This is a genomic window from Xenorhabdus ehlersii (genome assembly GCF_003610465.1).
Classification (GTDB): Bacteria; Pseudomonadota; Gammaproteobacteria; order Enterobacterales; family Enterobacteriaceae; genus Xenorhabdus; species Xenorhabdus ehlersii.
The window spans coordinates 1-115,343 of the sequence record NZ_RAQI01000004.1 but is presented as its reverse complement, the minus strand read 5'-3'; the positions used below and the strand labels follow the sequence as shown (position 1 = coordinate 115,343).

General features: G+C 44.5%; 91 protein-coding genes, 9 tRNA genes, 2 rRNA genes and 4 pseudogenes (1 of these 106 running past the window's edge). 28 read left to right on the top strand and 78 right to left on the bottom strand.

What is annotated here, in order from left to right; genetic code table 11:
- On the bottom strand, positions 1-870 hold the 5' portion of the coding sequence (gene mpl, locus BDE27_RS13430; protein ID WP_099132643.1) for a UDP-N-acetylmuramate:L-alanyl-gamma-D-glutamyl-meso-diaminopimelate ligase. The gene continues 501 nt to the left of window position 1, outside the view; only the first 870 of its 1,371 coding nucleotides appear in the window; it begins with the start codon at positions 868-870; the stop codon falls past the left edge of the window.
- A 183-nt stretch (positions 871-1,053) separates the two neighbouring features.
- On the opposite strand from mpl, the gene fbp reads away from it, so the two are divergent.
- From fbp to ppa, 3 genes are all read left to right on the top strand, one after another.
- Positions 1,054-2,058 (top strand): class 1 fructose-bisphosphatase, encoded by a 1,005-nt coding sequence (gene fbp, locus BDE27_RS13425; RefSeq protein ID WP_099132644.1) that lies wholly within the window; start codon positions 1,054-1,056, stop codon positions 2,056-2,058.
- A 514-nt stretch (positions 2,059-2,572) separates the two neighbouring features.
- Positions 2,573-5,635: an inverse autotransporter beta domain-containing protein gene (locus BDE27_RS13420; RefSeq protein WP_167450607.1), complete on the top strand. Its 3,063-nt coding sequence runs from the start codon at positions 2,573-2,575 to the stop codon at positions 5,633-5,635.
- A 166-nt stretch (positions 5,636-5,801) separates the two neighbouring features.
- Positions 5,802-6,332 carry an inorganic diphosphatase gene (gene ppa / locus BDE27_RS13415; RefSeq protein ID WP_099132646.1) on the top strand — a complete coding sequence of 177 codons (531 nt, stop codon included), beginning with the start codon at positions 5,802-5,804 and terminating at the stop codon, positions 6,330-6,332.
- Positions 6,333-6,422: 90 nt separating this feature from the next.
- Here the strand turns inward: ppa and BDE27_RS13410 are convergent, their stop codons facing one another.
- Genes BDE27_RS13410 through tamA form a run of 3 tightly spaced genes read right to left on the bottom strand, consistent with a single transcriptional unit; the run spans position 6,423 to position 12,297 of the window.
- A complete protein-coding gene (locus tag BDE27_RS13410) occupies positions 6,423-6,770 on the bottom strand; it encodes a gamma-glutamylcyclotransferase family protein (protein ID WP_099132647.1) in 348 nt (115 codons plus the stop codon).
- A 2-nt stretch (positions 6,771-6,772) separates the two neighbouring features.
- A complete protein-coding gene (gene tamB / locus BDE27_RS13405) occupies positions 6,773-10,558 on the bottom strand; it encodes an autotransporter assembly complex protein TamB (RefSeq protein WP_099132648.1) in 3,786 nt (1,261 codons plus the stop codon).
- Positions 10,555-12,297, bottom strand: coding sequence for an autotransporter assembly complex protein TamA (tamA, locus tag BDE27_RS13400; RefSeq protein ID WP_099132649.1), 1,743 nt, complete (start codon positions 12,295-12,297; stop codon positions 10,555-10,557). The genes tamB and tamA overlap by 4 nt, the downstream gene beginning before the upstream one ends.
- A gap of 137 nt (positions 12,298-12,434) precedes the next feature.
- On the opposite strand from tamA, the gene msrA reads away from it, so the two are divergent.
- From msrA to BDE27_RS13385, 3 genes and pseudogenes are all read left to right on the top strand, one after another.
- Entirely contained in the window at positions 12,435-13,082 is a 648-nt protein-coding gene (gene msrA, locus BDE27_RS13395; RefSeq protein WP_099132650.1) for a peptide-methionine (S)-S-oxide reductase MsrA, read from the top strand.
- A 174-nt stretch (positions 13,083-13,256) separates the two neighbouring features.
- Positions 13,257-13,352, top strand: a pseudogene (locus BDE27_RS13390) (type II toxin-antitoxin system RelE/ParE family toxin); the annotation flags it as partial.
- Positions 13,353-13,461: 109 nt separating this feature from the next.
- Complete coding sequence (locus BDE27_RS13385) at positions 13,462-13,647, top strand: helix-turn-helix domain-containing protein (protein ID WP_244208791.1); 186 nt, start codon at positions 13,462-13,464, stop codon at positions 13,645-13,647.
- Between the two features lie 77 nt (positions 13,648-13,724).
- Here BDE27_RS13385 and BDE27_RS13380 read toward each other — a convergent pair whose 3' ends face one another.
- The gene (locus BDE27_RS13380) at positions 13,725-13,931 is read right to left on the bottom strand and encodes a DUF1107 domain-containing protein (protein ID WP_099132651.1); all 207 of its coding nucleotides are present in this window, start codon (positions 13,929-13,931) and stop codon (positions 13,725-13,727) included.
- A 334-nt stretch (positions 13,932-14,265) separates the two neighbouring features.
- On the opposite strand from BDE27_RS13380, the gene BDE27_RS13375 reads away from it, so the two are divergent.
- Positions 14,266-14,838: a YtfJ family protein gene (locus BDE27_RS13375; RefSeq protein ID WP_099132652.1), complete on the top strand. Its 573-nt coding sequence runs from the start codon at positions 14,266-14,268 to the stop codon at positions 14,836-14,838.
- Positions 14,839-14,911: 73 nt separating this feature from the next.
- Here the strand turns inward: BDE27_RS13375 and cysQ are convergent, their stop codons facing one another.
- The 18 genes from cysQ to tsaE form a co-directional block, all read right to left on the bottom strand.
- Positions 14,912-15,655, bottom strand: a complete 744-nt coding sequence (gene cysQ, locus BDE27_RS13370) for a 3'(2'),5'-bisphosphate nucleotidase CysQ (protein ID WP_167450613.1) — start codon at positions 15,653-15,655, stop codon at positions 14,912-14,914.
- A 120-nt stretch (positions 15,656-15,775) separates the two neighbouring features.
- On the bottom strand, positions 15,776-16,396 hold the full coding sequence (gene bamJ, locus BDE27_RS13365) for a BamJ family beta-barrel-assembly machinery protein (protein ID WP_099132654.1): 621 nt from the start codon (positions 16,394-16,396) through the stop codon (positions 15,776-15,778).
- A gap of 214 nt (positions 16,397-16,610) precedes the next feature.
- Positions 16,611-17,063: a 50S ribosomal protein L9 gene (gene rplI / locus BDE27_RS13360; RefSeq protein WP_099132655.1), complete on the bottom strand. Its 453-nt coding sequence runs from the start codon at positions 17,061-17,063 to the stop codon at positions 16,611-16,613.
- A 38-nt stretch (positions 17,064-17,101) separates the two neighbouring features.
- On the bottom strand, positions 17,102-17,329 hold the full coding sequence (gene rpsR / locus BDE27_RS13355) for a 30S ribosomal protein S18 (RefSeq protein WP_000135199.1): 228 nt from the start codon (positions 17,327-17,329) through the stop codon (positions 17,102-17,104).
- 4 nt (positions 17,330-17,333) lie between these two features.
- Positions 17,334-17,651 carry a primosomal replication protein N gene (priB, locus tag BDE27_RS13350; protein ID WP_074021066.1) on the bottom strand — a complete coding sequence of 106 codons (318 nt, stop codon included), beginning with the start codon at positions 17,649-17,651 and terminating at the stop codon, positions 17,334-17,336.
- A 5-nt stretch (positions 17,652-17,656) separates the two neighbouring features.
- Positions 17,657-18,055: a 30S ribosomal protein S6 gene (rpsF, locus tag BDE27_RS13345; RefSeq protein WP_099132656.1), complete on the bottom strand. Its 399-nt coding sequence runs from the start codon at positions 18,053-18,055 to the stop codon at positions 17,657-17,659.
- Between the two features lie 134 nt (positions 18,056-18,189).
- Positions 18,190-18,927 (bottom strand): 23S rRNA (guanosine(2251)-2'-O)-methyltransferase RlmB, encoded by a 738-nt coding sequence (rlmB, locus tag BDE27_RS13340; protein ID WP_099132657.1) that lies wholly within the window; start codon positions 18,925-18,927, stop codon positions 18,190-18,192.
- Between the two features lie 117 nt (positions 18,928-19,044).
- Positions 19,045-21,480: a ribonuclease R gene (gene rnr, locus BDE27_RS13335; protein ID WP_099132658.1), complete on the bottom strand. Its 2,436-nt coding sequence runs from the start codon at positions 21,478-21,480 to the stop codon at positions 19,045-19,047.
- A gap of 44 nt (positions 21,481-21,524) precedes the next feature.
- Positions 21,525-21,944, bottom strand: a complete 420-nt coding sequence (gene nsrR / locus BDE27_RS13330) for a nitric oxide-sensing transcriptional repressor NsrR (protein WP_099132659.1) — start codon at positions 21,942-21,944, stop codon at positions 21,525-21,527.
- A gap of 177 nt (positions 21,945-22,121) precedes the next feature.
- Positions 22,122-23,420: an adenylosuccinate synthase gene (locus BDE27_RS13325; RefSeq protein WP_099132660.1), complete on the bottom strand. Its 1,299-nt coding sequence runs from the start codon at positions 23,418-23,420 to the stop codon at positions 22,122-22,124.
- A gap of 192 nt (positions 23,421-23,612) precedes the next feature.
- Entirely contained in the window at positions 23,613-24,602 is a 990-nt protein-coding gene (gene hflC, locus BDE27_RS13320; RefSeq protein ID WP_099132661.1) for a protease modulator HflC, read from the bottom strand.
- 2 nt (positions 24,603-24,604) lie between these two features.
- Positions 24,605-25,816, bottom strand: coding sequence for an FtsH protease activity modulator HflK (gene hflK, locus BDE27_RS13315; RefSeq protein ID WP_099132662.1), 1,212 nt, complete (start codon positions 25,814-25,816; stop codon positions 24,605-24,607).
- Positions 25,817-26,136: 320 nt separating this feature from the next.
- Positions 26,137-27,417, bottom strand: a complete 1,281-nt coding sequence (gene hflX / locus BDE27_RS13310; RefSeq protein WP_099132663.1) for a ribosome rescue GTPase HflX — start codon at positions 27,415-27,417, stop codon at positions 26,137-26,139.
- Between the two features lie 95 nt (positions 27,418-27,512).
- Entirely contained in the window at positions 27,513-27,815 is a 303-nt protein-coding gene (gene hfq / locus BDE27_RS13305; protein WP_099132664.1) for an RNA chaperone Hfq, read from the bottom strand.
- Positions 27,816-27,922: 107 nt separating this feature from the next.
- Complete coding sequence (gene miaA, locus BDE27_RS13300; protein ID WP_099132665.1) at positions 27,923-28,864, bottom strand: tRNA (adenosine(37)-N6)-dimethylallyltransferase MiaA; 942 nt, start codon at positions 28,862-28,864, stop codon at positions 27,923-27,925.
- Positions 28,857-30,722, bottom strand: coding sequence for a DNA mismatch repair endonuclease MutL (gene mutL, locus BDE27_RS13295; protein ID WP_099132666.1), 1,866 nt, complete (start codon positions 30,720-30,722; stop codon positions 28,857-28,859). Before mutL ends, miaA begins: the two co-directional genes overlap by 8 nt.
- Positions 30,723-30,782: 60 nt before the next feature.
- On the bottom strand, positions 30,783-32,114 hold the full coding sequence (amiB, locus tag BDE27_RS13290) for an N-acetylmuramoyl-L-alanine amidase AmiB (protein ID WP_244208790.1): 1,332 nt from the start codon (positions 32,112-32,114) through the stop codon (positions 30,783-30,785).
- Positions 32,115-32,128: 14 nt separating this feature from the next.
- On the bottom strand, positions 32,129-32,593 hold the full coding sequence (gene tsaE, locus BDE27_RS13285; RefSeq protein ID WP_099132668.1) for a tRNA (adenosine(37)-N6)-threonylcarbamoyltransferase complex ATPase subunit type 1 TsaE: 465 nt from the start codon (positions 32,591-32,593) through the stop codon (positions 32,129-32,131).
- 206 nt (positions 32,594-32,799) lie between these two features.
- On the opposite strand from tsaE, the gene queG reads away from it, so the two are divergent.
- Positions 32,800-33,957 (top strand): tRNA epoxyqueuosine(34) reductase QueG, encoded by a 1,158-nt coding sequence (queG, locus tag BDE27_RS13280; RefSeq protein ID WP_099132669.1) that lies wholly within the window; start codon positions 32,800-32,802, stop codon positions 33,955-33,957.
- Between the two features lie 543 nt (positions 33,958-34,500).
- On the opposite strand, the gene BDE27_RS13275 is transcribed toward queG, so the two are convergent.
- Both BDE27_RS13275 and BDE27_RS13270 read right to left on the bottom strand, forming a co-directional pair.
- Positions 34,501-35,934, bottom strand: a complete 1,434-nt coding sequence (locus BDE27_RS13275) for a 4-hydroxyphenylacetate 3-hydroxylase family protein (RefSeq protein ID WP_099132670.1) — start codon at positions 35,932-35,934, stop codon at positions 34,501-34,503.
- A 428-nt stretch (positions 35,935-36,362) separates the two neighbouring features.
- Positions 36,363-36,438: transfer RNA gene (locus BDE27_RS13270), tRNA-Gly, on the bottom strand.
- A 383-nt stretch (positions 36,439-36,821) separates the two neighbouring features.
- Between BDE27_RS13270 and BDE27_RS13265 the strand changes: the two genes are divergently transcribed.
- Entirely contained in the window at positions 36,822-40,184 is a 3,363-nt protein-coding gene (locus tag BDE27_RS13265) for an indolepyruvate ferredoxin oxidoreductase family protein (RefSeq protein ID WP_099132671.1), read from the top strand.
- A 99-nt stretch (positions 40,185-40,283) separates the two neighbouring features.
- Here BDE27_RS13265 and BDE27_RS13260 read toward each other — a convergent pair.
- The 3 genes from BDE27_RS13260 to orn all read right to left on the bottom strand — a co-directional run bounded on the left by BDE27_RS13260 (position 40,284) and on the right by orn (position 41,251).
- Positions 40,284-40,359, bottom strand: a tRNA-Gly gene (locus tag BDE27_RS13260).
- 53 nt (positions 40,360-40,412) lie between these two features.
- Positions 40,413-40,488 (bottom strand) — tRNA-Gly (locus tag BDE27_RS13255).
- Between the two features lie 217 nt (positions 40,489-40,705).
- Positions 40,706-41,251: an oligoribonuclease gene (gene orn / locus BDE27_RS13245; RefSeq protein WP_099132672.1), complete on the bottom strand. Its 546-nt coding sequence runs from the start codon at positions 41,249-41,251 to the stop codon at positions 40,706-40,708.
- A gap of 124 nt (positions 41,252-41,375) precedes the next feature.
- Between orn and rsgA the strand changes: the two genes are divergently transcribed.
- The 5 genes and pseudogenes from rsgA to BDE27_RS13220 all read left to right on the top strand — a co-directional run bounded on the left by rsgA (position 41,376) and on the right by BDE27_RS13220 (position 48,496).
- Entirely contained in the window at positions 41,376-42,434 is a 1,059-nt protein-coding gene (gene rsgA, locus BDE27_RS13240) for a small ribosomal subunit biogenesis GTPase RsgA (RefSeq protein ID WP_099132673.1), read from the top strand.
- A gap of 94 nt (positions 42,435-42,528) precedes the next feature.
- Positions 42,529-43,434 (top strand): archaetidylserine decarboxylase, encoded by a 906-nt coding sequence (gene asd, locus BDE27_RS13235; protein ID WP_120211374.1) that lies wholly within the window; start codon positions 42,529-42,531, stop codon positions 43,432-43,434.
- A gap of 40 nt (positions 43,435-43,474) precedes the next feature.
- Entirely contained in the window at positions 43,475-46,819 is a 3,345-nt protein-coding gene (mscM, locus tag BDE27_RS13230; protein ID WP_099132675.1) for a miniconductance mechanosensitive channel MscM, read from the top strand.
- Positions 46,820-47,196: 377 nt separating this feature from the next.
- A pseudogene (locus BDE27_RS13225) lies at positions 47,197-47,742 on the top strand (transposase); the annotation flags it as partial.
- 56 nt (positions 47,743-47,798) lie between these two features.
- A protein-coding gene (locus BDE27_RS13220) for an IS1 family transposase (RefSeq protein ID WP_244208789.1) occupies positions 47,799-48,496 on the top strand; the annotation gives its coding sequence in 2 pieces (ribosomal slippage) (positions 47,799-48,048 and positions 48,048-48,496; 699 coding nt in all).
- Positions 48,497-48,608: 112 nt separating this feature from the next.
- Here the strand turns inward: BDE27_RS13220 and BDE27_RS13215 are convergent.
- From BDE27_RS13215 to recQ, 6 genes and pseudogenes are all read right to left on the bottom strand, one after another.
- Positions 48,609-49,040, bottom strand: coding sequence for a carboxymuconolactone decarboxylase family protein (locus tag BDE27_RS13215; RefSeq protein ID WP_099133133.1), 432 nt, complete (start codon positions 49,038-49,040; stop codon positions 48,609-48,611).
- Between the two features lie 309 nt (positions 49,041-49,349).
- On the bottom strand, positions 49,350-49,703 hold the full coding sequence (locus BDE27_RS13210) for a DUF805 domain-containing protein (RefSeq protein WP_099133132.1): 354 nt from the start codon (positions 49,701-49,703) through the stop codon (positions 49,350-49,352).
- A gap of 258 nt (positions 49,704-49,961) precedes the next feature.
- Positions 49,962-50,227 (bottom strand): annotated as a pseudogene (locus BDE27_RS13205) (substrate-binding domain-containing protein); the annotation flags it as partial.
- Positions 50,228-50,474: 247 nt separating this feature from the next.
- Positions 50,475-51,275, bottom strand: a complete 801-nt coding sequence (yigL, locus tag BDE27_RS13195) for a sugar/pyridoxal phosphate phosphatase YigL (RefSeq protein WP_099133130.1) — start codon at positions 51,273-51,275, stop codon at positions 50,475-50,477.
- Between the two features lie 21 nt (positions 51,276-51,296).
- Complete coding sequence (pldB, locus tag BDE27_RS13190; RefSeq protein ID WP_099133129.1) at positions 51,297-52,268, bottom strand: lysophospholipase L2; 972 nt, start codon at positions 52,266-52,268, stop codon at positions 51,297-51,299.
- A 45-nt stretch (positions 52,269-52,313) separates the two neighbouring features.
- The gene (gene recQ / locus BDE27_RS13185; RefSeq protein ID WP_099133128.1) at positions 52,314-54,140 is read right to left on the bottom strand and encodes an ATP-dependent DNA helicase RecQ; all 1,827 of its coding nucleotides are present in this window, start codon (positions 54,138-54,140) and stop codon (positions 52,314-52,316) included.
- 285 nt (positions 54,141-54,425) lie between these two features.
- Here recQ and BDE27_RS13180 point away from each other — a divergent pair, with 285 nt between their 5' ends.
- Positions 54,426-54,911: a thioesterase family protein gene (locus BDE27_RS13180; RefSeq protein WP_099133127.1), complete on the top strand. Its 486-nt coding sequence runs from the start codon at positions 54,426-54,428 to the stop codon at positions 54,909-54,911.
- A 624-nt stretch (positions 54,912-55,535) separates the two neighbouring features.
- Here BDE27_RS13180 and BDE27_RS20005 read toward each other — a convergent pair.
- Both BDE27_RS20005 and BDE27_RS13165 read right to left on the bottom strand, forming a co-directional pair.
- A pseudogene (locus BDE27_RS20005) lies at positions 55,536-56,065 on the bottom strand (IS1 family transposase); the annotation flags it as partial.
- A 152-nt stretch (positions 56,066-56,217) separates the two neighbouring features.
- Positions 56,218-56,457 (bottom strand): SymE family type I addiction module toxin, encoded by a 240-nt coding sequence (locus BDE27_RS13165; protein WP_099133124.1) that lies wholly within the window; start codon positions 56,455-56,457, stop codon positions 56,218-56,220.
- Between the two features lie 77 nt (positions 56,458-56,534).
- Between BDE27_RS13165 and BDE27_RS13160 the strand changes: the two genes are divergently transcribed.
- Together BDE27_RS13160 and rarD are read left to right on the top strand one after the other, a co-directional pair.
- On the top strand, positions 56,535-57,482 hold the full coding sequence (locus BDE27_RS13160) for a hypothetical protein (protein WP_143707530.1): 948 nt from the start codon (positions 56,535-56,537) through the stop codon (positions 57,480-57,482).
- A 301-nt stretch (positions 57,483-57,783) separates the two neighbouring features.
- Positions 57,784-58,674, top strand: a complete 891-nt coding sequence (gene rarD / locus BDE27_RS13155; RefSeq protein WP_099133122.1) for an EamA family transporter RarD — start codon at positions 57,784-57,786, stop codon at positions 58,672-58,674.
- A gap of 94 nt (positions 58,675-58,768) precedes the next feature.
- Here the strand turns inward: rarD and BDE27_RS13150 are convergent, their stop codons facing one another.
- The 9 genes from BDE27_RS13150 to lptM form a co-directional block, all read right to left on the bottom strand.
- Positions 58,769-59,191 (bottom strand): type II toxin-antitoxin system VapC family toxin, encoded by a 423-nt coding sequence (locus tag BDE27_RS13150; RefSeq protein ID WP_099133121.1) that lies wholly within the window; start codon positions 59,189-59,191, stop codon positions 58,769-58,771.
- Entirely contained in the window at positions 59,188-59,415 is a 228-nt protein-coding gene (gene vapB / locus BDE27_RS13145; RefSeq protein ID WP_099133120.1) for a type II toxin-antitoxin system VapB family antitoxin, read from the bottom strand. Before vapB ends, BDE27_RS13150 begins: the two co-directional genes overlap by 4 nt.
- Positions 59,416-59,681: 266 nt before the next feature.
- Entirely contained in the window at positions 59,682-60,632 is a 951-nt protein-coding gene (corA, locus tag BDE27_RS13140) for a magnesium/cobalt transporter CorA (protein ID WP_099133119.1), read from the bottom strand.
- Positions 60,633-60,720: 88 nt separating this feature from the next.
- Positions 60,721-62,886 carry a DNA helicase II gene (uvrD, locus tag BDE27_RS13135; RefSeq protein WP_099133118.1) on the bottom strand — a complete coding sequence of 722 codons (2,166 nt, stop codon included), beginning with the start codon at positions 62,884-62,886 and terminating at the stop codon, positions 60,721-60,723.
- 46 nt (positions 62,887-62,932) lie between these two features.
- Positions 62,933-63,649, bottom strand: a complete 717-nt coding sequence (gene yigB, locus BDE27_RS13130) for a 5-amino-6-(5-phospho-D-ribitylamino)uracil phosphatase YigB (protein WP_099133117.1) — start codon at positions 63,647-63,649, stop codon at positions 62,933-62,935.
- Positions 63,649-64,563 (bottom strand): tyrosine recombinase XerC, encoded by a 915-nt coding sequence (xerC, locus tag BDE27_RS13125; protein ID WP_099133116.1) that lies wholly within the window; start codon positions 64,561-64,563, stop codon positions 63,649-63,651. Before xerC ends, yigB begins: the two co-directional genes overlap by 1 nt.
- Complete coding sequence (locus BDE27_RS13120) at positions 64,560-65,264, bottom strand: DUF484 domain-containing protein (RefSeq protein ID WP_167450606.1); 705 nt, start codon at positions 65,262-65,264, stop codon at positions 64,560-64,562. The genes xerC and BDE27_RS13120 overlap by 4 nt, the downstream gene beginning before the upstream one ends.
- A 48-nt stretch (positions 65,265-65,312) precedes the next feature.
- A complete protein-coding gene (dapF, locus tag BDE27_RS13115; RefSeq protein WP_099133114.1) occupies positions 65,313-66,137 on the bottom strand; it encodes a diaminopimelate epimerase in 825 nt (274 codons plus the stop codon).
- A 44-nt stretch (positions 66,138-66,181) separates the two neighbouring features.
- Positions 66,182-66,379, bottom strand: a complete 198-nt coding sequence (gene lptM / locus BDE27_RS13110) for an LPS translocon maturation chaperone LptM (RefSeq protein ID WP_099133113.1) — start codon at positions 66,377-66,379, stop codon at positions 66,182-66,184.
- Positions 66,380-66,457: 78 nt separating this feature from the next.
- Here lptM and cyaY point away from each other — a divergent pair, with 78 nt between their 5' ends.
- On the top strand, positions 66,458-66,778 hold the full coding sequence (gene cyaY / locus BDE27_RS13105) for an iron donor protein CyaY (protein ID WP_099133112.1): 321 nt from the start codon (positions 66,458-66,460) through the stop codon (positions 66,776-66,778).
- 111 nt (positions 66,779-66,889) lie between these two features.
- Here the strand turns inward: cyaY and BDE27_RS13100 are convergent, their stop codons facing one another.
- The gene (locus BDE27_RS13100) at positions 66,890-69,508 is read right to left on the bottom strand and encodes a class I adenylate cyclase (protein ID WP_099133111.1); all 2,619 of its coding nucleotides are present in this window, start codon (positions 69,506-69,508) and stop codon (positions 66,890-66,892) included.
- A 741-nt stretch (positions 69,509-70,249) separates the two neighbouring features.
- Between BDE27_RS13100 and hemC the strand changes: the two genes are divergently transcribed.
- Genes hemC through hemY form a run of 4 tightly spaced genes read left to right on the top strand, consistent with a single transcriptional unit; the run spans position 70,250 to position 74,353 of the window.
- Positions 70,250-71,191 (top strand): hydroxymethylbilane synthase, encoded by a 942-nt coding sequence (gene hemC, locus BDE27_RS13095; protein WP_099133110.1) that lies wholly within the window; start codon positions 70,250-70,252, stop codon positions 71,189-71,191.
- Positions 71,188-71,928 (top strand): uroporphyrinogen-III synthase, encoded by a 741-nt coding sequence (gene hemD / locus BDE27_RS13090; protein WP_099133109.1) that lies wholly within the window; start codon positions 71,188-71,190, stop codon positions 71,926-71,928. The genes hemC and hemD overlap by 4 nt, the downstream gene beginning before the upstream one ends.
- 20 nt (positions 71,929-71,948) lie before the next feature.
- On the top strand, positions 71,949-73,145 hold the full coding sequence (gene hemX, locus BDE27_RS13085) for a uroporphyrinogen-III C-methyltransferase (protein WP_099133108.1): 1,197 nt from the start codon (positions 71,949-71,951) through the stop codon (positions 73,143-73,145).
- Positions 73,146-73,147: 2 nt separating this feature from the next.
- Positions 73,148-74,353 carry a protoheme IX biogenesis protein HemY gene (gene hemY, locus BDE27_RS13080; protein ID WP_099133107.1) on the top strand — a complete coding sequence of 402 codons (1,206 nt, stop codon included), beginning with the start codon at positions 73,148-73,150 and terminating at the stop codon, positions 74,351-74,353.
- 782 nt (positions 74,354-75,135) lie between these two features.
- On the opposite strand, the gene BDE27_RS13075 is transcribed toward hemY, so the two are convergent.
- The 19 genes from BDE27_RS13075 to trxA form a co-directional block, all read right to left on the bottom strand.
- A tRNA-Pro gene (locus BDE27_RS13075) sits at positions 75,136-75,212 on the bottom strand.
- A gap of 23 nt (positions 75,213-75,235) precedes the next feature.
- Positions 75,236-75,322: transfer RNA gene (locus BDE27_RS13070), tRNA-Leu, on the bottom strand.
- Positions 75,323-75,337: 15 nt separating this feature from the next.
- Positions 75,338-75,413 (bottom strand) — tRNA-His (locus BDE27_RS13065).
- Positions 75,414-75,488: 75 nt separating this feature from the next.
- A tRNA-Arg gene (locus BDE27_RS13060) sits at positions 75,489-75,565 on the bottom strand.
- A gap of 172 nt (positions 75,566-75,737) precedes the next feature.
- Positions 75,738-77,111, bottom strand: coding sequence for a bifunctional threonine/serine APC transporter ThrP (gene thrP / locus BDE27_RS13055; protein ID WP_099133106.1), 1,374 nt, complete (start codon positions 77,109-77,111; stop codon positions 75,738-75,740).
- A 269-nt stretch (positions 77,112-77,380) separates the two neighbouring features.
- Positions 77,381-78,118, bottom strand: a complete 738-nt coding sequence (gene wecG, locus BDE27_RS13050; RefSeq protein ID WP_099133105.1) for a lipopolysaccharide N-acetylmannosaminouronosyltransferase — start codon at positions 78,116-78,118, stop codon at positions 77,381-77,383.
- Positions 78,105-79,532, bottom strand: coding sequence for an ECA oligosaccharide polymerase (wzyE, locus tag BDE27_RS13045; RefSeq protein ID WP_099133104.1), 1,428 nt, complete (start codon positions 79,530-79,532; stop codon positions 78,105-78,107). The genes wecG and wzyE overlap by 14 nt, the downstream gene beginning before the upstream one ends.
- Before the next feature lie 2 nt (positions 79,533-79,534).
- The gene (locus BDE27_RS13040; protein WP_099133103.1) at positions 79,535-80,632 is read right to left on the bottom strand and encodes a TDP-N-acetylfucosamine:lipid II N-acetylfucosaminyltransferase; all 1,098 of its coding nucleotides are present in this window, start codon (positions 80,630-80,632) and stop codon (positions 79,535-79,537) included.
- Positions 80,629-81,879, bottom strand: coding sequence for a lipid III flippase WzxE (gene wzxE, locus BDE27_RS13035; RefSeq protein WP_099133102.1), 1,251 nt, complete (start codon positions 81,877-81,879; stop codon positions 80,629-80,631). The genes BDE27_RS13040 and wzxE overlap by 4 nt, the downstream gene beginning before the upstream one ends.
- Before the next feature lies 1 nt (position 81,880).
- Positions 81,881-83,011, bottom strand: a complete 1,131-nt coding sequence (rffA, locus tag BDE27_RS13030) for a dTDP-4-amino-4,6-dideoxygalactose transaminase (RefSeq protein ID WP_099133101.1) — start codon at positions 83,009-83,011, stop codon at positions 81,881-81,883.
- A complete protein-coding gene (gene rffC, locus BDE27_RS13025; protein WP_099133100.1) occupies positions 82,998-83,726 on the bottom strand; it encodes a dTDP-4-amino-4,6-dideoxy-D-galactose acyltransferase in 729 nt (242 codons plus the stop codon). Before rffC ends, rffA begins: the two co-directional genes overlap by 14 nt.
- On the bottom strand, positions 83,704-84,585 hold the full coding sequence (gene rfbA / locus BDE27_RS13020) for a glucose-1-phosphate thymidylyltransferase RfbA (protein ID WP_099133099.1): 882 nt from the start codon (positions 84,583-84,585) through the stop codon (positions 83,704-83,706). The genes rffC and rfbA overlap by 23 nt, the downstream gene beginning before the upstream one ends.
- 18 nt (positions 84,586-84,603) lie before the next feature.
- Positions 84,604-85,674, bottom strand: a complete 1,071-nt coding sequence (gene rffG / locus BDE27_RS13015) for a dTDP-glucose 4,6-dehydratase (protein ID WP_099133098.1) — start codon at positions 85,672-85,674, stop codon at positions 84,604-84,606.
- Complete coding sequence (gene wecC / locus BDE27_RS13010; protein WP_099133097.1) at positions 85,671-86,933, bottom strand: UDP-N-acetyl-D-mannosamine dehydrogenase; 1,263 nt, start codon at positions 86,931-86,933, stop codon at positions 85,671-85,673. The genes rffG and wecC overlap by 4 nt, the downstream gene beginning before the upstream one ends.
- Complete coding sequence (wecB, locus tag BDE27_RS13005; RefSeq protein WP_099133096.1) at positions 86,930-88,060, bottom strand: non-hydrolyzing UDP-N-acetylglucosamine 2-epimerase; 1,131 nt, start codon at positions 88,058-88,060, stop codon at positions 86,930-86,932. The genes wecC and wecB overlap by 4 nt, the downstream gene beginning before the upstream one ends.
- An 81-nt stretch (positions 88,061-88,141) precedes the next feature.
- Positions 88,142-89,212, bottom strand: a complete 1,071-nt coding sequence (wzzE, locus tag BDE27_RS13000) for an ECA polysaccharide chain length modulation protein (protein WP_099133095.1) — start codon at positions 89,210-89,212, stop codon at positions 88,142-88,144.
- 29 nt (positions 89,213-89,241) lie between these two features.
- A complete protein-coding gene (wecA, locus tag BDE27_RS12995) occupies positions 89,242-90,330 on the bottom strand; it encodes a UDP-N-acetylglucosamine--undecaprenyl-phosphate N-acetylglucosaminephosphotransferase (RefSeq protein ID WP_099133094.1) in 1,089 nt (362 codons plus the stop codon).
- Between the two features lie 337 nt (positions 90,331-90,667).
- Complete coding sequence (rho, locus tag BDE27_RS12990; protein WP_074020680.1) at positions 90,668-91,927, bottom strand: transcription termination factor Rho; 1,260 nt, start codon at positions 91,925-91,927, stop codon at positions 90,668-90,670.
- A gap of 738 nt (positions 91,928-92,665) precedes the next feature.
- The gene (gene trxA, locus BDE27_RS12980) at positions 92,666-92,992 is read right to left on the bottom strand and encodes a thioredoxin TrxA (RefSeq protein ID WP_099133093.1); all 327 of its coding nucleotides are present in this window, start codon (positions 92,990-92,992) and stop codon (positions 92,666-92,668) included.
- Between the two features lie 119 nt (positions 92,993-93,111).
- Between trxA and rhlB the strand changes: the two genes are divergently transcribed.
- On the top strand, positions 93,112-94,395 hold the full coding sequence (rhlB, locus tag BDE27_RS12975) for an ATP-dependent RNA helicase RhlB (protein WP_099133092.1): 1,284 nt from the start codon (positions 93,112-93,114) through the stop codon (positions 94,393-94,395).
- A 103-nt stretch (positions 94,396-94,498) separates the two neighbouring features.
- Positions 94,499-96,007 (top strand): guanosine-5'-triphosphate,3'-diphosphate diphosphatase, encoded by a 1,509-nt coding sequence (gene gppA / locus BDE27_RS12970; protein ID WP_099133091.1) that lies wholly within the window; start codon positions 94,499-94,501, stop codon positions 96,005-96,007.
- Between the two features lie 55 nt (positions 96,008-96,062).
- On the opposite strand, the gene rep is transcribed toward gppA, so the two are convergent.
- Complete coding sequence (rep, locus tag BDE27_RS12965) at positions 96,063-98,096, bottom strand: DNA helicase Rep (RefSeq protein WP_099133090.1); 2,034 nt, start codon at positions 98,094-98,096, stop codon at positions 96,063-96,065.
- Positions 98,097-98,356: 260 nt separating this feature from the next.
- Here rep and BDE27_RS12960 point away from each other — a divergent pair, with 260 nt between their 5' ends.
- On the top strand, positions 98,357-99,478 hold the full coding sequence (locus BDE27_RS12960; RefSeq protein ID WP_099133089.1) for a class II histone deacetylase: 1,122 nt from the start codon (positions 98,357-98,359) through the stop codon (positions 99,476-99,478).
- A 48-nt stretch (positions 99,479-99,526) separates the two neighbouring features.
- On the opposite strand, the gene ilvC is transcribed toward BDE27_RS12960, so the two are convergent.
- The gene (gene ilvC / locus BDE27_RS12955) at positions 99,527-101,005 is read right to left on the bottom strand and encodes a ketol-acid reductoisomerase (protein WP_099133088.1); all 1,479 of its coding nucleotides are present in this window, start codon (positions 101,003-101,005) and stop codon (positions 99,527-99,529) included.
- Between the two features lie 160 nt (positions 101,006-101,165).
- Here ilvC and ilvY point away from each other — a divergent pair, with 160 nt between their 5' ends.
- Entirely contained in the window at positions 101,166-102,047 is an 882-nt protein-coding gene (ilvY, locus tag BDE27_RS12950; protein WP_099133087.1) for an HTH-type transcriptional activator IlvY, read from the top strand.
- Positions 102,048-102,136: 89 nt separating this feature from the next.
- Here the strand turns inward: ilvY and ilvA are convergent, their stop codons facing one another.
- The 6 genes from ilvA to BDE27_RS12920 all read right to left on the bottom strand — a co-directional run bounded on the left by ilvA (position 102,137) and on the right by BDE27_RS12920 (position 108,720).
- Positions 102,137-103,684: a threonine ammonia-lyase, biosynthetic gene (ilvA, locus tag BDE27_RS12945; protein WP_099133086.1), complete on the bottom strand. Its 1,548-nt coding sequence runs from the start codon at positions 103,682-103,684 to the stop codon at positions 102,137-102,139.
- A 2-nt stretch (positions 103,685-103,686) separates the two neighbouring features.
- On the bottom strand, positions 103,687-105,537 hold the full coding sequence (gene ilvD, locus BDE27_RS12940) for a dihydroxy-acid dehydratase (protein WP_099133085.1): 1,851 nt from the start codon (positions 105,535-105,537) through the stop codon (positions 103,687-103,689).
- Positions 105,538-105,625: 88 nt separating this feature from the next.
- Complete coding sequence (locus BDE27_RS12935) at positions 105,626-106,552, bottom strand: branched-chain amino acid transaminase (RefSeq protein WP_099133084.1); 927 nt, start codon at positions 106,550-106,552, stop codon at positions 105,626-105,628.
- Positions 106,553-106,576: 24 nt separating this feature from the next.
- On the bottom strand, positions 106,577-106,834 hold the full coding sequence (ilvM, locus tag BDE27_RS12930; protein WP_099133083.1) for an acetolactate synthase 2 small subunit: 258 nt from the start codon (positions 106,832-106,834) through the stop codon (positions 106,577-106,579).
- A complete protein-coding gene (gene ilvG, locus BDE27_RS12925; protein WP_099133082.1) occupies positions 106,831-108,477 on the bottom strand; it encodes an acetolactate synthase 2 catalytic subunit in 1,647 nt (548 codons plus the stop codon). Before ilvG ends, ilvM begins: the two co-directional genes overlap by 4 nt.
- A 144-nt stretch (positions 108,478-108,621) precedes the next feature.
- Positions 108,622-108,720 (bottom strand): IlvGEDA operon leader peptide, encoded by a 99-nt coding sequence (locus BDE27_RS12920; RefSeq protein WP_099133081.1) that lies wholly within the window; start codon positions 108,718-108,720, stop codon positions 108,622-108,624.
- A gap of 601 nt (positions 108,721-109,321) precedes the next feature.
- Here BDE27_RS12920 and BDE27_RS12915 point away from each other — a divergent pair.
- Positions 109,322-110,848, top strand: coding sequence for a YifB family Mg chelatase-like AAA ATPase (locus BDE27_RS12915; protein WP_099133080.1), 1,527 nt, complete (start codon positions 109,322-109,324; stop codon positions 110,846-110,848).
- 62 nt (positions 110,849-110,910) lie between these two features.
- On the opposite strand, the gene BDE27_RS12910 is transcribed toward BDE27_RS12915, so the two are convergent.
- Entirely contained in the window at positions 110,911-111,249 is a 339-nt protein-coding gene (locus BDE27_RS12910) for a MaoP family protein (protein ID WP_099133079.1), read from the bottom strand.
- A 115-nt stretch (positions 111,250-111,364) separates the two neighbouring features.
- Between BDE27_RS12910 and hdfR the strand changes: the two genes are divergently transcribed.
- Positions 111,365-112,216 (top strand): HTH-type transcriptional regulator HdfR, encoded by an 852-nt coding sequence (gene hdfR, locus BDE27_RS12905; RefSeq protein ID WP_208638596.1) that lies wholly within the window; start codon positions 111,365-111,367, stop codon positions 112,214-112,216.
- Positions 112,217-112,468: 252 nt separating this feature from the next.
- Here hdfR and BDE27_RS12900 read toward each other — a convergent pair.
- The 4 genes from BDE27_RS12900 to BDE27_RS12885 form a co-directional block, all read right to left on the bottom strand.
- Positions 112,469-112,544: transfer RNA gene (locus BDE27_RS12900), tRNA-Trp, on the bottom strand.
- A gap of 8 nt (positions 112,545-112,552) precedes the next feature.
- A tRNA-Asp gene (locus BDE27_RS12895) sits at positions 112,553-112,629 on the bottom strand.
- A gap of 54 nt (positions 112,630-112,683) precedes the next feature.
- Positions 112,684-112,799, bottom strand: a 5S ribosomal RNA gene (gene rrf, locus BDE27_RS12890).
- A gap of 81 nt (positions 112,800-112,880) precedes the next feature.
- A 23S ribosomal RNA gene (locus tag BDE27_RS12885) occupies positions 112,881-115,343 on the bottom strand; the annotation flags it as partial.

The window sequence follows — 115,343 nt, the reverse complement described above, 5'->3', positions numbered from 1 at the left end:
TGCCGCAATTGCGATCAAACCATTATGCATATTGTGCTCACCAACCAATGACCACTTCACTTCCCCAACCTGCTCACCCCGATGGAATACCTGGTAGTGGCTGCTATCCTGGCTAGCTTTCTTCGCCTGCCAATGACCGCTTTCTCCGATCTGTTCCAATTCACTCCAACATCCCATTGAAAGCACCTGCTTCAAATTAATATCATTATCAGGAACAATGATCTTGCCGGTACTCGGCACAACCCTGACGAGATGGTGGAACTGTTTTTGAATAGCGCCCAAATTTTCGAAAATGTCGGCATGATCAAACTCAAGATTGTTCATGACCAGTGTGCGGGGACTGTAGTGGACAAATTTCGAACGCTTGTCAAAGAAGGCACAGTCATATTCATCAGCTTCAATCACAAAAAATGGGCTTTCACCGATGTGTGCTGAAACTTCAAAATTCCCTGGCACACCACCAATCAGGAATCCTGGTTTATAGCCACACTCTTCCAAGATCCAGGCCACCATACCCGCTGTCGTTGTTTTGCCGTGAGTTCCAGCGACAGCCAATACCCAACGCTCCGGCAATATATGATCATGCAACCATTGCGGGCCAGAAGTATAAGGAATGCCTCGATCCAGCACGGCTTCTACGCAGGGATTACCACGTGTCATGGCATTACCAATGATCACCATATCTGGAGCAGGATCGAGCTGTGCCGGATCGTACCCTTGGGTCAGCTCAATGCCCTGTTTTTCCAGCAAAGTGCTCATTGGGGGATATACATTGGCATCAGAGCCAGTCACTTCATGCCCCTGTGCGCGAGCGAGGATCGCCAGCCCACCCATGAAAGTACCGCAAATGCCAAGAATATGAATACGCATTTATTTCTACCTGATTCATGAACTGTATCACTATTTTAACCCTCAAATCAGAGATTAAAAATGCAATAACCTATGAATCATTGGATTCTTTAGCTAAACTGCCCGCGCCTAAGTGCGGCACATAAGTGCAACACATAAGTGAAGCACGCTTCCTAAAACCACAACCAATTCAAGGCCTTTGTCATGAAAACATTGGGCGAATTCATCGTCGAAAAGCAGCAAGATTTTCCGCATGCTACAGGTGAACTGACTGCACTACTGTCTGCCATAAAGTTAGGTGCCAAAATCATCCATAGAGATATCAATAAAGCCGGTCTGGTGGATATTTTAGGCACAAGTGGTGTATCTAATGTTCAGGGTGAAGTCCAGATGAAACTGGATTTGTATGCCAATGAAAAACTCAAGGCAGCACTGAAAGCACGCGGCGAAGTTGCAGGCATTGCTTCCGAAGAGGAAGACGACATCGTTATTTTTGATGGCGACCGAGCAGAAAATGCGAAGTATGTTGTTTTGATGGATCCACTGGATGGTTCTTCGAATATTGATGTAAACGTTTCCGTCGGGACTATTTTCTCAATTTACCATCGAGTCACCCCGATCGGGCAACCTGTAACCGAAGAAGATTTCCTGCAACCGGGCAATCGTCAGGTTGCAGCGGGTTATGTGGTTTATGGTTCATCTACAATGTTGGTTTATACAACAGGCTGTGGTGTCCATACTTTTACTTATGATCCTTCCCTCGGTGTATTCTGTCTGACCCATGAGAAAGTCCAATTCCCAGCAAAGGGCAATATGTACTCTATCAATGAAGGGAACTACATCAAGTTTCCAATGGGCGTGAAAAAATACATCAAATATTGTCAGGAACAAGACGAAGCAACCCAGCGCCCTTACACAACCCGTTATATCGGTTCTCTGGTTGCGGATTTCCACCGCAATTTATTAAAAGGTGGGATCTATATCTACCCAAGTACGGCAAGCCATCCAACGGGCAAACTCCGCTTACTTTATGAGTGCAACCCAATCGCACTCCTGGCTGAGCAAGCCGGTGGTAAAGCCAGCGATGGAGCAAACCGTATTCTAGATATCGTGCCAAATAAACTGCACCAACGAGTACCTTTTTTTGTCGGCACCAAATCTATGGTAGAAAAAGCCGAAAGTTTTATGGCCGAGTTTCCTGATCAATAAGCAGTATTATTAAGCCATAATTTAAAGAGGTGGGTTTCCACCTCTTATTCCATTTATTTTCCAAACCACAGGCTTATTAAGCTTGCAACCATTTAATTATATATTCTCACTGATACGCCATAGTCATTCCTGAAAAAAACACCGCTCTTACATGAAAAACTTTTTAAAAAATGAAACCCAATTTCAGTGGCAATAAACTGATAACTTTTTTCTATCAATCGATAATTATTTTTCATTACGCATAACAATAAAAGTTTTCCTAATGTATGTAGGTATGGGAAATATTATCTTTTTTATATTAATGAGATAGCTATACCCAATAAAACTGAAATTTGGAACATCAAAGGTGTAACGCTAAAGCGCTGGCGACAGCCCATATTTTATGAGGAATTCATATATGGACTCGTATATAAATCATAAAGTTTTTCGGCTTTCTATACTCGTGTATTCGCTTTTTTTACCCTTTACTCCTACGAGTGCGCTTGCAGCGGGTGAAAAAATTCAAGAGAATAGAATGTCCTTACCAGGATCAGAAAATGAAAAGAACGCCAATCAGGCGCAAGATAAGCAAACTGCTCTCGATAAAGAAGCAGGAGTCATCGCACAAAATATCCATAGGGTGAGTAATATTTTATCCTCTTCCCCATCTCAATTAACCGAACAGGCAAAATCCTACGCTTTGGGGAAAATCAATGGTGCGATATCCACGGAAACGCAAAAATGGTTATCCAGATTTGGTACAGCCAATATTAATCTTTCCGTCGATAAAAAAGGAAAACTGGATAGCAGCTCCTTGGATCTACTGTTACCTCTCTATGACAATAAAGCGGATTGGCTATTTTTCTCTCAGTTAGGTTATCGCCGACACGATAGCCGCAATACCCTAAACCTCGGCCTTGGTGGACGTTATTTCACACCCAATTGGATGTATGGTTTAAATACCTTCCTTGACAATGATTTCACGGGACAACATCAACGGTTGGGGGTTGGTGGGGAAATTTGGACCGATTATATTAAATTGTCTGCCAACACTTACTGGCGCTTGAGCAAATGGCGCCAATCCCCCAAAGAGCTGGAATATGAAGAACGGCCAGCCAACGGCTACGATATCAATGGTGAATTTTTCTTACCAGCTTATCCAAACCTTGGGGGTAAGTTGAGTTATGAGCAGTACTTTGGCGATAACGTTGCCCTGTTCAATCGGAAAACCAAGCAAAAAAACCCTAACCTTGCCCGACTTGGCCTAAATTACACCCCGATTCCACTGATGACAATGGGTGTGGATTATAAGCTCGGAAGCAGTGGACACAGTGAGGCTCTCTTCCAGGCCAATCTGAATTATCGTTTTGGTATGCCTTTTGCGGATCAAATTTCACCGAATAGTGTTGCTGCTATGCGCACACTAACGGGAAGCCGTTATGATATCGTGCAAAGAAACAACCACATCGTGCTGGACTACAAGAAAAAACCCGTGTTCAACCTTGCTTTGCCAAATACATTAAGCGGATATAGTGCCCAACATGTTCAAATCACCCCTAATATTACCGCTGAGCACAAACTGAAGAAACTATCATGGCAGGCTAATGAAGAGTTCCGTAAAAACGGGGGAGCTATCACACCTCATGGCAGATCTGTTGAACTGGACCTGCCGAAATATTCTGCCAAGGGGATAAACAGCTATACCCTGTCTGCTGTTTCTGAAGTCACGGGTAACAATAAGCCCATGACATCTTACATGAACGTGGTTGTTGAGCCTTTTGCCATTAAAGACCAAAGCATCAAGCCAAGTGGCACAGGCCCTATAATTTCCAATGGCAAACCGGCTTATGAGCTGGCAGCTACAATCACCTATGGCAATAAAAACAACCCGCCAATTAAAAACAAGGCGATATCGAACGTAAAATGGAGCCTCGATCCACCAGATAAACATGCAACATTAACCTGGGACTCAGCAGGCATGACTAATGATGCAGGCCAGCTAACTGCCATGTTGAGCAGTACTCAACCGATTAATCCGAAAACAAAGATTTATCTGTCAATGGATGAGCAACCTAAATTGGAGATAAAAGGCGATAAGCCATTTTATTTCACTAATCTTAGTGATGCTATTCAGGCCAAAGATTTTGTGTTCGACCAAAAAGGGCCTTATGAGGCAACGGAACGCAAACCAATCATTGTGACTGCGACTGTGTTCGATCTCAATGGCAATCCCATCAATAAAAAAATGGATATGAACTTACAATGGAGTACCGAGCCTGCTGATCTACCGGGATTATCGGTTAAGCCCGCACCTGGCTATGAGAATTCCTCTGATCAGGAGGGTAAAATCAAAGCGATTGTGACCAGTACCCAGGTAGTGAAAGGTGCTAAAGTTGAGGTGTTGATTAATGACAAACATCAAAGCTTCTCTAAGCCACTCGATTTTGTTACACCAAAAAGCTTGAAGTTTGCATTCGGTGCAATATCGCAATCACCTGTAGGGCCATTAACCGCTGGCGGAAAAGAGCGCTATACCTATAAGGTGCCAGTCATTGACGCAGAAAGCAAACTCCCTCTTAAAAATCAGTCTCTTGTTAAACTTAAAGCGGAAATAATGAATGCTGCTTCTAATATCATTCCGCCTGTAGAAGAAATTAAACTTGAGATTCCTACAAATCCAACCACCGATAACGAGGGTTATGTGACTCTCTCTATGTCAAGTCTTGTCGGTATAGATGGACTTTATTTCAAACTAATGCCAGATGCAGCCAGTGAAAATGATACAAATAGCATACAATCCGTACCGGTAAGCTTCGATCCTATCCCAATACCAGTGGGAATTCTGATGGGTGCGAAAGGTTCAAATGTTACGAAATATATTGCTGAGCAGGGAAGACCTTATAACGTACATGGAGATCTGGTTATTCAACTGGCGCAGGATGGAACACAGTTGTATGATTACACGGCAATTAACCGCTCAGGTGGTACACAGACTTCGAACAGTCCATCAAGTATCAAATCTTCCAATCCTAACTTGGTGAAAGTAGATCTATACTCAGGAGAGATAACATTCCCCCGAGATAGTTTCTCCATTGAGCAATGGCCGGTAACAGTGACACTCACCAAAACAGTTATGGACACGGGAGTAAAATCTAGTTATTACTATACCTTCAACCCACGGAGATACCTACTTATTCCTGAACATCCTGATCCCAATAATCCGAGTTCGAAGACTGTTCTCTTGAATGGCTCTCCAGACTGTCAGGATGTGGATTGGACTGGCAAGGATAATATCAATGGTCAGAACGCTGTCACACCGAACCTGACTGATATAGGAGCAACTCCGCAAACGACGACTCTGACGTCAATTAGTTATGAATATGACAAAACGCATTTCCCTGACTTTGGATTGCAATATCTGCGGAATCACACGGCCGGGACTAATATAATGAAAATATATACTCCATCAGAGGGAGGACTTTATTATGGATATGACTACGATACAAGGGAAGCTAAAAAGGCAAGTCTATCTGCCCCTTCGTCAATGCTCCTTTGTATAATACGCGTTGATGGTTATGGACAAGTTTCGCCATATTAAACTACGCTTAATATAAATCAGCACAGACTCAATTAAACTTGAGTCTGTGCTTTTTTATTATGCTTTTAAGCCACCGCCAACCACCGAAAAATCCGAGGAATTTTGGCCTGTTTTGGCTATAATACCCCGCACTCCATTTTGGTTTAACATTGAAGGAAACCGTTTTATGAGCCTGAATAATGTACCGGCTGGCAAAGAGCTGCCTGAAGATATTTATGTCATCATTGAGATCCCAGCAAATGCCGATCCCATCAAATATGAAGTAGACAAAGAGTCTGGTGCCCTGTTTGTAGACCGTTTCATGTCAACCGCGATGTTCTACCCATGTAACTACGGCTACATCAACCATACCCTGTCTCTCGATGGTGACCCAGTTGACGTATTGGTGCCAACACCCTACCCATTGCAGCCAGGTTCTGTGATCCGCTGCCGTCCAGTGGGTGTCCTGAAAATGACTGACGAATCCGGTGAAGATGCAAAACTGGTCGCTGTTCCTCATACCAAACTGAGCAAAGAATACGATCACATCAAAGATGTGAACGATCTGCCAGAACTGCTGCGTGCCCAAATCACTCACTTCTTCGAGCACTACAAAGATCTGGAAAAAGGCAAGTGGGTTAAAGTTGAAGGCTGGGATAATGCTGAAGCCGCTAAAGCTGAGATCCTGTCTTCTTTTGAACGCGCTGCTAAAAAATAATCCTGACAGGTAATTGCGGGTTTTAATCCCAAAAAACCTCTGCCCCGACCAGGGACAGAGGTTTTTGTTTATCTTCCGATTGTCTAATTTTTACTCTTTCTCATGGCGTTTCAGCCAGTCACCACAGGTTATCCGGTGCAATCCCTCAACAGGTAATTTGTAGAGGTAGATCCAGGCCTTGCCATACGGTGTTTCAATCAGTTCCCTTTCGTACTCCTGAGCGTTTTTTTTCAACTCATCCAATTCTGTCAGGATGGATGGCGTAATACGATAAACTTCACATTCAATGGTTCCTTCGCCACGGACAACCGCCGGATAGTGCCCCAGATCATAAATTTCATAACCTTCTAATCTGTGCTCTCCCAACAATTGGGCATCCGTCATCCAGTGATGATTGCCTTGTTTTCGCCTCAGGCTGCCATAAACAATAACTCGCATCTTTAAAACTCAAACTCATAGAGCAGATCTAAAGCCTGATCAATACCAGATACCGCTTCCAGATACAATCTTGGCATCACACGATAACGTAACGTCAACGTCGCCAAAGAATCAAAAATACCCACACCATACTTCACTTGTAAGTTGTTGGTAATTCTGCCACTGACAACTACCTGAGATTTATCACCTACCCCTTGAGTATCTAAAGCCAAATCAGAAACGCCAAAAGTTTCCCCAATCTTACCGACTAATTGGCCACTCTGGGCAATCCCCAATCCAATCAGCATAGCCGCCATTTGCGAGTTGTCAGAATCCCCTTTTTCCAATCCTTCACCACGTAACAAGTAAGACAAGGCTTCCTGTTGTGATTTTACCGGATCAGAAAAAACTTCTACTTTCGGTTTATCTGCCAATCCGGTAACACGCACACCCGCGATGACTTTGTTCGCTGTCGATTCTGGATTACGGATAGCTTCAATGTTCAACAATGGCTGATCTGGCGGGCCAGAGAACATAATTGTTCCCTTACGCACTTGCAAATCTTGCCCATAAGCATGGAAATTCCCTTCCGGGATATCAATCTGGCCATTCAAGCCCAATCCCTGCTTATCCTGAAGGACTTTCAAGTTTCCTTTAAGCTGCGCCTTCAAACCAAATGCACTCAGATGCACATCATTGCCAATATGAACATTTAAGTTGCTTTGAATCAAAGTAGGTGATTTTTTCTTCTCGATGGGCTGGAGATTGTTATTTAGCATCACTTCATCAGCAGAAACACCTACCGCTGATTCTGGTAACTCCTGAACCGTAATACGTGCCCACGGAATATCCACATTACCGTCGAGTTTCAACAGGTTTGGTTTTGCTTCCAGCACCAAATTTGGGCTGACATTCACCTTTACCATCGGCGGAACAGTGACACGTAACTTATCACCATCGGCTGTCACTCTGGCGTACCATGCATCTAAGTTGCGCCAATCAGCATAACCATTCAGGTTGAGTTGCCCCTCAGGGGTTCTAACCATGCCATGCAAATCAGAACTAGTACCGGCAAAATGCACGGCTAACTGACCTTGGGTAATATCGAACGGAAGCCAATGGCTACTCATTTGCAGGGCATCAGCGTTAAGTTGACCAAATAGCAGTGGATCTTTGGCTTTGCCACCAATACGTAAATTCGCATTTAATCCTCCCTCTACTTTTTCGCCTTTACCCAAAATGGGTTTAACCAACCCTAAGGAAAGTGCTTGAATATCGACATTACCCGCTAATTTTCGGCTACCTTCTAAATCAGCGACCTGCACATCGCCTTTTAACTGCCCATTGCCAGCCAATTTAAATAGCCATGCCAAATTAGCCTTGCCATCTGCCAGCCCTGCATGCAAGGTCAGCGTTTCAAAATTAATCGGTAATGTATTACCTTCCACAACCTGACGAACTTGTACCCCATTCCCTTGAAGGGTCACTTTTGCCTGAGGCAACCCCTGCCCTGCTGTCCATCTGATCTCCGCATTACCGTTAAATAGCCCCTTAAGTTGGGTGCTTTTATCAAGGAATGGCTGGATCATAGCCAGATCAAAGCGTTCAAGTGCCACTTGTGCATGACCGCTAGTTCCTGCCTCAATAGGTTTTGAGATACAAAGATGAGCATTGGGATTAAGCCAGCAATGGGTTCCCACTATGGCCTTTTGCTGCAAGTTGAAATAATCAATGGCTATCGCCTTACTTAAACGCCACTCACCGACAGGCGTATTAAAGTCAGTATTGTTGATACTGCCTTGCCAGTGCTCCTTTTGACGATCAAAGCTGCCCTTAAGTGCCAAGTGGCCTGATACCGGTGTTCCTTCTATTTTCAGTTGTAAATCATGCTTCCTTTCTGTGCCTTTCGCGTTGAGCGTCAAGCTCTTGATCGTTAAATCCGCTTGCTGCAATTGCCGCACAACAACCGATAACTGACCCTGGATCTGTTCAGCCGAACGTACATCACCTTTGATCGCGGCGCTATCCACTCTTAGCACATCCTGCCAACGTAACCCACGTGCATTCAAATCTGCCACGATTTGCGGGGCTTGCATATTACCTCGCAATTTGACTTCACCCGTAATAAAGCCAGCCAGCCCCGGCAATAAGCCAGTTAATTGCGGTGCATTAATTTCACCATCGAGTTTCCACGCCTTATCCGTAAGCCGCCCTTGTACATTCAACGTATTACGCCCAACGGTAAGATCGAATTGAGGAATATCCCACTGTCCCGCGGCGTTACCCGATGCCTTACCACGCGCTTTGATAGCATTCTGCTTCACATGACCATCAAGGGTAATTTCAGGGATCTGAAGCTGCCAGCTTCCTCCATACAAGCTGCCACGTACGGCTATTTGACCATCTACTCTGGCAGGCCATTCCGGCCACTGTTTGGCCGTATTGATGCCATCCAAAATGAGCCTGGTATTCCAACTGATGGCTTTACTCCAATCAACCACGCCGGCAATATCGGCTTTCCCCTGCAAGGTGGCCAAACGTAAGCGCGTTAACCTCAGCAATTCTTCATTGCCTTTTGCGTCCAGCATCAACGATGCCGGTGGAAGATCGTTTCCCTTAATATCCGAGCGAAGGGAAAGAGCGTAGTGACTGGCTTGACCATTTAAGCGCAACTTGATGCCATCAAGCTGATATTCTGGTTTGCCTTTAAGTGGCCATTGCAGTTGCTGGCTTTTCAATGTCAGGCGAACAGGCAAGCCTGCTGTTGCCAATTCAGTCTGAGCATCCAAATTGGCAGCGACAGGGCCGGAAAGATCCAATGCGAGATTAAGCTGCTGTAACAACGCACCTTTTAACGTTAAATCAATCTGTTGCCCTTTTAAGTCATCCAGATTGATATGATTTAAGTCATTGACCTTACTCTTAACCACCAGGTTAACTGGCCATTTTTCGGCTAGCTTTGCCGTCCCCCGTATCGCCAGTGAGCCTTCCTGTGCCTGTACGCTTAACGTTTTTATCTCGACTGCCTGCCCATGATTGCTGGCCTGTAGCCGCAAATCGTTAATCTTGATATCGGTATCCCCTGTCAAATGAAGCTGGCTGCCGTGGATACCCTCCAGCGTGATATCAAGAGGAATGGGAACAGTAGGTAACTCCGCTAACAGAGGTTGGGCAAACAACGCCTTCAACGTTTCACCCAGAGGTTTTTCCGCTCCAGCCTGCTGCTCAATTTTTTGCGCTGTACCGATTTTTTCAGATGTGCTTTTTGGCAATGCCACCAGCAATCTATTAATTTCCGTAGGTTTTAATATCAGTCGTTTTTCCTGCCACTGGGCAGCCGTTTTAAACTCATCCAATGCAATAGCGATACCATCTACCTGCACATGAATATTTTTCAAAGAAAGCAAATCCAGTGAGATAGGGTACGGTGTTTGCAATTCAGTCAATGGTTCTGATTCAGTAACAGGAGCCGATGGCGGAAGTTCAGCGGTATTCACCGCAACAGTGACCCCTTCAGTTGTCAATGCATTGACGCACACCTGGCTGTGTTTCAGGCAGGAGAGCCGGATAGAGAGATGTAAATTATCTGCATTAACGTTAACGCCTGGCATCTGATATTTGACGCCTTTTAACGTTAAATCACGCCAACCTCCGCTGACACTCGCAATATCCAATCCAGGAACCCAACGTGCCGCACTGTTGATCACCAAATGCAAACCAGTTTCAGTGCCAACCAGTCCGACAACTGCCACTAATAACAGGCCAATAATCAGCAGGAAAGCAATACTAACCCTTTTTGCCCACTTCATAGTTCGGCCCCTAAACCAATATAAAATTCAACATTATGACTATCTGGATCTCCAATTGGCGTTGCCAAATCAAATTTTATCGGCCCTACCGGTGACGCCCAGCGCACGCCAATTCCCGCGCCAGTTTTAAAATTACTCTTTCTAATGTCATCCACCGCTTCACCGGAATCGACAAACAACGCACTCCACCAATTGCCATAAATATTGTATTGATATTCTAACGAACCAACCGCCAGCTTTGATGCCCCGACTAATTTTCCCGCACTATCTTTCGGTGAGATTTTCTGGTACTTATAGCCACGAATACTGCGATCCCCCCCAGCAAAGAAACGGAGATCCGGTGGCACCTTGTCGAATTCACTAGTCTCTATCCAGCCCAAATCTGCCCGTACCACAAAACGGTGATTCTCCCGATACGTTCTTATCCAGACATGATGAGCCTGTAATACGAGAAAATCGACATTCGACTGCCAGGTTGTATCAGAAATATCAATCGAGTAACGCTGGCTATCTCCCCAATAAGGCATTGTGCCGCCACGCTGGCGAATACGGCTGAGACTAAATCCCGGATAAAGCAGCATAGTGGTATTGGTTACGTTAGCCTGAGTAAAGTGGCTAAGGCTCCAGCGCAGATTCACGCTGTACTGCCACCCCGTAAAACGATCCCAATTACGGGAAAGGTTTAAGGTTGCCGTATCCGAAATGGTATCGTTAATATCTTTACGTCTATAACCCGTTTGTAGCTGATAATATTCTTCCAGTGGGTTAACTTTAAGCGGCATTTTGTAGGATGCGTCAATGATTTGATCGCGTCTAGAAAGGTTAAGGCTGGTACTCAAACTGTGTCCACGGGAATTAAGCCACGGTTTTTTCCATTTTGTCTGAACACGAGGCCCGACATCCGTTCCATAACCTCCCCCCAATTCAACATAGTTGGCAGACCGAGGCACTAAGGACGCATTTAATGGTAATAACTTATCCTTACTCTCACGCCCTATTTTAAAATCGGGTACAACAACCGCAGAGTTGAACCATCCGGTATCCACTAAACGGCGGTTAAATTCGGCTAATTGTTCAGAGGTATAGTATTCACCTGGTTTAAAAGGAATAAGGTTATTCAGGTAGGTTTCACGAATTTGCGATCCGTAGAATGTCACAGGACCAAAACGATAGCGTTGCCCGCTATCGAAATCAAAATCCCAAATAGATTCGTGCAGATCTTTTGCTACCCCCAACTCACTTTTTTTCATGACGGCATCAAAATAGCCTTTCTTAACCGCCAGATTCGTCAATGAATTTTTAAAATCTTCATATTCACCGTGGTTAAGTATGGTCCCGTCTTTGGGCATATTTTTTTTAATCAGGATGGCATAGTCTTTATCTGTTTTAGCACCGCCTTCCAAATCAACATTCACTTTAGCCACTCGCACAGGTTCACCAAGCGTTACCTTTGCAGTTAAAACAGGACGGGCAGGCGGCGTGTTCTCCTGATAGGTAAATTCAACGGTGGATTCATAATATCCTAATGGACGAAGCCCTTGTCGTATCGCTTTCTCCACACGTGCACGAAAACGGCCATCAGGAGAAACTTCATCAGTACTGATATTGGAAAGTTGCACTCTGGCATTTTTTTCTAATTCTCCAGAAAGACCTTCTAGTTTCAATCGTAAATTTGCACTATAAGCCGATGGAGTGACGATAAAGACACAAAGCGCACCTATGAGGGGATATCGTGACACTCGAACTCCTAATATTTATCTCTCTGTTGAATAAAATTCAACAATATAAAAATGCCGCAATGAATTAATTCTGGTAAAGTTTTAACAATATACAAGCAACATATAATCATAAGACTTTGAATATACAGGAGGGAATCTTGCCAAATTCAACCAATGAAAGACAACCTGTTTCTGCGCCAGAGGCCATACCGGGTAGAACCACTCCATTAACCGTATCACCCTACCATGCCATCACGCAGCATGCGATAGAGAACATTCCTGAAAATATGGAAATTGCCTATGTAGGAATGGGATGTTTCTGGGGTGTGGAACGCCTTTTCTGGCAACAGGAAGGAATTTACACCACTTCCGTGGGTTACAGCGGCGGCACTACGCCAAACCCAACTTATGAAGAAGTGTGTACTGGATTAACAGGCCATGCAGAAGTGGTCAGGATCGTATTTGATCCAACCCAAATTACCTATTCGCAACTAATTACCCTGTTCTGGGAAAATCACGATCCTACCCAAGGTATGCGTCAACATGGTGATATTGGTACTCAATATCGTTCCGCTCTGTACACGGTTTCATCACAACAATATGAACAGGCCATTGCCAGCCGAGACCAATATCAGCAAGCGCTGGTGCAAAATAACGACCAACGCACTATCACGACGGAAATTCGCGAAGCGGGGCCATTCTACTTTGCCGAGGATTATCACCAGCAATATCTCCACAAAAACCCTGAAGGGTATTGTGGCTTAGGTGGTACTGGGATCTGCTTCCCACCGACACTTAGAAACTAGCTGATTGAGTTAGCCCAATGGTATGACCGTTGGGCTAGCTACCTGAAATACGATCAATCAGCATCTGCCCCCAACCAGTAGCAAACCCTGCATTGTGTTATATTTATACAAATTTTCTCCAAAAAGTGAAATTTTTCTATTGAGTTAACGCCTCCTCCTGTGTATAGCCAGAGAATTTATCTACTCCATGCATTTGTGAAGAAAACACAAAAAACACCGACTGGTGCGATAGAAATAGCCAGAAAACGGCTGAAGGAGATGAACAAATAAACGGTATTGATTTTGAACAACTGAAATCAGAAATGTTAAACACCCCAGAAGCTATCCAGACATATAACGATCCAGACGAAAGCCAGGTATTATAGAGTTGCTATACCAAATGCGTGCAAACGCGGGTTTGTCTAAATCAGAATTGGTCAAGAAATTGGGCGTTTCACCCTCTGCCATTACTCGGCTGGAAGGAAATCCGATGGAGACTAGCATAAGAACCCTGTCCCGATATGCTAATACCTGCGGTGCCAATATCAATATTAAATTGAGTTTATTGATAACACACAATCAATAAACGGCCACAAGGCCGTTTATTATACTAATGTTATGTATTGATTTTATTACCATTAGTCGATGAGCAGTTACAAACAATCACCCTATTTCGGTCTGTAAGCGCAATACTTGCTGATTGACTTCACTCATTACATGGAAATGGCGTTTATCTCTGATTTTCGGGGGTAAGATCTTTCCATAATTGAATTCAAAAGCACCCATGTCCTTAATATATAACCGCCCACGAAATAGGGTTTTTACGTAGAGAGCAATTTTCACAGGGTTATAATGGCGAAAGATTTTCATCTCTGTTTTTTCCTCCCATGCTTCTTACGGTACTATTCTATCTATTGCTGCTGCATAACTCGCCAATGAATCAGAAGATGCATCGTGGTTATGCCAACTGTATAGACTACGTATATAGAAATTTGTTCCCCTCAATATTAAGATTCAATCTCTGCCTTAATGTAACATTATGATATTAATAAGTATTATATTACGCTTCCCTTTTGTTTACTTATATCTCACCTCAAATGTTATTAAATTGTTTATTTTATTGAGGACAGACCAGTTAACAAGCGCTATGCTGAATATGTCATTCCCTGATAACATGCCACATCATGATAAATAAGGAATAAATATGTTAAAAAACAATATATTAACAAGAATCGTGTTATCTGCAATATTGAGTATAACGCCAATATTTGCGTTCGCTCATAACATCACCTTAGAACAACCTGTTCCCGCTATCAGTGTGACAGATAAAGGTGAGCTGTTGCTAAACGATGGTAAGTTCAGCTACCAAAATTGGAGCAGTACTGAACTGTCAGGAAAAGTAAGAACAATCCAGCATATTGCCGGTCGTAGTTCCGCAAAAGAGATGAATGATCCCCTGATTCAAGCATTGAAGGATGCTGATTTACCTAAGGATAAATATCAAACCACCAGCATCATGAATACTGATGATGCTATTTTTGGCACTGGTGTTTTTGTTCGCAATAGTATCGAAGACAGCAAAAAACAGTTCCCGTGGTCACAATTCATTGTCGATAGTAACGGCCTGGTTAAAAAGGCTTGGGGACTGGAACCCAAAAGTTCGGCAATCATTGTGCTGGATAAAAATGGTAAGGTGAAATTCGTCAAAGATGGCAAGTTAAGTAACGAAGACATTACACATGTGATCAGCCTAATTAAAGAAGAATTGGAAAAATAGCCTATTCAACGCTGAACAGTGATAATGGTTCTCCCATTGTGAGCCATTATCACCTTAATGTATCGCTTCAGAATCAAAAAACACTAACTCTAAATCCTGGATTCAGAAAGGATTCACGCGGCGTGTAATTGAGTGTTTTCCCTTCCCAATCCGTCACATGCGCCCCCGCAGCAATAGCAATGGCATGACCGGCCCCCGTATCCCAGATGTTGGTCGGCCCAAAGCGTGGGTAAAGTTGGGCTTTCCCCTCTGCAACCATACAAAATTTGAGTGAAGACCCTACCGAAAGTGTATCGTGTACCCCTAGCTGGGAAAGATAGTCTTGCAACTCCTCATCGTCCTTGTGAGAGCGACTGACTACCACAACTGGCGGTTTCGCTGGCATAACTTTAATGGGAAGCATCTGACCATTGGCTTCTTTCCACGCCTGACGCCCTTGCCCTGAATATAAGACATTATGTACCGGAACATAGATAACTCCCATCACAGGTATACCTTGTTCTATCAATGCGATATTAACAGTAAACTCGCCATTGCGGCGAATAAACTCTTTCGTACCATCCAATGGATCAACCAGCCAATAACGCTGCCAATTTTTCCGCTCTTCCCATGACGGTGGTTCTTCTTCTGATAACAGCGGGATATCAGGTGCAATGCGCAACAATCCTGCTTTAATGATCTTATGGGCGGCAATATCCGCGGCAGTAACAGGTGAATCATCCATTTTATGCTCTACTTGCAACGGTTGCTCATCCTGATAGACCTCCATGATCGCCACGCCTGCTTCCCGTGCCAATTGGCAGATCTGTTGTAGCATCATACACCTCTGCATTCATTGTTCAGCTATCCCCTTAATGCTTTCAAATTGCAACTTTTGGCTGTGCTGCAAATCGAAACCGATTTTGGGTAATAGCCGGCTAACCGGCTATTCAATAAGTTACAGAATTTCCAATAATTCCACTTCGAAGATCAGCGTGCTATAGGGAGGAATGGATGCACCTGCCCCACGCTCACCATAAGCCAGATTGTGCGGAATATAAAGTTCCCATTTGGCACCGACTGGCATTAAGGTCAACGCTTCAATCCACCCTGGGATCACGCCGCTAACAGGGAATTCTGCTGGTGTACCACGCTGTACTGAACTATCAAATACGGTGCCATCGATCAGGCGGCCCGTGTAGTGAACACGAACACGGTCAGTACGGGCAGGGATAGCACCATCACCTTGTGTCAGGACAGAAAATTGCAGACCAGACTCCGTGCTGCTTACACCTTCACGATGAATATTTTCTGCCAGGAATTTTTTGCCTTCTTCTGCCATCTCCTGCTGACGTTCACGACGAACGCTATCAGCACGTTCATGTATCTCACGTAGCGCACGATGCAGTTCTTCTACCGGAATAGCAGGAGAACGGCTTTCCAACGCATCACACAGTCCTGCCAACAGAGCTTCTGGTTCTAACCCTTGTAAACCAGATTCCTGTAATTGTTGCCCAACCTGCAAACCAATACCGTAACTTGCCCGCGCTTCAATAGACTCAAAAGAAGGTTTTGTCATGAAAGTACCTGTTATTAAATGAGTGAAAGCTCAAGCATAACAGCACTGTCTGGATGGGTAAACGCGTTAAAGTGGGTAATAATAATGTAAGGCACCAATTCTTGCAGTATAACTGCTACCAGGCCTTATGTTTGGGGCATATTTTTGCGACACAAAACAAAAAACGCCGGCAATGCCAGCGTTTTTCGTCACATGTTCTTCAGCTAATCAGCGATTAAGCTTCTGGAACGATGTTAACGTTCAACTGTGCGAATACATCGCTGTGTACCTGGAAGTGAACTTCATGTTCACCAACAGTACGCAGAACGCCGTTAGACAGGCGAACTTCGCTCTTAGATACTTCAACGCCAGCCGCAGTCACTGCATCAGCGATATCACGAGTACCGATAGAACCGAACAGTTTACCTTCGTCACCCGCTTTAGAAGCGATAGTGACAGAACCCAGTGCGTTGATTTTCTCTGCACGAGCTTGTGCTGCTGCCAGAACGTCAGCCAGTTTAGCTTCCAGTTCAGCACGACGAGCTTCGAAGAATTCGATGTTTTTCTTAGTTGCAGGAACAGCTTTGCCCTGTGGTACTAAGAAGTTACGGGCATAACCCGCTTTAACGTTAACTTGGTCACCCAGGCTACCCAGGTTCGCTACTTTATCAAGCAGAATAATTTGCATTACCTTATCCTCTCAAAGTCGTTAATGGACTGAGCCTATTACTGATGGCGATCAGTGTAAGGCAACAGAGACAGGTAGCGCGCACGCTTGATAGCACGAGCGAGCTGACGCTGGTATTTTGCACGAGTGCCAGTAATACGGCTTGGTACAATTTTACCGCTTTCGGTAATGTAGTTTTTCAGCGTAGCAATATCTTTATAATCGATCTCTTGTACGCCTTCCGCGGTGAAGCGGCAGAACTTGCGACGACGGAAATAACGTGCCATTTGGCTAGTCTCCAGAATCTATCAATTCAATCTGCTCGGCATGTAGAACCAGTTTGCTAAGACCATTACGCCCATAATGGGAATTAATGAATCCTGAAACCGTTATTCGACTGCCGACCGTTATACTGTGAGTATATTCCTGTAACAACTGTCCGCTGGCAATAACGGGCATTCTGCACCATGATTGCCTGCTGAACCCGGCTTCCTGCTGCTGTGAACGATGTTCAAGCACAAACTGACAATGTGGAATACCAGATGGACTGACTCTTCGTATCGGTGCCTTGCACACTGTGCCAGAAAGCACCAAACGATTGGTTGTCACGGTAATTACTCTTCAGAATCCCCAGCTTCATCAGCATCATCAGCCAGGTCTTCTTCCAAGACCAGATCACGGCTGCGACGTTCGTCTTTAGCCTTAACCATTGGTGATGCTTCAGTTACTGCGTGCTTAACGCGCATAACCATGCTGCGGATAACGGCGTCGTTGAAGCGGAAGTTAGTTTCCAGCTCATCAATCGCTTCTTGTGGCGCTTCAACGTTCATCAGAACGTAGTGAGCCTTGTGCAGTTTGTTGATTGGGTAAGCCAGTTGACGACGACCCCAGTCTTCCAGACGGTGAATCTGACCTTGCGCGTTAGCGATAGTCGCACTGTAACGCTCGATCATGCCCGGAACCTGTTCGCTTTGGTCAGGATGGACCATAAAAACGATTTCGTAATGACGCATTAGATTGCTCCTTACGGATTATTCAGCCTCCTGTCAGGGTCAGCCGTGGCCCATGGAGGCAAGGAACGTGTTTAGTACGGCTGAAAAATCGAAGCGTCACTATACCCGTACAATACAAAAAACTCAATAAAGAATTACCGGACGCTTCTCTGGCGTACGATTTCAAACAAGCATACCCCTGTTGCAACCGATACGTTCAAAGAAGAGACTGAACCCGCCATGGGAATACTGATCAATTCATCACAATGTTCGCGAGTCAATCGACGCATACCTTCTCCTTCCGCTCCCATCACCAGAGCCATCGGACCAATCAACTTGCTTTCGTATACAGAATGTGTGGCTTCACCTGCGGTTCCGACAATCCAGATATTGTGTTCTTGCAATAAACGCAGTGTCCGGGCAAGGTTAGTAACACGGATCAGCGGTACACTTTCTGCCGCCCCACAAGCCACTTTTTTGGCGGTAGCGTTCAATTGTGCTGAGCGATCACGAGGAACAATAATTGCGTCAACTCCCGCCGCATCCGCTGTACGCAAACAAGCCCCCAGGTTATGTGGATCGGTGACGCCATCCAATACCAGCAGGAATGGACGCTCCAGCCGAGATAACAAATCCGGCAGATCATTTTCCTGATATTGGCGTCCTGGCTTGACGCGGGCAATGATCCCTTGATGGACGGCACCTTCTGTTTGGGCATCCAACCATTGGCGGTTGGCAATTTGTACCGCAATACCGATACCTTCCAACTCCTGCAATAATGGGGTTAAACGGCGATCTTCACGCCCTTTCAGCACATAAACTTCCATGAAACGTTGTGGATCGCGCTCCAGCAAAGCTTTAACGGCATGGATACCGTAGATAATTTCACTCATGACTGACTGATACCTGACTCACTGATATCTTTAAGATATCAAAAATAGTGGGCGGCAAAATCCGCCCTGTTTGATGATTGTATAGATTAATCTTTGCTGGCTAGTTTTTACTAGCGATTAGCTGGCGCTTTTTTTCGCGCGCTTCGCTTTCAGTTTTGCCGCAATTTTTTTAGTCTTGCTTGACGGTTTTTTCTTATTGCTTGACTTAGGCTTTTCCGTACTTTTCTTTTTACGAAAGGCGCTATCTGGCTCAAAATTGGCCGATTTTTTATGATCACGGCCTTTTTTACCATTTTTACGCTCTGGCGTACCTTTTTTCGCCTTATCTCGTTCCGTCTTCCCCTGATTACGCGCTTTGCGAGTTGTGGAAAGTAAGGTGAAATCAATATTGCGTTCATCCATATGAACCGCTTCCACGCGGATCTCTACTTCATCACCGAGGCGATAAGTTGTTCCAGAAGACTCACCAATCAAACGCTGGCCGACGTTATCATATTGATAATAATCGTTATCCAACGTCGAAACATGTACCAAGCCGTCAATAAACAGATCATTCAAACGGACAAAGAAACCGAAGCCTGTCACGCTGGTAATCAGTCCAGTGAAAACATTTCCCACCTGATCTTGCATGAAATCACATTTCAGCCAGTCTGCCACATCCCTTGTCGCTTCGTCAGCACGGCGTTCGCTCATGGAACAGTGATCACCCAGTTGCAGCATCTGCTCCATATCGTTGTGCCAACCCCCTGTTGGCGTCCCACGATGTTCAACAGCACCCTTTTCTTGTTCTTGTGCCAATAAGTACTTAATCGCACGATGCAGAGCCAGATCAGGGTAGCGACGGATTGGCGAAGTAAAATGAGAATAAGAGCGCAATGCCAGACCAAAGTGCCCCCGATTCTCCGGCTCATAGATCGCCTGCTTCATAGAGCGCAACAGCATCGTTTGCAGTAACTCGCGATCTGGTCGATCAGCGACTTGTTTCATCAATTGCGCATAATCTTTCGGTTCAGGCGTCAAGCCACCCAACAAGCTCAATCCCAATTCATTGAAGACTGAACGTAGATTCAGGATACTCTCTTCTTTTGGTCGATCATGGATGCGGTATAACGCGGGTTCATGGTGTTTTTCAACAAAGCGAGCAGCGGCAATATTTGCCAAGATCATACACTCTTCGATAAGTTTATGCGCATCGTTGCGTACAACGGGTTCTATACGCTCAATGCGACGCTCTGCATTAAAGATAAACTTGGCTTCTTCCGATTCAAACGAAATAGCGCCACGCTGTTCACGCGCATGTTCCAATGCCTGATAAAGCTCATGCAGGTGCTCAATATGTTGCACCAGCGGCTTGTAGTGCTCACGCAACTCTTGATCGCCCTGCAAAATCTTCCAGACTTTGGTATAGGTCAAACGAGCGTGTGAATTCATCACTGCTTCATAAAACTTATAGGAAGAGAGCTTGCCCTGGGCGGAAACGGTCATTTCACACACCATACATAGGCGATCAACTTCTGGATTGAGGGAGCACAATCCGTTAGACAGTACTTCCGGCAGCATAGGTACAACCTGGGATGGGAAATAAACCGAGTTTCCACGGCTGCGTGCTTCTATATCCAAAGCGGTTTGCGGGCGAACATAGTAGCTGACATCAGCAATCGCTACCCACAATCGCCAACCGCCACCCCGTTTTCTTTCGCAATACACCGCATCATCAAAGTCTCGTGCATCTTCGCCATCAATCGTCACCAATGGCAACGCTCGTAAATCTACCCGATCTTGCGTGGCCGATTCCGGTACATGTTCGTCCAAACCTGCGATCTGTTTTTCTACCATTGGCGGCCAGCTGTGTGGAATTTCATGGGTACGCAGCGCCATCTCAACCGCCATATTTGTTCCCATGGTCTCACCCAGCACTTCAACAATTTTACCGATGGCTTTAGTCCGGCGAGTCGGGCGATTTGTCAATTCAACCACCACGACGTTACCCATTCTTGCGCCGCAAGTTGCTTCTTTTGGGATCAATATATCGAAACAGAGACGGCTATCATCAGGGACGACAAATCCCATGCCCGCATCCATAAAATACCGGCCAACAATCTGGCTACTCTTTGGCTCTAAAACCCGCACGATACGCACTTCAATGCGGCCTCTTCTGTCTGGTCGTAAAGGCTGTGCCAGAACCACATCACCATGGATCGCCATTTTCATCTGATCGGCTGGCAGGAAATAATCTTCTTTGTGGCCTTCCACACGCAGAAAACCATAGCCATCACGGTGTCCAATCACCGTACCTTTCAATAAATCCAGCCGCTCTGGCAACGCATAACATTGCCGGCGGGTAAAAACCAACTGTCCATCACGTTCCATTGCCCGCAAACGGCGGCGCAGTGCTTCCAGAGCTTCTGGAGTGGTTAACTGAAGTTCCTGTGCTAATTCCTGACGGCTTACCGGAGTGGCATGTTTAGAAATGATATCCAAGATGTATTCACGGCTTGGGATAGGAGATTCGTATTTTGCAGCCTCTCGTTCCTGAAAAGGATCTTTTGACATCGTCATTCCTCTATTGTCATCAGCAAGCTGTTTATCCCCTTGCTTCACTTAACTAAAAGTAATTGATAAAGGGGACGATTGTCTTTGACCATATCGGCCACAGTATGTTTATCCAACTCTTCCAAAAAATTTTCTACCGCTTGATTCAAGACTGACTTTAAGCGACATGCAGGCGTGATTTGACAGGCACTACAATCAACCAATGACAGAGGCTCCAATGAGCGAACTACATCACCAATTCTGATCTCGCTAGCAGGTTTCCCTAAACTGATGCCGCCATTTTTTCCCCTGACAGCATTCACCAATCCTAAGTGACTCAGTTGGTTGATGATCTTTACCATATGGTTACGTGAGACACCATAAACTTCAGTGACTTCTGTAATATTCGTCATTTGGCCTGCTGGTAAAGAGGCCATATAAATCAAGGCACGTAATCCATAATCGGTAAAACTGGTTAACTGCACACTCACCTCTGGGAGACTGAATATCACGGAGCTTATTTGGCACCAAAAAATGTATGTTTATTGGTTTTCGTTAGTTGATCATCATTATGTGGGTATTTTAAAAATTAAGCAAAACGGGAGAAAACAAAAACCGGGCAATAAGCCCGGTTATGTGCGCCGAAAAGATCGATCTATCGATTAAGCATCAAAGGGATCACGCAGGATCATGGTTTCTGCACGATCTGGACCTGTAGAAATAATATCAACAGGAATGCCTGTCAGCTCTTCTACACGCTTGATGTAGTTAAGTGCCGCTTGTGGCAATTGGCTGTGATCTTTCACGCCAAAAGTGCTTTCATCCCAGCCGGGCAGGATTTCATAGACTGCTTCAAGACCTTCCCAGTTTTCTGCGGCCAATGGCGTCGTGTCAATGACAGTGCCATCAGGCAGGCGATAACCAACGCAGATTTTCACTTCTTTCAAGCCATCCAGCACATCCAATTTAGTCATGCAGAAGCCAGACAGGGAGTTGATTTGGATCGCGCGGCGAATAGCAACGATATCCAACCAGCCAGTACGACGGCTACGACCTGTAGTCGCACCAAATTCCTGACCTTTCTGACGCAGGTATTCACCTGTTTCATCAAACAGTTCAGTTGGGAATGGGCCTGCCCCTACACGGGTAGAGTAAGCCTTGATGATACCCAGGACATAGTCAACATAGCGTGGACCCAGGCCAGAACCCGTTGCAACGCCACCCGCAGTAGTGTTGGAAGAAGTCACATAAGGATAGGTACCGTGGTCGATATCCAGCAGAGTACCCTGCGCCCCTTCGAACATGACCAATTCACCCTTCTGAGTTGCTTTATACAGCAGGTCAGAAACGTCAACTACCATGCCAGTCAGGATATCGGCAACAGCCAAAATGTCATCTAAGGTTTTCTGGTAATCAACAGCAGGTTCGTTGTAGTAGTTAACTAATTGGAAGTTGTGGTAATCGATGATTTCTTTCAGTTTGACAGCGAAATTTTCTTTATCAAACAGATCGCCAACACGCAGACCACGACGTGCGACTTTATCTTCATATGCAGGGCCGATACCACGGCCTGTTGTACCAATCGCCTTGGCACCACGCGCTTTTTCGCGGGCGTTATCCAATGCAACATGATAAGGCAGGATCAGCGGACAAGCTTCAGAAATAAGCAGGCGCTCACGTACAGGAATCCCACGTGATTCAAGCTCTTTCATCTCTTTCATCAAAGCATCTGGTGCTAAAACGACCCCATTTGCGATAATGCTAATGACATTTTCACGTAAGATCCCGGATGGGATTAAGTGGAGAACGGTTTTTTCACCGTTGATGACTAGTGTATGGCCCGCGTTATGGCCCCCTTGATAACGAACTACGTATTTAGCCCGTTCAGTCAGCAAGTCGACGATTTTACCCTTGCCCTCGTCACCCCATTGGGTGCCCAATACGACAACGTTCTTACCCATTTCAAAAGTTCACTCGGTTGCTTAAAAATGGATTCTACCATCTCATTTAGCACCTTTCAGTATTTTTTATTACTTCTTGTTATTTCGTTTAGTTATATAAATGGACTGATAAATAAACCATTGGTAATGATAGCGGTATATAAAAAAGCCACTGTCATTTTTTACAGTGGCTTACCGTGGGTTAACAGGATTTTACTTCGCAGGTGCTTTCATATAACGGAAGAAGTCAGTATCTGGACTGAGTACCATTACATCATTACCGTTATTCTTGAAGCTCTTCTCGTAAGCACGCAAGCTACGGATAAATGCATAGAACTCAGGATCTTGGTTGAATGCATCCGCAAATAGTTTAGTGGCTTCCGCATCACCTTCACCATGTAATACCAATGCTTCGCTCTGTGCTTCTGCCCTGATTTCAGTTGCTGTTTTATCAGCAGCAGCCCGGATCTTTTCCGCTTCTTCCGAACCTTCTGAACGCAGGAGACGCGCTTCGGCTTCACGGTCAGCACGCATACGCTGGTAAATAGCCTCTGAAATTTCCTGTGGCAAGTTGATCTGTTTGATACGAACGTCAACAACTTCAATACCTAAGGCAGCCATGCTGTTTGGATTAACGGCTGGTTGCTTGCCTTTTGTCTCTTTTTCTACCAAGGCCGCAGCAGATGCAATCGCACTATCGACATCTGTTTCATCATCTTCTTCGTGGGTTCCCCGATTCAGGGCATCACGCACATCGGTAGTCAAACGACCACGGGAATCAGTCACAATACCGCGTACATCAAGGCGACCAATTTCAGAACGCAAACGGTCACTGAATTTACGTCTCAGCATCATTTCAGCTCGGTTGATATCACCGTTACTTGTTGCCAGATAGTAACGACTGAAGTCATTAATACGCCACTTCAAGTAAGAGTCAACAATCAAGTCTTTATTTTCACGCGTCAAGAAACGGTCAGCCGTGATATCCAGAGTTTGGATACGGGCATCAAGGGTTTTAACTGTTTCTACAAACGGAATTTTGAAATGCAGACCCGGCTCATAAATGATCGGTTTATTCTCTGCATCACGTACAACCTTACTAAAACGCAACACAATGCCACGTTCGCCTTCTTTGACAGTAAAGATTGATGAATAGAGAACAACCAATACCGCAATAATCGCAACAATAAATGAATTACGCATGATTATGGTCTCCCCATTCTGACCGTATCACCGCGCAGGTTATCGCTACCACCATAAGTGTTAGATTCCCGTTGTGGCGTAGATTGATTCTGACGAATAATCTTCTGTACTGCTGTATTACTGGACGTATTTTGCTGAACTTGTGCCTGATCTTTAACCGCTTGATCTAACGGCAATAGCAGCATGTTATTACTCTTCTCGTTTGCAATGATTTTACGTGTATTGCTCAACACACGTTCCATCGTCTCGATATACAGACGTTCGCGAGTAATTTCTGGAGCTGCCTTATATTCAGGCAAGATTTTGGCAAAACTCGCCACTTCACCCTTAGCATTCAATACTGCGCTAACTTTATAGGCTTTAGCATCTTCGATAATACGTTGTGCTTCACCTTTCGCTTTAGGTAATACTTCGTTCTCGTAAGCTCTGGCTTCACGAATGGTTTGCTGCTTCTGCTCACGCGCTGCGATCACATCATCGAATGCAGCCTTAACTTCTTCAGGTGGACGAGCAGCCTGGAAGTTTACATCGACCACAGTAATACCCATATTGTATGGACGGATAGTCTCTTCCAGTACCTTCTGAGTATCGTTACGGACAATAGTACGCCCTTCCGTCAGATTGGTTTCCATCGAATATTTGCCAACAACACCGCGCACGGCACTGTCTGTAGCCTGGCGCAAACTATCATCAGGATTGGTAACACTGAAAAGATAAGCTGCTGGATCGGTAACACGGTATTGAACGTTCATTTCAGCCAATACCACGTTTTCATCTGAAGTCAGCATGGCCCCCGTCGTTGCCAAATCGCGAACAGATTCAACGTTAACCGCCCTGACATGATCAATGAACGTCATTTTCCAATTCAAACCAGGCTGTACAACATGATTAAACTTGCCAAATCGAGTTACTACGCCACGTTCTGTTTCTTTAATCGTATAGAAACCACTTACAACCCAAACAGCAATTGCAGCAGCAACGGCAAGACCAATAAGACGCCCGCCAAATTTAGGGTTCTGCCCAGAACCATTTCCACCTTTGTTTCCACCGAGACCACCGAGTTTTTGACTCAGTTTACGGAACAGATCGTCGAGATCAGTTGCCCCACGGTTACGACCACCTTTATTGTTGCCGCCGGAGTTGCCGCCATTATTATTGCTGCTTCCCCACGGGTCGCGGTCCTGTCCGTTATTACCGGGCTGATTCCACGCCATGTTTTAGCTCCACTTTCTAGTTTTTACTGGTTTTTCAGAGGTGACTGCTCTCCACCCAGATGGGTGAGGCTTCCCACTTCACAGGCCGTTGCCTGTCCTTGACAGGTTTGACAGCGGCCTCCGTGGGCAGAAACGACGAACTTCATCGTTTTGTAAGCAACCAATATTATTGGGTGATAACTTTTGACAGTGCTGACCTGTCACTGCAATTCTGGCACAGTCATTTCATCACCGCCATTTCATCTCTGCTACTCCATGACTATAAGCACCTTGAAATGACGGATAAAATGATACCTTGTTTGTTGTCTTGCGCCAATCAATCAGACAACATAGTCGGGTAATTTTGGTTCTTGTTTACACAAACGACGCCAATCGACCATTGGCATCCTGACTTCAACACCAACCTGACCATTTTCTTCCATCCATTCATCTTCAATGGCCTGAAGCTGATAAAAACGGCTACGCAGACGCCCTGCTTCAGGCGGAAGGTGCAATTTATAATGCGCTATTTCACCTGAAAGGCACTCGGTCAATGCCTGCAATAATAAAGGAATACCTGCGCCAGTTTGTGCAGATAACCAAACTCTGACCGGCCGATTTTCTTCATCACGATCAATGCGGGGAATAAAATCTTCCAACATATCGATTTTATTCATCACCATCAGAGAAGGGATCTCATTGGATTCAATCTCTTCAAGAACACTGTCAACAGCGATAATGTTTTCATCGAAGCGAGGGTCAGCCGCATCAACAACATGCAGCAATAATCTCGCTTGCCGAGTTTCCTGCAAAGTCGCCTTGAACGCTGCCACCAAATCATGGGGTAAATGGCGGATAAAACCAACTGTATCAGCCAAAACAACCGTACCAACATCATCCACCTCTATTCGGCGCAGTGTCGGATCCAGGGTGGCAAAAAGCTGGTCAGCCGCATAAACATCGGCAGAAGTTATTTTATTGAATAAACTGGATTTTCCGGCATTGGTGTAACCAACAAAAGAGACCGTTGGGATATCGGCTTTATTACGTGCCTGGCGCCCCTGTTCACGCTGCTTTTCAACTTTGTTAAGGCGTCCCAAAATCTGTTTGATTTTGTCACGCAGCATACGGCGGTCACTTTCCAACTGGGTTTCCCCAGGCCCACGCAACCCGATCCCCCCTTTTTGGCGTTCAAGGTGAGTCCAGCCCCGAACCAGACGGGTGGACAGGTGACGCAATTGTGCCAATTCGACTTGCAACTTGCCTTCGTGTGTCCTTGCCCGTTGGGCAAAAATATCCAGAATCACCCCCGTGCGATCAACGACACGGCATTGGCACAAGCGTTCAAGATTACGTTCCTGCGCAGGACTGAGGGCATGGTTAAACAACACCACATCTGCACCGCTGTTCTTGACAGCTTCAGCAATTTCCTCTGCCTTGCCCTCTCCGACAAAATATTTCGGATGAGGTGCCTTCCGGCTTCCCGTTACAATCTGCACAGGAGAAACACCAGCGGAAGTCACCAATGACTCGAATTCACTGAGATTTTCCGTATCTTTTTCCTGTGAGAAGAAAACATGCACCAGAACGGCTAACTCTCCGCCTTCATAACGATCAAACAATGGTGCAACCCCTCAGGCTGAGTAAAAATCCGATAAGAAAAAACATAGGTAAAGTCTCCCTACCTATGTTTTTATTTTCAGACACGGCTGCTGATTTATTCAGCGCCATCGCCTTCCTGTTGTACTGCCGGGTTAGTGCCAGCATGATAATTTCCAACGCCAGTCGGCACATTCTGGTTGTTACCATGATGAGACACAGGACGGGAAGGCACAACAGTAGAGATGGCATGTTTATAAACCATCTGGCTAACCGTGTTCTTCAGTAAAATGACAAATTGGTCAAAAGATTCAATCTGCCCCTGCAATTTGATGCCGTTTACCAAATAAATAGAAACCGGGACCCTTTCACGTCGTAAAGCGTTCAGGAATGGATCTTGCAAAGATTGCCCCTTAGCCATTCTATATTTTCCTTATTTTGTTGTTTTTAACTAAGAACCGATTGGTTCGAAAAGTAACTACTCAAAAATGATACTTGGTACTGATCAATTGTACACAATCAATGAATTTATGTACTAATAACCTGCATGACTGTGTTTAGATTTTGTTTAGGTTGATCGCTATCCAACCAGGTCACATTGTCCCAACTTCTGAGCCACGTAATCTGACGCTTCGCCAATTGGCGTGTCGCACAGATACCGCGATAAACCATCTCATCATGAGAGATTTCGCCCGCGAGGTGAGACCACATCTGACGATAACCAACACAACGAATGGAGGGTAAATCGGTATGCAAATCACTACGAGCATAAAGTGCTTTTACCTCATCTTCAAACCCTGATTTGATCATTTGTTCAAAACGGGCTGCGATACGCTGATGCAAAATTTCACGGCTTGCTGGCGCGATCGCAAATTGATGAACTCGATAAGGCAATATTTCTCCAGACGTTTCAGTCAACTCAGTTAGAGTTTTACCCGAAATTCGAAAAACTTCCAGTGCACGAGTAAGACGTTGTGGATCATTAGGATGAATCCTTGCCGCAGAAACGGGATCAATTTCCTGTAATTGTCGATGTAACGCGTCCCATCCCAGCTCTGCTGCCTGTTGTTCAATCTGCGCCCTAACCTCGGGATCTGCGGAAGGTAAAGGCGATAATCCTTCCAACAAGGCTTTGAAATATAGCATGGTTCCACCAACCAGGAGGGGTATTCTCCCAGCCGCCGTGATTTCTGCCATTTCTTGCAATGCATCACGGCGAAAATCGGCAGCAGAATAGACTGCCGCAGGGTCAAGAATATCGATCAAACGATGAGGTGCCAGTGCCTGCTCTTCTGCGGAAGGTTTTGCTGTCCCAATATCCATTCCACGATAAATCAACGCAGAATCGACACTGATTAATTCAATCGGAAGAAGCTGACGCAAAGCGATCGATAACGCCGTTTTCCCTGAAGCCGTCGGCCCCATGATAAAAATGGCTGTCGGCAGATGTTGAGTTTTTAAATCACTCATGATTAAGGAATGCCACCACTGCTTGTAAATCAATTAACTGTAATAACCCATCCGGCGGCGATCCCACCAGTTGAGGGCAAAGGCGTTCGACATCAGCCAAACGCTGGACGGCTTGCGCGATGTTCCACGTTTCATGCTCGCTATCCACGTGACGGGAAAGCCAACTGGCAACCTGCTCAACAGAAGCGGCTGACTGTTCCCCAAGATAGCCCAACAGTTCCGGCAAGAGTTTCGGCAGGTTCTGTTGACGCAGAGGCAACGATACCGCATGAATGGTTACTTTTCCATGTGCGACTGTCGATTCAATGCCAAAAGTCTTTAATAAGTCACTATTCTGCTTTAAGACACTCATTTCTGACTGATTGAGAGCAAGTTTCAGCGGGATCAATAATGGCTGGGATTTAAGCCCCTGTTCTCCGGGGGTCAATTGCGCCTGTTTCAGCCAGCGTTCAGCGACTGGCAGGGAAAGCAACCCTATTCCCGATGGGGATTCGATCAAAGCATAACAACCTGCATAGATACACAATACTTTTCCAAAGCTATGTTTCCCCTGTCCCGATGGCACAGGAGTAGCAGAAACCGATACACCTTCCCGCGCACCCCGCTCTGGAAATAACGGGCGTTTTTCTTCTGGGGAGAATTGCATCATTTTTTGGTACAACTCCCCCTGTTTTTTCTGGTAGCTTTCCCCATGATGTATTTGTTGCGTACCACGATCATGATGCTCATGACGTCGTGAAGAGGCCTCATCCGCTTGTTCAACACGCTTGCGGGTAAAATGGTTTTCTCCCGCAGAAAGGCGATTCTCCGGCACCCAGCTTGTAGCACTCTCCTGACAACCAAGCACCAATTCATCTCCCGTGCCGCGTTGTTTCAATACCGCAGCTACACCCTGGTAAATAAAATCATGTACCAGGCGAGCCTGATGGAAACGCACTTCATGTTTGGCTGGATGTACATTGACATCCACCTGGCGCGGATCGATTTCGAGATACAAAACATAAGCGGGTTGCTGCTCCCCCTTAATCAAATCCTGATAAGCTTGACGAATCGCATGATTAATCAGGCGATCCCGCATCATGCGCCCATTGACATAGCAATATTGGATCTCGCTCACTGCCGTATTCACCGGATCTACAACCCAGCCCTTAATAGACAAAGAATCATGCTGCCATGACAACGCCAGCACCTGTTGCACAAAAGCGGTTCCACAAATGGCTGCCAGACGCCGTTCATGCTGAGATTCATCTTTAGCAGGACGATACTGGCGCACCAATTTCCCATTGTGATTCAGGTTAATGGCGACATCCAACCGCGCCAAAGCTATTCGACGCACGACTTCATCAATATGGCCAAATTCCGTTTTTTCTGTTCTCAGGAATTTCCGGCGGGCAGGCGTGTTATAAAACAGATCCAACACTTCAACCGTTGTTCCCACAGGATGAGCGGCAGGTTTTACCGTGACGTCCATATCACGGCCTTCGGCATAAGATTGCCACGCTTCCGCCTGACTTTCAGGGCGGGAAGTTAATGTCAGCCTTGAAACAGAACTGATACTCGCTAAAGCTTCCCCACGGAAGCCCATACTGACAATCGCTTCCAAATCATCCAATGACGCAATTTTACTGGTTGCATGGCGCGCTAGTGCCAGCGTCAAATCCTGCTTGCTGATCCCACCGCCATTATCACGAATTCGGATCAGCTTTGCGCCACCCCGTTCAATATCAATATCAATACGGGTTGCACCGGCATCAAGGCTATTTTCCACCAACTCTTTCACTACAGAAGAAGGGCGTTCAACCACTTCACCGGCAGCAATCTGGTTTGCCAATTGTGGGGGTAATATCTTGATAGCCATAATTTGACCTTAATTACAATTCAGAGCCTATCAAACCTATTCTGATAAGCGTATATTTGGTTACTTTGGCGCAGACTGCAATGGATTAGCCAGAAAATAGTGACGTAATCCCGAATGAATAGCCTGTGCCAGTTTTTCCTGATACTGATTGGAGCCTAATAACCCTTCTTCAGACACGTTACTGATAAAACCTGTCTCCACTAAAATGGACGGAATATCTGGCGAGCGCAAAACCCCAAGGCTTGCATGTTCTGGTGTACGTTTATGCAGGGAACCAATTCTGGATAGCTGGCGCAATACCTGCATGGCAACGTCATAACCAACCCGCTGTGAATGCCCAAATTGCAAATCCAATACGGCCTTACTCAGATAAGGATCAGTACCATTGGCGAGAGCATCTCCCGCACCTCCCAGTAATTCCGATTGCTTTTCATGCTGTTCCAGCCAATTCCCCAATTCACTGTTTGCACGGCGATTGGAGAGCACCCAGACAGAAGCACCTCTGGCACTGCGATTGGGAGCTGCATCGGCATGAATTGATACCAATATATTGGCTTTATGTTTACGGGCGACTTCAGAACGCCCTGCTACAGAGATAAAATAATCACCATTTCGCGTCAACACAGGCGTGAACATGGGATCATTGCGTAAAAGGGCTGCCAATTTACGGGCAACATTAATTGTGACATTCTTTTCTTTCAGCCCCCGTTGCCCAATCGCCCCAGGATCTTGTCCTCCATGCCCCGCATCAATAGCAACGACAATCGGGCGGGACACTCTTCCTTGCGTAGATTGGGCAGCCTGTTTCTTCACACCTTGCTCACGGTGATTCGATACAGGCTGAGTTTCTTTTCCCGTAAGTTGACCACTATTTGTAAGTAATCGCTTACTTTCATTTTGTGAGGCATGGTTAGTCGATACTGATGAGTTGTTCACTACTCCATTGGTTTTCAGTGTCATCATCACTTGCGATTTATTGCCGACATTTTTCACCGTAGACGTTTTCACCGTAGATGTAACTGTGGCTTTATCTGCCAACTCCAACACCACCCGCTGGTGATGTGTATCAGGTGGCTGGCTGGAACGTATCAGTTTTACCAGATTCTGGCCAGATAAACGCATCGGTAACCCAATAATTTTACTGGGTTGATGAATATCCACCACCAACCGCTCAGGAGAATGCAAAGGAAAAAATCGATAATCAGGATGTCCACCAATGAATTCCAATGTTACAACGGCTTCAGATGGACCATTCTTCACATGAATATTCGACAGCGTAGCCGCCGATGCGGCCGTCATAACTAACTGGCTCAACATGAAAAACAAGGCACAGGCCATCACCCAATAGGCACGCCATTTTTTTATCACATCCACGAAAAAGGCATTCTTCATGATCGGGTATTCCTTCATAAGGACTTCAAATTATCCAACAGACTTTCACCATATTCAGATAACGCAACAAAACGTGCCTGGCGCCCTTCACTGTCATAATTCAGGTACAACTCAATATCTGCATCAGGCAAAACGCCAGCGCCCTGCTGGGGCCACTCCACCAGACAAATAGAATCCTGATGGAAATAATCCCGGATCCCCATAAACTCCAGCTCTTCGGGATCAGCCAGACGGTAAAGATCGAAATGATAGACAGGCCGTGGTTGTAAAGCATAAGGCTCGACTAACGTATAAGTCGGACTTTTCACATGCCCCTGATGGCCAAGAGCTTGCAGAAAACCACGGCTGAATGTGGTTTTTCCCGCACCAAGATCGCCATATAGATAAATAACATAGCCGCGATCGCCAACTGCCGCCACTGCATTACCCAATGCAACTGTGGCATTTTCATTTGGAAGTGATAAAACGAGTTCTTTCATTGAAAAATATCTGTTTTGATTTATTGAATTAGAAACTAATCAGGTAGACATATCAGTTAAATAGCTTAACCAGTAACCATAACATAATTCAGACATTATCATTTACTATCTTCTGTGCTACCGTAACAGCTATATGCCGCATTTTTGTATTCAATGCCCTCTGTGTTAAACTAATCCCTCTCTATTCAGCAGTAATTTGATATTTCATGGCAACCCCTCTCGATCTGCATCTTCTGGCAACCAACATCAAACAATGGGGCCTTTCCCTTGGCTTCCAGCAAATCGGCATCTGTGACACCGATTTATCGGCAGAAGAATCGAGGCTACAGGAATGGCTTGATAAGCAATATCATGGCGAAATGGACTGGATGGCTCGTCACAGCATGATGCGCGCCCGTCCCCATGAGCTTCTGCCAGGGACTTTACGGGTTATCAGTGTACGCATGAATTATCTGCCTGCTAAAGCAGCGTTTGCCAGTACGCTTAACAATCCGCAAATGGGTTATATTAGCCGCTATTCGTTGGGCCGAGATTATCATAAACTGCTGCGTCAGCGTCTCAAAAAACTGGGCGATAAGATCCAAGAATATTGCAGCGCTCATGAATATCAGGGAACTTTGAATTTTCGTCCTTTTGTCGATTCTGCCCCAATTATGGAACGCCCACTGGCAGAAAAAGCGGGGCTTGGCTGGGTTGGTAAACACTCACTTATATTAAATCGGGAATCTGGTTCCTGGTTTTTCCTCGGTGAATTGCTAATTAACCTTCCCCTGCCCATTGATGCTCCGCAAGAGGAACAATGTGGACGCTGCGTGGCCTGCATGACAACTTGTCCAACGGGTGCCATTGTTGAGCCTTACACCATCGATGCCAGACGCTGCATCTCTTACCTGACCATTGAATTGGAAGGTGTCATTCCAGAAGAATTTCGCACACTCATGGGCAACCGGATTTATGGCTGCGATGATTGCCAGCTTATTTGCCCCTGGAATCGTTTTTCTCAATTAACAGATGAAGCTGACTTTAGCCCACGTGCCGCACTGCATACCCCTGACCTACTAGCGTTATTTAATTGGAGTGAGGAAAAGTTTCTGCGTATCACGGAAGGCTCGCCAATTCGCCGTATTGGGTATTTGCGCTGGTTACGCAACATTTCCGTCGCTTTGGGCAATGCACCCTATCAAGAGGACGTCGTATTAGCGTTGGAAAAACGGTTCGGCTTAAGTGAAGTTTTGGATGAACATATCCACTGGGCGATAACCCAACAAATGGCCCGCCGGAATGCCAATGCCATCGAAGTTCAAACCTCACAACAAAAACGATTGATAAGAGCAATAACCAAAGGCCTACCCAGGGATGCCTAATAATTAATCAGCCGAATTTCTGGTAAAAAAAGCCTTTCATTTCCTTGTGAATAAAATGAAAATACTTTTCTGATCAACTAACAAACAAAAAATAAATATTGATCATGTTATTTTTAAATTAGGTTAATTACTTTAATTAATCAATAAGTTAAGTTTGAACTGCTGTGATGAATGGTAATTCAAAAAAACCAAACACAAAGAAGCCTCCTGTGGATAACTCTGTGTAACAAGTAGAGCATCATCAGGTGACTTAATAAGGCGATAATGTTAAAAACTGTGGATAAAAAATCAGAATTGAATTCTAGTAGCAAACACCAGAAATCAGCAACGAAGTAATAGCTCACTCACTCATTCTAGACGCTAGTGGAGAAATTTTCCTCTGCCTCTTCAAAAATGAGGCGGCATTATGGACCCGTTGGAACAGGATAGCAAGCGCTTTATCGACAATTTATTTTGGGTGGGGCTTGCAATAAGTGCCAACGTTTCACGCAGGCACTTATTCTTTACTAACTATCCCTTACCACTACATCTCCATACCCCAAATTAAAGCATTCTTATCTTCTCCACCAATGCTCTGGACGCTTCCCAATCGTACTGCGTGTAAAGACGCCCTAACGTCTGATAAGGGGCGCCTGCATAAAACAACTCATATTGGAGATGCCTTGAAGCAAACTCTGACCCAACCGCATCCCACACCAACTTCATCAACCTGACCCTTTCGACAGGAGAAGCAATTGACGAATATTGGGTTTTCTCAATAATGCCTAAAATCTCACTATCTTCGAAATCTGCCTCGCTTGATGGCAACATTAAAATACCACCACCAGCCAATTTCCTTATCGTTTCTAATACATTGGGATAGATTGACTGTGAGATAACTCGATACGTATAAAGCAGCGTTTTATCCGGCACATAAAACCCGTTATAAACTTTCGGGCAATGGAGTACGCTATTAAACAACCCCTCAACATTCATTGCATAACAGGCTAACTGTGCAAGTGACTCCTTCACTGCGGGGATCTGCTCAACACCGTTTGTTTCAGCCATAGCCTGAGCTAATCCGGCCAAAAAATGTAACTTCACAGCATAACGAGCCAGGCTTTGGGTATCCATCATAACTTCTGTTGCCGTTGAATCTAACTGAGAGAGACACATCTCAATGTCTTCGAAGACAAATACCCTTTCCCAAGGCACCAGCACATCATCAAAATAGATCATTGAATCATTTTCATCGAACCGAGACGATAGTGGATAATCTTTGGGATTCGCCCCTAATTCGTAAGATTTTCTTGAAATGATTTTGATGCCTTTGGTATTAAGCGGCATAGCGAAAGAGAGTGCATATCGCTCATCAACTCCCTGTTTAAGGGGATAATGTGTCCCAACCAAAACTTCATCTGCCAAAGCGGCTCCTGTTGCCAACATTTTCGCCCCTCTGACAATAATTCCCTTAGCATTCTTTTCCACTACACCAAGAGTATGGTAAATATTCTTAGTATGTTCACCAGGTGTTTTTGAACGGTCGCCTTGTGGGTTAATCAGCGCATAAGTCAAATAAAGATCTTTCTCACTCACATAGGAAAAATAATTTCGCAAAGCATCGGCCCGTTCTTGTGAATAAGATTCAAATAACTCAATATGCGTTATCATTCCTGTAAGAGCTGACGCAACATAATCAGGACTTCTTCCGAACCAGCCAACCGTCTGCTTAGCCCACTCATATGCAGCATGACCACGAGCAATTAATTTCTCCGGTGTAGACGGTAATTGCCAATATAAGCCAATCTGCTCACCTGCTTCTGTCTTAAAAGTCATACTGTCGGCATGTTCAACTTTATAATCATATAAGTTCGCAACCGACCTAATGGCATTCTTAAACGCTGGATGATCCACATGATTTGCGATCTTCTCCCCATTAATAAAAATAGTTCGACCATCACGCAAATCATCAAGATATCTTTCTCCAGTTCTTATCATCTCTTCTATACTCCTATCGCTAGCTACGATTTTTTAAAGGTCAAGAAAAGGGGGCTTTTAATCAGCACCAGCGATTAATACACGAAGATAATTGCCCCTATTTAGGACGAGCATAACGACAATACAGATGTTAATATCGCAAAAGGCGAGAATCTATGAATGTCACTAATACCGACTGCAATCATTCTACAGACGCAAGATCTCAATAGTGATCATGAGGGATATTACCTTTCCAGTGCTAACAAAAAATTTTACTTTTCAATGCACTGAAATATATTCCGGTGAATTAGTCAGAAAAGCGATATCAAATTCCAGCGCTATCGTGATAATGAATAATAGATAGATTAACTTAATCAACATTAAATAGATAAAATACAATTACAAACGCAAATATTTTTATGGAAAGAAGATAACAAAATGGAGGAAATTGGAGCGGGAAACGAGACTCGAACTCGCGACCCCAACCTTGGCAAGGTTGTGCTCTACCAACTGAGCTATTCCCGCGTCGCTGACAGCTAATATTATTAGCTTAAGATGCCTGAATGCTGATCTTGAAGCCTGTTAACCTTATGAGTTATAGGCCATTCTTAGATCCTGCATGTCAGGAATGGACGCCATTATGAACATGTTAAGATAGAATGGCAAGTCCTTTGCATTTACTCCCATGCTAAACGCTCAAAAGACACTCATTCCTGCCTGACATAAAAAATTCATACCATTCCCTCAACAGTTATCTGGAATACCAAACAGCATGGAGTTAACATTAAATAAACAATTAACCAACATCTAATAAGATTTATGCTTGTACTAACGATTTTGTGGAAATAGATTAACAACAATTTTCGTTGTTAATTAGATAATTATTCTCTTAAGAGAGGGTCAGGAACATGGCTCGATATTATCAATCTAAATTTGTCACGGGCACTGAGGCGCTGCTTGACCTTCTACTCGCTCAAGCTGAGTTGGATGAAATCCACAATCTCAACACTGCAGGGTTCGTTTCAGGGTATCGTGGCTCTCCTTTAGCCCGCTTAGATCAAATATTATGGCAACACAGTAAAGAACTTATCCAAGCCAACATTCGCTTTCAACCTGCCGTCAATGAAGATCTCGCAGCCGATGCACTGATAGGAACACAAAAAGTCGAAACAGATCCGGACAGACAGGTTAACGGCGTTTTTGGTATGTGGTACGGCAAAGGGCCAGGTGTCGATCGTTCCGGTGATGCACTTAAACATGGCAATGCCTACGGCTCCTCTCCGCACGGTGGTGTGCTGGTTATCGTCGGAGACGATCACGGTTGTGTCTCTTCTTCCATGTCCCATCAATCTGATCTTGCGATGATGGCATGGAGTATGCCTGTTTTGCACCCGGCATCAGTTGCCGATTATCTCGATGTTGGTTTATGGGGCTGGGCAGCATCACGTGTTAGCGGTACATGGTTTGGCTTTAAAGCAATCAGTGAAGTCGTGGAAAGCGGTGCCATCAGAGAAAGCAAACCATTCCCTGATTATAAATTTCCCCAAGTTGATCCTGGCCCCGATGGGCTGCATTGGCGCTGGCCTGATCTCCCTGGCCCACAAATTGAAAAGCGATTGGCCTATAAACTAAAAGCCGTCGAAGAGTTCGCTAAACTTAACCCCATTGATTACCTGCTCGCCCCCTGCGAACATCCACACGCTTTATTGGTAACAGTTGGTAAGGCCCATAAGGATGTTATGGAAGCCCTCCGTGTCGGGGGCCTCACGCCTTCTGAACTGGCCCAACAAGGCATCGCTTTTCTCCATGTCCGTTTAGTTTATCCTTTATCACCGCTTCTCAGTGAGCTGGCTACCCAAGTCAGTCATATTTTTGTTATTGAAGAAAAAACCACTATCGTTGAGATGCTGCTGGCTCATCAATTAGTTAAATTACAGAAAATGACCAATCTGATAGGTAAGCATAACCATCTTGGTCAGAAATTGTTACCTGCTGACGTTGAACTACGCCCTTCACGGGTTGCTGCCCCACTTTCTGGATGGTTACAACAATTCAACTTATTTCTTCCCGTGCCACCAGAATGGTCAACGACTACCATTCAGCACGATGTAACTTTACCCAAACGTACACCTTATTTCTGCGCCGGATGCCCCCATAGCACTTCAACTCGCTTACCAGATGGTAGCCAAGCTCAGCCTGGTATTGGATGCCATGTTATGGCTACGTGGATGGATCGCAACACCGGAAACGGCCTCTTGCCAATGGGGGGTGAAGGTGTCGACTGGATAGGACATGCCCCGTTTGTCAATCGCTCCCATGTCTTTCAAAATCTGGGAGATGGCACCTATTTCCATTCTGGTCACTTAGCCATTCGCCAATCAGTCGCCGCAGGAAGCCACATTACTTACAAATTGCTGTTCAATGATGCTGTGGCGATGACAGGCGGGCAACCGCTGGATGGGAATATCACCCTATCGCAAATTGTTTCTTTGATGATTGCTGAAGGTGTGAAAGAAGTGGTTGTCGTGACGGATGACATGGATAAATATAAAAACCGCCTTCCTGCCAATGTGAAGCTCTATGAACGAGATTATCTGGAAGATGTACAGAAGCGTCTTCGAGATATCGTTGGCGTAACGGTACTTATCTACGATCAAGCCTGTGCCACAGAACTACGTCGTAAAAGAAAACGTGGTTTAGCGCCAAAAGTGACGCGGCGCGCCGTCATCAATGAATTGGTCTGTGAGGGATGTGGTGACTGTCAAATACAATCAAATTGCCTTGCCGTAATTCCAGTCAAAACACCTTTAGGCACTAAACGCAAGATAGACCAACACGTTTGCAATTCAGATCTGTCCTGCCTGAAAGGATTCTGCCCCAGCTTTATCACTGTCGAAAATGCCAACCCACGTGCAGACTTCAGTAAGATCATCACACAGACTGAGTTAGATAAAATTATCCACAAACTACCTCAGCCAACACTGGCTTCTGCCGAAACACCTTATGAAATCCTGTTAGTCGGTATCGGCGGTACAGGTATCGTCACCGCAGGACATCTACTTGCAAATGCCGCACAATTAGATAACTGTTTTGTCAGTCTGCTCAATTTTACCGGATTTGCGCAAAAAGGAGGGGAAGCCATAACCCATGTTCGGTTATGCCATAACAAGGATAAACTGCATCAAGTCAGGATTGATCGCGGACGCGCTAATTTGGTTATCGCCGCCGATTTGGTGGCTACAACAGGGCAAAATGCACTGGAAGTGATGTCAAGGGGATCAACAAAATGCATACTGAACACCCATGAAACCCAAGTCGGCACTATGCTTCGCTCCCCTATGTTGGATTTGGATCACCCCAAAATGCTTGATACCCTGAATCAACATACACAAACATTACTCTCTATCGATGCAGAAATAATGGCTGCTCATCTAGTCGGTGACAGAGACCAAACAAATATCATATTAATGGGTTATGCCTGGCAGCTCGGCAAGCTCCCAATCACATTATCTGCCGTCAACAATGCGATGCAAGAACTGGGAGCCTCAGCAGATAATGCCCGACGAGCTTTCTATGTAGGCCGCATTGCGGCGGCACAACCCGATATTCTGCAAAAACACCTCAATATTCCTTCGCAAGAAAATATAAAAAGTCTGGACGATCTCATTATGCATAGGTATCAATTTCTGGTTGATTATCAAAATGAAAGATATGCGATGCGTTATCTCAGCCGTATTGCCCAGGTTCAAATGGTGGCTCAGCAGATCGATGCAGAAGAAATTACTCAATCCGTTGCTGAAAACTTATTCAAGCTAATGGCGTATAAAGATGAATATGAAGTCGCCCGACTCTACGTTAAAACCGGTTTTTTCGATAAGCTCCGCTCGCAATTTGACAATACAGATACTATTCGCTTTCACCTTAGCCTTCCTCTCTTCAGTCGCAAAGATCCCCGTACAGGCCAACGAGGAAAAAAGGAATATGGTTCGTGGATTGTTCCTGTATTCCGCTTTCTTGCCGCATGTAAATCGCTGCGTGGCACTGTTTTTGATATTTTTGGCTATCAGGAAGAGCGTAAACAGGAAAGAAATTTGCTGCTTGAGTATGAACGATTAATTGATTTTTTAATCGAAAAAATGGAACGCAATAATTTGGCAACTTGCCTGCAAATTGCTGAGCTACCTAATCAGGTACGGGGTTTTGGTCATGTGAAGCAGAAAGCGATGAAACGCATGTTGGAAAGCAAAGAAGAATTGTTGAAATCGTTATAAAAATAAGTTGATAATCTATTATTTTATAATGAAAAAAGGGCCATAAGGCTCTTTTTCTCTATGACTTGCAGACTTCTATCACATCTACAGTCCTGAATTTGGAGCGGGAAACGAGACTCGAACTCGCGACCCCAACCTTGGCAAGGTTGTGCTCTACCAACTGAGCTATTCCCGCATCTTGTACGGCTTGTATTAAGCCCGACGTGTCTACCCGAATAAACTTTAATTTGGAGCGGGAAACGAGACTCGAACTCGCGACCCCAACCTTGGCAAGGTTGTGCTCTACCAACTGAGCTATTCCCGCATATATTCTGGTATGTCGTACTGTTGAAATTCTTCATCGGTACGGGGAGCGCATTATACGAGAAATTATTCCTCTGACAAGTCCCACAACCCAAAAAATTGTATTTTTCCTCCGATTGATGATTAAACCAGCAAATAATCCGCTTAACCATCAATACAGAGATTAATTTACGTACAAATCTTGTACCAAATACCGCTCTTTATTTTGGAATAATGTGTTACTTCTGGATAAAGTGCTCACGGTAATACACCAATTCAGCAATGGATTCCCGAATATCATCCAAGGCCTGATGGGTATTTTTCTTACTGAATCCCGACAACATCTCTGGCTTCCAACGGCGGGCCAATTCTTTAAGCGTACTGACATCCAAATAACGGTAGTGAAAATACTTTTCCAACTCTGGCATATAACGAAACAGGAAACGACGATCCTGCCCCACACTATTGCCACAAATGGGTGATTTTCCTGCTGGCACCCATTGTTCCAGAAAAGCAATGGTTGCTTTTTCAGCTTGCGCATCATCAAACTGGCTCTGCTTTACACGTTCTACCAATCCACTGGCAGTATGCGTCCGTACATTCCAATCATCCATCAATGCCAATTGCTCTTCCGACTGGTGAACCGCAATCACAGGCCCTTCTGCAAGGATATTCAATTCCGAATCAGTGACAATAGTCGCAATTTCAATTATGCGATCACGCTCGGGATCTAAGCCCGTCATCTCTAAATCTATCCAGATAAGATTGTTCTCACTTTTTGACATGATATATCCTAGTTTCCTTCAAAAGAGGTAGTCTGTATCTGTGAGGTATCATAACGTTTTTGATCACTCACAGCGATGATCAGCAAGATAGATGAAAGATAAACAAAAAAATAAGTGAGGTTCGGTGGCTAAAAGTAAACTTTCCAAAGGGCAACAACGCCGTGTGCAAGCCAATCATCAGCGCAAGCTGAATAAGGCTGATGCTCAAAAACCAGAAATGGATGACAGCCAGTTTGGTGAACCACAAGAAGGGTTGGTGATCAGCCGATTCGGGCAACATGCCGATATTGAAGCAGCAGATTCTTCTATACAGCGTTGCAATATCCGTAGAACAATACACTCATTGGTCACTGGTGATCGCGTTATATGGCGCCCCGCGCTACAACTCCAGTCTGATGTCAAAGTGAATGGTATCGTAGAAGCGGTTCATGAGCGCACTTCCGTTCTTACTCGTCCTGACTACTATGATGGCATCAAACCCATTGCATCAAATATCAACCAAATCGTGATAGTTTCCGCTATTTTGCCTGAACTCTCGCTGAATATTATCGATCGCTATTTAGTCGCATGTGAAACACTCAATATCGAGCCTCTGATCGTACTCAATAAAATCGATCTGTTGGATGTCGAAAGCCGTGAGTGGGTTAACGAAGTCATGGATATCTATCGCCATATCGGCTATCGCGTACTGGAAGTTTCTAGCTATACCGGTGAGGGTATCCCTGAACTGACCGCTCTGCTGGCTAACAAAATCACTATCTTTGCAGGCCAATCTGGCGTTGGGAAATCCAGCTTGCTCAATACCCTGTTGCCCGACATGAAAGAAGATATTCTGGTCAATAATGTATCAGATAACTCAGGCCTCGGTCAGCATACCACTACCACCGCACGCCTTTACCATTTCCCACTGGGGGGAGATGTAATCGACTCTCCAGGTGTCCGTGAGTTTGGATTGTGGCACCTAACGCCAGAACAGGTTACACAAGGTTTTGTCGAATTCCACGAATATCTGGGAGGATGTAAGTTCCGTGATTGCAAACATCTGGATGATCCTGGATGTGCCCTAAGGAAAGCATTGGAACAAGGCACCATTGCTCAGGAACGTTTCGAAAATTACCACCGGATTCTGGAAAGCATGGCACAGGTTAAACCACGCCGAAATTTCACAAACGCTCAAAAATAAGGCAATAATTAACGATACCCTGACATTAAAAATAATGGCAGGTACAATAGCCGACTTTTGTCCAATTTGCCAAGAAGAGATCCAAGAGGTTGACGTGCTGGATAATTTTAAAATCAGTCTACAATATTTACTGCCAAAACAATGCATTACAAAACTGGCAGGTTGGTTTGCCAATAAAAAGGCTGGCTGGCTAACGCAGCTTGCAATCAAGGCTTTTGCTAAGGCCTATAAAGTGGATATGAATGAGGCAAAAGATCCTTCATTCACTGCTTATTCAACATTCAATGAATTTTTTGTCCGCCCTCTTAAGGAAGGCATTCGCCCTATTGCCAATGAAGCCGACCAATTGGCTCTACCAGCAGACGGCACCGTAAGCCAGCTAGGGGCGATCCGAGAAGATCAGATTATTCAGGCCAAAGGCCACTATTACACTATAGAAGCACTGCTGGCAGGGCAGTATCAACTGGCCGAACAGTTTCGTAATGGTCAATTTATCACGACTTACTTATCGCCAAGGGATTATCACCGTGTCCACATGCCATGTGATGGCGTGCTTAAGGAGATGATCTATGTCCCTGGTGATCTGTTCTCAGTAAACCCATTGACGGCAGCCAATGTGCCAAACTTATTTGCACGTAATGAACGCGTCATCTGTTTATTTGAGACAGAGTTTGGCCCCATGGTGCAAATTCTGGTTGGTGCGACCATTGTTGGCAGTATTGAAACGGTCTGGAGTGGCTGTGTCACACCTCCGCGTGAAGGCATCATCAAGCGCTGGACCTACCCTACAGAAGGTCAAGAAAGCATCATCTCCCTCAAAAAAGGAGAGGAAATGGGACGATTCAAGCTGGGTTCAACAGTGATCAACTTGTTTGCTGCTAATCAGATTAATTTTGCCAACAACTTATACAGTGGTTCACAAATCCGTATGGGAGACATGATGGCACAGACTGTCACATCAGAAGAACTCACAGTAAATAACGATGAATCAAAGAATTAAAGATCTCATCAGCTAATTTATAACCAAGGAGCCCCTTATTGTGCGCCTGATTTTCAGTTTACTTCTCAGCCTATTAATTGCGAACCCGGCTTTTGCTTCTGTGCCTCAGTTGGATGAAACTCAACTAAAACAAGAGCTGAAACAGGTTGGAGGTAGTAAGCGCTCACAAGATTCTGAAATCACACATGCACTTCAAGGGGCAATAAATTGGGTTAATGATACAAAATCCGCCAATGAGCGTACTCAGAAGTATCGACAAGCAATTGATGAATTTCCTAAAATCATCAAAGAACTACGCCAAAAAATCCTTGCTGAAAACAATGCCGCTACTCCCATTCAGGCCAATCAGCCTATCAGCAATTTAGAACAGCAAATTATCCAGACAAATAACGAATTACAGGAACAAGGACGCCAATTACAGCACGAACAGGATAAGCTTCGAGAAATCAGTGATTCCATGAGTCAATTGCCTCAACAACAGGCTGAAACAAAGCGTTTGCTGGCTGAGGCAACTTCTCGGCTCCAGTCTCTGGATTCACCTTCCACACCACTGGCCAAAGCGCAATTAGCGCTGGCGCAAGCAGAAGTCAATGCCCGTAAGGCTATGTCTGATGAACTGGAGATGGCTCAACTTTCTGTCAATAATCGTCAGGAGATTGCGCGCATACGCGCAGAATTATACAAAAAACGCTATCAACGACTGGATCTTAAACTCCAGCAATTACGCAGCCAGTTAAATACCCAACGCCAGCAGAAAACGGAATCTGCACTGGAGTATACAGAAATGCTGGCGGAACAGAGTGGAGAAAAACTGCCACAGTTTTTGCAGGATGAACTCCAGCAAAACCGCCAATTGTCGCAAATGCTCAATCAACAAGCCCAGAGAATGGAAGCCATTGGTTCAAAACAGCGCAAGGCCAATAGCGAAATTCTTTTTGTTCTCCAAACACTCAATACTATCCGTGAACAAGCACAATGGCTAAACGATTCCACTGCACTTGGCGAAACCTTGAGAGCGAGAGTCACCCATATTCCCGATATGTCAAAATCCCAGCAAATTGACAGGGATATTGTCGAATTACGGGTCGAAAGACTGAAATATGAGGAAATGCTGGAACACCTGCAACGGCCTCTTGAGCAAATATTGCCCTCATATCACACTCTGACGCCAGAGCAAAAGAAGGTCTACGAATCACTTATCCGCACCAGGAAAGAGCTATTAAATTCCCTGCTATCAGGATATGACAATGAGATACTGGAACAGACACAATTCAAGGTAATCACCAACAAATTAAATGATGCCCTGAAAGAAGTTCAGGATGCTACCCACCGTTATCTGTTCTGGGTAGCAGATGTCAATCCTATATCGCTCAATTATCCATTGCAGGTGGTGCAAAATCTGACGCGTCTGTTATCGCTGGATACGTTCTCTCAGTTGGGTGCCGCCATCCACAGCATGTTGACTAAACAAGATACTCTGCTCTATTTGCTGGGTACTTTATTATTGGTCATTTTTAGTGTTAGCTCACACCGTCAGTATCATGCTTTTCTTGAGCGTTCGAGCAATCGCATCGGTAAAGTGACACAAGATCATTTCTCTCTGACTATGCGCACAGTTTTTTGGTCTGTTGTCGCGGCATTACCGTTGCCAATGCTTTGGTCAGCCATTGGTTATGGGTTGCAAAATGCATGGCAATATCCAATGGCTACCGCAATAGGCAACGGTGTACGTGAAACCACCCCCGTTCTGTGGGTCTTTATGCTCAGTGCGGCCTTTGCCCATCCCAATGGCTTATTTATCGCCCATTTTCGCTGGCCAGAAGAACGCATCAAGCGAGCGATGCGTTTCTATCGTCTTTCCATTTTCCTGATCGTGCCTTTGATGATGGCATTGATCACTTTTAATCATTACAAAGACCAGGATTTTATCGCAACCCTCGGCAGGCTATGTTTCATCATGCTCTGTATTTCACTAAGTTTGGTAACCAGCAGCTTAAAACGTGCCGGCATTCCACTCTATATGGATAAACATGGTTCAGGTGAGAATATTGTTAGTTCTGTTCTATGGTGGATACTACTCTCGGCTCCAATCTTAGCGGCCCTCGCTTCGATCCTGGGTTATCTGCAAACCTCACAGGCGCTATTAGGTCGTCTGGAAACCTCTGTCGCTATCTGGTTCTTCCTGCTGGTCGTTTACCACATTGTGCGTCGATGGATGCTGATCCAGCGCCGTAAGATAGCTTTTGAGCGGGCAAAACAACGCCGTGCAGAAATATTGGCCCAGCGTGCCAAAAGTGAGGAAGATTCTGGCAATATTAATAGCAGTGTAGAAGGCACAATCGAAGTTGAAGAGCCAGTCATTGATTTGGATGCCATCAGTGCTCAATCGTTAGGATTAGTGCGTTCAATCCTGACAATGACAGCACTGGTTTCACTTATCCTATTGTGGTCTGAGCTCCATTCAGCCTTTTCTTTCCTTGAAAATATCCGGCTTTGGGACGTGAGTACAACCATCAACGGTGTTGATAGCGTTCAGCCGATTACCCTAGGCTCCGTATTAATTGCAATCTTAGTTATTGTTATTACTACTCAACTTGTCCGTAACTTGCCAGCTCTGCTGGAACTCGCCCTGTTACAGCACTTAGTGCTGACACCGGGAACAGGTTATGCCATTACAACACTGACCAAATATAGCATTACCCTCATTGGTGGTCTGGTTGGTTTTTCTCTGGTGGGAATTGAATGGTCAAAAATACAATGGCTGATTGCTGCAATGGGGGTTGGACTTGGTTTTGGCTTACAGGAAATTTTCACCAATATTATTTCTGGCCTGATCATCTTATTTGAAAAACCGATCCGCATTGGTGATACCGTAACTATCCGTGGTCTGACAGGCAGTATCACGAAGATCAATACGCGGGCAACAACGCTGTCTGACTGGGACAAAAAAGAGATTATTGTTCCCAACAAGGCCTTTATTACAGAGCAATTCATCAACTGGTCACTGTCTGACACGATCACTCGTATCGTCCTGACAATCCCTGTGCCGGCTGATGTTGACTCCGCAAACGCCACCGACATATTAATGTCTGCCGCCAAAAGTTCACCCTTTATTCTCGATAACCCGATGCCGGAAGTATATTTAGTGGATTTGCAACAAGGCATTCAGATTTATGAACTACGTGCTTATGCCGCAGAGATGGGGCATCGTATGCCTGCCCGTCATGAAGTGCATCAACATATTTTGCAGGAATTCCGCAAACATGATATCACCTTGCCATTCCCACCATTCCAGGCACGGGTTGATATTTTTGGACAAGAGATCCGCAGTGCTACAACTAACTTCACGGGCCGTAATCCTCCACGCAGGCCGGGAGAACTGTAAGCCTATAGCCAATAATAACCACATGATCAAACGCATACCTTTTCAAATTAGCGGATTACTGGCATTCAATGGCGTTTCTAGGAATGGAATTTTATTATAACTAATTGAATATTTTAATTTATTTTAGTCAATTTGTTTTATGCCCCTTTTAATGCCCCAGATTTTTTTGCTTCCTTTTTATTTTTTATCTAACTGATTTTACTTAGTTAACCCGATATATGGACACTGATTTAATTCAAGTGGGTGGGTAAATTTTTTTGACAACGTAGTCGCAAACATATATTCGGCTTCAGTGAGCCCTGATGGAGCCTGTAAATTAAATTGTGTATTTGCCTTATCTTGATCTGTTTAATTTACTATCAAAATAAGGTTGATTTATGAACGAGAAACAATTACAGGCTCTTGCCCATGAACTGGCTAAAAACCTCAAAACCCCTGACGATCTCAACCAATTTGATCGTTTACTAAAAAAGCTCAGTGTTGAAGCCGCGCTTAATGTGGAAATGAACCATCACCTCGGTTATGAGAAAAATCAGCCCGAAACAGGCACTAATGCTCGTAATGGATACTCATCAAAAACAGTAATCACTGGCGATGGACCTCTGGAACTCAGTACTCACCGAGATCGTGAAGGGAGCTTTGATCCCTTGCTCATCAAGAAAAACCAAACGCGTTTCACCGGCATGGATAATCAGATTTTAACCTTGTATGCCAAAGGCATGACTACGCGTGAAATCGTAGCCACTTTCAAAGAGTTATATGATTCAGATGTCTCCCCCGCCTTAATATCCAAGGTCACCGATGCGGTCATGGACCAAGTCATTGAGTGGCAAAATCGGCCTCTGGATGCCATTTATCCGATTGTTTATCTGGATTGTATCGTGCTAAAAGTCCGTCAGGACAACCGCGTCATCAATAAATCCGGTTGTGATATCAATTTATTGATCATGTATAATCTTTCTATTTGGAGAACATTCAAATGGCAAAGATTGATGTAACCTGCCCCGCTTGTCGTGCGTTTAAAGGGATCCATCGCAATGGGCGCTCACGTTCTGGTCATCAGCGTTATCTTTGCCAATCCTGCCGTCATTCCTGGCAACTTGAGTTCACTTATGCCGCATGTCGCCCCGGAACCCATAAGCAAATCGTCGATATGGCCATGAATGGCCTGGGATGTCGGGCGACAGCGCGGGTGATGGGGATTGGCCTAAATACCGTGCTTCGCCACTTAAAAAGCTCAAACCCAAATCGGTAACAGAAGCCATTACACCCGGCACCGAAGTGATTATCTGCTGTGAAATGGATGAACAATGGTCGTACGTGAAGTCAAAGAAACCGCCGCGCTGGCTCTTTTACGCCTACGACAGGACAAGACGAAAAGTGATCGCACATGTTTTTGGTTCAAGGACAAAGAAAACATTAATGCGCCTGATGGCCTTGCTGGCACCTTTCAATATCGTTATTTATATGACAGATGGCTGGAAAAGTTATGAAAAAGCATTGGCAGGGAAACTGCATGTGGTCAGTAAGCGTTATACCCAACGTATAAAGAGGCATAATCTGAACCTTCGTCAGCATTTGGCAAGACTGACGCGAAAAACATTATCTTTTTCAAAATCCATAGAAATGCATGACAGAGTTATAGGATATTATCTGAACATTCATCACTATCAATAAATTGTAGTCATAACCAGATTTTCTTTTAAAAGGAGGGACCGTGATCCCAACTTCCAGAATAAAATATTTCCTTTTAATTAGCCCAAAGCAACTACGATGAAATCAAATAACATTAATGACGCATACCGATTGCCAATCGATTCATCCCATTCATAAGCGCAATCGCAAAAGTCAAATCAGAAATTTCCTGATCCGTGAAGTGATCTTTCAAGGGTAAATAAGCATAATCATCTGCGTGTGTCGTTACAATGTGAGTAAGCGCTTCGGCCCATTCCAACGCCGCTTTTTCACGGTGAGTAAACTGACTACTCACTCGCCATCCAGCTAATTCAGCTAACCGACGTTCTGCCTCTTGATTTTCGCGCAAAACTTGAGTGTGTTTATTTAAGCAGAAAGAACAACCATTGATTTGAGATACTCGCAAATAGATCAATTCAACTAATTGCAAACCTAACTGACTATTTTCCAGACCTTCTTTTACCACACGAAAACCTTGCAATAGCTCTGGAGATAAGTTGTAGTAAGCGAGACGCAATTTACTCATAAATAACACTCCTTATATTAATATCCCAAGAGACTATATTAAAAATTATTACTTTAAGGAAAGAATTATTTCTTATAATAACTATTCATTTAAGTTAAAAAAACATAAAAGAAGCATTGATTCAAATTTATATAATTCACCATACCAATTATTCAATTAGATAATTAACAAAAAAATGCCACTAAAGTAATAAGTGGCATTTTATATTACGTGGCAAACTAAACAATTAATCTTTCTACACCGAAAACGCTTCAACCAACTGATTTATATCAAATAAATTAAAAATCTTTAGATGTGTGTTTTTCGATATTAATACTTTCTTCTTGGATCAGCGCCGTATTCATTATCACCCTGAGTACCTTCCAACAGAGTAAATACGAATAAAACAATGCTGGCTACGGGAACAAAAGCTAATAAAAACCACCATCCAGAACGGTTAATATCGTGCAGTCGGCGTATTGTTACAGCAAGACTTGGAATAAAAGTAACAATGATATAAATCAACAACAATGCAAAACCAGCAGTATCATTAATTGCTGAACCCAATACTATAAGAGCCAGGAATACAATAATGTTAAATAAATAGAACATCCAATATTCTTTACGACGGGCACGGCCAGAGAATTCAGCATAATTTTTCAAAACACTAAGATACCAATTCATAATATCACTTTATCGAAATCAAATTATATAAAAGAAAAGCAGGCAAACTATAAAGGATGATAGATTCTATACCTAATTATCTTTTAATGTCCATAGTCCATTACTAGTTGGTAAATATTTTCTTATTTATGTTATTATTAGATAGTGATTTAAAAAAACCTTACAAATGTAAAATTAGAAACAGGAACAATATAAATCTCTTTAGCTCATATCAAAGTTACGCATAAATCTATCAGAAAAATAAGACCAATTATTTTACTATAAACTAAGCTTGCACCCACAAGATTCACCCATTTGTAATTCAAACTCACGCTCCTGAGCTGTTCCATGTTATCAATATTTCAATAGCAGTTTTGGTCATTTTGTCGATGGGCTGACGCACCGCAGTTAAAGAAGGCACATTAAATTGTGATTGCAGGGTGGCATTAAAACAAACTAGTGCAATATTATCGGGAACGGTTAGCCCATTTTCAGCCAACGCACGTAAGCAACCAAAATCCTGTAAGTTCATTGGTCGCAAACAACACTGGTATACAGCAAACCGTCAATCTGACGGTTTAATCCTGTTTTTTGGATAGCATTTCGCATTTCTGGCACAAAAAATGTTGTAATTAATCCAATACCGGCCATCAATGGAAAATAACGCAATGGGCATGTTATAGAAAAAATACAAGTTCCCATCAGCATGGTTGGTTATTTGACTGGAAAAATGACTTATCAATATAAGAAAACAGCATCACATCGGATGCTGTTTTCAAACAATTAACTTCTTTAAACCTGATACATTTTCCGTAAATAACAGGAAACTGCATCATCCGCATTGGAACCAATAAGTTCCATATCAGGTAAAATATCTTTCAAGCGCTGGTGCGCTCCCTGCATGATGCAGCCTTTACCGGCCACACTTAACATTTCCCGATCGTTCATACCATCGCCAAAAGCAATGCAGTCATTTAATTGATATCCAATCAATTGACAAACTTGCTCCAATGCATGACCTTTAGAAACACCACCAGCCATCACTTCCAAACAATTCCTCAGTGAAAAACTGACATTAACCCTTTCCCCCCAACGCGCTTTAATCCTCTCTTCCAAATCCACCAAATAATCATGATCTTCACTGGTGTAGTACACCTTACAAACGCCATTTGTAGGAAAATTATCGCGCTGAAAAAGTTGGTAATGGAAAACTGACTCCTGAAAAAACTCTTTCTGTTCAGGTGATTCTCTATTTATTAGCCAATCATCGTTATTGAAATAATTAGTCAGGATATTGGGATTATCAAACTCCAATAAACACAAATCATGGGCAATATCAGGATCTAAGTTATGGCTAAATACCAATTCATCTTGGGTATTGTGAACCCTTGCACCGTTGGAAGTGATCATATAAGCATCAATGCCCAATCCATCACGGATCTGTCCCACATCAATATGATGCCGTCCTGTTGCAAAAACAAAATGAATCCCTTGTTCCGTCAATAAGTTCAACGTTTCCTTGGTATACGGGGTTAATTTATGGTCGGGAGATAACAAAGTGCCATCTAAATCTGAAGCAACAACATGATACATGGTTATAGTTCCTAAACTAAATCAGTTCTGGTCAAAAAAATCACAAATTGCATTGAGAGCCTGCGCTCGCAATACATCTTTTTCGAACAGGATTTCGTGATGAGCCCCCTGGATAATCAGGGGATTTTGGTGAGATGCACAAAAAGCCAATAACTCCCGATTACTTACTATCTTATCTTCACTTGCTTGTAATACTATGAGTGGAGTTTGAATTTTGCCCGCATTTTCAATCAGATTATCGCCCATCAGCATACTCTCACGCATCCAATGGTAAGTTGGCCCCCCAAGACGTAATTCAGGATAATCAGCATAGTAACGCAAATAACGCTGATAACGCGCATAACTGTGCGTTAATAGATTGATAAAATAAGGTAATGGCCGCCATTGCCCCGTTGATAGGGCATAAGCGTTACGTCTTTTTACATTGGGTTCCGCCTGGTTAACCAGAAAATTTGCCAACCAGCGGGGCATTGGTAAGTTGATACCAAACATCGGCGCACATAACGCCACAGCACGAAAAATCGGCTCCTGGTAACGTATCAGAAAACGGCTCAAGATCGCACCACCCATTGAATGGGCCATAGCATAGTAGCGATGAGACTGACGGGGTGCCACTTCAAGCTCAATAAATTTAGCTAAGTCATCCACATAATGATCGAACTCTTCAACATGGCCTTTTTGTCGATCGTCCAACATGCGCCCTGAACGACCTTGTCCACGGTGATCAATAACGAAAACATCGTAACCCAGATGATAAAAATCATAGGCCACTTCAGGGTATTTCACGTAACTTTCACTACGGCCAGGCAAAATGACGAGTGTTTTGTCATGATAGGGGGAACAAAAGGAGACATAATGGATGGGAATATTATCAATTCCTACAAATTGCCGTTCTTCTCTTGTTTGCCAAAAATCCAGTAATAGTCCATTCGTAAAGGCTGAGAACTGAGGTTCACGGTTTAACCAGCTAGCTTTCAATATCTCAGGTACCATTCTTCATCCTCAGTTCACTGTCCTTTAGTTACTCAAATCTCTCAGTTACTCAAATTCTTCAAAATGCTCTCGGATTAAGGTCATAAATGCATCACCAAAACGCTCCAATTTCCGCTGACCAACGCCATTAATCAGCAAAAGTTCATCCGGCGTTATTGGGCACTGTTCTGCCATCTCAATTAACGTGACATCATTGAAAACAACAAAGGGTGGAATATTGTTTTCATCAGCAATGGATTTACGTAATTTACGCAACTTAGCAAATAATTTGCGATCATAGTTGCCGCTGTACGATTTGTTTTGCTGATTGCGGCTTTTCAAGTTTTGGATACGCGGTACGGCAAGTTGTAGAGGCACTTCGCCACGTAATATAGGCCGCGCAGCCTCTGTCAATTGCAGCGCAGAATAGTTGGCAATGTTTTGGCTGATCAGCCCCAAGTGGATAAGCTGACGTAAGACACTCATCCAATGTTCCTGACTCTGCTCTTTACCAATGCCATAAACAGGCAGCTTGTCGTGCCCAAAATCTCTAATGCGTTGATTATTTGCACCACGTAACACTTCTACAATATAGCCAATCCCAAAACGTTGTCCAACGCGATAGATACAGGACAGCGCTTTCTGTGCTTCTACCAGACCGTCGTAACGTTTGGGAGGATCAAGGCAAATATCACAGTTGCCACAAGCTGTTTGGCGACTTTCCCCAAAATAATTCAACAATACCAAGCGCCGACAGGTCTGCGCCTGTGCAAATGCGCCCATAGCATTGAGTTTATGCCGCTCAATATCCTGTTGTTCACCTGCGGGTTTTTCTTCTAAACAGCGCCGCAGCCATACCATATCCGCAGGATCGTAAAACAGCACGGCTTCCGCAGGTAAGCCATCTCGCCCAGCCCGGCCAGTTTCCTGATAATAAGATTCGATATTGCGGGGAATATCAAAATGCACGACAAAACGCACATTAGGCTTGTTAATCCCCATACCAAATGCAACTGTTGCCACAACGATCTGCAAATCATCTCGCTGGAAAGCATCTTGTACCCATGCCCGTTGACTGTTTTCCAGCCCCGCATGGTAAGGCGCAACACTTAACCCCCGCTTTTGCAAACGCTCCGCGGTTTCTTCCACTTTATTACGACTATTGCAATAGATAATTCCACTTTTTCCCTGCTGGCCTCGGACAAATGACCAAAGCTGATCAAGCGGTTTGTATTTCTCAACTAAGGTATAGCGAATATTGGGACGATCAAAGCTGCTGATATGGATAATCGGCTCACGCAACTCCAGTAAACGTACGATATCCTGACGGGTCGCTTTATCTGCTGTAGCGGTTAGTGCGATCACAGGAAGATCGGGGAAACGACGACGAAGTTGCCCTAATGCTCGATATTCTGGGCGAAAATCATGCCCCCATTGAGAAATACAGTGAGCTTCATCGACAGCCAATAAAACAGGCTGCCAGTCGGGAAGTTGGTCAAGAAAGTTATCCGTTACCAACCGTTCAGGGGCGATATAAAGCAGTCTAATACTCCCCTTACGACAACGTTGAATGATATCAAATTGCTGTTCACGATTTTGAGTTGAGTTCAGACATTCCGCTTCAACGCCATTCGCACGTAGTTGATCAACCTGGTCTTTCATCAATGAAATGAGTGGAGACACTACCAGAGTCAGCCCATTTTTAACCAATGCAGGGATCTGGTAGCACAGTGACTTACCGCCTCCCGTTGGCATAACCACCAGACAGTCGCGTCCGTCAAGAACGGCGTCAATAACCTGCTGCTGTCCCGGACGAAATTGCTGGTATCCGAATGTTTTTCGTAATGCTTGTTCAGCCAGCGATGCCGTGCTGATGAGTTCTGCGGTAGACACGCCTTTCCTCGATCGTTAGAAGATAATTCCTGAAAAAACCTAAAAACAGGCTATAAAAATACAGTCGCGATCCGATCGCCTGTATATAAAAAATCACCGCTTATTCTACACGCTATATGGTTATTTTTTGTAGTCCGTTTTTTTCCCATGAATTGTTTCTCGAAGCGCTTCACAGACTGGCAAAGTCGATAATGAAAGCATAAACTTAACAATCAATTAACCATATAAGCCCATTTAATACCCGTTGATTTTACTTTTTATTATCAGGTTATCAGGAAAATCACCATGGAAAATATTCAGCCAGTAGACACCATCTTAACCCCAGAAGAAGCCCGTAAATTTATAGGTGAACTCTTTGTTTATCATATGCCATTCAATCGCCTGTTGGGTCTCGAACTGCTCCGCTTCGAACAAGACTACGCAGAACTGCAATTTTGCTACCAAGAAAAATTGATCGGCAATATGATTCATAAAATTCTACACGGTGGTGCAATCGCTTCCATATTAGATGTTGCTGGAGGGCTGGTTTGTGCAGGTAATGCATTGATATCAATTGAAACAATAACCATCGCAGAGATCCAAAAACGTCTGACGACATTGGGCACGATTGATTTGCGCGTGGATTACCTGCGCCCCGGGCGTGGTGAAGTATTTACTGCCAGTTGCAATCTTATCCGCGCTGGCAATAAAGTCTCTGTCGCCAGAATTGAATTGCATAATGAAAAACAAATGCATATCGCTAGTGCAATGGGGACTTATTTGGTTGGCTGATGTTTTCAAACCCTAATACCTAAAACTAATACCCAATTCATGCCCAAAATACAAACTTAAAATAAATGAAGGAATGTGCCAGCAAAACACGTTCCCTTTTCATGGGCATGTTCATTTTTAACCCCACCATTAGTTTATAATTCATTGATTTACATAAATTATTAAGTGATTCCAATCACATTCGTGTGATCATTTATTATACAGACCAAAGAAGTGCTATATCCTCCTTTTTGTTATCTGAACGACAAAACTTTTAAGTTTTTGGGGTAAGGACATATGGATTGTCGCTCTCGTTGTCGGTTCAGGGAAGAATGCCGTCTCCCTCTGCCAAATGTTTATCAAGCACAAGCCGTCAACACTTTTATCATTCTCAATGTCCTCCGCATTAAACACGTTCCGTTATCACTCTAATAAGAAACAACTGGTAGCAGAATAATGCGCTCATTAGCGCTAAATACGGGAGAACAATATGTCATTAAAAAAGGGCAACCAATCTTCTGACGGTCTGCTGTTCACGCTGAGCACAGGTAGTTTATCGCCGAAAACTTTTGTAGTTACGAATTTCACACTGACAGAGAGTTTATCGAATCCCTTCCAACTTGATGTTGGACTAGCGAGCGCTAACCCTGCCATTGATTTTTCATAACTTTTCCAGCCATCTGTCATATAAATAACGATATTGAAAGGTGCCAGCAAGGCCATCAGGCGCATTAATGTTTTCTTTGTCCTTGAACCAAAAACATGTGCGATCACTTTTCGTCTTGTCCTGTCGTAGGCGTAAAAGAGCCAGTGCGACTGTTTCTTTGACTTCACGTACGACCATTGTTCATCCATTTCACAGCAGATAATCACTTCGGTGCCGGGTGCAATGGCTTCTGTTACTGATTTGGGTTTGAGCTTTTTAAGTGGCGAAGCACGGTATTTAGGCCAATCCCCATCACCCGCGCTGTCGCCCGACATCCCAGGCCATTCATGGCCATATCGACGATTTGCTTATGGGTTCCGGGGCGACATGCGGCATAAGTGAACTCAAGTTGCCAGGAATGACGGCAGGATTGGCAAAGATAACGCTGATGACCAGAACGTGAGCGCCCATTGCGATGGATCCCTTTAAACGCACGACAAGCGGGGCAGGTTACATCAATCTTTGCCATTTGAATGTTCTCCAAATAGAAAGATTATACATGATCAATAAATTGATATCACAACCCTTTTTCTTATTTTATTGCAAAGAAATAATTATGCTATTCGAGAATATCTGAGCCGGGATATAAATTATTCCGGCTTTTTATCATCATCCAGCCCTCTAATCCCCAATAAGCTCCCGCATTCTCAGCTTAATTTCACTGAACTGGTCTTGCTGGCATCGATACTGTTGCTTGATGGTGCGGGTGTCGTCAGTATCAGGAATAAGCACCAGACAGCCGTCCATAATCTTCACGGTCAGGGTGCAACCTTTATCGAACCCAGCGGCCTTAAGCCATTGCCCTTTAAGATGGATTGCACGCGGGGCTTTGGCCTTGTCATTTTGCAGCACGTATCCCATCTGTGGTAGCTCCCCCAAATCACCTATTAACAGACCGCCACTCTGGGTATATGATACCCCGACTTAATGAACAAACCGTGCTGCATCAGTCATTATACGGCGCTCATCTTAACAATCGCCAATTCCGGCAATACCAAAAAGTCGCAACAACTTGTCTTACAAAGTTATTTATTGAAACATCAATCAATAAACCAGCCAGAGAACAAGCTATGACCCCAAGAACCAAAGCAGAACAAAAAATCCTCGCGGGGACTCCCGTCTCTGCCGTTGTCTATATTTGGTATCCCTGCCACAAATTTGTTGCAGGGCATGCCTCTATCTATATTGGTGGAGTACCCAGATGCCCCTGGTCAATTGGGGTTACGGAACCCCCAACACCGCAAAATTCCACACCAGCAAGCCCCATACCACCAACTGAAAGGAGACGTTCAGCTTCTTCCATTTTTTCAAGACATGAAAGAAGTCCTTCAAGGGGTTCTATCTTCTCACGGGGTGCCGGTTCTCCTGCTCCTTACAACGTTACTGAAAGAGATTGGCCTTCAACATCCATACAGCATCCACCATCTCCAACAGATAATAATTATGTCAGTTTCTATTCTGATCCCAACAGGTATCGAGGAGGCTTATCATTTGCAGGAACCTTCGGTAATATTCAGAAAGATTTTATACTACAACCCCATCTGGAATATTTGCTTATCAACTTAAATGTTGAAAAAATGCAGGAAAAAAAGAGTGAAATCTATATTGGGAAAACATATGGCAACTATCATGTGAGCCATAGCTATAGTACTTTCAGTAAAAATTGCGCAACAATAGTTGCCAGAATATTAACAGCGGGTGGTGTGGAAAGTTTATTAAACCCAATTCAGAGAATAGGATATGGAAAAAATATCTATTGGACTCCGAAAGACATTGCACAACTATGTAATGAGTTGAGAAATAACGATCTTGCAGTCAAAATACGAGGACTAGATTGCCCTGATAAATCTGAATTACCAATTAGAACGATGATGGGATTCAGATAGTTTGATAGTGTAAATATGTCAATATCGCTTGCCAACGTGGTTCACTGTTAGATCCTCTCCAACATTCAGACTACTTATGTAATAAATGAGTTTTCCGCATAAAAATAGATAATCCTGTTACCCAAACATAACAATTTAGCATAAAGTGCTATTTGGCTAAGTGGAAAAATTTAATTTATTATTCATGCCATTAACTACTTGTAAATCATTCATCCCAATGACACATTGTATAGTTCTATGAGCTATCACCTTAATAAGCTCTTCTGATTTTCTGAACATTCTCTCAACATTCAAGGATATTATGAGTAACCAACAGACTGCCAAAGGTATCTTGTATGCCTTAGGGGCTTATCTTATTTGGGGATTAGCACCCATCTACTTCAAGACCATACAATATGTGCCCCCCGATGAAATTGTGTCACATCGTGTTATATGGTCGGTTTTCTTTATGGTGCTGATGCTGACAGTGACTCGTCACTGGCGCCAGGTTTGGGCTGTTGTTCGCCAGCCGAAAATACTGCTGTTGCTAGGCATCACTGCTTTCACTATTACCAGTAACTGGCTTACCTATATCTGGGCAGTCAATAATGGACATTTACTGGAAGCGAGTCTGGGTTATTTTATTAGCCCACTGGTTAATGTTCTGTTTGGTATGATATTTCTTGGTGAACGTTTCCGCCGTATGCAATGGATTGCTGTGGGATTGGCCTTTACTGGTGTATTGATCCAGCTATGGCAGTTTGGTTCTGTACCGATGATTGGTTTGTACTTAGCGACGACATTTGCCGTCTATGGATTGATCCGCAAAAAAATGGGAGTTGATGCACAGACAGGTATGTTGATTGAGACAACTTGGGTATTCCCTGTCGCCTTAACTTACCTGTTATTTTTCACCCATAGCCCGACAAGTAATATGTTGGATAATACGTACTCTTTGAACCTCATGTTGATTGCTGCCGGTATTATTACGACAGTACCACTGCTGTTCTTCACCGCAGCCGCTGCGCATCTGCGTTTGTCTACACTGGGCTTATTCCAGTATCTTGGTCCAACATTGATGTTCTTGCTGGCAACGTTAGTTTATGGTGAGAAAATTGGATCAGATCGTTTGATCACTTTTGGTTTTATTTGGGCTGCCTTAATTCTGTTTATACTGGATGCGCTCTATACGCAACGTCGTTTACGGAAGTAATCAAATTCTTTAAACGACATTTCTAAACTGACCCAAGGCATTAACTAAATGGGTCAGTTTTCTCGTTAGTTGATTCACGATGTTATTAATAATATTAATAAATTTTAGTCCAATCCTCTAATGACAACCCAACTACACGAGAAAACTCACGGGTATTATTTGTTACCAATGTAGCTCCTACAGACAAAGCATGCCCCGCAATAGCGGTATCATTATGTCCGATTGGCGTACCGGCAGCAGCCAAAGCTATTTTTACTTTAGTCGTTTCGTCTACCGCGGATTTATCCCACGGCAAAATCCTATCCAATCGCCTACAAAATTCGTCAACCAACACAACATGTTTCGGAGAAGCTTTTTTCCCAACCGCCCCAAAACGCATTTCCGAATAAGTAATAGCAGAGACAACTATTGGATGATTGTTCATCACACATTGCTGCAATTGAGCAATCACAGCAATGGGCTGTTCGCGCATAATGAATGAACAAATGTTGGTATCCAGCATGTAAGTTTTTTTCATAATTTAATACGCCCTTCCTCAATAATATCTGGGCGTTCAGATAGAAAATCCTTATCGGCTTTATCTTCATATAAAAATGAATTCCAGCTAGGTTTTACTGGACGCAATATAATGGTTTCCCCTTCTCGGATAATTTCCAGTTCATTGACACCCTCAAAATCCAGATCCTTGGGTAAGCGGATAGCACGGTTATTACCATTTTTGAAAATAGCTACAGTTCTCATGTCAAATCTCCCATGTTGAATTACATATGCACAGCATATGCTAATATCTATAGTAGATCAATTTACACACAAAACCACTCTATTTCCATTTTGCTTGATATGAGAGATATGAATGCCTTGCATTCTCAACCAATAGGCAAAGTTGTTGTAGTACAACAACAAAAGAATAGTGCCCAAAAGCATAGATAATTATACTTTTGGGTTAGTGAAATCAGCCTGCAAAGCAACTACTTAGAAGATAAGAAGATAGACAGCTGGTGAGATAACTACAGCCAATTTTTGCGTTTGAAGTAGAGATAAGGAGCCAAACCCGCTGCTATCATCAATCCAATGGCCGCAGGATAGCCGAATGTCCAATGCAACTCCGGCATAAATTCGAAGTTCATACCGTAGCTGGACGCTACCAGCGTCGGTGGCAGGAATACCACGGAAACAACGGAGAAAATCTTGATAATGCGGCTCTGCTCGATGTTGATAAAGCCCATCGCAGCTTGCATCAAGAAGTTAACTTTCTGGAACAAGGACTCATTGTGCGGCAGCAAAGATTCAATATCTCGTAGAATTTCGCGAGCCTGTTCCAATTGATTAGCAGGCAAGCGGGCACGGCGCACAAGGAAGTTCAGTGCGCGCTGGCTATCCATCAGGCACAAGCGGACTTTCCAGCCAATATCTTCCTGCTCAGCAAGATTAGACAAAGCAGAATCAAATTCATCGCCCTGTTTACCGTTCATAATGACCCGACTCAGGGATTCCAGCACGCTATAGATGTTTTCAATGACATCAGCCAATTGTTCGATTTTGGTTTCGAACAAATCCATCAACAACTCATAGGCATTCCCATCAACCATCGTCTGGTTACGGGCACGCATTCGGTATAATCGAAATGCAGGGAGTTCACGCTCTCGCAATGTGTAGAGACGACCGTCACGGATGGTAAATGCGACTGTCGAGTTGCCAGCATGGTCTTCGGCATCTTCAAAGTAGAAGAATGAATGGACGTGCATACCATCTTCATCTTCAAAAAAACGGGCTGATGCCTCGATGTCATCCAACTCGGTGCGGGTCGCCAGGACTTGTCCCAGCTCATTCTGGACTCGGAGGCGATCATCATCCCCCAGACCCACTAAATCTACCCACATGGCGTCAGATAACTTATCACCTTCTTCAAGTTCAAGACGGAGCAGGCGATTATTCTCTAATTTAAATGCGTTCAGCATGTACCATAAGTCTCCTTATACTCCCTACGTTTATCGTAAGGCGCGAATGTTACGCTTAGAAGAAAAAGCCTGTCAACATTCAACCGGATTATTGGCCTGTTTCGAGTCTGGCATAAGCAGCCACCAGCCACTTAATACCTTCACCTTGAAACGCGATTTGCAGTCGGCAATGTTCCCCACTGCCTTCCATATTGATAATCGTCCCTTCACCAAATTTAGGATGGCGCACACGCTGTCCAAGAGCATAACCACTATCATTAGCACTGATAGGCGTACCCAGCCGTTTGTGGCTGACCGGACGGGATACCGTTGCCCGCAAGCGAACTTCTGCCACGCATTCTGTCGGTAATTCTCCAATAAAACGAGATGGGCGGTGATGCACTTCCTTGCCATATAAACGACGGCTTTCCGCATAAGTCAGCGTCAGTTTTTCCATCGCCCTGGTAACGCCTACATAGGCCAGACGACGCTCTTCCTCTAACCGACCACCTTCTTCAATGGACATCTGACTCGGAAACATGCCCTCTTCCATACCCACAATAAAAACTTGCGGGAATTCCAAACCTTTCGCTGAATGTAAAGTCATCAGTTGCACCGCATCCTGATAGGCATCTGCCTGACCTTCCCCCGATTCAAGTGCGGCATGGGAAAGGAAAGCTTGCAATGGCAGCAGGTTCTCATCTTCGTCCTGGTAGCTGAATTGGCGGGTTGCCGTGACCAATTCTTCAAGGTTTTCGATACGGGCCTGCGCCTTTTCGCCTTTTTCCTGTTGATACATGGCCCATAGACCAGAGTCACGGATAATGCGATCGGTCTGCACGTGCAATGGCATTTCCTGCGTTTCTGTTTCCAGCGCATCAATCAATTCGATGAAGCGTTGCAACGCAGATGCCGCACGGCCAGCCAGCACTTTTTCCTGTATCAATACCAGGCTACTTTCCCACAAGGTTTTTTGCTGATCCCGCGCCGCTTGGCGCACAACATCAAGCGTCCTGTCGCCAATGCCACGTGTTGGTGTATTCACCACACGCTCAAAAGCAGCATCGTCGTGACGGTTTGCTACCAAACGCAAATAGGATAAAGCATCTTTGATTTCCTGACGTTCGAAGAAACGCTGGCCACCATAAATTCGGTAAGGCATGGAAGCCTGTAGCAAGGCTTCTTCTAAGACGCGGGATTGGGCATTACTTCGATACAGGATCGCACACTCTTTCAGGGCGCCGCCATTATCCAACCAATGCTTGATACGGCCGACAACATAACGGGACTCATCCAATTCATTGAAGGCGCAATAAAGTGAAATTAGCTCTCCCTCGCTCCCTTCTGTCCACAAATTCTTGCCCAAACGATCACTGTTATGGGCGATCAGGGCATTGGCAGCTTTAAGGATATTGCTGGTCGAACGGTAATTCTGTTCCAGACGGAGCGTTTCCGCTCCCTGAAAATCCTTAAGGAAACGCTGGATATTTTCTACCTGTGCACCACGCCAGCCATAAATGGACTGGTCATCGTCCCCGACAATCATGACCTTGCCGCTATCACCAGCCAGAAGACGAATCCAGGCATATTGAATACTGTTAGTATCCTGAAATTCATCCACCAGAATATTTGTGAAACGCTCACGATAGTGTTGCAGGATCTGCGGCTTGTTCAGCCAAAGTTCATGGGCGCGTAGCAATAATTCCGCAAAATCCACCAGCCCTGCGCGGTCACACGCTTCCTGATAAGCCTGATAGATTTTCAACCAGGTTGCCTCTACCGGATTGCCATAACTTTCAATGTGCTGTGGACGCAAGCCTTCATCTTTTTTGCCATTGATGTACCACATCCCCTGACGGGCTGACCACTGTTTGTCATCCAGGTTCATCGCCTTGATGATGCGTTTGATGAGGCGATGCTGATCTTCGCTATCAAGGATCTGGAAATCCTGCGGCAAATTTGCATCAAGATGATGGGCGCGCAATAACCGGTGAGCAAGGCTATGGAATGTACCGATCCACATTCCGCCCTGACTGGTGCCAATCAGGTTTTCAATTCGGTGCCGCATCTCAGCAGCCGCTTTATTCGTAAATGTGACCGCCATGATGGAAAACGGCGAAGCATTTTCAACTGACAGTAACCAGGCAATCCGATGAACCAGCACGCGCGTTTTACCACTGCCAGCGCCAGCCAGCACTAACATATTACTACGGGGAGCGGCGACCGCTTCACGTTGTTTATCATTGAGGCTTTCGAGCAGATAAGAAACGTCCATAATTACCGTCAGTTGTTAATATTTTTATATAGATTTCAATCTGAAATTATATCAGTGCTATCAAAGAAGCCAAATCAGAAATCTCAATATGTGGCACCAGACGCCCTTCAGATTCCTGCATCAAGTTTTTATTTTCGATGTTAATCCAACAGGCTTGCATACCACTGCAAAGTGCCCCTTCTACATCGGTATACAGATTATCCCCCACATGCAGGATCTGATTTATCGGTAGGTTGAGCCGCTCTGCCGCGAGCTGATACATATCAGGATAAGGTTTGGAACGCCCATCAATGCCCGCTTTCAATACAAATTCAAAATAACGGGCAAGCCCACATGCAGCAGGTTCAGCGTTCCCATTGGTAATTGCCACTAACGGCATTTTTTCCGCCAGTATGGACAAAGTTTTATGGGTAGATTCCGGAACAGTGATTTGGTTACGCCAGTACATAAAACAAGACATAATTTCATTCGTACCACGTACTGTTTCTTCATCATTGAAGCCATGGTGGGTAAACATGAGTTCTGCGGATTGCCGACGCCATGAAGTTACATCATGATAAATATCGGGTTCCTGTTCAAGAACCGCCCGGCGGTATACATGCAGATCTTCATGCCCAAAGTGACCGAATTTGGTATCGTACTGCCTGATAAAACACAATACTTCTTTTTCGGTTTTATCGATTACAGGATGGTTATCGTAAAGCGTATCATCCAGATCGAATGTCATCGCAGCAAACGGCGCGATAGGCCGATAAAAACGCATTATGATTTTCCTCGTTTGGCTCTGGGGTGAGCCACATCATAGACTTTGGTCAAATGCTGAAAGTCCAAATGGGTATAGATCTGGGTGGTCGACAGGTTCGCGTGACCCAGTAATTCCTGCACTGCTCGCAGATCACCGCTGGATTCCAGAATATGTGTGGCAAAAGAGTGACGCAATTTATGAGGGTTAACATGGCTGCTAACACCTTGCCGAATCCCCCACTGTTTAAACCGTTTCTGTACATTACGGGCAGAAATACGTTTTCCGCTCTTGGTGGAAATGAAAACCGCATCATCTTCCGGCTCAAGCAATTCCCGCATATCCAGCCAATGCTGGAGCCACTCCTGCGCCATACGGCCAAACGGCACTTTACGCTCTTTGCTACCCTTGCCATGTACCCAAACTTCCCCTCCTTCCAAATCCAAATGGCGACAATCCAAACCTACCAGCTCAGACAAACGCAATCCCGCTCCGTACATCACTTCCAGCATGGTTCTGTCACGCACTGACAACGGATCGTTCAGATTAATATTGAGCAGTTGGTTAACTTCATCCACATCCATGTTTTTAGGTAAGTGGCGTTTTTTACGGGGGGTACTGACTGTTTTAGCGGGATTGGCTGCCAACTTATTTTGCATTACCATCCAGTCAAGAAAACTACGCAAAGAAGAAAAACGCAACGCAATGCTGGCAGACTGCAATCCTGCCCGCCGACTGCGGGAGGCAAACATTCTGACTTTAGCCGGATCTAACTCCTGCCACTCACGTATCCCCATTTCCAGTGACATTTCCGCCAAAACTGCCAAATGGCGTCGATAGTTAGTGATCGTGACGGGGCTTAAACGTCGCTCAACCCGCAAATAGCGCAAGAAGTCTTCCATGGGCGTTAACAGTAAATCAATCGGCTGAGTCATGCGCGTTCAATCCAACGGGACAACAAACCCGGCAACAGCTTCGCCAAATGGGCGAGAATGTCAGTTCCCATGCCTTCGTGATAGTGCTGTTTATCATGGCTATTGAAAATGACCATGCCCAACTCCCCTCGTGATCCTAAAAGGGAAATCGCCACTGAGCCAACATGGAGTGCCTGTGGCATCAACAATAAAATCTCCGGGCCATGCAATCGGCCAAGATAATGATTTTTTTCCCCGAATCGCTTTATGCGGACGGATTCAAAGGCCTGACGGGAAATAGCCAGCTCCGGCACATTCAGTGGTGCACCAAGATGCCATTTATCACTGAACAACCGAATATAACTGTTACTCAATCCCAATGTTTTCGACCATGAAGTTAAGCATGAAAGAAAATCCTGCAAACTCTTGGCACCAGAGAGGTCTGACAGTAATTGCAATAGGCTGCTGAACAGCACTTCGTTCTGTTTCGCCTGCTCTATCAAATGGTTCAGATCGTCTTCCAAATAACAGATACGTTTCCTCTGGCGGTTCATATGCCATTCCATTAAAGAGACACATTCCCGCACTGGATGAGGAACTCTTATCTTATCGACCATATTGGCATTACGGATAAAAAAATCCGGATTATTCAATAAATAATCCACGACTGTCTGATCATCCAGCCTGTTTCCGCTGTGCAATGGATCGTCTTTTTCACTCATTTTCCAATGCCCCATATTTCAAGAGAGACTCAGCAAACACAGAATCAATCACAAATGAATCGTACCATCATAAACATGGGTTGCAGGCCCAGTCATAAAAAGTGGTTTGCCCGGCCCATCCCAGCGAATTTGCAGTGCCCCACCCGGAAGATCAACCCGAACCTGATTATCCAACAGATCCTGCTGGATACCGATAGCTACTGCGGCACATGCGCCACTGCCACATGCCCGGGTTTCACCAGCACCACGCTCAAAAACACGCAAGCGAATATGGCCCCGATTTATTATCTGCATGAAACCAATATTGGCTCGTTCAGGAAAACGTTCATGGTTTTCCAACACGGGCCCCAATATTTCCACTTCGGCAGTGTCCACATCCTCAACCTGTATGACACAATGAGGATTTCCCATCGATACAACGCCACAAAGTACCGTACGTTCGTTAGTACGGATAATATAGGTTTTCTCAGCCTTATTGGCGCGAAAGGGAATACGCTGCGGCTCAAAGTCCGGCTCTCCCATGTTGACACAGACTTGCTCATCATTTGTGATGCTTAATATCATTCGGCCCGCTTGCGTGCTGACTTTGATATCACGTTTATTGGTCAACCCTTTGAGACGGACAAAACGGGCAAAACAACGTGCCCCATTACCACACTGGGAAACCTCACTGCCGTCAGCATTAAAAATGCGGTAATGAAAGTCTAAGTCAGGATCATAGGGCGCTTCAACAATCAAAAGTTGATCAAAACCCACCCCAGTATTCCGGTTAGCCAGACGACAAATTAACTCTGGAGAAAAATAAACATTTTGGGTCACTGCATCAACGACCATAAAGTCATTGCCAAGACCATGCATTTTGGAGAACTGCATATATGTACGGCTCCAAGAGAAATCACATTACCAAATCACTATCATTAAGCATTCATCGATATATTGTCTTTTAATAAGCTGTTTTTAAATAATCTTTCTGGCTGAATCTTATCCATTTTGTGTATAGGTACTTGTGTTGCAGATGTTTCCGCAGGAGGAAAATAAAGGGGCCCTTTCAAGCCACAACCCGCCAGAGAAAGTAATGTTATGATAGCCAGTGACCAACGAAGTTGTTTTTTCATTATATTAATGCCTGTGATTCATGCGCCAATACTCTCTATAATCGCAGCTAGGCCCTGAAAAGCAAATAGGAAATAAACATGAAAGATAGCGAATTTCATCAATTAGCTGATCAATTGATGCTTCATCTTGAAGAGCAACTGGATAATTACGATGGTGATGCGGATATCGACTATGAAACAAACGGCGGTGTGATGACGCTGAGTTTTGAAAACGGCAGCAAAATCATTATTAACCGTCAAGAGCCTTTCCATCAGATATGGCTGGCAACCAAAAATGGCGGTTACCATTTTGATTATCGGGATAGCCAGTGGATTTGTGACCGCAGTGGTAATGATTTTATCTCTATGCTGGCACAAGCCATTACTGAGCAAAGCGGTGAACCATTCCAATTTTCATGACTATATTTCATTAAAACCCAATTTCATCAAAACCAAATAAAAACAATTAGTCAACGAAAGATATCTAATAAAAGCGCCTGATGATACAGGCGTTTAAGTTAACTGATAATATCAATAGTGATACAGCGAACGATAAGGATCGTGTGCATGTGCCCCACATGTTTTATCAAGGCACTCGTTAATAGGGAGCCTTGTATCATTCGCTTCTATATCACCCACTGGGTACACTCCCTCTATAAATGGAGTGATATGGGTACGCTCACTTTTCTTAACGATTTGATAGAACTGCGGTAAGTTGAAATTGACAAAACTAGAGCCATAAGTGAAACGATCATGTGATGATGAATAAAATCGGCTGATATCTCGCACCAACTCTTCTTTACTGCCTTCACAATGGGAATAAATTTCCACCCGATTTGATTCATCAAGAATATAAATATTGAACCCTTGTTTGTTCTCAATATCTTCGAAAAAGAACTGGATAATTCCTTCACAGGCAAAACCGTCTATTACAGGCGGTAAGTGTTTTTCTTTGGTATCAATTTTGACTGGCAGGCCATGCAATTTGGTGTTGGAAATCGCACCATAGAATTCCACTGCATTTTCCAATTTTTGTACCGAAACGTTTAACCGTTCGAAGAATAATCCCCATGTTTGCCCTGAAATTCGTAATGCCTTGAAACGGTTTGGATCTTGTCGGTTACTGGACAGGCGTAACTCTATACACTCCGAAACTAATTGCTGGATACGTGTGCGGATCAATCCACGCAAATGTTTGCTATAACAGAATACTTCAACGTCAGATGGCGGCGCTGCATCTTGATGCATTTTTCCCAATATGGTCTTCAATGCTTCCAATACCGATTGTTCACCACTGAAATGCAAAGTTCTCACTTCATTCCATGAATTGCGATAAAGCAAATCAATGCTACCTACCAGACATTGCTGCAACTCGCCAAAACTGAAAACATTCAGGTTCCTTAAATCAAAACGAACGATTTGATCAGAAAATGCAGCCGTTGGATCTTGTTCTAAATTGACAATGATCGCCAAATGACGGATTTCACAAGGACTATATAGTGCTTTTGGTGTGGGGGCAGGTAGACGGATTGGGAAATGAGCGGCAATGTCATCCACCAAATCACATAATTTCTGCCTGTCACACTGAGATTCCCCGTGATGAATATGAAGCCGAGTTTCTTTAGCCAGCAGACCATTGAAATAGGTCCAGGAAACTAATTTATTCAGATAGCGATTGTATTCCAATGGTTGATAACCAATGATTGATTCAATCGTAGGGGCATGGTTGTAAAGATACCAACCACTGCGGTTTACTCGCCCCGGAGGGACATAGATGAAGGTCAGATCCTTTTCCGACAGATCCGGTGATATCTGAGGATTCACCAAAGTCACTTTACCGGGCAATGCTTCAAAAGCCGCATACAATTTACGGGTTAATACGCCAATATCTTGCGGGCTGGCACTCACACTTAAATTATTGCGACGGGCAAAGCGGATTAAATTGCGATAACTCTGCATCATGGTATCAAGCAATTCATTATGGGCATCACGTACCTGCTCAATTTTCCATGCATTACGCTTATCCAATATGGCCAGTTTACTGTCATCCCAACCCCATTCGCGCACCAACTGGGACATAACCTGACGACGCCATCCTGTACAACCTTTGTCATTCTGGCCTGCCAATAGTTTCTCGCATACCTTCAGATAAAAACAACGACGCGCCAAATCAAGGCGCGCAAGGTCATTCGTGGCAGTTAGATAGCGGGTTACACGTTCCAGCATCATGCTATAGGCATCGAGGCCAAAAGAAACAATCGCACCATCATGAAAATACTGCTTCATTTCCATCGCCAGAAGTTTTCCATTGGGATATTCCCATGAATAAGCTTCCAACAGCAGGCTTTTCAATACAGCCTTATAAGGAGAGTCCACGCTCTTGTAAAGCTGCCAGAGGCTTGCCCCAAAATATTCTTCTGCGGATAATTCACCCAAGCCGCCCAGATCCAACCATTCATTTGGCGTCAACACTCCCTGAGCATAGAGAGAAAGGACGTACTCATCATAATGAACTTCCTCTTCCACCGGAACCATTGCCCATAATAAGCGTTTGCCAGCCATACAAACCGCTGTGCGATAAAATTCATCAAGCAGAAGGATATGTTGGGTAGAACCACAATCTTCACCGTTCAAACTACCAGAGGCATTATGCCGAAAACGGTTTTCATCAATCAGAAAAAAAGTAACCTCAGTACCCAGTGAAGCCGCCCACTGTTCTATCAAGGTACATTTTTGTTCCAATAAAGCTTTTTCGTCACTATCCAACCAGGATTGATGGCAAACCCAAATATCCAAATCAGAAGAGCAACTTTGCCCGATAGAAGAGGTACTGCCCATCGAGTAAATTCCCGTTATCGGTAATTCACCATTAGATGCATGTGACGATACATCTGGCAGGATGCCGGTAAGCAGGCAATCCAGATCATTAATCCAAAACTGCTGTGCTTCATCAGGCATAAAAAAGCAAACACCATGAGGAACATCGCTTTTGATATAACCTGGCATCATTGGATGATGATAATGTAATAATACTGGAATTAAACTATAAACTTGCTTGAAAGCGTCACTCATTAAGCTAGTAGCGCGCTCTAATCTAAGTTGGTTAATTGCATCCAGTCGCTGCTTCAGCGTTTCAATATAGAGATACAAGAGTTTCGCCTGATATCAGTTCCAGTGCCTAAAGTAGTCCCCTGTTTCCGATAACGCGTGGTATTACAAGATTATTTAAAATTATTTTTACAAACTTATTGTCGGAAACGTGATCAATTTAACACCTTGCAATCAAAGCGTAAAGTACGCAATACCATCTTTTCTCTTCGCCTGCAATAGCTAAAATATAATTAACTCTTTGTAAAATATTAAGTTAATCACGAAACAGACACAATAATATGCTTTTTTAGCATAACTATTATTGTTGATTATTTTTCATATCTCTGTTGTAAAGCATTGTAAATACATCACTCTTTCATCAATATTTAACTGAATAATATTTTTCTTATTGTTAAATATTTTCACCACTTTTTATCATCAAGCTAAGCACAAATTTCAATTTGCTTTTAAATCAATCTCTTTGTTTATTTTCTTCATTAAAATAAAATATTATTTTAATATTTAAAATTATTTTTATTTCATAAACTGTATATCCATATACTATTTTGATTTTCTCCGGCTTTCTCGTAACTGGAAAAAAAATCATTGAGATGTTAAAACTGACACTATTTTCTCACTAATTGGTGACTAACAGGTGGCTAAAAACCATTATTTTCCATCAATTCAAGTTGCATAGTAGTTAATGCTCTGGTCAATAAAGAAACAAAAATTGAAAGATGAAGAATATAGAAACCATTAGTTAATACAGTTACCCAATATACTTACCTAATAGATTTATCCATGACAATGAAAACCATTCGCATCGCTACCCGCCAAAGCCCATTAGCTATGTGGCAAGCGCAATATGTTCAAAAGCAACTGAAACACTTTCACCCAGAATTGCAAGTAGAGCTGGTTCCAATGGTGACACGCGGTGATATTATCCTCGATACTCCATTGGCAAAAGTGGGAGGCAAGGGGCTGTTTGTGAAGGAATTGGAATTAGCTCTACTCGAAAAGCGAGCTGATATCGCCGTCCACTCCATGAAAGATGTCCCTGTCGAATTTCCTGATGGTTTGGGATTGGTCACAATCTGCGAACGGGATGATCCACGGGATGCTTTTGTTTCAGTAAAATACGCTTCGCTCGATGACCTACCTGCTGGCAGTATTGTGGGTACATCCAGTTTACGCCGCCAATGCCAAATCCGTCAGCTACGTCCTGATCTTGCTGTTCGTGACTTACGCGGTAATGTCGGTACCCGTCTGAACAAGCTCGATAACGGCGATTATGATGCCATTATTCTTGCAACAGCGGGCCTGAAACGGCTGGGGCTGGAAGAACGCATTCGTATGCCATTAGAGCCTGAGTTATTGCTGCCAGCTGTCGGTCAAGGGGCGGTAGGCATTGAGTGTCGGCTCGATGATCGTCAAACCCGTGAACTGCTGTCACCCTTGAACCACGCAAGAACAGAAGCTTGCGTTCTTGCTGAAAGAGCAATGAACACCCGCCTTGAAGGGGGTTGTCAGGTACCAATTGGCAGTTATGCCATCTGGCAGGGAGAGAGCATTTGGCTACGCGCGCTAGTGGGTTCCCCTGATGGCACAGTGATCGTACGCGGGGAAAGAGTGGTCTCACCCAAAGAGGCTCGTCAAGCGGGTATCGCATTGGCGGAAGAATTATTGGAGAAGGGCGCACGCCAGATTCTGGCGAGCGTATACCAGAGGAACCTACCGAAATGAGTATTCTGATCACCCGCCCTGTCCCCGCAGGAGAGGAATTGGTCAAGCGACTGCGGTCTATTGGAAAATCAGCCTTCAGCGCTCCCCTCATCGAAATCCAATCGGGGGCAGATTTGCCATTCCTGTCACAAAAACTGCAATGGCTATCTGCGGGAGATCTGGTTTTCCTATTATCAAAAAATGCCGTTCATTATGCCAATGAACAGCTTATTCAAGCAGGCCAGTCATGGCCTGAACAGTTATCCTATTATGGGATCGGCAAATCAACTTCCCTGATGTTTCATCAATTAACTGGGTTGGAAATTGTCTACTCTAAGCAAGGTGAAACCAGTGAAGATCTACTGCAACTCCCCACCTTACAGACAATGGGCAATAAAAAGATTTTATTGCTCCGAGGCAATGGCGGCCGTGAAGTGATTGCCTCCACATTAAGGCTCCGTGGAGGTGTAGTAGATTACTGTGAATGTTATTCACGCCAGCCAGTCAAATACAATACAGCCGATTTCAGTCGTCACTGGCAGCAATGTGGGATAAAAACCATCGTTGTCACAAGTGGCGAAATGCTGCAACTGCTATATAACTTAGTTACTGATAGCGATGGAAAAGTATGGTTACTGAATTGCAAGCTAATTGTGGTCAGTAAACGTCTTGCTGATATCGCCCGAACCTTGGGCTGGCAAACAATAAAAGTGGCCAAGAGTGCAGATAATGACGCCTTAATCCAGGCACTGGAATAAATTAATATGGGATGTCCACTATGACGGAACAAAAACAATCTACCGATGCGGTTGAGACAAAACGCCCTCAGCAGCCTGCAACGGCTCCCCATAAACCCAAGCGTTATGGATGGGTGGGTAATACGCTCTCAATTGCCATTTCTTTGGCGATAGGCGTTGGTGGTATTTATATTTATCATCATGGTCAACAACAGAATGCAGTATTAAAAGCCGAAAATCTCGCTCTTCAACAGGAGATTACCTCTCTGACACAACAGCAGTCTGCCAATAAGCAAAACTTTGACTCCAAACTCCAAGAGCTGGAAGATTCCTTACAACAAGCCCACTCACAAAACCAGCGGCTGGATGGTAGCATGGCAGAGCTTCAAAACCGTGTTTCAGCATTTTCAAATACTGACATCGAAAACTGGCGACTGGCGCAGGCAAGCTCTTTCGTTAAGATGGCGGGTCGAAAAGTATGGAGCGAACAGGATATCACCACTGCCATCGCCTTGCTGAAAGATGCTGACCAGAACCTTGCGGAAATGGATGATCCCAGCCTGCTCTATGCTCGTAAAGCTATCATGGCAGATATCGATTCCCTGACCAAAATCAAACAGACTGACTTAGACGGTATTATCCTAATGCTGAATCAGTTATCAAACCAAGTCGATAATTTACACCTTGCCAATAAAATAGAACAAGCCATATCAGAGAAAGCAAACGATCATGGGATCACGGCTTCCCTCGCTGATTGGCGCCAGAACCTGAGCAATAGCTGGCACAGCTTTATGGACAACTTCGTTACCATTACCCCACGTGATAACAGCAAAGAGCCGCTGCTGGCACCTAACCAAGGTGTTTACCTGCGCGAGAACATTCGTTCCAAATTACTGATTGCTGCGCAGGCGGTTCCTCGTCACCAGGTTAGAATTTATCAGGACGCATTGGAAGATGTTCAATCATGGGTGAATGCCTATTTTGATACCTCTTACCCTGAGGCAGAAGACTTTTTAAAAAATGTTGTTTCACTACAAAAGAGACCGTTGTCCATTGATGTTCCTGAACAACTGAGCAGTCAGCCAATATTGGCAGAGCTGGTTCGTAAGCGTATCTATAACTTACCGCATTCTAAGCAACCCCAACCAGGTTCCCAACCTGAAATTCAGCCTGAGGCACAATCACGGTCGACAACAGAAACCACCGATCAGGCAAAAACCCCCGTTAAGGAGAACTGAACGTGCTGAAAATATTCTTACTGTTCATTATCCTTATTGTGGGGATCGTAGTTGGCCCCTTGATGTCAGGTCATCAAGGATATGTTTTGATCCAGACAGACAAGTCCAATATCACCACCAGTATCACCGGTCTGGTGATTATCTTCCTTCTGCTACAATTTCTGCTGATTTTTATCGGCTGGTGTTATCGTCGCTTAAAACGTACCAGCACGTTCACCCATAGCTGGCTCTTTGGTGGATATAAACGTAGTCGTGCTCGTTCACAAACCAAACAGGCGCTGCTGAAATTCGCCGAAGGGGACTTCAAGCAAGTTGAGCGCCTGATGGCTCGCAACGCTGACCATGCAGAACTTCCTGTTGTGAATTATCTGCTGGCGGCAGAGGCAGCCCAACGGCGCGGTGATTATTTCCGCACCAATCAATATATTGAACAAGCGGCAGCAGTTGCTGATAAAGACCTGCTCCCTGTTGATATTACCCGTATCCGTGTCCAATTGGCACAAGGTGAAATTTATGCCGCACGCGTTGGCGTGGACAAGCTGTTGGATCATGCCCCTCGTCACCCTGAATTGTTGCGATTGGCGGAACAAGCTTACTCTCTTTCAGGTGCTTATCAATCCCTGATTGATATCTTGCCTTCTATACTGAAAGCTAATCTGCACAGTGAAGAAGAAATCCTTAAATTGCGTCAACAAGCCTATATCGGATTAATGAATCAGGTTATGGCAGAGAAAGGCTGTACGGGACTGAAAATATGGTGGAAAGATCAAAGCCGTAAAATTCGCAATGACATTGTGTTGCAAGTCGCCATGGCTGAGCATTTGATTGAATGTAATGATCACGAGACTGCCCAGCAAATCATTTTGGACGGATTAAAACAACACTACGATGAACGTCTGCTGCTATTAATTCCCCACCTTAAGGCAAGTGATTCTGAAACCATACAAAAGGCCCTCTCTCACCTGTTAAAGCAACATGGTGCAACTCCATTGCTAAATAGTACACTGGGACAGGTTGCCTTGCGCCATGGTGAATGGGCGAATGCTGAGTCAGCATTTAAAACAGCGCTTGCACAGCGACCAGATGCTCATGATTATGCATGGCTTGCCGATGCACTGGACAGATTGCAAAAGCGTGAAGAAGCCACCCAAACCCGCAATAAAGGCTTTATGCTGACCTTGAAGCGTGATAGCGAAGTCGAAGTATAAAAGCGCGGAGGCACACCTCAGTTAACGATGAAATATATGAGATGCAATTGAGTCGTTAACCGAGGTGCATTCACCATTAGAACTCATGGCAAACTACCTGAAGCCTATCCTTACTTTTCTACAGACAAAAAAAACACCTATCAAAAAAGACAGGTGTATAAATACAATCAGGTCTACAGACGGATAGTGCCTCACTCAACGTTGTGTCCGGTTTGCGATGAAAAGACAGAATGCTTACTCATCTATAACGTGGACCATAGGCACTGACAATCAGCTCTACATCATCCCGAGGTTTATGAAGTCATATGCTGTCATAAGGAGTGGGATGAGCATCTACGATTTTAATACTGCATTTTACGTGCCAACTTTTTCAATCAGGATAAATTTTCCTTACCCAAGATTTAGCTGGCTTTCCATAAATAGATAACTTAATTTTCACCAAATATCGTTAAAAATACCGTCTCTCATTTGAGACGCCTTTCGAGCCATTTACATATAGTAAATATAAATCATGCAGTTAAACGTCTCCTATTTGAGACATTAAGTGGTGCGGTTTGTCGTTGAAATACAACACCAATAAAAAAATATCTTTTAAAACATAATATTAGTGCATTAACAAAAACAATAACATTCAATTTCCAGATTAAAAATCAAACAGAAATTAAGAAGAAATAAAAAGGGAAAACCTTTTTATCAGCAGGAAAAGTAGGAAGAAGAAAAGAAAGTAACCAAGAAGTAGTTAGAAAGAAAAATCCCCGCTATTGCGGGGATTTTTCAGAATTTGGTCGGCGAGAGAGGATTCGAACCTCCGACCCACTGGTCCCAAACCAGTTGCGCTACCAAGCTGCGCTACTCGCCGAAATATATTTTTCATCTTTCTTATGGTGCGAAGGGGGGGACTTGAACCCCCACGTCCGTAAGGACACTAACACCTGAAGCTAGCGCGTCTACCAATTCCGCCACCCTCGCGTTTCATAAAAAAGATGGGGTGGCTAACGAGACTCGAACTCGCGACAACTGGAATCACAATCCAGGGCTCTACCAACTGAGCTATAGCCACCATAACAGCTATCTTTTTACATACAACAATGCCCGACCACGATAACTCATTACCACTGCTCTTGCACGCTTTAAATGGCGCGCCCGACAGGATTCGAACCTGAGACCTCTGCCTCCGGAGGGCAGCGCTCTATCCAGCTGAGCTACGGGCGCTTAACGCCGTTGCGGTGGAGGATAGTACGGATTTAATGTCGTACTGTCCAGTGCTTTTTTAAAAGAAATGATGCGTTTGATTATGCTTTACTCATTTAGCTGATAAAGCCAGCACTTTTCCACCGCAGTATTACCATAAATCGTTTTTTAAATTAAAAACCAATCGATAAAATTATATCGATTTTTTAGATGAATAAAATTTCACCACCCAATAAATTAATGACACTACCGACAAAAATATTCCCCCCACTATCAGTGAGAAACGTGTATCCGTGTTAATTGCCATCCCCACTAATACGCAGCACAGGAAAATCAATGTCAGGTAATTAACATAAGGGAACAGAATCGATTTAAACCGATGCTGTTTTATGGCTTCTTCATGATGCTTACGGAAACGCAATTGGCTGACCAGAATCACAAACCATGGCACCATGCCAGGCAATACACTGGCACTATAAACGTAAACAAATACTGACTGCGGATTTGGTATCAGATAATTCAGGCTGGAACCTGCAATCAAGCAACCAATAGTAATTGCAATACATTTTACTGGCACACCATTTTTCGACAGCTTCAGCAATGAAGCAGGCAATTGACGGTTTTGCGCCAAGGCATACAGCATTCTGCCACCGCTGTACATTCCGCTGTTACATCCTGACAACGCAGCAGTTAGCACAACAAAGTTAATCACCGCAGCCGCAGAAGCAATACCGACTTTAGAAAAAGTCATCACAAACGGGCTACTATGTGCACCAACCTCTGTCCACGGGAACAAAGTTACAACAATAAAAATGGCACCAACATAAAAAATCAGGATACGCCACAAGATATTGTTGATCGCTTTTTTAAGGGTAACTTGTGGTTTTTTTGCTTCACCGGCAGTAATACCAACCAGCTCTACCCCCTGATAGGAAGCAACCACAATACAAAGAGCAAATAAAAAGCCTTTCCATCCACCGGAGAAGAAACCGCCATGTGAGGTCAGGTTATCCAAACCAATAGGTTGCCAGTCATTGCCTAAACCGAAGAAAATCAAACCAATGCCAATCAGGATCATCACAATAATCGTTGTGACTTTGATCATGGCAAACCAAAACTCCAACTCACCATACAACCTTACCGCCGCCAAGTTTGCCAAAGCAACCAATCCAACCGCTACCAGTGCCGAAACCCATTGGGGCAATTCTGGAAACCAGAATTCAGCATAGACGCCAACAGCAGTAATCTCTGAAATCCCGACAGAAACCCACATGAACCAATAACCCCATGCGGTCAGGCATCCCCAGTAAGGGCTTAGGTACTTATGCCCAAAAGCAGCAAATGAACCTGTTACAGGTTCAAGGAACAACATTTCTCCCATGGAACGCATAATGAAAAAGACAAAAAGCCCAGCAATAATGTAAGCCAGCAAAACAGAAGGACCGGCCCATTTCAAGGTACTGGCTGAACCCATGAACAGCCCTACGCCGATTGTGCCACCTAGCGCAATCAGCTCAATATGACGTGCCTCAAGTCCCCTTTGCAGGCTCTGTTTTGAATCACTCATAAAACTCCCTATCCACTTTTATGATGTCTATACTTGCAAACAGAAAAATACAGGAATTGATAATCAATCGTTGTAAAAAAGGCTGGGATCAAAACACGTTTTGCCGATCAGTGAAATAAAAAAATTATAAAAATAAGGCTTGCAAGAGTAGATTTGAAAATAAGCAGTCAAACAACAAGCTATTGATAACCTCAAAGACAGCAATAAAATAAAGCAAAAACCTGCTGCATATGCTCAATGCAACAGGTAGAAACAGAGAAATTTCGGGGCTAAAGTTTGCCACCGTAATAATAGCCAAGGAATTTCAATAGCTTTATCTGCCTACGGATACGGCTTGGCTGAGAGAGCAAGCGATACAACCACTCCAACCCTAGATTCTGCCAGACTTTCGGTGCTCGTTTAACGTGACCAGTGAAGGCATCATAGGTTCCTCCAACGCCCATATACAGTGCATCTGGATGTACCTTGCGGCAGTCACGCATAAAGATCTCCTGTTTGGGTGATCCCATTGCTACGGTAATAATCGCCGCACCACTGGCATGAATCCGCTCAAATACATCATCACGCGTTTCTGGTGTAAAATACCCATCTTGTCTGCCCACGATATTGACATTCCATTGGGTACGCAGTTTGTTCTCAGTCTGGGCCAAGATATCGGGTTTTCCGCCGATTAGAAAGACTGGTGTACCCTCACGCCCAGCGCGTTCCATCAAGTCTTCCCACAAATCAGCGCCCGCAATACGCGATACATCCGCATCAGGATATTTACGGCGAATGGCACGTACGATACTAATACCATCTGCGTATAAGTATTCGGCCTCATCCAGCAACGTATTCAGTGCATTGTCTTTCTCCGCCGTGAGTACTTTTTCTGCGTTAATCGCAACCAATGTACCTGCTTTTACCTGTCCATCCAGGAAAAGGTAGTCGAGGAAATGCGACATACCGCGGAATCCCCAGATACTAAGACCACGAATGCGGTATTTGGGAATGTTATTTAACGCCATTTTTTTTCCTTACATCCAAAATCACAGATGTTTTTCGCGAAGTAGCCAGATTACTGACCACAAGCTTTCGAATCAGCCCGGCACTTTCAAACAGCCAATACAGCAATTTCGCCGCAACCAGACATAGGCCGAAGACAATACAAAAGAACACCACCCTAGAAACAAAAGAATCTACTCCTTCACGGGCAAGCACAATTATGTTAAAGATGGCGCCAAAGCAGAAAGCTTGCAAAATTGCCGCCTTATAGCGATTACTTTCCTGTTTTCCTGCTTCATAAATCCAGTCAAACCATTTAATAATAAAACCGACTGCGATCGCCCCCAGAGGGATAAAGAATACCCCCCCCATCACCACAAGAGAGCCAATCAGTGTTGGGGAAATCGCAAGACCAGAGTGGTTATTCAATACATTCCACGTGAAATAGTTAGCTGTGTTCCAGACCAGATTAGGCCTATCCGGCCACACCCAACCAGGAATAAAAACATAAAAATCACGGACAATCGGTGCCAGCCCTTGAAAATCTATTTTGCTGTAATTATCCAGCAGCAGGGCCAAATTTTCCCACGGCGAGAAAGTATCTCGCGTGAGATACAGGAAAGTATAAAATGCCTCTGCCCCGCTTACGTCCAGGCTATAGCGCTTCAACGCCAGCCAGAACATACCGACAATTCCCATTGCGCCCGCAGTAAACAGCATCCACAACGTGATCCAGCCGCGGACAATCCCGATAAACAGGAACAATGCAAACGCGATAATGATGTTAGCTCGCGTACCCCCAACGATCACATAGGTCAGGATACCAAACCCCACCGTTCCTACCAAAAAGCACAGCCAGCGTGCTTTGGTCGGTTTTAGGAAAAAAACAACCAGCATGGCAGGAATGAAGAAATAGAAAAATCGCTTGAGCGCCACACCGGAAACCTGGCCGGAAAATATCTGGCTATAGGACTGTAACTTGAACAGCAAAAATCCGTTCTGCATAAAGAACGAACCTACCGTAACGATGGCAATACAAGCAAGTAGTAACCACGTCAGATTAGCTTCCACTCGATTCATCGTAAATAAAGGTTTACGCGGCATAGTCACCGTTAAGTTTTCAGAACTTATACCATTATTGGGCCGTGTTTTATAAGTGAGCCGTGTTTTATAAGCCACATAGTAAATGGCATAAAAACAGCCAGACGCCAACATTGCATGTAGTAATGAATCTACAGACACCACTTCCACATTAAACTGAAATACCAACAAGCTGGTCAATGGAAAACCAAAATAGAATGTCAGCAGGTACAACAATGAGAAAAAGACATTAAAGTTAAAGCGGACACGTCGAAATTCCTGATACGTCAAGGTCAGGATAAAAGCCACCGAAATTATGTAAATAACAAAAAGCCCACCGAATTGTGTCAAGGTCATTGCTACTCTCCAGATGCTTCCGACAGGGCGGTTTTCCACCCCTCCATGAAATGGGGATCAAAAAAAGCAATCGCCTTTTTATCGAGGGACAGCATCTGGCGCTGTGCTTCCTGCACCCAGTGTTTATTGAGTTCATCACCGTCAAACAGAACAGGGATCTGCTGTTCCGTTAAATCATGCCAGAATGGATTTTGACGGCTCAGAACAAACGGAATACCAAATTGAATCAGCAAACAGAGTGTTCCAATACCCTGCTGACGATTGAAAATGAAATAACCCAAATCGCATTGGCGCAACAATGACAAGTATTCATCAAAGGCTATTTGCTCTTTCAGAATACGAACATTTTGCGCTGGAAATAACGACAATGCAGTTTGCTCCACGCTCTGGATATAGGCTTGGTTATTATCAGGATAGCCCATTGGGATTAGCACCCTAGCCTCATCGCCAAACTGGTGGTGGATCTTCTGCAAGGCTTCAATATGACGGTTGGATTGATCCCCCGAATTCCCCAGTAAGATGGTAATTCCTTCCGGTGAGAATGTTTTCTCCGTCACCGTCAACGCAGGCTCCATCCGAGTTGGGAAATAGAGCAATGATGATGGCACATCAGGTTTGGCCCGACTTGAACGCGAATCATCCTGAAAAAAGTGCCGCAGATCACCGCGCGTGGCAAAAATATGCCCCACCCGCTTCTGTGCCAAACGACGAATCAGATAGAACAAACGGAATTTCAGTTGGCGGGACTCTTCATAGAGATCTGCTCCCCAAACATGCCAGAAGAATTGGTGCCGCTTAATTTTTCCCATTAATAAAGCCAACCACAAAGCAGCATTAAACTGCCCGTGGAAAAAGAAGCGGACTGTTCTGTTTGCCTTCGCTTTCTCTATTACTGCCTGCGATAAGGCAGATTTGCTGTGATAAAGAGAAATAGTCAAGTTAGGGTAATTTGATAGCCATGTGTGGTCTTTAGACACCACCATAAAACACGGTTTGGCGCAAAAATGTATTTCCTGTGCCAAGACGTCATTAAAGAAACGTAGTAACGTTTGATTGTGATGTGGGATATCCGATCCCAAAACGTGAATTAGGGTTGTCATGCTCGCCTGCGATAAATAATAAATACGCTACAACAAAGAATGAAATAAACAATGTAAGTTACCATATATGACTGGGCAGCCCCCAATGCTCCATTTGCCGGTATCAGCCAATGAGAAAAACCCGTCAGTAAAAGGAACTGGCTCACTTCAGTCAATATATAAAAACGCAGTGCAGCTTTCGCTATCACCAGATAACCAAAAACATAAGCGCCAACTTTCAACACGTCGCCCACTAACTGCCACGCAAACAGATCCCGCATGGCGATGAATTTGTCTGAAAACAACAGCCAAATCACGAAATCACGCAATAGCCAGACAGAGAAACTGGCAGCAGCTACAGCAGGCAAGACAAATTTCAAAGCCTTCACAATTTCGCGGGTAATTTCTTGCTTATTCTTCAGACGAGAAAGGGTTGGCAATAGATAGACAGTGAAGGAGGCGGTGATAAATTGTAAATAAGCATCTGAAATACTGCTAACTCCCTGCCAAATCCCTACTTCTTCCCAACTATAACGCGCTGCCAGCAAATTTCGCATCATGACATAAGCAACGGGCAATGTAATGGAAGTCAGCAACGCCATAAGAGTAAATTTGCCCAGATGGCTGGCAATCGCACGATCCCACATAGGTTTCAAGGCAGAAAATGTAATCACCTTGCTATGCAGTATCATTAGGCCGGCAGGTAAAACCACCAATGCAGGTACCAATGCCAAGCCTGCCAATGCCCCTTCATAGCCTCCCAGCCAATAGCAGAGGCTATAAGCCAACATGCCTGTCAGGCTGCCCAAAATAATGGCCAACGCATTTCCCTTAGCATCCCTGAACCCTTTCAGGATTGCCAGAAAATAGTTGGCGTAAGCGATGCCCATTTGAATAAATGCGAGCGCCTGCACAACAGTTTTGTAATGGGTGTGACCAAATAGGCTAATACTGATGATTTCACTGAACAAAAGGAAGATCACTGCCAATAAGGTCGAAAACCCCATAATTATCAAGGACGATGTCCCCAATATCGCCCTAAGCTTTTCCGGTTGTTGATGATGTTCCGCTACATATTTTGTGACACCATTAAAAATCCCTGCCCCAGAGAGCACACCTAATACAGTAATGAGTTGGCGAAAATTACCTGCTTGCCCAACACCTGTTGGGCCAAAAGATACCGCCAGAAGTTTAATGACCAGCAACCCCACACCGATCTTGATCAATGTGGAGCCTGCTGTCCAAACAGAAGCTTTAGCAAGTGACATATCAGGCGAAAAATTCCTTGATACGATCGATAACAATTTGCTGCTCTGTATCAGTGATGTTGTAGAACATTGGTAAGCGAACTAAGCGGTCACTTTCACGGGTGGTAAAGCGATCTTCGCCGTGGAAACGGCCACATTTCTCACCCGCAGGGCTGGTATGCAATGCCACGTAGTGGAATACGCTCAGGATACCATTCTCTTTCATATAACTATTGAATGCGCTACGTTCTTCTACATCTTTGAGCTTGATATAGAACATGTGGGCATTGTGTTCCAAGCCTTCCGGAACAATTGGTAAAACTAAATGTCCAGCGTCTGCTAACGGTTTCAAGGCTTGATGGTAGTTCTCCCACAAAGTCAGGCGGCGTTGGTTAATTTTTTCAGCAAGTTCCAGTTGTGCCCACAGGTAAGCCGCTTGCAGATCAGAGAGCAGATAACTGGAACCGATATCACGCCATGTGTATTTGTCTACTTGCCCGCGGAAGAATTGACTGCGGTTAGTGCCTTTCTCTCGGATGATTTCGGCACGGGCAATCATGGATTTATCATTGATTAATGTTGCCCCGCCTTCACCACCGGCCGAGTAATTTTTGGTTTCATGAAAGCTGAAACAACCAATATGCCCAATTGTGCCCAATGCACGGCCTTTATAGGTGGACATGACGCCCTGTGCGGCATCTTCCACCACATACAGGTTATATTTTTTCGCCAGTGCCATGATGGTATCCATTTCACAGGCCACGCCCGCATAATGCACCGGTACGATAGCACGGGTTTTCTCTGTAATAGCTGCTTCAATCTTGTCCTCATCAATGTTCATGGTATCAGGACGAATATCCACGAACACAATGGTAGCACCACGCAGAACAAAGGCATTGGAGGTCGATACAAAGGTATAGCTCGGCATAATGACTTCATCACCCGGCTGGATATTCAACAACATTGCCGCCATTTCCAGTGAAGCTGTACAAGATGGTGTCAACAATACCTTCGGGCAATTAAAGCGCTGTTCCATCCACGCTTCACAACGTTTGGTAAATTCTCCATCACCACACAACTTACCGCTAGCCATCGCCTGTTGCATGTATTCAAGTTCAGTGCCGACTACCGGTGGTTTATTAAATGGAATCATTTCGTCCTCTGTATAACCAATATGCGGTGCTTTCAATGATGGCACCACAACGTGTATAAAGACGCAACGCAGCGATGTTGCTGATTTGCGTAGCCACTCTCAGCCATTGTATCTGATGGTTATGACACCACTGTTGCGCCGCCGACATTAATTTTTTGCCAATCCCTTGATGATGATTGCCTGGTACAGCAGCCAATAAACCAATGCGTGCTTCGCTATTACCTATATCCCTTAAGGTGACAAAGCCCGCTATTTGACCACGTTCATTATTGATAAGCAGGCATTGGTGATCAAATGTGCCCAAAACGGCTTTTTCAACCCAGGTAGCATAGAATTTCCCACTGTCATCCGGTTGATACCAGGGTGCACGAAAACGGCTAGACGTAAATACACGGGCTGACACCTCCTTCAATACGGGGATATCTTCTTGTTTTGCCGAAATTAGTTCCTTTCCCGTATGAATGCCAGGAATATTTCCCGCCTCAATCGATAACCGTAAATCAACCTCACCTTCAACCAGTGAAAATCCTAAGACAGAAAGCTCATCGATAATGCCCGTTTGTTGGGCTGCCACTTTGGCTTGCACCAATGCATATTGGTCCAAATCAGCAGCCGTCAATGCCGCCGCATCCGACGAAAAATTCAGGCGAGCTGTGGGCAAACCAAAAAACTGGCTTTCCCAGGCCAAGGGGTCAAGGTTGGCGTGAATAGACATTGAGCAAATCCATCAGATAGTTGCCGTAACCTGTTTTCGCCAAATCCGTGGCCGCCACTTTTAATTGCTCCTCACTGAGCCAACCATTACGCCATGCGATCTCTTCCAAACAGGCAATTTTGAAGCCTTGACGTTTTTCGACGGTCTGAACAAAAGTACTGGCTTCAATCAGGCTGTCATGAGTTCCCGTATCTAACCAGGCAAAACCACGCCCCAATAATTCAACATTCAATTCTCCGCATTCCAGATACATCTGGTTGATACTGGTGATTTCCAGTTCCCCGCGCGCAGAAGGTTTTACTTGTTTGGCAAAATCCACGACTTTGTTGTCGTAGAAATAGAGACCCGTCACCGCCCAATTGGATTTAGGCTGTACAGGTTTTTCTTCTATGGAAAGAACCCGATACTGCTCGTCAAATTCCACTACGCCAAATCGTTCAGGGTCCATCACTTGGTAACCGAATATTGTCGCTCCTGTTGTTCGGCCAGCAACATGTTGTAGTTTCGGGCTAAACGCTTGACCAAAAAAGATATTGTCACCCAATACCAAGCAGCAAGCATCATTACCGATAAATTCTTCACCAATCAGAAATGCCTGGGCCAAACCATCAGGTGAAGGCTGTTCGGCATAACTAAGTTGGATACCAAATTGTTCGCCACTGCCTAGTAATCGTTTAAAAGCAGGTAAATCTTCCGGTGTCGAGATGATCAGGATATCGCGTATGCCCGACAGCATTAACACTGACAGCGGATAATAAATCATCGGCTTGTCATAAATCGGTAACAACTGCTTTGATACGCCACGTGTTATTGGATACAAACGGGTGCCAGAGCCCCCAGCCAGTATAATTCCTTTCATCTGCTCCCCCTGATGGGCTTATTCATTTCCTAACCCAAGTCGTTCCCCTGTATAAGAGCCATCCTGAACTCTTCTCCACCAACTCTCATTTTCCAGATACCATTGCACAGTCTTGCGAATGCCAGATTCGAACGTTTCCTCGGGGATCCACCCCAATTCACGCTCAATTTTCGCCGCATCAATCGCATAACGCATATCATGTCCTGGGCGATCCGTTACATGAGTAATAAGGTCGCGATAATGCTCTACCCCAGCAGGTTTTTCGGGGCGCAACTCCTCCAGCAATTCGCAAATCGTTTCCACAACTTCGATATTTCGGCGCTCATTATGTCCACCGATATTGTAGGTTTTGCCGGGCTCTGCCTGGGTTACCACCAAATACAACGCACGCGCATGATCTTCCACATAGAGCCAGTCACGGATTTGCTCTCCTTTGCCATAGACCGGCAAAGGCTTGCCTGCCAGCCCATTCAGGATCATCAATGGGATCAGTTTCTCAGGGAAATGATAAGGACCATAGTTATTCGAACAATTGGTGATCATGGTCGGTAAGCCATAAGTACGGCGCCATGCCCTGACCAGATGATCACTGGACGCTTTTGATGCAGAATAAGGACTGCTTGGCGAGTAAGGTGTGGTTTCAGTAAAGAAACCATCTTCACCATGCAGATCGCCATATACTTCGTCTGTTGAAATATGGTGGAAGCGGAATTGGCTCTGTTTTTCCTGATCCAACTGTTGCCAAAATGCACGAGCTGCTTCCAACAAAGTATAAGTGCCGATGATATTGGTTTCGATAAAAGCTGCTGGCCCGTCAATGGAGCGGTCAACATGACTTTCTGCGGCCAAATGCATGACAGCATCCGGTTGATATTGTTGGAATACGCGATCTAAGGCATCACGCTGGCGGATATCAACCTGTTCAAATGCATAGCGGGGATGGTTAGCTACCGAAGCCAGTGATTCAAGATTACCGGCATAAGTCAGGCTATCAACGACAACGACGCTATCTTCAGTCTGATTAATAATGTGGCGCACAACCGCAGAACCGATAAAACCTGCACCACCTGTAATAAGAATACGTTTCAACGCCAAACTCCTTTTGTATCAACAACCCATTTTTGTTTTATTGCAGAACCAGTAATGGCTTTAAACTGGCTATGATCCACCAGCATCAATACAACGTCAGCCTGCTCTAATGCCTGGTTGACATCCATCAATTCCACCATATCTTTCAGTGAATTGGGCAGTTCATGCACATTGGGTTCAACCGCGATGGTTTGCCCTGCATGCCACTGTGCAACCATTTTTGTAATATAAACGGCTGGACTTTCCCGTAAATCATCAATGTTCGGTTTGAAAGCCAAGCCAAAACAGGCAATTTTAATCTCATTTGCCCGTTTACCACTCTCAGCCAAACAGTCAGCGACTGCGGCTTTCACTTGATCCACGACCCACAGCGGCTTGCCATCATTCACCAAACGCGCGGTATGAATTAAACGGGATTGCTCAGGATTCTGGGATACAATGAACCACGGATCGACGGCAATGCAATGCCCTCCTACACCAGGGCCAGGCTGCAAAATATTTACACGTGGATGGCGGTTTGCCAGACTAATCAGCTCCCACACATTGATTCCCTGTTCGGCACAGATCAAGGAAAGTTCGTTGGCAAAAGCGATATTAACATCACGGAAACTGTTCTCTGTCAGCTTGCACATTTCCGCTGTCCTGGCATTGGTGATAACACATTCACCTTCAAGGAAAATATTGTACAGCTCACTCGCCCTGCGGGAAGATTTGGCTGTCATACCCCCTACTACACGATCATTTTTAATCAATTCCACCATAACTTGCCCGGGTAAAACACGCTCAGGGCAATAGGCGATATCGATATCTGAGTTTTCACCCGCTTGTTGAGGGAATGAAAGATCAGGACGTACCGCGGCTAACCATGCAGCCATCTGCTCCGTCGCACCAACAGGAGAAGTGGATTCCAAAATAACCAAATCACCTTTTTTCAAGACGGGTGCTATTGATTCCGCCGCAGAACGCACATAGGCCATATCGGGTTCATGCTCCCCTTTGAAGGGCGTAGGAACAGCAATCAAGAAAGCATCCGCAGTTTGTGGAATAGTCACGGCTTTCAAAAAGCCCTCTTCTACCGCAATTTTTACTACCTTATCTAAATCAGGTTCAACGATATGAATCGAACCACGGTTAATCGTTTCTACCGCATGTTGATTAACATCCACGCCAATAACCCTCTTTTGACGGGAGGCGAATGCCGCCGCAGTGGGCAAACCGATATAACCCAGGCCGATAACAGAAATTGTTTCAAAACTCATAATGTCACCTGATTTTTTCTCAATGCTTCAAGAATTCGCTGGCAAGCCCTGCCATCACCATAAGGGTTATGGGCATGGCTCATTTGTTGGTAGGCGTTAACATCCGTCAATAAACGCGTAACTTCCGCAACGATAGTTTGTGTTTCTGTTCCCACCAGTCGCACTGTCCCCGCATCAATCGCTTCAGGTCGCTCAGTGGTATCGCGCATAACTAAAACCGGTTTTCCCAGAGAAGGGGCTTCTTCCTGAATTCCCCCTGAATCGGTCAAGATTAAATAGGCATGATTCATCAAATAGACGAATGGCAGATAATCCTGTGGTTTGATAAGGATAACGTTATCAATGTCATGCAAAATGCGCTTAGCGGGTTCACTGACATTCGGGTTCAAATGGACCGGATAAACTATCTGGACATCAGGATGCGCCTTGGCAATCTGTGCCAATGCTTCACAAATACGCTCAAACCCTTTACCAAAATTTTCACGGCGATGGCCTGTCACCAAGATCATTTTTTTATTTAGGTTAAGGAAAGGATAAAGCTCAGCAAACTGCCCATACATGGCTTCATCATTCATGATGCGATCACGCACTGATAGCAGGGCATCAATCACCGTATTGCCTGTAACAAAAATACGGTTTTCCACAATGGATTCTTTTAAGAGGTTATTCCGGGAATTTTCCGTCGGTGCAAAATGGTACATAGCCAAGTGTCCGGCAATCTTACGGTTGGCTTCTTCCGGCCATGGTGAATAAAGATCCCCTGTTCTTAAGCCAGCTTCAACATGGCCTACCGGAATATGCTGATAGAAAGCGGCCAGACTCGTTGCCATGGTTGTTGTTGTGTCACCATGCACCAGTACCACATCTGGTTTGAATTCTTCTAATACAGGCTTGATACCTTGCAGGATACGACATGTGATATCCGTCAGATCCTGCCCTTTTTGCATGATATTCAGATCAAAATCCGGCGTTATCCCAAACAGATGCAATACCTGATCCAGCATTTCCCTATGCTGAGCTGTGACACACACTTTTGCTTCAAAGGCAGTATCCATAGCCAACGCATGTACCAACGGGGCCATTTTAATGGCCTCCGGCCGGGTACCAAACACAGTCAACACTTTCACAGTGACTCTCTTATTTTGTCAATCATTGCAGATACTTCCAAGAATGGGGGATCAAAACCTATCGTTTATATTTACATACTGTTACTTATATGAACTATCGGAGCGAGGACGTTTTACTAAAGCGACACCTGCACCAACCAACATGCCTACGGCTCCCCATAAAATCATCATGAAAGCACGGCGAGGACTGTCTCGGTTAACGGGTTCCTCCGGTGTTCTGAGATAGCGGTAAGTCTGGAAAGAGTTCTGCAAAGTCGGACCGACATTCAACGTAGCCAGCATCGCGATATTTTGATCATAATCGATGCTGTAGTCAGGGCCTGTGGCTTCCAAAGTTTCAATTTGGGCTTGCAGTAATGATGTACCCAGCATAAACATTTTGGATTCAGGCAGTTCTTCGATAGGGATGTTTGTCTGATTACGGTGAATACCTTGCTTCTCAGCCACTTTCAGTGACTGCTGCAACACATTCAATTCACGATTATATATTGCCTTTACCACCATCTCCTGACGTTTCACCAATGCTTTCATTGACTGAGTCCGCGTCGCCCACGCCCCTTTAATTTCGTTGTTCAGGTGAGTGCTCGCCCGTTGGTTGGCGAACGCAATATATTGACGCAGAAGTTGATTGGCATCAACGGCGGTTTCTGCTGTCAATTTGATACTGTTATTTGATGATGTTTTATTATCACTGTGCGTGATTTTAATATCGTTGATCAATTCATCCAACAATACAGCATCCGCTTTGGCACGCCCTTCCTTGCGTTGTTTGTAATACTCAGAATGAAGCCAAAATTCACGACGGGTATCATACGCAAAGACCTGTGTCATGAATTCTTGGTATGCACCGTCTGGAATGGTCGGTAATTGCGCTTCTGGCGAAGCATTGATATGGGTATCCAAATTACGCAGGAATTGTTGTTGCGAGTAGTAGCTACCCAAATTATTCGTTGTCGGTAAGTTCACAATAGCGGTTGCGCTCCATTTTTGCTGCATCAAATAAGATGCTCCCAGAGCGGCGGCAGCGAAAATTATTGCCAGGGCGATAATCCATATCTTTCCATGCCACAAAGCATAACACAGTGCCCGAATATCCAGTTCATGCTCTATAGCTGGTTGATCCTGTTTAGATTTCGTTTCTGAATTTATCACTGCACAAAACCTCTTTGATTGTCGATGTCTTAATGATGGCTTGCTGCCCGACGCATACGGCGCCTACACCGTTTGATAAAACGGGCTACCTTCCACGCTCTTTTGATGCAATAGCCATACAACATAAATGCAAGCAAAAATAATGCCAACATTATCCATTCAGGAATAAAACTTAGCCACTCTCCAATAATTCCAATTGATGCCAATAGAGCCGCAGCCAAAGTGATCAAAATAAATGCCTGGCGAGAAGTAAACCCAGCACGCATAATCAAATGGTGAATATGCTGGCGATCTGGAGAAAACGGACTCATTCCCTTACGCAATCGGCGGTACATAATAGCGATCATGTCCATCAATGGAATTGCAATAATCCACAATGCTGTCACAGGGCTAATAGAAGCATTTTCCCCTTGCGTCGCTTCAGTCAATAGCCAAATAATGGTAAAGCCAATTAGGGTACTTCCCGCATCCCCCATAAATACCTTAAAACGTTTCCCTAATATGCCAAGATTAAGGAAGATGTAAGGCAAAATCCCCGCTATAAACGCAAAACACCAAAACGCCAGTGCCGTATTGCCACTTTCATACAACAAAATACCCAACGTACCGAAAGAAACACAAGATAGCCCGCCCAGTAACCCATCAATCCCATCCACCATATTGAAAGCATTGATAGCAGCCCAGACAGCGAATAACGTCACAACGTAGCTGAATGGCCCAAGTACCATTTCCCATGGCCCGAATGCATGCCCCAAGCTATCAAGCTTCAAGCCAGCAAAATACATCATGCTGATACCAACCAAAGCTTGGATAGTTGCCCGAATCTTCACGCTGATATCAAAGCGGTCATCTAAGGCACCGATAAGAACCAATATTCCCGCACAAGCCAAATACAACCATTTATGAGGTATAAACTCTTTTGTAATAATAAATGCGAAACAAACACCAAAAAAAACAGATATGCCACCCACCAAAGGAACTAAACCATGATGACGTTTACGGTAATTCGGTTTATCAACCAGGCCGATTTTTTTTGCTGCCTTACGAGCCACAAACAAAAACACAAATGAGAATATAAATACGCAAAAAATTTCGACACTCATACTGGGAATATTCACAATAATAACTCTCTATAAAAATAATGGCGGGGCATCTATTATTCGTATACTTATGGATGTCCCACTTGACACCGAACCCATAAGCTCTCCCTGTTAACAAAACAAAGAGTTCTAACTCATAAAATTAATCAAATAAACCATGCGATCTGTAAAGCGTGATTCATAATTATAAAACGTTCGGTTAGAAAAAATGCATCTAATCACCCGAAAAACATGCAAAAAACATACCATTTCAGGCAAATAGAATAAATATTCGATAAAAAAACGCCACAAAAATGTGGCGTTTTAGAGAAGCGAATGAATATTGCTTATTACGGAAATATCAATTTTACAAACACTATGAGCGTTTCATAAAGTCGAAGAACTCTTCGTTTGTTTTTGTCATAGCCAGTTTGTTGATAAGGAATTCCATCGCGTCGATTTCACCCATTGGATGAATAATCTTACGTAAGATCCACATCTTCTGTAGCTCATCCTGTGCAGTGAGCAACTCTTCTTTACGTGTCCCAGAACGGTTGTAATCAATGGCTGGGAAGACACGTTTTTCCGCAATCTTACGGGACAGGTGCAATTCCATGTTACCTGTACCTTTAAATTCTTCGTAAATAACCTCATCCATCTTGGAGCCAGTATCAACCAGCGCAGTCGCAATGATGGTCAGACTACCACCTTCTTCGACATTACGTGCAGCACCAAAGAAACGTTTTGGACGATGCAGGGCATTCGCATCCACACCACCAGTTAAGACCTTACCGGAAGCAGGAACCACAGTGTTATATGCACGAGCCAGACGGGTAATGGAATCCAGCAGGATAATAACGTCTTTTTTGTGTTCAACCAGACGTTTTGCCTTTTCGATCACCATTTCAGCCACTTGCACATGGCGGGAAGCAGGTTCATCAAAGGTTGAAGCAATCACTTCGCCTTTTACCAGACGCTGCATTTCGGTAACTTCTTCTGGACGCTCATCAATCAGCAAAACCATCAAAACACAATCTGGGTAGTTATGAGCGATGTTAGCCGCAATATTTTGCAGCAGCATGGTTTTACCCGCTTTTGGTGGTGCAACAATCAGGCCACGCTGACCACGACCAATCGGCGCTGCCAGATCCAGAACACGGGCTGTCAAATCTTCAGTAGAACCATTACCACGTTCCATACGCAAGCGGTTGTTAGCATGAAGTGGAGTCAGGTTTTCAAACAGGATTTTACTGCGGGCATTTTCAGGTTTGTCAAAGTTGACTTCATTAACTTTCAACAGGGCAAAATAGCGTTCACCTTCTTTTGGTGGGCGGATTTTCCCTGAAATGGTATCACCGGTACGGAGGTTAAAGCGGCGGATTTGACTAGGAGAAACGTAGATATCATCAGGACCTGCAAGGTAAGAACTGTCTGCGGAGCGGAGGAAACCAAATCCATCCTGCAATATCTCCAGCACACCATCTCCGAAAATATCCTCTCCGCTTTTCGCATGCTGTTTGAGAATAGAGAAAATGATGTCCTGCTTACGCATACGAGCCAGGTTTTCCAGCCCCATATTTTCGCCGAGAGTAATCAACTCAGATACCGGCGTATTCTTTAATTCGGTAAGATTCATAATGGTGGGTTCTTTAACTCGGGGTATATCTCGAACTATAAACGTGAATGGTATGGCAGCATTATCGATGCCTGTTTATTTGTACCAGAAACGAATAACACCTTCTAACATATTAAATTATATTACAAGGCAATAGTTTGAAGTACGTAGATTGATTTCAAAATAAGGCTGACAAACTGTCAAAACTATCATCTAACTATCTATGTGCCATATGTTATAACTATCTATAATAGATACAATTTTATAATGCGAACACTATTAAGGTTTAACAGTGGACACTATTTCAGCATACACATCTTTCAGCATAAACGTTTTTTAACATAAGCACTGTTAGCAGATTCTATACCTAACACCTAGCACAAGAAGGAGAAGGCTCGACATAAAAATGCCTAGGATAAAAACACTCGACTTAAAGATATTTAGCATTAGGACGTTATGAGTGTACTAAGCTATATACTGGATTAGCCGTATATAGACTCAGGAATTTTACCAAATGCGATATGTCATCAGATACTTCAGGTAACCCAGAGATAACAGATTTATCAGACACTACAAATTGTTTAGTATGTAACGTGCTTAATGTCAACTCTTTATATCAAATAAAGAATTCGCTCAAGCAAAGCTTCATACAAGCACATGGACGCTAACTTACCATGCTTCGTAGCGGACGTCTAGCGGTCAATGAGATAAATCATCTCATACGCCAAACGTCCGTAATTACTGTGACCTAATTCTAAATTATAGGTGTGGTTCCAAAAACTCTTTCAGTTGAGTTTTTGACAAAGCACCCACTTTTACGGCAACCTTTTCACCGCCTTTAAACAGAATCAGAGTTGGAATACCACGAATACCGTATTCTGGTGCTGTTGCTGGGTTATCATCAATGTTCAGCTTGCCAACTGTCAGTTTTCCTTCGTATTCTGTGGCAATCTCATCCAGAATAGGGGCAATCATTTTGCAAGGACCGCACCACTCAGCCCAGAATTCAACGAGAACAGGACCTTGTGCTTTCAAAACATCGTTTCCAAAGCCAGCATCAGTCAGAGAGATAATATTCGCACTCATTTTTTGCTCCAAAAGTAAAATCTTTTACAGTGTCAGTGTACATTAACCAACATAAGGGTGTCTTTATTTCAGCGGATACACTTTCTTAAAGCAATAGTTAACTGATATTCTACCTTACTATGAGCAAAACACATTTGACAGAAAAGAAGTTTTCCGACTTCGCATTGCACCCCAAAGTCTTAGAAGCCCTTGAAAAAAAGGGGTTTTCCAACTGCACGCCGATACAGGCGCTAACATTGCCTTTAACTGTCGAAGGCCGAGATGTTGCGGGGCAAGCACAAACCGGAACGGGCAAGACGCTGGCATTTTTGGCGTCTACTTTTAATTACTTATTGACTCACCCTGCGAAGAAAGAGCGTAAAACTAATCAGCCAAGAGCACTGATTATGGCGCCTACCCGTGAATTGGCGGTTCAAATATACTCTGACGCAGAAGAATTAGCACAAGTCACTGGGTTGAAAATGGGTCTTGCCTACGGCGGTGATGGCTATGATAAACAGCTCAAGGTTCTGGAAGCTGGCGTCGATATCGTCATTGGCACAACAGGGCGTTTGATCGATTACGCAAAACAGGGCCATATCCATCTTGGTGCCATTCAAGTTATTGTACTTGATGAAGCGGATCGCATGTATGACCTGGGCTTTATCAAAGATATTCGCTGGTTGTTCCGTCGGCTCCCCGCGGCTACAGAAAGAATGAATTTGCTATTTTCCGCAACCCTCTCTTATCGAGTGCGTGAACTGGCTTTTGAGCAGATGAATAATCCTGAGTATGTGGAAGTGGAACCGCTGCAAAAAACCGGGCACCGCATTAAGGAAGAGCTATTTTATCCTTCCAACGAAGAGAAAATGCGTCTGCTACAGACTCTGCTGGAAGAAGAGTGGCCTGATCGCTGCATTATTTTTGCCAATACCAAACACCGTTGTGAAGACATCTGGGCCCATCTGGCTGCTGATGGTCATCGGGTTGGTTTGCTGACTGGTGATGTTGCACAGAAAAAACGCCTGCGTATTCTTGAAGAATTCAGCTTGGGCAATCTAGACATTCTGGTTGCCACAGATGTTGCCGCCCGAGGGCTGCATATCCCATCAGTGACACATGTATTTAACTATGATCTACCCGATGACTGTGAAGATTATGTTCACCGGATTGGTCGGACAGGCCGTGCTGGAGAAAGTGGTCATTCTATCAGTCTGGCATGTGAAGAGTATGCGCTGAACTTACCAGCCATTGAAGAATATATTCAACACCAGATACCTGTTAGCAAATATAACAGTGATGCATTGCTAAAAGATCTGCCAGTACCTAAGCGTCGTAATCGCACCCGCTCAGGGGGGCATCCACGGCGTACCAACATACCACGCCGTGGCAATGCAACACGTAACAGTAAGCGCCCAGGCTAAAATGACGCAATGCTGAATAATGCTGGAATAGTACGATCGGTATTGGAATAACGTAATGTTGAAATAACACGATGCTGAAACAACACAGGCCGGAATAAATACTATGCTAAGTGCTTCTTCGCTTTATGCGGCTATCGATTTAGGCTCAAACAGTTTTCACATGTTGGTTGTCCGTGATGTATCCGGCAGCATTCAAGTCGTTACTCGCATCAAACGCAAAGTCAGGCTGGCTGCCGGATTAGATAAAAATAATCATTTATCACAACAGGCAATGGAACGAGGATGGCAGTGCTTGCGCCTCTTTTCCGAATATCTGCAGGATATTCCTGTCTCACAGATCCGCATTGTTGCTACCGCAACCTTGAGGCTGGCAAAAAATTCAGATGAATTTACCAGAAAGGCCTCAGAAATATTAGGCAAACCTGTTCATGTGATCAGCGGCGAAGAAGAGGCCCAGCTAATTTATCAAGGTGTCGCTCACACGACCGGCGGGTCTGAAAAGCGACTTGTTGTAGATATTGGTGGTGCCAGTACCGAATTGGTAACCGGTATCGGCGCCAAAGCCAACCAGCTTTTCAGCCTTGAAATGGGCTGTGTTACCTGGCTGGAACGTTATTTCAATGATCGCCGCCTGACAGCAGAAAACTTTGCTAATGCAGAAACTGCTGCACATGATATTCTCAGCTCTGTTACCCCTAAGCTGCTTGAGCAAGGCTGGAACGTTTGTGTAGGAGCTTCCGGCACGGTACAAGCCTTGCAGGAAATTATGATTGCTCAAGGTATGGATGAACTGATCACCCTATCCAAACTCCAGCAACTTAAACATCAGGCGATTGGGTGCGGCAAGCTGGAAGAGTTAGAAATTGATGGGCTGACACTGGAACGGGCGTTGGTTTTTCCAAGTGGATTGGCAATCTTAATCGCCATTTTTCAGGCATTGAATATCGAAAGTATGATATTAGCAGGCGGCGCACTACGTGAAGGTCTGGTTTATGGGATGCTGAATTTGTCGATCGAACAGGATATTCGGGCAAGAACCCTGTGCAATATTCAGTATCGCTTTCAACTGGATATTGAACAGGCACAGCGTGTCAAACAGTTAGCCGAAAATTTTTGCCAACAAGTTGCTAATTCATGGAAATTGGACGAACGTTGTCGTGAGTTATTGGTCGGTGCCTGTTTGCTCCATGAAATAGGCCTGTTTGTTGATTTTCGTCAGGGACCTGCACATTCCGCTTATTTGATAAGCCACTTGGATCTGCCTGGTTATACTCCTGCCCAAAAACGACTGTTGGCTATTCTATTGAAAAATCAAAGCGGTCCAGTGGATCTGGCATCACTTAGTCAGCAAAATGCTGTGCCATCGCTACAGGCACAAAAGTTATGTCGCTTATTGCGGCTGGCAATTATTTTCGCCAGCCGTCGGCGGGATGATACTTTGCCAGCTTTACGATTACAGGCGAAAAATGAAACGCTCATCATCACCTTGCCCCATCAATGGCAGATAAAACACCCGCTCAGAACTGAAGCATTACAGCAAGAAACGAAGTGGCAGAGTTATGTCCAATGGTTATTGTTGTTTGAAGAGCAAAATAATGCTCGTCTCGGCTAAAGTTTCTACTTTATTCCCCTGCACTTATCCATAAATGCAGGGGACTATTATCGTACTATTTATTATTGTCGGTTTTCAGCCCAAGTCCCAGACGGGATTTAATGTCGGCAAGTCGCGATTGCCCCTGTTTCATCCTTTCCTCTGCGCTCATCACCCGCTTACCTTGTGGCCAATCCAAGTCATCCTGCGGCAACTCAAGCAAGAATCGGCTCGGTTCTGGACGGATAAGTTCACCAAACTGGCGACGCTCTTTGCTGAAAGTGAAAAAAAGTTCTCTCCGCGCGCGCGTAATGCCCACATAAGCCAAACGACGCTCTTCCTCAATATTGTCTTCATCAATGCTGCTTTGGTGAGGTAACAAACCTTCTTCCATACCCACCAAAAAAACATAGGGAAACTCCAGCCCTTTGGAAGCATGTAACGTCATTAACTGAACCTGATCCAACTCTTCATCTTCCTCGCCTCTCTCCAGCATATCCCGCAACGCAAAACGCGCCACGACTTGGGAAAGAGACATTGACTCATTCAAGTCATCTCCCTCCAGCATTTCACTCATCCAAGTGAAAAGTTGGTTGACGTTCTTCATTCTCATTTCAGCCGCTTTTGGGCTGGGGGAGGTTTCATATAACCAACTTTCGTAATCCATGCCACGCAGTAAGTCTCTCACCGCCAGCAGTGGCTCCCGCTCCGCCTGACGAGCTATTTCGTCCATCCAGTGGGTAAAGCGCTGTAATGCAGCCAAACCACGCCCTGTTAAATGCTGTTCCAGCCCAAGATCAAAACTGGCTTGATATAAGCTCTTGCTACGCTGATTCGCCCATTCCCCCAATTTCTGGATCGTCACCGCACCGATTTCTCGTCGTGGTGTATTGACGATACGTAAAAATGCACTGTCATCCTCAGGATTGGTCAAAACACGCAAATAAGAGAGCAGGTTTTTAATTTCAGGCCGAGAAAAGAATGATGTTCCCCCCGAAATTCGGTAAGGAATGCGGTTTTGCATCAACATTTTTTCGAAGATACGGGATTGGTGATTACCGCGATATAAAATAGCGTAATCTTTATATTCCGTTTTATTGATAAAGTGATGAGCGATCAACTCCCCCACCACACGCTCAGCTTCATGATCTTCATTGTTCGCTTCGATCACCCTGAGCGGATCACCATACCCCAATTCCGAAAAGAGTTTTTTTTCAAAAACATGGGGATTGTTGGCTATCAGAATATTCGCCGCTTTCAATATCCGCCCTGATGAACGGTAATTTTGTTCCAGCTTAATCACATTCAACTGCGGGAAATCATCCTTCAATAAAATCAAATTCTGTGGACGAGCACCACGCCATGAATAAATGGATTGATCATCATCCCCAACCACGGTAAAACGTGCGCGATTACCCACCAATAATTTCACCAGTTGATATTGACTGGTATTCGTATCCTGATATTCATCCACCAGCAAGTAGCGAATTTTATTCTGCCAACGCTCCCTGACTTCCTCATCATGCATTAACAGCAAAGTTGGTTTGGTAATTAGATCATCAAAATCGAGAACATTACAACTATTCAGGTGCAAGTCATAACGACGGTAACATTCTGCAAACTGGTGTTCCTGCGCTGAACGTGCCATTCTCATTACTTGTTCTGGCGATATTAAGTCATTCTTCCAGTTAGAAATGTTCGAAATCAGTTTTTGTAGCAGATCTTTATCTTCTTGCAGCAAATCCGCAGTGAGATCTTTTAGCAAAGCCATCTGATCTTGATCATCAAATAATGAGAAGTTACTTTTCATTCCCAGCGCTTTGTATTCACGCTTAACGATCTCCAATCCCAAGGTATGGAAAGTCGAGATCATTAATCCCCGAGTCTCCTTACGACCCAAGGTTTGGGCAACACGTTCTTTCATCTCACGTGCCGCTTTGTTAGTAAAAGTGACTGCCGCAATATGGCGAGCCTGATAACCACAGGTGCGGATCAGGTGAGCAATTTTATTGGTGATCACTCGAGTCTTGCCGGAGCCCGCACCCGCCAGAACCAGACAAGGTCCTGTTACAAATTCAACCGCTTGTTGTTGGCTTGGATTTAATCGCATACTGTTTTGAAAGTTATATCTAAAACTCATTCATTTTATTATTAATCTATATGATAAATTACAAAATAATTTTTTCATTAATAACTTAAATTACTCAGGCCAAATATATCAATATTGATTCTATTGTAATTGAAATACATAGGATCTATTTAACTACGTTGATGTTATAACCATCAATTGCGCTTACTGACTACAATCAATATACCAAATAGATTTCAAGTTGCAGCTTGAAAGATAAATGGAATCAAAGAGGATGTAATATGTTACGTAAAACAGGCTTTTTCTTTGATGAACTCTGTTTCTGGCATAATTCGGGATTATCACACGTTATGACATTTCCGGTTGGAGGATGGGTACAACCTCCCAACGGTGCAGGACATGCAGAATCACCGGAAACAAAACGCAGAATGAAAAACTTAATGGATGTTTCGGGATTAAGTCATTCATTGCAACTGCGTGGTGCTGAACCTCTTGATGATGCAACGCTGAGACTGGTTCATACCGAAGAGTATTTACAGCGCTTTAAGACCGTGAGTGATAATGGCGGAGGAACATTAGGCTCAGAGGCACCAATAGGACAAGGTAGCTATGAAATAGCCAAACTATCCGCCGGACTAACTTATGCCGCAGTAAAAGCGGTGTTACAAGGCGAGTTGGATAATGCCTACAGCCTTTCCCGTCCCCCCGGACACCACTGCCTGCCAGATCAAGCAATGGGATTCTGTTTCCTTGCCAATATTGCCCTCGCCATTGAGCATGCAAAAGAACAGCTTGGGGTTGGTCGAGTCGCAGTCATTGACTGGGATGTTCACCACGGCAATGGAACCCAACATATCTTCTGGGAACGTGATGATGTTTTGACTATTTCACTGCATCAAGATGGCTGCTATCCCGAAGGCTATAGTGGCGAGGAAGATATCGGGGCGGGTAAAGGAGAAGGGTTTAATATCAATATCCCATTGATGGCAGGAGCTGGGCACAATAGTTATCTTTATGCTATGGATCAGATTGTACTCCCTGCATTGCGACGTTACCAACCCGAGTTGATCATCATTGCCTGCGGCTATGATGCCAATGCGTTTGATCCTCTGGCACGAATGCAATTGCACAGTGACAGCTTCCGTGAAATGACCCGCAGGGTACAGCAAGCAGCCGATGAGTTGTGCCATGGCAAGTTAGTCATCGTTCACGAAGGGGGATATTCTGAAGCCTATGTGCCTTTCTGTGGGTTGGCTGTCATGGAGGAATTAAGCGGTGTACGCACTAAAGTCAACGATCCTGCGCTAAATATGATCCAATCGCAGCAACCGAAAGAACGATTTGAAGCATTTCAGCGACAAGCCATTGATGAACTAAAATTGAAATTCGATTTGCAAGAATGAAAGAACTGCCTGCCCGATAAAGTCACTTCGGGCAGGATAAACATGATATTAGCCACCGACTGCAATGCGTTTCATATCTGTCATATAGCCACGCAAAGTACGACCGATAACTTCAATCGGATGGTTACGGATCGCTTCATTCACATCACGCAACTGCGCATTATCAACGCTACGATCTGCAACTTCTTTTCCTAAGTCCCCTGCTTGCAAGGTTGCCATAAATTTCTCTTTCAGCAACGGAACAGCGACATATGAGAACAGATAGTTACCGTATTCTGCAGTATCAGAAATTACCACGTTCATTTCATACAAACGCTTGCGAGCGATGGTATTCGCAATCAACGGCAGTTCATGCAAAGATTCATAATAAGCAGACTCTTCGATAATGCCAGTATCTACCATCGTCTCGAATGCCAGTTCTACCCCCGCCTTGACCATTGCAACCATCAGGACGCCATGATCAAAGTATTCCTGCTCACTGATATGCCCTGTGTAGTCTGGGTAATTTTCGAACGACGTCTTACCGGTTTCCTCACGCCAAGCCAGCAAATTCTTATCGTCATTTGCCCAGTCTGCCATCATTGTGGAAGAAAATTCACCAGAAATGATGTCATCCATATGTTTCTGGAACAGAGGAGTCAAAATAGTTTTCAGTTGTTCAGATAAGGCATAGGCACGCAATTTTGCTGGATTAGAAAGACGATCCATCATCAATGTAATGCCACCCTGTTTCAGCGCTTCAGTGATAGTTTCCCAACCAAATTGAATTAATTTTCCGGCAAAACCGGGATCAACACCATCAGCAATCAGTTGGTCATAACACAACAAAGAACCAGCCTGTAACATGCCACACAGAATGGTTTGTTCTCCCATCAAATCAGACTTAACTTCTGCTACAAAAGAAGATTCCAGTACACCCGCCCGATGTCCCCCTGTTGCGGCTGCCCACGCTTTCGCGATCGCCATCCCTTCGCCTTTTGCATCATTTTCTGGATGTACAGCAATCAGAGTAGGCACACCAAATCCACGCTTATACTCTTCACGCACTTCCGTACCCGGGCATTTAGGCGCAACCATCACAACGGTGATATCTTTGCGTATCTGCTCACCCACTTCGACGATGTTGAAACCGTGGGAATAGCCCAGTGCTGCACCTTCTTTCATCAAGGGTTGCACTGCCTGAACCACCGCTGAATGCTGTTTGTCTGGTGTCAGGTTGATAACCAAATCAGCCTGTGGAATTAATTCTTCATAAGTGCCAACCTTAAAACCATTTTCGGTTGCCTTACGCCATGATGGTCGTTTTTCATCAATCGCTTCTTTACGCAAGGCATAGGCAATATCTAAACCAGAATCACGCATATTGAGACCTTGGTTTAGCCCTTGCGCACCACAACCAATGATCACCACTTTCTTGCCTTTCAAATACCCTGCTTCGTCAGCAAATTCTTCCCGCGCCATAAACCGACATTTGCCTAACTGCGCCAATTGTTGGCGTAAGTTCAATGTATCAAAATAATTAGCCATGGTGACTCCGATATAATAATTAGGTGTGAGGTCGTTTGCATAGAAACAATATATGACATGCAAGCCATTGCTGAAATTGATATATTAACAAGACTATATTGCAGTTTATGCAACAAACTTTTTCACGGCAAACAGCCTCTCGATAAAAGGCCTAAAAACGATGGATCTACGTGATTTAAAACTGTTTTTACACCTTGCAGAAAGTTGTCACTTTGGCCGCTCAGCTAAGGCCATGCACGTCAGTCCATCCACACTTTCACGCCAGATCCAGCGTCTTGAGGAATTATTGGGGCATCCGCTTTTTCTGCGGGATAACCGGACAGTAAAATTGACCTTAGCCGGTGAACAATTCAAACAATTTGCCCAGCAAACTCTCCTGCAATATAAACAGTTACAGCATTCATTAAACCACCAAAGCCCATCACTAACGGGAGAGTTACGTCTATTCTGTTCAGTCACGGCTGCGTATAGCCATCTTCCACAAGTATTGGATAAATTTCGGGCAGAACATCCCCTGGTGGAAATTAAACTGACAACAGGAGACGCTGCTGATGCCGTTGATAAAGTTCAATCCGATGCTGTGGATTTAGGGATTGCAGGTAAGCCAGAGAAACTGCCTGATAATGTCAGCTTTACCAAAATAGGTGAAGTACCACTGGTACTGATTGCTCCTTCTCTGCCTTGTGCCGTGAGAAATCTCGCTACCCAGGAACACCCCGACTGGAATAATATCCCTTTTATCCTGCCTGAGCACGGCCCTTCCCGCAAACGTATTGAACTGTGGTTCCGCCGACATAAGATCCTGCACCCCGTCATTTACGCGACAGTTTCCGGCCATGAAGCGATTGTTTCTATGGTAGCATTAGGTTGTGGGATTGCACTGATCCCTACGGTTGTTGTCGAAAACAGTCCTGAACCTGTGCGTAACCGTATTTCACTGCTGGAAAATATTGCTTTGGTCGAGCCGTTTGAATTGGGTGTCTGTGCGTTGAGTAAGCGCTTGGGCGAACCGTTGATTAAGGCATTTTGGGCGCTATTGTAGTCTGGATTTCGTCATGATCTGAATATATAAAATCAGCAAAACAACTTCCCTTTGGAAGATATTTTGCTGTTTATTTAATTGATTTATGACTAAGTCAGAAATAATTTAAACGAAGGATTATCGGTTTCATCATGGTATTCATAGCCCAACACATTCAAATGGCGATCAAAACACACTTCTGGCCCTGAAAGCTCAAAGGCAGCCAATACACGCCCATAATCCGTGCCATGACTACGGTAATGAAACAGCGTGATATTCCAATGAGTCCCCAGTGTCTGCAAAAATTTCAGCAAAGCACCTGGAGATTCAGGAAAAGCAAAACTAAACAATCGCTCCTGCAATGGCTTGGATGGTCTGCCACCGATCATATAACGAACATGCAGCTTCGCCATTTCATCATCCGTAAAATCGGCGACTTGATACCCTGATGATTTTAATTCTTTAATGATTTCACGACGTTCAGCATTTCCCCGACTCAATCTGATACCAACAAAAATGCAGGCCTGATTTGGATCTGTCGCATCCGAATAACGATAGCTAAATTCAGTCACAACACGAGTACCCAGTATCTGACAGAACTGTAAGAAGCTTCCCTTTTGTTCAGGGATCGTCACTGCCAGCAAGGCTTCGCGTTGCTCTCCAAGCTCGCAGCGTTCTGAAACGTAACGCAATCCATGAAAATTCACATTAGCCCCAGAAAGAATATGTGCCAGCCGTTCTCCCTGAATCTGATGTTGCTGGACATATTTCTTCAAGCCTGCCAGCGCCAGCGCACCGGAAGGTTCTGCAACCGCCCTGACATCTTCAAAGATATCTTTCATCGCAGCACAGATAGCATCACTGTCTACCGTAATAACATCATCGACATATTGCTGGCATAAACGAAACGTTTCGTCGCCAATGCGTTTGACAGCTACGCCTTCCGCGAATAATCCAACTCTTGGCAAATCGACCGGATGCCCTGCTTCCAGTGCCGCTTTCAAACAGGCAGAATCTTCGGCTTCCACACCAATGACTTTCATTTCAGGTACAAGCTGTTTGATCAGAACGGCAACCCCTGCAATCAACCCGCCACCACCAACCGGAACAAAGATGCGATCAAGATGAACATCCTGCTGTAGCAACTCCATTGCCAATGTAGCCTGGCCTGCAATCACGACAGGATGGTCAAAGGGTGGAACGAAGGTGTAACCGTGCTCTTTTGCTATCTCAATGGCTTTTGCCTTTGCTTCATCGAAGTTCGTACCATGCAACAAAACCTCTCCACCAAAACTGCGAACTGCATCGACTTTAATATCCGCTGTCGCTATCGGCATAACAATAGTGGCTTTTATGCCAACCTTACTGGCCGATAATGCAACACCTTGCGCATGGTTGCCTGCGGAAGCCGTGATCACACCTTTGCTTTTTTGCTCTTCCGTCAAACCTGCGATCATCGCGTACGCACCGCGCAATTTGAAACTATGTACCAACTGGCGATCTTCCCGTTTAACCAAAATAGTATTGCCTAAACGTGCAGAGATTTTTTTCATTTCCTGTAAGGGAGTGACTTGAGCAACATCATAAACTGGCGCACTCAATGCCGCCTTGAGATATTCCGCTCCCTTGGGTTCAGTATTAAGAGGATAAACCGCCACAATTAACTCCCCAGTTTGGTTTTATCGCGCACAGCGCCTTTATCAGCACTGGTCGCCAATGAAGCATAAGCACGTAATGCCAAAGAAACCTGACGCTCACGGGACTTAGGTGTCCACGCTTTATCTCCGCGAGATAATTCAGCCTGTGTACGCTCTGCCAGTGCTGTTTCCACCACATCCAACTGAATTTTACGATTTGGAATATCAATATTGATAATATCACCGTCATAAATCAGGCCAATCAAACCACCATTTGCCGCTTCTGGAGAGACATGACCAATAGATAAGCCCGATGTTCCGCCTGAGAAACGCCCATCCGTAATCAATGCACAACTTTTCCCCAATCCCATCGATTTCAGATAGGTGGTAGGATAGAGCATCTCTTGCATACCTGGGCCACCTTTCGGCCCTTCATAACGAATAACAACCACGTCTCCCGCCACTACTTTTCCACCAAGAATGGCTTCTACCGCATCCTCCTGGCTCTCGTAAACTTTGGCTGGACCACGGAAAGTCAGGATTTCTTTATCAACGCCTGCTGTTTTCACAATGCAACCGTCTCTTGCAATGTTGCCGAACAAAACAGCCAGCCCACCATCCTGACTGTAAGCATGATTACGTTCACGAATACATCCTGCCTCGCGATCTGCATCCAACGACGGCCAACGACAATCTTGTGAGAAAGCTTGTGTGGTACGAATTCCCGCCGGCCCCGCTGCATACATCCGCTTAACATTTTCATCTTTTGTCAGCATGATGTCGTACTGGGCCAATGTTTGTGGTAAATCCAAACCCAAAACATTTTTCACATCGCGATACAAAAGACCAGCCCGATCAAGCTCACCCAGGATACCAATCACACCGCCAGCACGATGGACGTCTTCCATATGGTATTTCTGGGTGCTCGGAGCAACTTTACATAAATGCGGCACCTGACGAGACAGACGATCAATATCCGTCATCGTGAAGTCAACTTCAGCTTCCTGCGCTGCGGCCAACAAATGCAGAACAGTGTTAGTCGATCCCCCCATCGCAATATCCAATGTCATCGCATTTTCAAATGCCGCTTTGGTCGCAATATTACGTGGGAGAGCGCTATCATCATCTTGTTCATAATAGCGCTTAGTTAGTTCAACAATGCGTTTACCGGCATTGATAAACAGAGTTTTACGATCAGCATGAGTAGCGAGCAATGAACCATTACCTGGCTGTGAAAGTCCAAGCGCTTCGGTCAAACAATTCATCGAATTCGCCGTAAACATACCTGAGCAAGAGCCACACGTCGGACAGGCAGAACGTTCGATTTGCTCGCTCTGTTCATCACTGACATTTGGGTTGGCGCCCTGAATCATGGCATCGACCAAATCCAGTTTAATCAGTTGATCGGATAATCGCGTCTTACCCGCTTCCATTGGACCACCAGAAACAAAAATAACCGGAATATTCAAGCGCAAAGATGCCATCAACATGCCTGGCGTGATTTTGTCGCAGTTGGAAATACACACCATAGCATCAGCACAGTGGGCATTGACCATGTATTCCACCGAGTCAGCAATCAACTCACGCGAAGGTAACGAATAGAGCATTCCACCATGTCCCATTGCAATACCATCATCAACAGCGATGGTATTGAACTCTTTCGCAACTCCCCCTGATGCCTGAATCTGTTCTGCCACCAGCTTGCCAAGATCACGCAAATGTACATGTCCTGGCACAAACTGCGTGAATGAGTTAACAACCGCAATAATAGGTTTTCCAAAATCTGCATCTGTCATACCTGTGGCTCGCCATAAGGCACGGGCTCCCGCCATATTGCGGCCATGAGTCGTCGTGGCAGAACGGTATTTAGGCATTGTCTTCACTCCCATGTCAGTCTTATCAATTAACTTCAGCAATCAAAACAGGCGGGGAACGACCGCCTGTTGAGTTTTATATTTTTTATTAAGGATTAACTGGATCCAACCAACCCCATTTATCTTCTGTCGTACCATCAAATAAGCCAAAGAACGCACTTTGAATTTTTTTAGTGACGGGGCCACATTTGCCGATACCCACCTGAATACCATCTACACTACGAACCGGAGTGATCTCCGCAGCCGTTCCTGTCATGAATACTTCATCCGCTAAATAAAGCGATTCGCGAGAAAGTACCTGTTCACGAACTTCCAGGCCAAGATCTTGTGCCAACTTGATGATGGCATCACGGGTGATCCCTGGCAAAGCAGATGAAGCAAATGGCGGCGTGAATAGAATTCCGTCCTTCACTTCAAATAAGTTTTCGCCCGCACCTTCTGAAATATAACCATGAACATCCAGGGCAATACCTTCCTGATAACCATGACGTCGTGCTTCACTTCCCACCAACAAAGAAGAGAGATAGTTGCCTCCCGCTTTTGCGCCTGTAGGGATCGTATTTGCTGCCATGCGATTCCATGAAGAAACCATCGCATCAATGCCCTGATCTAAAGCTTCCTCACCGAGATAAGCTCCCCACGGAAAAGCAGCAATGATAACGTCTGTTTTGTAACCAGCAGGTGGGTTTACTCCCATTCCAACATTACCCACAAATATCAATGGGCGAATGTAAGCACTGACCAATTTATTTTTACGCAGCGTTTCACGGCAAGCTTCCATCAATTCGTCCACACTTTGACTCACTGGGAAACGGTAAATCTTGGCTGAGTCACGCAAGCGCTGCATATGTTCACGATGACGAAAAACAACGGACCCTTTGTGGGAGTCATAGCAACGAATCCCCTCAAATACCGAAGTACCATAATGTAAGGCATGGGACATAACGTGAACTTTAGCATCTGCCCAAGGCACCATTTCTCCATTGAACCAAATATAATCAGCTTGCTTTGTCATTCTCAGTTTTCCTTCAATGGCGCATTATGCGCTTATTAATCGTGATTCTTTGTTTTTGATCTCAACACCAGCAACATCCACCAATTTCATCAGTTGAGAAAAAAGTAAATTAACTGGACGTTGGCTAGACACGGTGAGTTCAATATTTACATTATCACTATCTGTTATATGATCCATATTCAATGCGCATATCTGAAACCCGCGGTGACGGGTAACCCTCAGAATCCGTTCCAAAATCTCAGGGCAAAACCGCGCCTTAATAGCAAGTTGATGCTGTCTCATAATGATTTCTCCAACATGGTTTCGTTGCTTGCGCCTGGTGGAACCAATGGCCAGACATTCTCTAATTCATCAATAGACACATGTAATAAATACGCACCCTCACTGTTGAACAAAGCATCCAATGCTTCGTCCACTTGTGCTTTGTCAGTAACTCTCTGTCCCGGAATACCAAACGCCCGCGCCAACGTAAGAAAATCAGGATTATCAGTTAAGATCGTTTCGCTATAACGTTTGTCAAAAAACAACTCTTGCCACTGACGAACCATGCCCAATCTTTGGTTATCCAATAAGATCAGTTTGACCGGCAATTGCTTGCGTTTAATAGTGCCTAATTCTTGAACATTCATCATAAAGGAGCCGTCACCAGATATGCAGATAACCATATCTTCAGGACGAGCCATCTGGGCACCAACCGCCGCTGGAATGCCGAATCCCATCGTGCCTAATCCACTTGATGTGATGAAATTTTCTGGTTGACTAAAAGTCATGTGCTGAGCAGCCCACATCTGATGCTGCCCAACATCGGTTGTGATAACTGTGCTGGACGAGGCACGTTCAGAAACCTGCTTCAGCAGCAACGGAGCATAAATGCTTTCGCCCTGACAGTCATAACACCATGCATGTTCGTTTTTTAATTGTTTGATTTTTTGTTGCCAGGCTTGGATCGATAAAGGTTGTTGTAAATGAGGCAATAGGGTTTTTAAATCACCCAATAATGAAACATGAGTCTGACGTAATTTATTAAATTCAACAGGATCAATATCCAAATGAATAACTTTGGCTTTAGGTGCAAAAGTATTCAACTTTCCTGTAACACGGTCATCAAAACGCGCCCCAACGGCAATTAACAAATCACAGGATTGAACGGCAAGGTTAGCGGCTTTAGTACCATGCATCCCTAACATTCCCAAATAACATTCATGTTTAAAATCTGCCGCTCCCAAACCTTTCAATGTGGAAACAACGGGAACACCCGTTTCAGATACAAAATTACGCAATTCAGGAACAGCACCAGACATGCCAACCCCTCCACCCACATACAAAATAGGTTTCCGAGATGAAGCTAACAATTGACGAGCAAATTCAATCTCTTGTTTTGGAAGAGAAAATTTAGGGGATATCGGTATTAAATAGGGGGCAAAATCACCTTGTGCTAACTGAATATCTTTTGGTAAATCAATCAGAACAGGGCCCGGGCGACCATTCATGGCAATGGAGAAAGCATCGGCCATGATTTGAGGTAATTTTTCCAGTGAATCAACAAGAAAACTGTGTTTTGTACAAGAAAGAGACATTCCCAGTATATCGATTTCCTGAAAGGCATCTGTCCCGATAAATTCAGAACTCACCTGACCCGTAATAGCGACAACAGGAACGGAATCCAATAATGCGTCAGCCAATCCCGTGATTAAGTTTGTCGCTCCTGGCCCTGATGTCGCGATGCAAACGCCTGGCTTACCACTTGCTCTCGCATAGCCAATAGCTGCCATAACAGCGCCTTGTTCATGGCGACACAAAATGTGCTCAACACCACCATCATACAGCGCATCATAAACTGGCATGATTGCTCCACCAGGATAACCAAAAACTTTTTCAATTCCCTGTTTTCGTAATGCCTCTACAACCGATTGTGCCCCGTTCATTGCCGTCTCCCCTGTTACGTTTACCTTGCTGTTGGCTGTTGCGATGTTTTGTTACTTCTATTTTGTCGAACTCAGTATCAGACCTAAAAAAAAACCCCCGCGCCTTTCGGTGCGGGGGTTTTTGGAATCTGGCTATTCTTCTGTCTAAGCCGTTCTTCGTCCAAGTGCAGCCCCGCACGGTGGAATAATCACCACCACGCTAATAATTAGGCTAATCACTAGGACAAAGACAAATGCGTTCATAATTCTATTCGTTTTTAATTTGTATGCTTGACGTATATTTAAGAGTTATCACTTTCTATGATTATTGACAACGATTATTTTTGTTTTTTTATAACAAAATTATTTTATTCATATTTTTCATTTAGATAACTAAAAAATAGATAAATCCACTGTAATTCACTCATTTTTATTTCAGAAAAAATTGCCATCTGTTTGTTTAGTAAAATAATTAATAAATAAAATAATAAAAAAACGAGTTAATCGTCTAAGTCTCGATAACATGGCAAAAATACGATCAAAACTAATTTTTATGATTAACTATTATCATAGTTAATAGTATATATGCTCAAGATTAATTAAATTAATCTTATGTATTTTATCAAGTTATAGTTATCGATGAGTACCACTTATTCCCGCTCGATTTTTTTATCATAAAAATTCCAGCTTGTTAGATTATTCATATATAACATTATGTTATTATTAAAATCCAAACAACTGAATGGTTGTCAGTATAATCATAGTGATAAATATATTTACGAACCTTTTCACAAAATAAAGAAAAGCGACTTTTCATTATTTTTTATCGATCCATGATAACTGCTTTCTTGCTAAGGAGAGCATCATGGCACTGGCCGTTATTCATACACGGGCAACAATTGGTATTGATTCCCCTATCGTCACGATAGAAGCACATATCAGTAATGGTTTACCCGGTCTCACCCTTGTTGGTTTACCTGAAACTACCGTAAAGGAAGCCAGAGATCGTGTCCGAAGCGCTCTGATCAATAGTGGTTTTACTTATCCACCCAAAAGGATTACCGTCAATTTAGCACCCGCAGATCTCCCCAAAGAAGGGGGAAGATATGATTTACCCATCGCTATTGCAATTTTAGCTGCATCGGAGCAGATCCCGACAGATAAGCTACATAATTATGAGTTTTTAGGTGAATTAGCACTCTCTGGTGAAATACGGCAAGTTACGGGAGCAATTCCCGCAGCATTGAGTGCAAAAAGGGCAGGAAGACAACTGATCCTTTCCTCAGAAAACCAAGCTGAACTTGCAATTTTGTCTCAAAACGAAACGCTAATGGCAAATCATTTACTGCAAATCTGCCATTTCTTACAAGGAGAAAATGCGACCTTATCCTCTCCTTCTCCTGTCGAACTACAGACTGAATCATTTATTTTGGATATACAGGATATTATTGGGCAGGAACAAGCTAAACGGGCACTGGAGATCACAGCCGCTGGCGGTCATAATCTTCTGCTGCTCGGTCCTCCAGGCACCGGCAAAACTATGCTTGCCAGCCGATTATGTGGTTTATTACCACCATTGACGCATCAGGAAGCTCTAGACGTCGCTGCAATCAATAGTTTAGCGGGATGCCCCGTTAATCCTCAAAAATGGCATATACGCCCGTTTAGAACCCCTCATCACAGTTCTTCAATGGCAGCTCTTGTTGGGGGAGGCTCAATACCTAAGCCGGGAGAAATTTCTCTTGCCCATAATGGTGTGTTATTTCTAGACGAATTACCTGAATTTAATCGCAGTGTCCTTGATGCCCTACGGGAACCGTTAGAATCTGGCGAAATAGTAATATCCCGTGCCAGAGCAAAAGTCCGATTTCCTGCCCAAGTTCAATTGATTGCAGCCATGAACCCTAGTCCAACCGGCTATCATCAAGGAATACATAACCGAAGTAGTCCACACCAAGTATTACGTTATCTCTCTAAACTATCAGGCCCTTTTTTAGATCGTTTTGATCTCTCTATTGAAGTTCCCCTTCTTCCTCCAGGAATTTTAAGTCAATCATCAACAAAATATGGAGAAAGTAGTCAAGAAATCAAAAAACGCGTAGCAAAAGCAAGAAAAATACAAATAGAGCGCTGTGGGCACATCAATGCCCGTCTCAGTAGCAAACAAACCGAAGATATTTGCAAAATTAACATGGAAAATGCGGTTTTTCTGGAAAATACTTTATTGAAATTAGGACTATCTATACGTGCCTGGCACAGAATACTTAGGGTTTCTCGCACAATTGCAGACTTAAAAGAACAAACAAGAATAGAAAAACCAGATATTATGGAAGCACTCAGCTACCGAAGTATGGATAGGTTACTTATTCAATTACAGAAGCAGGCTGGATAAGTTATCGGTTAGAAGAGGGACAACTGCCCCTCTTGGATAGATGATTAATATTAATGATGGTATTAATCATCAGTATCGGTATAGTCCTCTGAAGAATCAAGCTGCGGTTTTCCACCGGAAAGGGTATGAAAACGTTTTGGACGGCTAATTTTTGCCAAATATTTAGTCCATACCTTTTCTTCTGTCGTTGCAGGTGCACGTTCACCACGGCAAACTGCAACAAACAGTTTTTCTTCTTCTGTTTGAGGTTCACGTTTACCAAGGTCCAATTCATTGAACGCATGACCATAACGTTCTAGCAATTGAGCCTCTTTGATGGTGAAATCACCATGACGGGAAAATCCACGTGGATAATTTTTATTATCAAAAAAACGATTAGTCGTGATGAAGCTTTCAGCCATCTGACACACTCCTAACTCTAAGTCATACTAATTATGGCGCGGAGTATTAGGGAGGCTTGACATTCTGTAAAACAAAATATTTAAATCTTAACGACAAAAACTATTGGAGATGCATGTGGATACTGAATTACTGAAAACCTTTTTGGAAGTCAGTAAGACTCGTCACTTTGGTCGGGCAGCTGAATCGCTCTATTTAACACAATCCGCTGTTAGTTTTCGTATCCGCCAACTAGAAAATCAGTTGGGTACCAATCTATTCACACGGCATCGTAATAATATCCGCCTAACAGCAGCTGGAGAACGCCTAGTACCTTATGCAGAATCACTAATGAGTACCTGGCAATTGGCGAAGAAAGAAATCAATTATGTCGCCCAGCATACAAAACTCTCTATCGGCGCTACAGCATCCCTATGGGAAAGTTATCTAACATCCTGGATAAATACATTTTATCAACACCATCGGGAAACAAGAATCGAGTCTTTCGTTTCAACACGCCAGTCGCTAGTCAAACAATTGCATTCTCGTGAATTGGATCTCTTAATTACCACTGAACCGCCCAAAATGGATGAGTTTCAAAGTCAGTTGATAGGTAATATCCAGCTTATTTTATTAACAACCCTGAATAACATTGATAAGACAGTAGAAAATTATATTAAATTAGAGTGGGGAGCTGATTTTCACCAGCAAGAACAACAAATCTTAAAGAACGATCATCCACCTATCATTACAACCACATCAGCACATATTGCCAGAGAATTATTGGATAGCGTTAATGCTGCAACCTTCCTTCCTGTACATTGGCAAGAAGAATATCCGAAACTCGTTGCCTTACCTAATAATCAGTTAATAGAACGGCCATTGTACGCTGTATGGCTACAAAACAGTGACCAACAAGCGCTTATCCAACACTTATTAAAAATTCCTGTTGAGAAAGCACCTGTAACTAACCAAAAACAACTTTTATAGCAAAACTATAGAAAAATAAGGATTGATGTACGGTATAGAGCGAGCAAAGGAGTATCACCCGCAAAGAAATTAGAATCACACGAGACTAGAAGTTAAAAACTATATGTCAGTAAAAATATAGGTCAGAATTGCAATATGTTAGAGCCATAGTACGTTAGAGCTGTACAAAAAATGACAAACAACAAAAAACCCAGCTAACTTTAGCTGGGCTATTAATCTGAAAGCTATATCAATTATTACTTATTTGTTAACTGGCAGGGGCGGAGAGGCTCGAACTCCCAACACCCGGTTTTGGAGACCGGTGCTCTACCAATTGAACTACGCCCCTAAATACGGTGGCGGTGCGGACGGGACTCGAACCCGCGACCCCCGGCGTGACAGGCCGGTATTCTAACCAACTGAACTACCGCACCACCGAATTTCTTTATCCTGCTGCCTTTTATGCCGGCAACACTTATAAATTGAATGTCTGGCAGTGTCCTACTCTCACATGGGGAGACCCCACACTACCATCGGCGCTACGGCGTTTCACTGCTGAGTTCGGCATGGGATCAGGTGGGACCACCGCGCTGTTGCCGCCAGACAAATTCTGTTTTCAATCCCGAACAAGCCTGCTTTCTCTGAAACTTCTCTCTCTCAAACCCCAAAACACCTTCGGTGTTGTCAGGTTAAGCCGCACGGGTCATTAGTACCGGTTAGCTCAACGTCTCGCAACGCTTACACACCCGGCCTATCTACGTCCTCGTCTCGAACGTTCCTTCAGTGTCCTCTAGGGACAAGGGAAGACTCATCTTAAGGCAAGTTTCCCGCTTAGATGCTTTCAGCGGTTATCTCTTCCGCACTTAGCTACCGGGCAGTGCCATTGGCATGACAACCCGAACACCAGTGGTGCGTCCACTCCGGTCCTCTCGTACTAGGAGCAGCCCCTTGCAATCTTCCAACGCCCACGGCAGATAGGGACCGAACTGTCTCACGACGTTCTAAACCCAGCTCGCGTACCACTTTAAATGGCGAACAGCCATACCCTTGGGACCTACTTCAGCCCCAGGATGTGATGAGCCGACATCGAGGTGCCAAACACCGCCGTCGATATGAACTCTTGGGCGGTATCAGCCTGTTATCCCCGGAGTACCTTTTATCCGTTGAGCGATGGCCCTTCCATACAGAACCACCGGATCACTATGACCTGCTTTCGCACCTGCTCGAGCCGTCACTCTCGCAGTCAAGCTAGCTTATGCCATTGCACTAACCTCACGATGTCCGACCGTGATTAGCTAACCTTCGTGCTCCTCCGTTACGCTTTGGGAGGAGACCGCCCCAGTCAAACTACCCACCAGACACTGTCCGCAACCCGGATAACGGGCCGACGTTAGAACATCAAACATTCAAGGGTGGTATTTCAAGGATGGCTCCATGCAGACTGGCGTCCACATTTCACAGCCTCCCACCTATCCTACACATCAAGGCTCAAGGTTCAGTGTCAAGCTATAGTAAAGGTTCACGGGGTCTTTCCGTCTTGCCGCGGGTACACTGCATCTTCACAGCGAGTTCAATTTCACTGAGTCTCGGGTGGAGACAGCCTGGCCATCATTACGCCATTCGTGCAGGTCGGAACTTACCCGACAAGGAATTTCGCTACCTTAGGACCGTTATAGTTACGGCCGCCGTTTACTGGGGCTTCGATCAAGAGCGTCGCCTTGCGGCTAACCCCATCAATTAACCTTCCAGCACCGGGCAGGCGTCACACCGTATACGTCCACTTTCGTGTTTGCACAGTGCTGTGTTTTTATTAAACAGTTGCAGCCAGCTGGTATCTGCGACTGGCCTCGGCTCCGAAAGCGTGTTTCTTCACCTAACGCCAGCGTGCCTTCTCCCGAAGTTACGGCACCATTTTGCCTAGTTCCTTCACCCGAGTTCTCTCAAGCGCCTGAGTATTCTCTACCTGACCACCTGTGTCGGTTTGGGGTACGATTGACCATAATCTGACGCTTAGGGGCTTTTCCTGGAAGCGGGGCATCAGCAACTTCAGCACCGTAATGCCTCGTCATCGTGCCTCAGTGTCTTGGATAACCGGATTTGCCAAGTTATCCCACCTACACACTTAAACCGGGACGACCGTCGCCCGGCTTGCCTAGCCTTCTCCGTCCCCCCATCGCAATTATGGCCAGTACAGGAATATTAACCTGTTTCCCATCGACTACGCTTTTCAGCCTCGCCTTAGGGGTCGACTCACCCTGCCCCGATTAACGTTGGACAGGAACCCTTGGTCTTCCGGCGAGCGGGTTTTTCACCCGCTTTATCGTTACTTATGTCAGCATTCGCACTTCTGATACCTCCAGCAAACCTCACAGTTCACCTTCACCGGCTTACAGAACGCTCCCCTACCCAACAACACATTCGTGTCGCTGCCGCAGCTTCGGTGCATGGTTTAGCCCCGTTACATCTTCCGCGCAGGCCGACTCGACCAGTGAGCTATTACGCTTTCTTTAAATGATGGCTGCTTCTAAGCCAACATCCTGGCTGTCTGAGCCTTCCCACTTCGTTTCCCACTTAACCATGACTTCGGGACCTTAGCTGGCGGTCTGGGTTGTTTCCCTCTTCACGACGGACGTTAGCACCCGCCGTGTGTCTCCCGTGATAACATTCTTCGGTATTCGCAGTTTGCATCGGGTTGGTAAGTCGGGATGACCCCCTAGCCGAAACAGTGCTCTACCCCCGAAGATGACTTCACGAGGCGCTACCTAAATAGCTTTCGGGGAGAACCAGCTATCTCCCGGTTTGATTGGCCTTTCACCCCCAGCCACAAGTCATCCGCTAATTTTTCAACATTAGTCGGTTCGGTCCTCCAGTTAGTGTTACCCAACCTTCAACCTGCCCATGGCTAGATCACCGGGTTTCGGGTCTATACCCTGCAACTTAACGCCCAGTTAAGACTCGGTTTTCCCTGCGGCTCCCCTATGCGGTTAACCTTGCTACAGAATATAAGTCGCTGACCCATTATACAAAAGGTACGCAGTCACCCTGATAAATCAAGGCTCCCACTGCTTGTACGTACACGGTTTCAGGTTCTCTTTCACTCCCCTCGCCGGGGTTCTTTTCGCCTTTCCCTCACGGTACTGGTTCACTA

Bases quoted from the DNA above. Each gene is read 5' to 3' on its own strand.
- fbp (WP_099132644.1), top strand. From the start codon at position 1,054: ATGAAAACATTGGGCGAATTCATCGTCGAAAAGCAGCAAGATTTTCCG.
- BDE27_RS13420 (WP_167450607.1), top strand. From the start codon at position 2,573: ATGTCCTTACCAGGATCAGAAAATGAAAAGAACGCCAATCAGGCGCAA.
- ppa (WP_099132646.1), top strand. From the start codon at position 5,802: ATGAGCCTGAATAATGTACCGGCTGGCAAAGAGCTGCCTGAAGATATT.
- BDE27_RS13410 (WP_099132647.1), bottom strand. From the start codon at position 6,770: ATGCGAGTTATTGTTTATGGCAGCCTGAGGCGAAAACAAGGCAATCAT.
- tamB (WP_099132648.1), bottom strand. From the start codon at position 10,558: ATGAAGTGGGCAAAAAGGGTTAGTATTGCTTTCCTGCTGATTATTGGC.
- BDE27_RS13385 (WP_244208791.1), top strand. From the start codon at position 13,462: ATGCGTGCAAACGCGGGTTTGTCTAAATCAGAATTGGTCAAGAAATTG.
- BDE27_RS13380 (WP_099132651.1), bottom strand. From the start codon at position 13,931: ATGAAAATCTTTCGCCATTATAACCCTGTGAAAATTGCTCTCTACGTA.
- BDE27_RS13375 (WP_099132652.1), top strand. From the start codon at position 14,266: ATGTTAAAAAACAATATATTAACAAGAATCGTGTTATCTGCAATATTG.
- cysQ (WP_167450613.1), bottom strand. From the start codon at position 15,655: ATGCTACAACAGATCTGCCAATTGGCACGGGAAGCAGGCGTGGCGATC.
- bamJ (WP_099132654.1), bottom strand. From the start codon at position 16,396: ATGACAAAACCTTCTTTTGAGTCTATTGAAGCGCGGGCAAGTTACGGT.
- rplI (WP_099132655.1), bottom strand. From the start codon at position 17,063: ATGCAAATTATTCTGCTTGATAAAGTAGCGAACCTGGGTAGCCTGGGT.
- rpsR (WP_000135199.1), bottom strand. From the start codon at position 17,329: ATGGCACGTTATTTCCGTCGTCGCAAGTTCTGCCGCTTCACCGCGGAA.
- rpsF (WP_099132656.1), bottom strand. From the start codon at position 18,055: ATGCGTCATTACGAAATCGTTTTTATGGTCCATCCTGACCAAAGCGAA.
- rlmB (WP_099132657.1), bottom strand. From the start codon at position 18,927: ATGAGTGAAATTATCTACGGTATCCATGCCGTTAAAGCTTTGCTGGAG.
- rnr (WP_099132658.1), bottom strand. From the start codon at position 21,480: ATGTCAAAAGATCCTTTTCAGGAACGAGAGGCTGCAAAATACGAATCT.
- BDE27_RS13325 (WP_099132660.1), bottom strand. From the start codon at position 23,420: ATGGGTAAGAACGTTGTCGTATTGGGCACCCAATGGGGTGACGAGGGC.
- hflC (WP_099132661.1), bottom strand. From the start codon at position 24,602: ATGCGTAATTCATTTATTGTTGCGATTATTGCGGTATTGGTTGTTCTC.
- hflK (WP_099132662.1), bottom strand. From the start codon at position 25,816: ATGGCGTGGAATCAGCCCGGTAATAACGGACAGGACCGCGACCCGTGG.
- hfq (WP_099132664.1), bottom strand. From the start codon at position 27,815: ATGGCTAAGGGGCAATCTTTGCAAGATCCATTCCTGAACGCTTTACGA.
- miaA (WP_099132665.1), bottom strand. From the start codon at position 28,864: ATGAGTGATTTAAAAACTCAACATCTGCCGACAGCCATTTTTATCATG.
- mutL (WP_099132666.1), bottom strand. From the start codon at position 30,722: ATGGCTATCAAGATATTACCCCCACAATTGGCAAACCAGATTGCTGCC.
- amiB (WP_244208790.1), bottom strand. From the start codon at position 32,114: ATGAAGAATGCCTTTTTCGTGGATGTGATAAAAAAATGGCGTGCCTAT.
- tsaE (WP_099132668.1), bottom strand. From the start codon at position 32,593: ATGAAAGAACTCGTTTTATCACTTCCAAATGAAAATGCCACAGTTGCA.
- queG (WP_099132669.1), top strand. From the start codon at position 32,800: ATGGCAACCCCTCTCGATCTGCATCTTCTGGCAACCAACATCAAACAA.
- BDE27_RS13275 (WP_099132670.1), bottom strand. From the start codon at position 35,934: ATGATAAGAACTGGAGAAAGATATCTTGATGATTTGCGTGATGGTCGA.
- BDE27_RS13265 (WP_099132671.1), top strand. From the start codon at position 36,822: ATGGCTCGATATTATCAATCTAAATTTGTCACGGGCACTGAGGCGCTG.
- orn (WP_099132672.1), bottom strand. From the start codon at position 41,251: ATGTCAAAAAGTGAGAACAATCTTATCTGGATAGATTTAGAGATGACG.
- BDE27_RS13215 (WP_099133133.1), bottom strand. From the start codon at position 49,040: ATGAGTAAATTGCGTCTCGCTTACTACAACTTATCTCCAGAGCTATTG.
- BDE27_RS13210 (WP_099133132.1), bottom strand. From the start codon at position 49,703: ATGAATTGGTATCTTAGTGTTTTGAAAAATTATGCTGAATTCTCTGGC.
- yigL (WP_099133130.1), bottom strand. From the start codon at position 51,275: ATGTATCATGTTGTTGCTTCAGATTTAGATGGCACTTTGTTATCTCCC.
- pldB (WP_099133129.1), bottom strand. From the start codon at position 52,268: ATGGTACCTGAGATATTGAAAGCTAGCTGGTTAAACCGTGAACCTCAG.
- BDE27_RS13180 (WP_099133127.1), top strand. From the start codon at position 54,426: ATGGAAAATATTCAGCCAGTAGACACCATCTTAACCCCAGAAGAAGCC.
- BDE27_RS13165 (WP_099133124.1), bottom strand. From the start codon at position 56,457: ATGGGATACGTGCTGCAAAATGACAAGGCCAAAGCCCCGCGTGCAATC.
- rarD (WP_099133122.1), top strand. From the start codon at position 57,784: ATGAGTAACCAACAGACTGCCAAAGGTATCTTGTATGCCTTAGGGGCT.
- BDE27_RS13150 (WP_099133121.1), bottom strand. From the start codon at position 59,191: ATGAAAAAAACTTACATGCTGGATACCAACATTTGTTCATTCATTATG.
- vapB (WP_099133120.1), bottom strand. From the start codon at position 59,415: ATGAGAACTGTAGCTATTTTCAAAAATGGTAATAACCGTGCTATCCGC.
- corA (WP_099133119.1), bottom strand. From the start codon at position 60,632: ATGCTGAACGCATTTAAATTAGAGAATAATCGCCTGCTCCGTCTTGAA.
- uvrD (WP_099133118.1), bottom strand. From the start codon at position 62,886: ATGGACGTTTCTTATCTGCTCGAAAGCCTCAATGATAAACAACGTGAA.
- yigB (WP_099133117.1), bottom strand. From the start codon at position 63,649: ATGCGTTTTTATCGGCCTATCGCGCCGTTTGCTGCGATGACATTCGAT.
- xerC (WP_099133116.1), bottom strand. From the start codon at position 64,563: ATGACTCAGCCGATTGATTTACTGTTAACGCCCATGGAAGACTTCTTG.
- BDE27_RS13120 (WP_167450606.1), bottom strand. From the start codon at position 65,264: ATGAGTGAAAAAGACGATCCATTGCACAGCGGAAACAGGCTGGATGAT.
- dapF (WP_099133114.1), bottom strand. From the start codon at position 66,137: ATGCAGTTCTCCAAAATGCATGGTCTTGGCAATGACTTTATGGTCGTT.
- lptM (WP_099133113.1), bottom strand. From the start codon at position 66,379: ATGAAAAAACAACTTCGTTGGTCACTGGCTATCATAACATTACTTTCT.
- cyaY (WP_099133112.1), top strand. From the start codon at position 66,458: ATGAAAGATAGCGAATTTCATCAATTAGCTGATCAATTGATGCTTCAT.
- hemC (WP_099133110.1), top strand. From the start codon at position 70,250: ATGACAATGAAAACCATTCGCATCGCTACCCGCCAAAGCCCATTAGCT.
- hemD (WP_099133109.1), top strand. From the start codon at position 71,188: ATGAGTATTCTGATCACCCGCCCTGTCCCCGCAGGAGAGGAATTGGTC.
- hemX (WP_099133108.1), top strand. From the start codon at position 71,949: ATGACGGAACAAAAACAATCTACCGATGCGGTTGAGACAAAACGCCCT.
- thrP (WP_099133106.1), bottom strand. From the start codon at position 77,111: ATGAGTGATTCAAAACAGAGCCTGCAAAGGGGACTTGAGGCACGTCAT.
- wecG (WP_099133105.1), bottom strand. From the start codon at position 78,118: ATGGCGTTAAATAACATTCCCAAATACCGCATTCGTGGTCTTAGTATC.
- wzyE (WP_099133104.1), bottom strand. From the start codon at position 79,532: ATGACCTTGACACAATTCGGTGGGCTTTTTGTTATTTACATAATTTCG.
- BDE27_RS13040 (WP_099133103.1), bottom strand. From the start codon at position 80,632: ATGACAACCCTAATTCACGTTTTGGGATCGGATATCCCACATCACAAT.
- wzxE (WP_099133102.1), bottom strand. From the start codon at position 81,879: ATGTCACTTGCTAAAGCTTCTGTTTGGACAGCAGGCTCCACATTGATC.
- rffA (WP_099133101.1), bottom strand. From the start codon at position 83,011: ATGATTCCATTTAATAAACCACCGGTAGTCGGCACTGAACTTGAATAC.
- rffC (WP_099133100.1), bottom strand. From the start codon at position 83,726: ATGTCTATTCACGCCAACCTTGACCCCTTGGCCTGGGAAAGCCAGTTT.
- rfbA (WP_099133099.1), bottom strand. From the start codon at position 84,585: ATGAAAGGAATTATACTGGCTGGGGGCTCTGGCACCCGTTTGTATCCA.
- wecC (WP_099133097.1), bottom strand. From the start codon at position 86,933: ATGAGTTTTGAAACAATTTCTGTTATCGGCCTGGGTTATATCGGTTTG.
- rho (WP_074020680.1), bottom strand. From the start codon at position 91,927: ATGAATCTTACCGAATTAAAGAATACGCCGGTATCTGAGTTGATTACT.
- trxA (WP_099133093.1), bottom strand. From the start codon at position 92,992: ATGAGTGCGAATATTATCTCTCTGACTGATGCTGGCTTTGGAAACGAT.
- rhlB (WP_099133092.1), top strand. From the start codon at position 93,112: ATGAGCAAAACACATTTGACAGAAAAGAAGTTTTCCGACTTCGCATTG.
- gppA (WP_099133091.1), top strand. From the start codon at position 94,499: ATGCTAAGTGCTTCTTCGCTTTATGCGGCTATCGATTTAGGCTCAAAC.
- rep (WP_099133090.1), bottom strand. From the start codon at position 98,096: ATGCGATTAAATCCAAGCCAACAACAAGCGGTTGAATTTGTAACAGGA.
- BDE27_RS12960 (WP_099133089.1), top strand. From the start codon at position 98,357: ATGTTACGTAAAACAGGCTTTTTCTTTGATGAACTCTGTTTCTGGCAT.
- ilvC (WP_099133088.1), bottom strand. From the start codon at position 101,005: ATGGCTAATTATTTTGATACATTGAACTTACGCCAACAATTGGCGCAG.
- ilvY (WP_099133087.1), top strand. From the start codon at position 101,166: ATGGATCTACGTGATTTAAAACTGTTTTTACACCTTGCAGAAAGTTGT.
- ilvD (WP_099133085.1), bottom strand. From the start codon at position 105,537: ATGCCTAAATACCGTTCTGCCACGACGACTCATGGCCGCAATATGGCG.
- BDE27_RS12935 (WP_099133084.1), bottom strand. From the start codon at position 106,552: ATGACAAAGCAAGCTGATTATATTTGGTTCAATGGAGAAATGGTGCCT.
- ilvM (WP_099133083.1), bottom strand. From the start codon at position 106,834: ATGAGACAGCATCAACTTGCTATTAAGGCGCGGTTTTGCCCTGAGATT.
- ilvG (WP_099133082.1), bottom strand. From the start codon at position 108,477: ATGAACGGGGCACAATCGGTTGTAGAGGCATTACGAAAACAGGGAATT.
- BDE27_RS12920 (WP_099133081.1), bottom strand. From the start codon at position 108,720: ATGAACGCATTTGTCTTTGTCCTAGTGATTAGCCTAATTATTAGCGTG.
- BDE27_RS12915 (WP_099133080.1), top strand. From the start codon at position 109,322: ATGGCACTGGCCGTTATTCATACACGGGCAACAATTGGTATTGATTCC.
- BDE27_RS12910 (WP_099133079.1), bottom strand. From the start codon at position 111,249: ATGGCTGAAAGCTTCATCACGACTAATCGTTTTTTTGATAATAAAAAT.